Here is a 115,343-nt window from a genome sequence, read left to right as displayed (position 1 = left end):
ACCCAGCCGCTCCAGCTTGACCGCGAGCGCGGGGTTGTGGATCCGGTCCTGGTCCTCCGCGAGGTGCAGCCGCGTCCGCCCCCGGTCGTCTCGGCGAAGCTCCACGGGTACGAGCAGCAACGGAGCGGAACTCGTCTCCTCGGCGCCGGCCTCCCGCCAGTCCAGCATGCCGACGCCCAGCCAGAGCACCCACAAGCCGTAGTCGTTGTACATCTGACCCGACTTCTGCCGCAGCTGGTAGAGCGACGCGTCCAGCCGGGCCTGCGTGTTCTTCTGAGTCACCAGACCGGAGGCGCGTCCGATGCCATCAGTCGCGGTGCCGAGGTCGTACATGAAGAACGTCCCGCTGTCCGGAGCATCCTCCTCTGCCCCCGCGCCCTCATCGACACGTCCGTCGTCCTCGACGGGAGCGAAGGACCAGCCGCGAGCAATTCCGGCCAACACGGCGGAAGCCTCGGGCGCCGTGATCTCCAGAGTGGCGATCCTCGTGTGGCGAAAGTTGAGCAGTCGGTTGCGGCCACCGAGGTCGAGCAGCGAACTGCGCCAACCGCCCAGAACGGCCCTCAGCCGATCAACGGCGAGGTCGTCCCCACCCCCGTGCTGCGCAACTCCGGTCGTTCGCGAACTGGGCATGCAGACGTACCTCCGGAACGAAAACGCGCAGGAGGCAACGCACCTCGCAACCCCCCAGCTGCGGCAAGCAAGTATTCAGTGTCGGCAGCCCGCCACACCAGTCTCGCCGCAGCACTCCCACCCCGCGAAGCAGATGAACATGTACAAAATCCGCCGCGCCCCGCACAAGCCATCCCGCGAGGTCCCGACCACATCGATGCTCGCATCTCGAGCACGACAAAAGGCCAGGTCACATGCTGTGACCTGGCCTTTGTGAGTGAGCCGCCTAAGGGAGTCGAACCCTTGACCTACGCATTACGAGCACCGTAGCGGCAGTCCCTCGCGATGCCAGGCAAGATCACATAGGACCGTTTGGGCTGGTCAGAGGCGATCAGACTCCCAGCCCCGCCCAAGGGATGCCAGTGCATGTCAAGGCATCCGGACACATCCGGGACACATCCGGATGCCCTTTCCATCTGCACAAACGTGGCCTCCGACCGCGAGCGCAACTCCTGCGCTCGCGGTCGGAGAGCCCACCCACGAACCCGTTGCACCCGCACTCCAGCAGCGCCACGCTCGGCCGTAGAGGTGCCGTCGATGAGGACCTCGAAGCAGCAAGGCGCACAGTCGACCCTAGGCTGACCGCTGGGCGCATCACCGGGCCCCAAGACCAGCCGCTCCCTGTAATCGTCGTCAACGCGTGCAGCGAGCGCGGCATCCGAAGCCGCGCAACCAGCCTCCGCCGCCATGCAAACGAAGTATCCCGGGGCCGACTTCAGCCCGACTTAGACCACGTCTGGCTTCAGAGGGGCGGCGGCGAGCATACCCGCCCATTCATGTTGACTGTTCTTGCCGCAGTGGAAGTCCTTCAAGCGCTGTACGAGCAACTGTGGAAAAGACTTAAGGCATTGCTCGAGCGTGAGCGGTGACCACTGAATTGCATTCGCTAGCAGTTGCTCCGGATCGGTGACGATCTCCAATAGAACACCGTTGCGCTCTTGTGCCCTCATTATAAGCTTGTCTTCGTCTAGGTCGGCTTGATTGGGCTCGATTGCGACGTAGAGACCTTTCCCAATCCCCGCCGCTGCGAGCCGTTCGACGAACTGAAGGATCTCACTCTGTGTGACCGTCTTCTGCTTCGCTTCGGCACCGAGTACGACAATCCTTTTAGCTGCGAGTGGAGGTGTAGCCAAATCTTCTGGAAAGATTTCCTCTTGCAACGGGGGCTGTGGCTCAACGGGGACTTCGATAGCAACGTCGCCCGGGACCTTGCGACTCGGGTCATTAATCGCGTCGGCGTACACCATGCCGGGGTGCACCAAGTCTAGACAGGCCGCGAGCAGAGCTTGGCCCCGTCGACCACCCTCACGATTTACGTTGATGAACGCTGCTGCCAGGTGGCTAAGCGCTGGCAGGGTCAGAGCGCTCTCGTCAAGCTTGAGAACCGTAGCCCTATTCCCGTCCTCGATCCGCACTCGGATGAACGCGGCAAGGGCGTACACCGCACTGTCACCTTCGAGGTAGTCCGCCGCCTGAAGGCATCCGATGAGGTACTCAAGCTCCAACCTCGCAGCAGGCTTGCTTTCGGGAATCAACTCCCTTATGACCTGGGGCTTAGCGAAGAAGGGCTGGTTGTTCAGCGGCTCGGCCCCCGTAGTCCGCAGATCGATCTCATGCTCGACACACATCGGCACAAGTACGTCCTTGGCGACGCCGCGAGCTGAGTAACCGCGGTGAACTTTCGTTTGCAGTGCAAGGGCGTTGACATCCTTGTTGGTGGCCTTGGCGAGCAGCGCAGTCCCAAGAAGGGGAGTGTTGGTTGCGTTGGCCGCCTGGCCGACCTGACGGGCACGGGTGATCCACTCACTGGGGAGTTCATCGCCTCCCTTCGCCAAGGCGAGCGCTTCGAGGAACTTTGCACGGGCCTGGCCTTTGTGAACGCTCAGAACCTTCTTGTCCCCACCCTGCGTCATGCCCCTACCTGCCACTTCGTGATCGGCCCGACGTGATGGCGAACAGGCTCCCACACCAGCTCCCGCAACGACACTCCGCGCCCACGCTCCGCCACGAACCGGCTACCCAGGCGGACAGCGTGCCGGGATGTCGGTCCCATCTGGCATTCTGTCCCCTGTGACAAGCCATGGCATCGCGATCTCATTGTTCTCCGGCGCAGGCGGACTCGACCTCGGCGTCGAAGCGGCCGGCTACGAGGTGCGTGCTGCTGTTGAGCACAACGCCGACGCTGTGGCCACGATGGAGAAGAACTTCTCCCACCTCCACTCCGAGGTCATCCAAAGAGATATCCTCGAGGTATCAACCAAAGATCTCATGAGCGCCGCCGGACTCAAGGGGAAAGAACGTCCGGATTTGCTGGTCGGCGGACCTCCATGCACTCCATTTTCCAAGTCTGGTTTTTGGCTTGAATACAAACGCAAAGGGCTCGATCCCGGCGCTTCTCTCTTGCAGTCCTATACACGAGTTCTCCGCGAGGCAAAACCGCAAGCTTTCGTACTGGAAAATGTCTATGCACTCACATTCAACAACAAGGCATCTCGCCCTGCATACGAGCGCTTGCTTAGGGAGATCGACGAGGCCGGGTACGTCTGTGAGGCGAAGGTCCTAAATGCTGCGGACTACGGCGTTCCGCAGTCCCGGCCACGACTCTTCCTTATTGGAGTACCAAAGGGCAAAGTCGCGCCACAGCACCCGGAGGCCACCCACGGCGGAAAGTGGGAACGCCGCACTACTGGATCCGAAGAACGGGCTCATGTTACGACGGGCCAGGCACTCGCCGGGCTCGAGGCTGAACCAGAACCTGGCGAGGTTGTTGCGGGTAAGTATGGGCATCTTTTGCCGGACATCCCACCCGGCGAGAACTATCTTCATTACACTGAAGAACGGGGTCATGATAACCCCGAATTTAAATGGCGATCTAAGTATTGGTCGTTCTTGCTGAAGCTAGATCCAAACCGCCCGTCTCCAACTATCCAAGCTCAGCCCGGGCCGTACATTGGGCCTTTCCACTGGGATAATCGACGCCTGCGCGTTGCGGAGATGAAGCGGCTTTTCACATTCCCTGATGATTTCGAGTTCGTAGGGAAGCGTAACTCGGTTCAGGCTCAGCTAGGGAACTGCGTCCCCCCCCTTCTCGCGGAACGCGTCGTACGTGCGGTAGCGGAGCAGGTCAACTAGTCGGGCGCCGCTGCCGGGGGGATCTGGGGCGTCTTCGGGCCGTGACCGGGAGGGGTGTGCGGCAGGTGACGCAGATGCAGGTCCAGCAGTCAGCAGGCTCTGGAAGTCGTCGAGGACCTGGTAGAGCGTGAGGCTGGCCGTCACTGCTTTGGGGCAAAGTAGTCGTTCTCGGCAGGTGCTGCCAATCGTGCTGGCCAAACCGATCACGACTGGTACATGTTCTCCTCTGCAAGGATAGAAAACCTCGATCTGCCGACTCACAACACGAACGGCAAGGAAGCAATCACGTCGTGGGCAGGGGGATGCCCGATGGATGGCAGCGACGGGCCTTGCGATCAGATCCGCAGGGGCACGGATCATTCTTCGAGACAGCTCGTCCCGGGCCCTTGGGTTGCTCGGGCCGAGGCTCGGCGACACCGTGACGGCGCCGACCCAGCCTCTGCCACTCGGCCAGGAGCGGCGGAATGTCGTCCTCCCGCTCTACAAGCCACTCGGCAACAGCACGCGTCGCAGGGTCCTCGGCAGTCACGGCCAAGTCCCTACAGACAGCCGAATCGAGCACGGTCATCTTTGCCATCGTCTTGTACCCGCCATCATCGAACGCCTTCAAAGCCCTGAGCTTGAAAACGTTCGGCAAGTACGCAGCACCTGCGATGACAGCAGCCCCCGTAACCACGTGGCCGTCCTCTGTGCTGTTGAAGAGCGCCACCAACTCCTGCTCTGCCGAGGTGAGCCGGATGGCCTCCTCTGCCGCAAGCAGTTCACGATAGCGATCCGCCAACTCGCCGGGCTTCTCGTAGGAGAAGGAGGCCGAGTTCCCCTTTAGCGTGAAGTGCAGGACGTGCATGCCTCGTTGCAGACGAGACTCGAAAGCGGTCAACCGCGTCGTCTGGTCGAAGCCCTCGAAGGTGATCGACGGCTCCCTGCGCGCACCGCTGCGGACATCGTCTCCGAACCGCGCCTGCGGGGAGGACATGAACGGGCAGACTTGTGCGGAGTAGACCGCACAAATCTCGTGTACGGGGGCTTCACTAAAGAAGGGTGAGCTGATGGACATCCCGGGGACGAAGTGCTCCCACCGCAGCTCGTTCCCAAACGGCAAACCGCAGACCCCACACCAGTCGAACGTTGCCAAAGCCAGCTTGCGGCGCTCGCTGATCGCGCCGAAGTTGATCTCACCATCACCGCGGTCGACCGTCGCGATGATCGGGTAGCCGCGCTTGTCACGCGGAAGGTGACCCAGACGGTGCGGCAGAGCTACAGCGGTCGGTTTCATCAATCCCCCAGGCGTGTTTCACCGATCCCGGCAGCCTAGGGACACAACCAACTGTGTGCACCCATGTCCTTCGTATTGCTCAGCGCTCGCCCCCACGGCACGAACGCGTTGCCCATGGAGCACACGATTAGGCACGAGCCGTCAAGGTTGCTGCGCACATCTCGGGTTGGTCTTCCAAGGCCACATTCGCGCGCAGCGCGGGGCAGCCCGTCCGTGTACACACGGCTGCTTGAGGCAGGCTCGTAACGTGATCCGGAGACCCAGCCGCTTCACGCTGGTTGATCACTACTGTGTCGTGCTGCCTGACGAGGATTGACACCCTCGGGGACGCGTCAGCCGGGCCAGCGGCTGCCCGGTGTGGATGGGATGGAGCCAGGCGTGGTGATGGTGGGTCCGATCGGTGGGCGGGTCGCCGTGTGGCGTGGGCGGCGTGGTCTCAGTGCTGCGGCGTTGGCTGCGGTTTCCGGTGAGAATCACCCATCCATCTACGCCATCGAGAACGGCGACGAGTGGGTGGATCGGCGCGGGCTACTTGCCGATTGGGCCGAGGCACTTCGACTGGACCCGGTGGAGCTAACCGGGCAGCCATATCCACCAACGGGGGTGGAGCACGCAGCGGTTCGTGCGGTGGCCTATCAGCTTCGACGGATGCTGGACGAATCGGGCCCGGTAGTCGAGCCGATCGAGATGGATCACACCATCACCCTGGCCGACGAGATCCGGCTGGCCGAGCATCGCGGAGACGAGTTGAGCGTGGCGCAGGATCTCCCCTCGGTGATCGCGGGCGTAGATCACCTCGCAGCCGAAGCGTCGGGAGCGGCGGCCGAGCGATTGGAGGGTGTACGCGTGGACGTACACGTCGCCGCGTCCGGATTGTTGCGACGGCTGGGTTACCGGGATCTAGCGTGGCTGCTTCTGCATCGGGCGGCGCCCGGTCGGGCCGAGCCTGTGGCGGTGCTGGCCGAGGAGGTCCGGTTGCTGCTTGATCTGGGGTGGCCGGAGTACGCCCTCGCTCGTGCCGCGCGGGTGCCGGCCAACAGCGAGCTGAACCTGTTGATGGCTTCTGCTCACGCGATGGCCGGTCGCCCCGAACCAGCCCACGAACTGTTGGACGCATGCGTCCTGGACGTGGAGACCCCGCAATGCCAAGCCGCGGTCGCCGGATCGCGGGTGACGGTCGCCGTGGAAACACGAGAGTTCGAGCGTGCGACTCGGCTCTACGACGCCGTGGAATTGGATGCCCTTGGCCCGGCCGATCGGGTCGTGTTGTCGATCTCTGCCTCTTCAGCGTTCGCCAGGACCGGTGATATGCGTCGGGCGGTGGAGTTGTTGGTCGGCGCCCACGAACAGGCCCCTCTGCGCCTCGCGTTGGATCCGTTCGCGCGAGAGTTGCTCGCCGCGCTTCCCGAACGCATCGCAGACCCGACGGTGGCCGGGAAGCTACGCAATATCGCCGTGCTCGCTGGGGTGTCGTGACCATCGTGTGGATTGGGCAACCTCGCCTTAAAGGGCCACCTTTCGGCCTACGCTTCGACGTGGCCACAACTCAGGGGGCGCGATGAACGACGGGTCGCCGCAGCAGGTTGGCAAGCGGTTGAAGGCCGTGCGACTTCAACGTGGACTGTCCCTACGGACGTTGGCCGGGCTTGCTGGCATCTCGATCGGCATGTTGTCGATGTTGGAGAACGGGCAGCGCAAGCTGGAGCGCACCGGCCACGTCCTCGCGCTCGCCTCCGCGCTCCAGGTTGCCCCCGCGGAGTTGACCGGGCAGCCGTTCGCGCCCGTCGATCCCAGCGCCACCAGCGCCCACGAGGCGATTCCGACGCTGCGGCTTGCGCTCCTGGGAGTTCATCTCGCTGCCCCGCCCGATCGTCCCGCATCGCCGACGAGGCTCCTGGCGGCGCGTGTGGTTGAGGCGAACCGGATGTACCACGCGTGTGAGTACGACGTCCTGGCCCAGCTCCTGCCGGCACTTCTCGGCGACCTGCACGCCGCAGCGGAAGCCGCCGACGGTGGTCATCGGCCCGGCCTCCTGAGACTCCTCGCCGATACCTACCACCCGGCCTGCACGCTGCTGTTGAAGACTCTGGGGTACACCGACCTGGCGTTCATCGCGGTGACGCGGGCAGCCGATGCGATCGAGCAGCTCGACGACCCCGTCTATCACGCGTTGTCGGGCTTCTTCCACACCCACGTTCTGATGGCCGCCGGGAGTCCGGATCAGGCTCTGACACGCGCAACGCGGGCGGCCGACGAGGTGGAGCGCCATCTGTCCGGAGCCGATGGGCACGCCTTACTGGGAGAACTGCACCTGATTCGCGCTACCTGCCTGACACAGGACACGAAACGCTCCGGCCGCGACCAGACCCGAGAGGTCCAGGCGCACTTGGCCGAGGCTGCGGATCTGGCCGCACGCACCGGTGAGACGAAGGCGTGGCACCTCAACTTCGGGCCGACCAACGTCGGCATCCACCAGGTCAGCCTCAACACCGACCTCGGACGCCACGGTCAAGCGGTGTCCGCCGGCGGAGCCGTCACGCCGCAGGTGCTCGCGGCGCCGGGGCGACAGGCCGCATTCCACAGCGACCTCGGCCGTTCGCTGTCCCACCTGCGCGGTCGCAGTGCGGACGCGGTGGGCGAACTCCTGACGGCCGAACGGATCGCCCCTCAGCGCGTCCACGCGAACGTGCTGGTCCGCGAAGCCGTCGCCGACCTGATGGGCCGCCAACTCCCCGCTCACGCCGCGCGCGACCTGCGGGGTCTCGCCCACCGCATGGGGCTCGCTTCATAACCTGAGCCGATTCATCCGAAACAAGCCGATTCGCAGGGTTCACCACAGTGAACACCTCTCTGCCCGCCCTTCCCTACGGTCTGTAATCAGATCGCAACGGGCCCCGGAGAGGCAGACGGCCATGACGACCACTACAAGCCACATCTTCCAGGTGGTCGCCACGCCCGAGCGCGTCCCCTGGGCTCGCCACGAGACGGCGAAGGTGCTCGACCAGTGGGCCGTGCACGGCGAAGTCGTCGACGCCGCCTACTTGGTGGTCACGGAACTCGTCACCAACGTCGCGCGCCACGCGGCCCTGATCTCGCCGAACGCCACCGTGCGCCTCGAACTCGACGCCGAGGCCCTCGTCGTGGGCGTGGCCGACGCTCATCCGTTCCGACCCCGCGCGCTGCTGGTCGCCCATCCCAACGGTGGCCGGGGCCTGCTCCTTATCCGCGGTCTCGTCGAGGGACTCGGCGGCACCCACTGGGTCGCGGCCGACGACACCACCGGCGGCAAGGAGATCGTTGTCCGCCTGCCTCTGACCGCACCTGGCGCCTGAAGGACCCGCACTCGCACCATCTCGGCGCATCGCTCCACCACAGGGGGTTCGCGCCGCTACGCCGTGCCCTGCCTTCCGTGCGAAAGGACCACGAGATGCTCACTTCGCTCCGCCACCTCGACGAGGTGGCCCACCAGTGGCGGATCAACACCGAGGACGTGATGCTGATCGCGCTCAACGCCTGCGGGGCCAGGTCGCCCCTCGACAAGCCGCGCATGCGCTTCAGGCTCCGGCTGACGTCGCGGCCCGAGGAGCCGCTGTTCTTGATTCTGTCGCTGGGGCGCGAGGACTCCCCCTTCGAGATCGACGAGACCGAATTGTGCCTGCACGGCGTCAAGGTCGGCGAGGTCGAAGGGATCGAGGACGACGACGCCGTACTCGGCTACTGGCGCAATGGGCACCGCATGCTCACGCTCAACTCTAATGCCCGTTCACAGTGCACCGGCTGCGTGTTCTGCCCCAACACCCTTGAGGGTGCCTCGGATCCGACCATCCGGGCCCTTGACCTGACCGGCTACCTCGGCGCCCTCGCCACCGAATCCGGGCTCGACGACTTGGCCGCCGTGGACACGGTGACCGTGTGCACGGGGTGCTTCCTGTACGAGCGGCTCGCCATCGAGCACCTCACCGAGGTACGTGGGGCCATGGTCGACAACGGGTGTGCCGGCACCCTGCACTTCCTGTCGTCCGTCATCGCGACGGACGAGGGCCTGGATGCCGCCGCCGCTCTCGGGGACTTCCACCTCACCCTCACTGCGGAGTGCTTCACCCGTCGGCCGCTGATTCTCAAGGAGTCCAAGGCCCGCTTGTCCGCGCCCGACATGGTGCGCGTCCTGGGTGCAGCCAAGGAGCGCGGCATCACCACGGACTTCACCTACATCGTGGGCTTGGACGAGATCGAGCCCGCCGTCGAGCACCTGCGCGACTTCGTGCCGGTCACCACGACGTTCCCGCGCTTCCAGACCTATCAGGCGCACAACCCGTTCATGGACGTCTATCGCGCGAAGGGCTCCGACTCGATCGAGTGGCACCTGACGATGCGCCGCAGCGTCGAGGAACTGTTCGCCGAGACCGACCTTCGCCCGCGCTGGTGGCAGAACTACCGCAGCCCCTGGTGCTTCACCTTCGCCGGCGAAGAACTCGTCGGGCCGAGGATCTGACATGGCGACCCGAACCCACGGACCCGAACAGGGCGCCTCGTTCACCACGTCTGTCGTCCGCCGCGTGCGTGCATGGAGCCTGCCGCCTCAGCCGGTCGGCCTTCCTGCGGGACTCGCGCCCGAGGTCGCCGCGGTCGCCACCGAACCGGCCGGGCCGCGCTGGGCCGAGCACCACACGCGCTTCGCGCTCGAACTGGTTGCCGACGAACACTCCGGCTGGGCCGGGCCCGTCAGCGAGGTCGGCATGCACCTCATCCTCGACGACCACGCCTCCGGACTCATCGGTCTTGACGCGGCGCAACCCCGACAACTGCCGTATCGGCCGACGACCGGGCGTCACCACCACGGCGCACACGCCCGCATCGCAGCCTCGACCATCGAACTCGCCTGCTGGGACTTGGCCTCGAAAGTCGGCGGTCGCCCGGTGACCAAACTTCTCGGCGGCATGGTGCGGCCCTGTGTGCCCGCCTACGCCTCGGCCCTCGCACTCGACCCGGAACACCCTGACGCACCATCCGCAGCCGCTGCGATCAAAGCGGGTGGCTTCTGGGGGCAGAAGTGGCCGCTCCCGAAGAGCCTCATCACCGCCGGCCCCAAGGCGGTCGAGCGCACGTACGCCCGCCTGCGCGAGGCAGCCGCCGGGGATCGCTTCATGATCGACGCGGCCGGGCGCTGTCATGCGGACGAAGCGATGCGGCTGCTGCCCGTCCTCGCGGACCTGGGCATCGAATGGGTCGAGGAACTTGCGCCACCCACGTCGTGGACCTGGCACCGGTTACGCGCCTCCGACAGCGGCGTGCCTTTCGCCGCCGGCGAGCACGCGGTGGACCCGGCGGAGCAGGTACGGCTGCTGAGCCAAGGCGGAGTCGACGTCTGGCAGACCGACCCCGGTTGGTCCGGCGGATTGGCCCGATCGCTGCACACCGTGGAACTGGCCGCCGATCTGGGCCTGCGCTCTTTCACACACGGCGCCCATCTCGCAGCCGCGGTCGCCCTGGCCGGCGCGTGCTGCCGCGACAAGGTCCCGGCGGTCGAGTACCACCTGACGGTCGAGCCGCTGCGCCAGCAGGTCTACGCCCGCCCGTTGAGCGTCATGGACGGATGGATCGAGGTACCGCAAGCCCCCGGCTTGACCGGGTCGTTCGTCCTCGACGAGGACAAGCCTCGAGTCGAGGTGACCGCGTGACCTCCCTTCCCGTCACCGCGAAAGCAGGAGCCGGAACCAGGCACACCGGCGCGTTCGCCGACGTCGCGGCGGTGAGTTTCGACTTCGGCGGAACCCTCGTGCGCCCGGATACTCGCCCCACGACCGGTCAGATCGCGGACGTCCTCGGTATCACCCTCGACGACGCTCGCGCCCTGATGGGCGAGATCGCCAAGCGCCGCCTGGTTAGCCCCAGCGACTTGGCCGCCGAGATCGCCTTTCGCTTCGGCCGCCGCGCCCTGATCGGGCCACTGGTGCAGGTGCTCGAAGGCGCTCGACAACGGGCCGCCACTCCAGAACTGTTCGAGGACGTCGTCCCGGTCCTGGACCTGCTTCGAGTGCGCGGGTTCGCCCTGTACGGGATGACCAACGCCCTCGGATCGTCCATCCCGGATGAATCGCCGGCCTTCCAGGCTCTTCTGGACGACGTTTTCGCTTCAGCGGAGACCGGCGCATGCAAACCGGAGCGCGAGGCGTTCGTCATTGTCGAACGCGCCTCCGGACTGGCTCCGCCCCGGCTGCTTCACGTCGGCGACTCGGCCCGCGCGGATGTCGCCGGGGCCTTGGCCGCAGGGTGGCACGCGGCCTACGTCCACCGATCAGGGAACACCGACGCGCCCGCGATCCCGCGCCACGTGCCCCGGCTCCGGTCCCTGACCACTCTCGTACATCTCTTGCCCACGCACGCCTGACTCGCCTGGGGAGGTCCGCCATGGACCCGAGCACCAAGAGCACGCGCATTCCCCTGACCAGCTCGGTCCCCCTGTTCGACCCCTCGCGTCTGCCACTGCGCACCTGGTGCGCCGACAGCCGCGAGGACCCGCTGACCGGTCTTGTCGCGTTCCCCGACTTCCACTCCAACATCCCCCGGGAGTTGGCGGCGGTCCTCGTCGCGGGTGGCTTGGTCGCGCTCGCGATCGGCGACGTGGATGGCCTGAAGGAGCACGTCGAGACCACGAACGCATCGGACCCGGCCTGCTACGGGCACCTCGCCGGCAACCGCGTGATGGCGCGTCTGGGCGCCGTGTCCCGTGAGTGGTTCGCCGAGCAGACGTGGGAGGCCGCATGCGTTGCGACCTTCGGGGGCGACGAGGTGATCATCGCCGCCGCGATCGAGAACCCTGACGCCTTCCACCGCGCTATCGGCGTCCTCCGGGACCGCCTTGCAGCGGCTTTACCAACACCCGTCTCGTTCGCGCTGACCGTCGCAGGCAAGGAACACCTGCCGCCCGACCGGAACGGCAACGGCTGGAAGCACACGTTCACCGACTCCTTGCTCGGCGGAGTCGACCGCTGCCTCTTCGCCTACAAGGCCGCCCGCCGCACCGATACGGGCCTCGGTGGCGGCACCGTCGCGGTCGCGGAACCACCAACCGGATGGCACCACCCCACCTCCCGCACCTTGCTGTCGCTGCCCGAGCGGGGCGAGACCTTGCACGTGATCGCCCGCCCGGCCGCAGACCGACGCCCGCCAGCGTTACTCCTGCCCTGCAACGGGCCAGAGGGCCTACGAGGACGGCGCTTCCGGGTCACCCGTGTCGGGTTCGATCCGACGACGGAAGTCGTGGTGTCCCTCGACGGGCAGGCCGCGCTGCCCTTCCTTCGCGACGACGACGCCACTGGGGTGGCGCTGGTCCTACACCCCATGCGCGATGGCAGCCAGCAACGCATGCCGTTGGACCTCATCGCGCGCATGGCTGAAACGGACCTCGACTGGTCGAGCTTGCCGCCTCACGAGCAGGCCCAGATGCTCCACCTCATTCGCGAATCCGCGGACGCGGACATTCGCTGCGCCCGCATCGCTGCTGCTGTCGAAGCCGTCCGCGCTCGGAGGCCACGTTGACCACAACCGTCCCGAAGCGGGTCGCCCCAGACTTCCCCGACTGGGGAACGTGCGCGCGAGAGGCATCCGATGCCGTCGAGGACGCCTCGATCGAGGCGTATTGGCGGACCCTGAACTACCTTTGCGCAGCGCAGCTCTACCTCGCCGCCAACCCCCGCCTCGCCGAGCCCCTCCGGTCAGAGCACCTCAAGGCCGTTCCGCGTGGACACTGGGGCGTGTGCCCGCCGGTCAACCTCGTGCTGGCGGCACTCGGACCGCTCATCGCGCGATCCCCGGGCAGCTCCGAGGTCCTCGTCCTGCACGGCGCGGGCCACGCTGGGCCTTCCGCACTGGCCAACGCGTATCTGAACAATACGCTCAACCTCACCTCACACGGGCCGGGCTGGTCGATGGCGGAACTGCTGGCGCTCCTCTCCGGGTTTCCGCATCCGACCCGCTTCGGCGGCGAGATCACCCCGCTCGTCCCGGGGGTTCGCCACACTGGTGGACAGCTCGGCCCGGCGCTGCCGATCGCACAGGGCATGGCGCTCGACGCACCTCGCCGCCTGGTCGTGCCGCTCATCGGAGACGGTGAACTCGAAACCGGCCTCACTGCGGCTGCCTGGCTCGGCCGTCGGGCGCTACTTGGGACCGGTGAACATGGCGCAGTACTCCCGGTCGTCCTGGCCAACGGTCTGCGGATGGGTGGCCCGTCGTTGCTGGCCGGATTGACCCCGGACGAGATTCACGAATACTTCGCAGGTCTCGGCTACTTCCCATTTATCCACGACGGAAGCGACATTCGAGGCTTTCGTGAGGTGCTGGCGCACGCCTTCGGGCTGCTTCGACCGCTCGGCGAGACGGGGCACCCACCGGTCGTGGTACTCACGATGCCCAAGGGTGCGACGGGACCCGACGAGGTGTCAGGGCGACAGATAGCCGGTACGCCGGCTGTCCACAAGACGCCGCTGTGCGACCCGATGACGAACACGGCAGAGTTCGAGGCTCTCGCCCGTTGGCTCGCTTCGTACGGACCAACCGAGCTGCTCAACGCTCACGGCCGCCCCGTCGCCCTCGTCCGTCAGGCACTGCCCGGCGCGCAACCGACCCCTGGCCCTTCGGTGGCGCCTCCGCCGCAAGGCGTCCACGGCCAAGCGGTGCCCGGGGTCTCGGCGGTCATCCGGGCGCGAGCCGCGCATCCCGGGTTTCGCCTATTCAGCCCGGACGAGATCGCGTCCAACCGGCTGCGGCTCACCGACAAGCCCTCGCCGCTTCCGCCTTGGGCGGTCGAGGTGCTCAATGAGGAGCTGTGCCACGCGTGGCTCCAGGGCTATACCGAGACCGGCCGCGATGCGCTCCTCGCCACCTACGAGGCGTTCGCACCGCTCAACACGAGCCTGCTGACGCAGCACCTGAAGCACCGGCTCCTGCGCTACCGCACGGGGGACGTCGGGCTCCCGAGCATCAACTACCTCATCACGTCCCTGGGTTGGTCCAACTCGTACACGCACCAGAACCCCGGCCTGGCCTCGGCCATGCTCGAACTCGAAGACGGCTTCGTGCACGTCTACACTCCGGCCGACTCGTCCCGCGCCGCCGCCAACTTGTCCGCGATGCTCGCCAGCCGCGACCGCGTCAACCTCCTGATCACCGACAAGCACCCCGGACCCGGCTTCGCCCCCGACACCTTCCGCGACGAACTCATCCACGGCGCGGCGGTGTGGCCACACATGGGCAACGGAACGGGCCCACCCGACATCGTGCTCGCCTCCGCCGGCGACGTGCCCGCCCGCAACCTCACGCATGCCGCCCGGTATCTGCGCCGCACCCACCCTCGAACCGTCCTCCAGTACGTACACGTCAACGACCTGACAGTCCTCGGTGATCCTGCGGACCGTCCGTACGCGCTCGCCAACGAGCCATTCGCTCGCCTCTTCGGAACTCGGTGTCCGGTCCTCCTGGCCGTACCCACGTACCGACCCGCAGTTCACGCGCTGCTGGCAAGTCGGAGTGAGGCCAACCGCTTCCACGTCGTCGGCTACCGGGATCCCGGCCGCCCGACAACACCGCAAGACCTCCTGACCCACTGCGGAATGTCTGCCGAAGCACTGGCCACCACCGCAACCGAACTGATCGAGGAGGCCAGGTCGTGACGCCCACGCCACTGCCGACCTGCGACCCAACCGTGGTCGAATCCTTCTCTCGCGATGGGTTCGCCGTCCTGCGCAACATCCTGACCAAAGACCGCCGCGACATGCTCCGGCACGCGGCCGATCGGCTCCTCGCCTCTGCAATCACCGCCGGCCGCGACCGGGGCGCCGACGGCAAAGACGGATTCCGCGGCGTGGTCACGTTGGACAGCGCGTTCCTGCCCCTGGTCGCCGAGCCCACCGTGCTCACCGTCGTGGCCACGCTTCTCGGCCCCAACCTGCACCTGCTGTCGAGCCACCTGATCGCGCTCCCCTCGATCCCGCCCGACGGTCCCCGCACGATCCGTACCCCGGAGCGCCCGGGCTGGCACCGCGACATGTACGGGGTCAGCCGCGACCTCGGCTCGGCCTCCATCCCCCGCCTGGCCATCAAGGCCGCCTACTTCTTGACCGATCCCACCCCGACCGCCGGCGTCACGATGTTTGTCCCCGGCAGCCATCTTCGTACCGACGAAGTGCAGGTCCCCGTCGGCTCCATCAACCCACCGGATGCAGTCGTCCCCCCCATCGGCCCGTACGACGTCGTCCTCTTCGAGAACCGCACGTGGCACGCCGGAGGGCTGAACACCTCCGGCAGCCCGCGCCTGGCCGTGATGATGCAGTACGGCTACCGCTGGCTCGCTCCGGTGGACGATCCTGCTGCCGAACTCCTGCGCCGAGCCGACCTGACCGACGTCGAACGCCAACTCCTGGGAGCCGCGGACCGCGATCCGGACGGCTCACTCGCCAAGGGAGCAGGCGCTCGACCACTCACGCGATGGCTGGAACACCGTGAGCAGGTCGCGGTCGTTGCACAGGAGGCCAACCCCACCCAGGCTCAACGAAAGGCCCCGGCATGACGTACAGGCCCGACGAACTGTTCGCCTCCACCGCCCCGTTCTACGCCCGCTATCGTCCCGGATACGACCCCGCCATGTACGAACTGCTCGTCGACCGCTTCGCCCTGACCGGCACCGAACGCGTCCTCGACCTGGGCACCGGAACCGGCATCATCGCCCTCGAACTCGCGCCCCACGTCGGACAAGTGATCGCGATCGACCCCGAGCCCGGCATGCTCGTCGAGGCCCGCCGACTCGCCACCGAACGCGACATCGACAACATCGACTGGCGCCAAGGCGACTCCACCACCCTGCCCGACATGGACCTCGATCCGCTCCGCCTGGTCACCATGGGCGCGGCCTTCCACTGGATGGACCGCGACCAAGTGCTACGCGACCTGGACGTGCTGATCGAGCCCGAAGGCGCGGTCATCCTGGCCTCCGGCGGAGCACCCGGCGACATCGACCCACCCGACTGGCAAGCCGTCGTCGCGGACGTCCGCACCCGCTACCTGGGCCCTGAACGCCGCGCTGGCACCAGCACCTACTCCCACCCCAAGGAACGCCACCAGGACGTGCTCGCCCGCTCCGCGTTCTCCGACATCGAAACCGCCCGCTGGGATCGCACCCTCGTGCGCACCATCGACGAGGTCGTGGGCTACCAGTACAGCCTCAGCTACAGCAGCCACGCCCAACTCGGCGACACCCGCGAAGCGTTCGAGGCGGAACTGCGGCGCGAACTTTCCGCCTTCCAGCCCGACGACCGGTTCGAAGAACTCATTCGCACGGAAGCAATCATCGCGACTCGCCCTTGATCCGAACGTCAGAAAAACGCGAGCAGCAACGAGTCCGAGAGTGCACCGCGATTTCGTGCCGCTGAACGCCCCGACAAGTACTGATGGCAGTGGGGCCATGAAATCTACGTGGGACCAATGGGACCGTCCAACGCGCGCACGCGCGCGCGTGTCCGGTTCCACCACCTTGCGTCCAGACCTGTCCGCAGGCGCCCGAGCCCCCGAAGTTATACCCCTCTGACCAGCATGTTCGCACACTCGGCGAGGCAGCGATCCCCCGCAGGACGCTGGCCCAACCGTGGGACCGTAGGACCGCACCCGACACACCGGTCCCACGGTCGGCACCGGCCAGCGTCACGAACCCGTGGACGCCTCAACGCGCTGCTTCAACGCAAGCTGCTCTTGGTGTGCTCTCTGCATGTTCCGGGTAACCCGCTCGGCCAGGGCCGTAACGTCCACACCAGAACCCGGCTGCGCAACAGCAGCCTGCTCCGCCTGTCGCTCACGTAGACGGTTGACCGCGAACTCGTCAGGAGAGATCCGCACCAGCAACCACGCAGCGGCCTTCCAGTCGCCGGGCCGCTTGACCTGCTTCGTCTCGGTGATGGGGTTGCCGTGTTCGTCAACGGTGGTGCGGATCCACTCACTGACGATCTCCCCCTCGGCAGCCCGCCCGATGAGGCGCACCGCCCGTACGACGGCCACGCTCCGGGCGTGATCGACCAACGTCACCAGCTCCATGTGCGGCACCAACCGCGGATCCGGTTCGCCGCCGTCGTCCTCCACCCGCTCGGCTTCGGCCCGCCCGAGCGCGAGCCACTTCCGCATGGTCGAAGGCGCGGCACCCGCCCACCGTGACGCGATCTCCAACGGCACGCCGTTCTGAAGCGCGGGGACCAGGCGGGCAACGACCTCGGGGGTCAGGAGCGTGGGGCGGCCGACACGCGGCTTACGACGAGACATGTGGCGGACCATAGAGAGTCCGCAGGTCAACGTCGCGTCCTTCAGAGCATTTTGAGAGGGTCCTACGCGCGCCTGCGTGAGGGCAACGGGCCCTCATGAAAGGGCACACCACTCAAAGGCCCTCGGCCGCCCAACTCTGTCCGGCCGCAGCTGCGAGCCCCCTACCTCGATGTCGAGACGCCGGACCACGGCCAGTGCATCCCGCGCCCACGCGCAGAGGCGTTGTAGAGAGGAACGGAATCCAGCACCCACAGCGCCCGGCATCCCTTGCCTGTGCAGACATGCCTTGAGGAAGGCGGGCGCTGTAGGGACCTCCAGAACCCCGAAGCAGCCACTGGTCACACGCATGTGCAGAAGACATGCCTTTGCCCGGTCACCCAACGTCGAACAGCAGGCCCTGTTCCGGCTTCGCGTCAACCGGTGCGATGCGAACGATCGACGCTGCTGCGATCTTTCTAGGTTCGGTGAGCACGTGGCCGTTGTCGCGCATGGCTTGCACCGTCCTGATGACCTGAGTCGGCTTGTACACCGTCTCCAGCAATGTGTAGTCCCTCAGTTCACTGATAGTGATCCCCTGCGGAGAAGCGGAGATTCGAGTCAGGAGAAGGCTTCGCAACCCACACGTGTCCGGCTCCATCTGCAAATCCAAGAGGCACTGCGACGGGTCACGCTGGTCGCGATAGCGAAGTCCGTAGACCGGGTCGACCGCCCACATGGCTTCCTTCATCTTTTCCACGCCCCGGGTGTCCCCAGTACCGAAGATCAGGTGCAGGGGGCGACCACCCTCATCAACCATTTCGAAGGACAGGGTAAATTTGAAGCCGGCTCGCTTCAGCGCCTCTCGGTACTGGTTGACGAGGAACCCGGCCTTCCTGTTGGCGGGTTGATCGTTCACGGCCTGCCAGTCGGAGCTGCCGAACATGCGGTCGCCACTTTCGCGATGCGCAGGCTGCTTGCCGAACCTGGCGAGAAACGTTCCGAAGGTCACCAGAACCTCACCACACGGCATGTTCGCAACCCGTTGGACCAGGCTGAAGGGAATGTTCGGCCCTCCAAAACTATCCAGTAGAGCGAAGATCGGATTGCGTGAGATGACGTCCCTTGCCAACGCCGGCAGGAGCGCAGCGCCGCAATCGCCTTGGTAGTACGAGGTCAAGGGCACTCTCGCCTGACCGCCTGGCGCTGGCGCCCAAACAGCAAGAGCCTTCCCCATCTCTTCGCGCAAACGGGCCACACGTCGAGAGTCCTCGTCCATGAGAATCATCTGCACGGCCTTGCCGGGTCGGCTGGACAGCGCCGCTGAGAACACCCGGAAGGCCACAACCGGAGACCCAGGTTCTCCGCCGTTGTAGACGCCTGGTCCGGCGAAGCCGTCCACGTATGTGACACGGGGCCACCTGGACAACAGGATTGGCGTCCAGGCTTGAAGGTAGCGCCGGATGATGTCGTGCTTAGCGGCCGTATGTTGATCAAGATCCCACGTGACATCCGTCGGCACAGCCATGCGACCTCCCGCATGCCCAGCGCCCACCTGGCCAATGGACGCGACTCCGGAAATAGTCACATAAGAATCATGATCAGCGACATACCAGGCATGGGGATGGGCGAGTTCTCGCTACCCGACAGCGACGCGATCCGGATGCTTCTCGGGCATCTGACTCCACTCCGCGCCGTCGAGTTGCCGGCCGCCGGCCTTCGGATTGCGGCCTCCCCACTGCTTGAAGAAGAACGGCACTTCCGCTGCCGAACAGGCGTCACGGACGCCTTGAACCCAAGCTTCCTCAACTGGCCGGAACCCGGGGCCGGACTCGCCTCCGGCGATGACCCAATCGATGCGCTCCAGGTTCAGGCCACCGAGCGGCCCCAACAGGGGTTCGCAGGAAAGAAAGCGAACCGCTGCGGGAACAGGACGTAGATCTTCGATCCGATGCATGGCCTTCACGTTCTCGACCGTCACCCCGATCCAAACGTTCTTTGGCCAGTTCAGCACTTCAGCCATCTGCCGCAAGCGTCGGGATCGTTTGGTCAAGATCTGGTACGTGTGCTGCGGAGTTTGCGTCATCACTTCGAAAACGTCTCGAATGAATCCCAAGGGAACACGCGCATGGAACAGATCCGACATGCTATTCACGAAAACCATGCGGGGTCGCTTCCATCCTCGGGGGACGTCCAAGGAAGCCGGGTGGATCGCCAGGCCGAAGCCCGGCCCACTTGTCCTTGGATCACCATCCGTCTGGTACTTGGCAGCGCCCATGATCTTTAGCCGGCGCGCCATCGACAAGGCATAGCAGTGGTCACACCCAGAAGAGATCCGATCACACCCGGTTGTTGGATTCCAGGTGGCTTCTGTCCACTCGATTGGTGATCGGTCGCTCATGAATCCTCCTGCCGCCGTTGACTCGACTGACAGTCCACGACGGGTGCCGTTTTGGATGATTCAGGTCCAACGAGCAGAACCCGGATTCGATACCGGCTCATCCAATCAGCCGCTCCCTTCGCCGGCTATCGAATCGGAGATTCCGATTCGCAACGACTCCAAACCGCGAATCATCTTCTGTCCAATCGCGAGAGCGACGTCCGTGCAGCACCCGTAGCGCCCGTAGCACCCTGTGTCTCGTTTCTTCGCAGGTCGGCGCCTTGCGCAGAGTCAGAGAGAGCCCTGGGTCCAGAACCCGAAGCAGCGCCCGCCTTGGCCGTTCGCGGGCGCTGCTCTGGGTTGCTCCGAGGCTGCACGGGTGCTATCACAGCAGGCATTCGTACAGGTCAAAAGCCTCTTCGGGTGCTACGGGCGCTGCGGGTGCTCACTTACGCGGGGTCTCGCACGTGAGCGTGTACAGACGCGACCGGTTGCCGGACGGCTGCTTCCGGGTGTCGTCGACCGTGATGCCGACCGACCTCAAGAGCGGAGCAAGTCGCTTGATCCTGCCTCCGGCTCGGGTGGCGTCCACCGGCCAATTGCGTGGGCGCGGGGTCGGAGGCGGGACGCATTGCAGCATCTCAAGAGCCGTCCCGGTCCACGTTCCGGCCTGGTACGCCAGGTCCCTGACCGCTTGGCCGAACGGGTCGCCGTCGAGGGCGTCGGCGGCAATGTTCACCGAGGCCGACATGTACACGTCGAACGTGTTCCACTCGGTGACCCGGTCGATCGCTGCCAAGATCCGGGCGAAGTCGGCCATCCGCGGCAAGCGTTCGACGTGCACCGTTGGCAACTCGGCCAGGACTTGGGCCAGGAGATCCAAGAGCGCGCCAAGGATGGCCGGTTGGGCCTTCTCGTACCGCTCGTTGACCTCCGCATCCGTCTTCCGAAGCTTCGGTGGGACCGGCTGGAGTTCGAGCAGCAGCAGGCGTTCGGCGAGGTCGCCGGCCAGGGCTCCGGCGTCGATGCTCGTCATCGCGATCACGCGTCGGAACGACATGACCGTCACGTCATCGTCGGTGAACAACGCCCGCTCGACCACGCCGTCCCCGGTGACCGCCTTGCACAGGGTGTCGGACAGCCACGGCTGAATGGAGCTGATGTTGTCCAGGCACACCGTCCATGACGCGGATGCGGTCACGCCCCACTGCTTGATGTCCCGAGGAGCCGAGCGAAGCGGCGCCGGGGAGGGGTCCACCAGGTTGACCGCCATGCGAGCTGCGGTGGACTTCCCCGTGCCCTGCTCCCCTTTGAAAGCCAGCACCGGATGCGGGATGTCCGGGAAGCATGCCGCCACCAGCCAGGCGACCAGCGTCCGGAAGCCGTCCTCATCGACGTTGAGCAGTCCCCGGAGCAGATCGAAGCCGTGCCCGGCCGGCGACTTGACCGGGGTGGCCATCGGGGACGTCAGGCCCGATCGGCGAAAGAGGACCGGAGACTTCGCCTCGATTCGCCACTCGCGGGGCTTGACCACCACACAGCGGCCGTCCGCCGTGCCGAGGTCGATGACGATCGACTCCCCGTGCCGCGCCACGCGAAGACCCACCGGGACCGGATCGCCTGACTGGGCGATGCCCATCAAGACGGTTACCGCAGAGGCCAAGGCGCCCTGCGACGGGACTGACCCTTTCGTCTCCTCGTTGTAGAGCTTGGCCAGGCGTGCTCGCAGGCCCCCTTCGCCGCGCAAGGACTGCACCACGTTCGGTCCGTCGATGGGCACTCCGTACAGGCGCCCATCCGTCGAGGCCACCAAGTGGTACCGCTCACGGGCGATGGCCACCAGGTGCGCGGCCTGCGTCGGCCGCTTGTCCTCTTCCATGCCGTGTTCAGGCTCGACTACGCCTGCCTCGCGCACGATCTCGGCGGCCTGGTCGGCGGTGGTGCTCACCTCCCCCTCCCCGGCTTGCGGAGGGCGCCGGTGATCGTCCTCGCGGCCTCACCGTCGGGCAACCCGATGGCACGCGCCGCTGCGAGCAGGGCTGCTTCAGCTTCTCCCTCGGAGAACTTGCCTGCCCCGATGTGTTCGGCCGCCCGGCGAGCTGCCCAATAGAGACGGGAGTTCCGCTCTCCTTCGACGGCCTCGAGGACCACGCGCACCAAACCGGTGAGGCTGGCAAAGCCGGAGGCATCCGCCCTGTTCCGCGGTCGATACGGGCGGACCACCGGTTGAGGTGGCATCAGGAAGTCCGGCCACGGCTGGAGCTCGTGGTCGAACCGCCCATCCCCCGCCCACCAGTAGGGCTGACCGGTATCGGAGTGCAACGACGGCGGGGCGACGATGTAGCCGTTCGCCTTGACGTCGATCCCCGCACCCAGCTTGCCCGGGAGCGCGCAACCGGGGTCGGCATAGACGATGTGCAGTCCGCACGAGCCGGTCACCGACGTCAGCGTGCGTGGCAGAGGCCCATGCTTCTGCTCGATCTCGCGCAGCGTGACCCGTCCGCCGTTGCGAGGGTCGACGTCCACCACAGCGAGCCCGTTCGGGCGGCAGGCAAGACCGATGTTGGCGTTGGGGAAGCGGCGCCACCACTGCTCAATCGTCTGCTGGTCGGTGGTCGCGTCGTGGTAGCCGTGCCCGTGCTGCCCACACTCTCCGCGGCACGGGCTGCCGGCACCGTGCGCACTCGGAATCGCCGGGATCTTCCCCTTGAGCGGGAAGACCTTCCATCCGTGATGGGCGTACGCCATCGCGGTGGCGAACAGACTGGGTGCGACACGCTTCGCGCCGCCGACCCCGGGTACGAGATGAACCGGAATGCGGTGTTTCTCAGCCTGTTCGGCTGACGTACTATCCATTTCAGGTGTCCCTTCGGGGCGACCCCGGGGCAGGGCGGCAAACCTGATCGCCCCGGAGTCGCTGTTCTCGTCGTGAATGAGTCCTCGGGGCGCCGTCAGACCCTGGCCGGTGTTGACGCACCGGTTGGGGTCTTTTCGCGCCCGGCCATCAATGGCTCGCAGCGGTGACCCGGACCGCGACCGCACCCTCGGCGGTGAGACCGAGGTGAGCGAACAGGTCGTACCGGGTGACCCGATACCGGCTCCCCTTCTCCAGAAGCCGCACCGGGTATCGCCCCGACTTGGCCAGCGCGTAGCCGTGCGTCCGCCCATATCCGAGGGCCCGGTTGGCGGTCTCCAGGTCGAAGCTCACCGGAAGAGCCAGAAGCTCGGCGTGAGTCATGACGCGGCGTTCGGACGTGCTCATGAGAATCTCCATGCATGTCGAAATGAACTTCCTGAAGTGCAGGAAGGACTGTACGCCGACGAACCTAGCGACATGCACTGGCACGGTGCAACACAACGCGCTATCTTGTCGAAATGAACTCCAGTCCGAGCAGCGTCATCGCCGACCAGGTGCGGCACCACCGCAACCGCCTCGGAATGACCCGCGAGCAGCTCGCCGCGGAGTGCGCCAAGCTCGGTGCGCCCGAGCTGACGTACGCCGCCATCACGAACATCGAGACCGGCCGCAACGACCCCAAGACCGGCAAGCGCCGGCGCGAGGTCACCGTCGAGGAGCTACTGCTTCTCGGTACCGCCCTCGGCGTGCCGCCGCTCCTGCTGTTCCTGCCGTTGGGTGAACGCGACACGGTCCCGGTTCTTCCGGACCAACCCGAGCAGCACCCGCACACGGTCTGGAAGTGGATGACAGGCGAGGGCGAGCCGTGCATGGTCGGGGCGGACGGGCGCCTCTACGCAGACACGCGCTCGCTCGGCGACACCGGCAAGTCCCGCGTGCAAGCGACCCTTGCAGCCGGACACGCCGCTCGGCTGTATCGCGAACTCCAGATGACGACCGACTACTTCAACAGCGCCCACGGCCGCTACGTGTTCAGCCTGAACCGGTTCGGACCCGACGCCGAGCAGACCCGGGACCTGCGGTCGGACCGGCTCGGTCAGATGGATGCCCTGGCCGGTGTGCTCAACCGGATGACCGAAGCCGGAGTTCGACCGCCTGCGCAGTCGCTCACTCTCGTGACCGAGATGCGGGGGCTGGAGTTGCTGACCACACCCGACGCCATCGAGACCATCGACGATGTGGAGAGGATGAGTGATAACGGCCAATGAGCGGTTCTCTGACCCGACGCTGTGGCTGTAAGGACCCTGAGACCGGCAAGCAGTACAACGCGAAGTGCCCCGACCGACGCAAGAAGTCGCACGGCTCCTGGATGCTCGCCACGGCCCTGCCGGACGACGCCGAAGGCAACCAGCGGAAGTTCCGGCGGATGGGCTACGGGCTGAAGGAGGAGGCACAGACCGACCTCGACAAGGTCTCCGGGCTGCTCCTGCTGGGCAAGGACGACCCCGAGCTGATGGAACAGGTCGTCGAACTCCTTCTGAAGATCGCCAAGGAGCGCGCGCCGATCCCCGACTACGAGGAGACGGCCAAGCGACTGCGGAGCGGGGTGTCGCTGACCAAGCACGTGTTCGTCGGGGAATACCTCGACGAGTGGCTCGCCGGGAAGCGCGTCCGCAAGGGCACAGTCACCCGATACGAGTGCGACATTCGCGTGCACCTCAAGCCGCGGATCGGCGACATCCGCCTGGACCGCCTCCGCATACGGCACCTCTCCGAGATGTTCACGGCCATCGCCGACGCCAACGAAGAGGTGCTGGAGAACAACGCGGAACGGCGTCGGCGAATAGCCGAGCTGAAGGAGATCCCCTGGAAGGGCCTGGAGAACCGCGCCAAGCGGAAGGCCCTCAAGGACTCCATCGACGCCATGCCACCCTTCCGGCGGATCACCGGGCCCGCGACCCGAGCCCGCATCCGAGGAACGCTCAGAGCGGCGCTCAACGACGCGATCCCGCGAGAATTGATCACCCTCAACCCGGCAGCCCATGTCGAACTCGACCCGGTCAAGAAGCCCAAACCGCTGGTCTGGACACCCGAGCGCGTCGCCAAGTGGCGCGAGACCGGCATCAAGCCGAGCCCGGTCATGGTGTGGACCCCGGAGCAGACCGGCAAGTTCCTCGACCACGTGGCCGACGATCCGCTCTACGCGTTCTGGGACTTGCTCACCTTCCGGGGCCTGCGACGCGGTGAGGGGTGCGGCCTCCGGCTCGAAGACCTACACCTCGAAGCCCAGTCCATCTCGGTCCTCAAGCAACTCGTCCAGGACGGCTGGACGGTGGTCGAGGACGACCCGAAGACCGACGAGAGCGCAGCCGAGGTCGCCCTGGACACGGGCAACGTCAAGGCCCTGGAAGCGCACCTCAAGCGCCGCAACGCACAGCGCGAGAAGTGGGGCGAAGCCTGGGTCGAGAGCGGCCGAGTCTTCACGCAGGAGAACGGCGAGTGGCTGCACCCGGGCTGGGTGTCCACTCGGTTCACGTACCTGGTCGAGGAAGCCGACCTGCCGCCGATCCGGCTGCACGACCTCCGGCACTGTGCCGCGACCCTCGCGCACGCCGCCGGCGCAGACATCAAGACGATCTCGGCGATGCTGCGGCACTCGTCGATCAAGATCACGGGCGACATCTACACGAGCGTCCTGTCCGAGGCGGCCCGCGCGGCGGCCGAGGCGACCATGCTCACCGTCCCCCGGGCCACCAACGCCAAGGCGCCGAAGAAGAGGCAACTGGTGAAGATCAAAACCGCTGGACACACCTGAACACATCCGAGGTCCCGGAAGACAGAAGGCTCCGATTGGCGTGGACCAATCGGAGCCTAAAACCCCAGGTCAGTGAAGTTCTGTCTGCAGAAAAACGGAGCCGCCTAAGGGGATCGAACACTTGACCCACACATTACGAGGCCCACAAGATCATCCCGTCTGGTGCCGGCAGGTGCCACGGAATCCTGTTTCCCCAAGTCAGCGACCTCCACCTATCCGCTCACTCAGCGCTCGTGCACGAGGCCAGGGTCGAAGACAAATCTTGGCCTCCTCCTCCCGGAATGGGAGGCTGCCTCATCCCGGGTCGCAAAGGGGCCTGCCGCATGTCCGATTATGGATCGGTGTGTAAGTTGCTCAGCTTTCCTCGAAGCCACTGTCCTCGAACTTCAACTGGACGGCGTTCTCGCGGACGGCTCGCACTTGCTGCTCGGTGAAACCATCGTCGGTGGTTGCGGTGATCTCGATACGAACCTCGAGCCGGACGCCGTCGGCGGCTTCAAGGTGTGCGAGGACTTCCTGCTGAATGTTGGCGAAGTCGGCGGCAGGACGGTTGGGGTTGAGAGTCTTGACGCCCCAGAACCTCCGCGCGACCTTCTTGGCCATCGGCATCGAAGGCTGAGAACCGGCGCCCGGGAGAGGCATGACGATGCTGGGCTGCGGGGTGCTGTCTTCGCTGCTGCCGGCATCTTCTGCCGGGATCTCCGGCTCAGCTGGCGGGGTGGCGACGACCCGTGCACGCTGGGCGACCGCTCGTCCCGGCTGGACGAGGAGCATGTCGTCAGTGACGAAGCCGGGCTCGGGCTTGTCACCATGGATCCACAGGTTTTGGTACTCGTCGTTGGCCTCGTCGTAACCATCGGCGAGGGCGAAGGCGTCCTGTTGCCACAGGAGGACGTCGGCAGCGCTGAGTACGGCCTGCTCAAGTACCTGCCGGTTGGGCAAGCGCTTCAGGTACGGGTACTGGGTGTACCAAGACCACAGGTCGCCGAACCGCACGTGCCCCTTGCTCCAAGCGTTGGCCAGGGCGCTTTCGAGAGCCATGCGCACGAGCGTGGCCCCAAGCACTGGGGTGATCCACCCCTTGGCCTTGAGCGCTGCGGTGACGCGCTCGGCCAGGGAGCCCCCATCCTTGGCGACACGGGTGAAGGCGATGGTCGACTTCTGGCCAGGCAGCTCGGTGGGAATCAGCGCTGCGGTGAAGGCGGCACGGACACGGTCGTCGACGGCCGCGTCCAACTGGCGGGCACGGGTGATGGACTGCTTGCGCTGCTGGGCGCTGAGCTCGAGCTCATCGGCCTCGTCGGCAATGGACTGCCAGGCCCGGTACTCGCGTACTACGCCCTCGAGCTCGGGGTAGGTTTCACGATCGGCGGCGACCATGACCAGCATGTTGCGTCGCTGTCTCTGCCCGTTACCGGCCTCCCGCAGGAGACGCTCCGCGAAGTCCGTGGCGGTAGAGGCATCCTTGCCCCAGGTGAACTTCGGGTGCATGACCACGAGCTTGAGAACCTCGGAATCGGGGATGTCCCCGGTGTCGAGAGGTGCAGCATGCACGGCGCCGAAGGAAGCCTTGGTTGCCTTCCCCACGGCCTTGAGGCGTTCGACGATCGTGGCGTGCACGTCGGCCTCGCTGTAGCCAGCGGCCCGGTCGGCTGCCACCCGGGACACGGAAGCCGCCAGGTCGTACCAGGAGCGGTCACCGTCTTCGTAGAAGTACGTGGCACGCTGCCCCAGCAGTGCGCGGGCGTCACCGATGTGGTTGATGACGTCACCGGGTACTGCGGTTCCCAAGCGGAGCTGCTGGATGTCCACGCCCTTGTGCGCCGAGCGGAGCGTCGGGACCGTCGCGATGAACACCGACCGGGCGACGCGCCTGGTGAGCGCTCGCTGTCCGAACGACGGACGCTCGCGGTCGATCTGAACGGGGGTGGCGCCTTCGCCGTCGACGTCCTTGTCTACGACCGGCTTCCAGTTGTCGTCGAGATACTTGGTGATCTCGCTGAAGACCTGGGTGTCATGGATGGGCACCGCGCCGGGCGTAATGAGCGGCATGGTGTCACCAGCAGCCCACAACGAGTTGATGACCACACTCATCAGACGCAGCACACCTCGGGTGCGCTGGAACTTCGGCAGCGTCGACCAGTCCTCGTAGAGCCGGTCGAACAACTCGGGATGGATCGGGTACGCCGCCCGGATCCGCTGCTCGTACTTGCCGGTGGTCGTCTCACGCGGAAAGAACCCGGTGTTCTCCTGGTAGTACTTCACGTACTGCTTGGCCACGGCGGAGATGTCCGCCAATGCCACGGCATCGGGTTCTTCGAACAGACGCCGACGCACGATCTCGAAGGACTCGATGTTGTTGGCCGGCCGCCAGTCGTCGGCGTTGCGTCCGATGGTGTTCTGCAGGGTCTCCAGAGCGACGTGTCCATTGGGGCCACCCACCTCCAGCGCCGAGCCGCCGCCTCCGTTGTCCAGAGAGTCGGAGGCGGGGATGGAGACCACGAGCATGGCGCCCGGGATGGACTTGGCCAGCTCGGTCAGGTGCTGGGAGAAGGTGTGCTGCGTGGCGAAGGATCCGCCGGGCAGATCGTCGCGCCCCACTAGCTGGCGGGCGTAGGCCACCCACTCGTCGATCAGGATCAACACGCTCTTGCCGCCGGCGACGACGTCACGCACGACGGCATCCAGCGCATCGCCGGGATCGGTGCCGGTCGCATCCGCAATCGCAACGCGGTCGAACGCCTCACGGCCTCCGAGCTGCCAGGCCAGCTCCCCCCAGATCGTGCGCACCTGCGTGCCGTCGTCCTTGACGATCGGCTGGCTCGGGGAGAGCTTCGTACCCACCAACGTGACCCGCTGTACATCCAGCGACCTCAGTGGGTCACCTTTGGTTGTGGGCAGGGAAGCGTGCACGACATCCTGCACGGCCTGAGACAGCGCACTCGTGGCCAGACCCTCGGAGAACAGGTGGTACAGAGCCAACATCGAGTGCGTCTTGCCGCCACCGAACTGGGTCTGCAGATTTATCACCGGGCTCGCCCCGGCATCCCCGGAGAGACGCTTGAGCGCTCGGGTCAGCAGGTCGGACAGACCACTTGTGATATACGTACGGGAAAAGAACTCGGCCGGGTTCAGATACTCCGGCGCTGCGGTGTGGCCATGGGCCACCGCGTACAGGTCGGCAGCGAACTCCGCGGCAGAGAACTGCCCACGGATCACATCGGCGTGCGGCCGGATGACCTCGCGCCACGGCTTGACCGCCGTACCGGCCTGCATACCGGCCACCTTGACCGCCTGCGCCTCGCGCATCAGCCGGTTGCGTGTCTGCTTCTCGAAGACCTCCCGCTGGTGCTCCATCCGCATCTTCGCGACCGCATCGGCCTCGTCCCCGGCACCGATCACCGTCAGCAGACGCTCGATCGTGTCCAGCGCACGGTAGGTGTCGTCCGAGGAGAACTTCTGCCCGTGGTGAGCCGCGTTCGCGGTCTCCCGCAGCTCAGAGGCCAATGCGGATTGCGGACGCGAGAGGTCTTTCTCGAAGACCTTCCATTTCTCCGTAACTACCCGCAGCAGAAACCGAGCATCGTCTCGCGAATACGTCTTGGCTGTGCCGAACTTCGCCACGTCCTCAGCGGCGATCACCTCGACCCAGTCCTTTCCAGCTGGGACCTGGGCGGACATACGCATATCGACCCATGGCCGCATGCCCTCAAGCAGCTGGTCAAAGCTGCGCAGTACCTTCTCATTGTTCGTCAACGCCATCAGATCTCCTCCCCGAAGAGCATCTCGGCCACAGCGGCCGGGCGGATCGTGGTCGACGTTGCGGAGACATCGGCCCACGCACCACCGAGCCCATTGAACAGGCCAGCGGTCAAGGAGTCCTGAGACTCCATCAGCTCGTACAGGCGGGTGGCCAGGCGGTTGACCTCGTCCAGGTTCGCCCTCCCCTTCACCTCGGCCATGAGCCTGGCGGCCTCCTCGCGCCCCTCAGTCGCATACGCGCGCGCCAGGTGGCAGGTGACCTCCCAGAGCGACAGCCGGTCGTCGTGAGCCGGATTCCACCGGGGGTCGAGGTCTTGCGGCTTGATCAGCGCGACCTTGCCAGTGCCGGAGGTGAGGGTTCCACTGCGGGCGATCCCTTCGACGGACAAACCCAGTGGCACGGCCAGCGACTCTGCGTCACCATAGGGGCGCGTGTCCCATCCGTAGGAGCGGAACCAGTCCAGGCAAAACCGGGTGTCGGGGTCCAGCTCGGCATCATGCTCGTTCTGCAGCGCGTCAAACGTCTGGTTGATCAGCGCCAGTGCAGTCTTCACGGGCATCGTGGAGCCGTCGTCTTCCAGCACTCGGGAGAAACGGGAGAACACGGCCATACCCGGGCCTAGGATCGTCTGGCGCAAGTCCGCTGGAGCGATTGCACCTTCCCGGATGCGAGGCAGTGCCTCTTCCAGTTCAGTGTTCAGAGCAAACAGGAATCCAGTGCGGTCCGTCCCCGGGGCGGTCGTCGCGCGGGGACGGAGAGCCAACACGATCGACGAGGCAAGCGCATTAGAGCCGAGCCCCCGCATTCGGGAAGCCCTCTCACTACGAACCGGCCATGTTGCAGTAATCACCCATCCACTCCGAATCAGCCCTTCAAGGAATGTGGACCAGCCGGTACTTGCCACGCCTTCATTTTCAAGCTCAGCCTGCTTGAAGGCATAAAAAACGGAAATCGGATAGTCGGGAGAGGCGGAGAGCCGGGCATTTGCAAATACCTTATTGAATCCAGTCTCAAAGAAGGCTTCAGCCCCTCCTTTTCCACCATGCCTATTCGGGTCCGCGACGAGCTCATCGCCCTTCGGCACGAGCAAGGTATCGAACAGACTTGGTAGAATATTCCGGAACGAACGGCGCAGCCAGACGTAAAAGAAATCTGAAAGGTCAGCGTATCCGATATTGTCATAATAGGGAGGATCGGTAGAGATAACTACCTTTGAGTAGTCACGAGTCGCAGCATCAGCCTGGATGGCGACACCAGGTTTAAGCGAAGGTTCAACTGACCGAAGCGCCTGCGCTGTGGATTCAAGTGTCAACAGAACGCCAATTTTACCAACCGGATTCGCCTCCACGAAATCCCATGACATAGGGATCGCCTGGCGTGCAAAGAGTGCCCTAACATTCTCGTTAGAGCCGTTCCATGAGCAGATGGCATTATGCATATCTACTCCCCGGCTAAAAGTCATTCCGAGCAGCACAGAAACGGCATCGGCGTAGGCTTTTGCCCCGATGCCGCCATCGGATAGTCCCACCCCTTCAGGAATACCGTTACCAACGGCGTCTTCGAGCACTCTCTTGCGAACCTCGCCAACCAGATCGCTGAACACTGTTAGCGCCGAAAGCTGTCGAAAGGTGAACAGATCAGCCCATTCCGTCATTCCGTACCCCTGGACGCGGAACCCGAGAGCCGCTCTAGGGAGTGATCCCTGCGGCAAATTTTCGGGGAGCGCAACGTTGGCGGCGTCAGTATGCTCCCGAGTCGGCGGGACATAGAACTTGTTCCGGTTCCCCTCCGCGACGATTGCCATAAGCTGGGTTGAAAATTTCGCTCTTTTCCCCTCACTTCGAATATATGCGAGTTCTGCAGCGCCTCCACAAGCCACGCAGACGGCTCCGGACTTACTGACTGTGCCATCGTGGGCCTTATTTGGTGCACGCTTCGGGTCGTTCCCGATATTAAATTCCACACGTCGACCGCCGGGCGCGCCCGCGTCGTCGACCACCGTGGGGATTACATATGCCTCCTTGCCTTTCTTCTTACTCAACCACCACGTGCGCGCCAAAGGCATGCGGATTCCGCAGGCTGGGTTCGGGCAGATCACGGTGCGAGCCCAGATCCATGCGATGACGGCGGCCTCGCTAGTCTTGCCGGTATGTTCGCCAGCGGGCCCCAGCACGGGAATTCGCACCTTCGGATAAAGGTGCCCGACCCGCTCTTGCGCCCGGTCGCGCATCCAGGAACCGTACCGGAGAATGTCCTCTGAAAGACCCGTGGCATGCGGCCACGAGCCCATCTGCGTCTCCGCTGCGCCAGGGAAAACAGGAGGCTTCCCGGCAAACTTCGGCGGAATCTCGATAAGCGCCTTGTTGATCAGCACGGCAACTGGGTTGAGGTCACTGGCATGAGCCTCGAGGCCAAGGCGCTGCGCCTCCAGGGGAATCGTGCCACCACCTGCGAACGGATCTAGAATCGCTGGCGGATTCCCTTCCGTGGAATTTGCAATCTCGTCGCGAGCCTCTCGATAGAGAGTATCGTCGTTGACGTTTTCCCAAACCACCAAGCGCCGGATGATGCCGTGCAGACGCTCACGCTCAGCCTTTTGTTCAGAATCCGTCGGGAACCGCTCGGGATGACTAGATGGGTCATCAACCAGTTGGCTGAACAGCACTGCTCGAGCTGCAGCCAGCGGACGTCGTGCCCACCAAACGTGCACAGAGCGAGGGTGGTTGCGAGTGAAGGGCTCCTTCTCGCGGATCGACTCGGCGTTAATGTCTTCCAGCGGGAGGGAGACCTCGATGAGCTTGCGTCGAGGGACAGAACCTGACGGCGTTCCGGGCTGCACTGCGGTGTCCACCTGTTCACTTCAGATTTCGAGAGGCCCGAATCGTGCCTCGGGCGATAGTCAAAGGCATGAAGCATGTTTTCCGTACGTCAGAGGGGCTCGACCCCGCGCTCCCATTCAGCTTTCCACTTCCGGCGGAGATCGTCGACGTACTTGTCCAAGATCAGGTCAGCGAAAGGGTTGAGCACGTAGCGGACCCGGTCGTTCGACCCGTCAGGAGTCTCAGGATCGACAGCAACCAGCGCAAGCCGGTAGTTGGGCTCGGCGTTCTTGGCGTAGCCGACCTCGCTGGTGGTGACGGTGAAGTTGTCAGCACCCAGCACTCGCCCTTTGACCTCGATGAAGATCAGGTGGCCATCGGGCTTGAGGGAACGGATGTCGAAGCCCTTGTTGGAGTGCGCCATCTCCTCAGGGTCTCGGCCGAGCCGACGCTCGGCAGCCAGCACGGCATCGACGGCCCGACGCTCGGTGACAGCGGTGTCCAGAGCGAAGCTGCCAGCTGTCGGTTGTTCGCCGGCGGCTCCCGGGATGACCGTGGCGGGCAGGACGAGCGCGGCGCTGATGATCTGTGGCGGGTGCACGTTGACCTGGGTTTCGAGGTTCAGCTCGCCTTGACGGTGATCGAGCCGGGCCTCCAGTGATCGGGCGCGGTCACGTGCGGTGGCCGGCGACATGCGAATCTTCTTGCCAGCCGCTTGGGCCTCGGCGAGCTTGATCGACTCGCCGTCCCAGTAGTTCATCTGCGCCAGCAGCCGCTGCCGTACAAGTTTGCGTGTGCGCTGGACGGCCGGGACGACGCGGGCGGCGACGTCGGCGCGGTGCTCGGGGAGACCGTGCTGGATCGCCCAGTTCTGGGCGATCTTCTCCACGCCTTCGGCTAGCCAGGCGGTGGACAGCTCGGAGTCGACGGCAAGGGCCAGTGCGACGCGCTGCTCAAGGTTCAGACCTGCGGGCAGGGTCAAGTCGAGGTACGGGGCGGGGCCTGCCGGCTGTGCGGTTCCGTCCGGCAGCACGGAGACGTACTCGAACCTCTTGCTGATCGCGGTGCCGCGCCCGTCCGAGAGCTCTTCCAAGAGGGCGAACACGAGCTGTGGCGTGGTGATGCTCTGGTCCAGGAAGGTAGCTCCGCGGGTCAGGGCGTCACCGTACCTGTTCAGGATCTCGGTGATGATCGCGTCCATCAGCGGATGACCGGGCGCTATGAGCTCGGCGTCCGGTCGGCCGGGTATCACGACGGCCGAGGGCTCGAAGGTGATGCGTGCGTAGCGCGGACTTACTGTGCGCCGACCTTCGCGCAGGACAGCGGGCACTTGGGTCAGCTCGAACCGGTCCTTCTCCCGCTTGGATGCCCGCCCACCCAGGGCACGCAGGGACTCCATGACGAATGCCTGCACGAAGTGGGGCTGCATGCGCCGGGCGCGGGCCTCGTCCATCTGCCGACGCAGCTTGGCCAGCTCTTCCAGCCCGATGTCCGGGGTGGCCAGGGCACGTTCCTTGATCAATTCTTGTAGCCCGTCGGCCACGGACTTGTCGATGACCTGGTCCAGGTAGGCCCGGACCTCGGGCTGCTCGCCGTAGCGGATGGCTCGCATGAGCAGGTCGCGCAGCGGTTCGTCCGCGAAGGCGTTCTCCCCCAAGACGTCGAAGACCTTGCCGCCGTAGGCACGGCGCTGCTGCTCGATCTTGGTCAGCAGGCGCTGGAAGACCTGACCCTCTCTGGTCTGGGAAGCCACAAGGTTCCACAGTCGGCAGACCTCGCGCTGGCCGATGCGGTGAATACGCCCGAAGCGCTGCTCGATCCGGTTGGGGTTCCAGGGGAGGTCGTAGTTGACCATCAGGTGCGCGGCCTGAAGGTTCAGTCCTTCGCCGGCGGCATCGGTGGCGATCAGGACGTGGCAACGCGGATCGTTGGTGAACTTGGTGCGGATCTCCCGACGTGCCTGTCGCGCGGTGCCGCCGTGGATCGTGCGCACGGCATCCCCATCGCCACCCAACAGGGTGGTGATGCGGCCTGCGAGGTAGTCGAGGGTGTCGCGGTGCTCGGTGAAGATGATGATCTTGCGCGGGATGTGGTGGGCGCCGCTCATGCCATCCTCGCGGGCCTTGAGGACGAGGGAACGCAACTCCTGCCACTTGCGGTCCTCACCCGAGGCACGCACCTGCTGGGCGATCCCCTCCAGACGTGCCAGGACCGCGAGCTCGGCGTCCAGCTCGGCTGCCGTGCGCGCAGCGGTAGCAGCGTCCAGGACCTCGCTCTCCAGCTGCTCCCGCTCGGCGGCTCCCAGCTCGTCGGAGTCGAAGTCGTCCGGGTCGAACGACAGCGTCTCGGGCGGGGGGACGAACGGGCCCGCCAGCGTCTGCTCACGGTGGGTTCGCAGCCGGGCAATGCGGCGCCGGATCGACTGGTAAATCGCCTCAGGACTGGATGCGAGACGCCGCTGCATGACCGTGAGCGCGAAGCCGACCGTGCGCCGCTTGCCGTCGGCCTGCTCGGCCCTGTTCATCTCCGTGCGTACGTACTCGGTGACCTCTTCGTACAGGAGCATCTCCTGCGCGGAGAGGGTGTACTCGATGGTCTCAGCCACCCGCTCGGGGAAGAGCGGCTTGCCCTCGAACGTAAGCAGGTCTTCCTTGATCATCCGGCGCATCAGTCCGGTGGTGTCGGTGGAGTGCACGCCCTGGCGGTACTGGCCGTCGTATCGGTCAGGGTCCAGCAGGGCAAGGAAGGTCTGGAAATTGGCTTCCGACCCGGAGTGCGGCGTCGCGGTCATGAGCAGGAAGTGCCGGGTGATCTTGCCGAGCAGCTGGCCCAGTTCGTAGCGGCGGGTGCGCTTGAGTTCGTTTCCGAACCAAGATGCGCTCATGCGGTGGGCCTCGTCCACGACGATGAGGTCCCATTCCGACTCTGCGAGTGCGGTCTGCCACTCTCCGTTGCGGGCCAGTTGGTCCATGCGCGCGATCAGCATCGGGTTCTGTCGGAACGGGTCGCCGTCGCGGTCGGCCTCCGCGAGATCGCGCGTCAAGATCGCCATCTCGATTCCGAACTTCTCCGCGACTTCGGTCTGCCACTGCTCGACCAGCCCTCCAGGGGCGACGATCAGGCAACGCTGCACATCGCCACGCAGCAGTAACTCCTTGAGGTACAGACCAGCCATGATCGTCTTCCCGGCGCCCGGATCGTCCGCGAGCAGGAAACGCAAGGAGCCGGTCTGGGCCAGCATGGAGCCGTAAACGGCGCGGATCTGGTGGGGCAGCGGATCAATGGAGCTTGTCTCCACAGCCAGCATCGGGTCGGACAGACCTGCGTGCCGCATACGCAGTGCCTCGGCGGCCAGACGGAACTGCGCGGGATCGGCGTCGAACGACCACCGCGACTTCGGTGCCTCTGGTTGCAGCGAAGCAATGTCGTTAGGGAAGAGCACCTGGTCAAACAAGTGTCCGTGATCGTCCCGGAAAGTCACCTGCAAGGCGTGACTGATCCGTGTGACAGCCACGATGGTGACCGCCCCTGAGGTCAGCCCGGTCAGGCGGATGCCGGGCTGGACGTCATCGACGCGCATGGACCCCTTCTCTATGGCCAAGCACCGAGCAGCCTCGGCAGCTCAATCGTAACCATGTGACGTGCTCGCACTCCTCTGGTTGTGACCGTCCCTTCATTGAACAGACGTCGAACCCGAATTGCCTCCCAGCGGCAGCAAGGCACAGAGAGAGCAGAGGTCAGTTGGTCATGCCGACACCGTACGGGCGTCGCCTGACAGAGAGTCGTGAGGCAAAGTGCGCGTGAGGCACGAGTCTCGGCCCCGTTAGTGGCCGAGGCTCTCCGAGAAGATCCGATGGCCTGGTCCGGGTGCTCCAGGAGGACGTTGCTGTTCGAGGCTTCCGTCTAGGCAACGGGTGAAGATCAAAACCGCCGGACACACCCTGGACACATCCGAGGTCCCGGAAAGCAGAAGGCTCCGACTGGTTCACACCAATCGGAGCCTAAAACCCCAGGTCAGCGAAGTGCTGCCCGTAGAAAAACTGAGCCGCCTAAGGGAGTCGAACCCTTGACCTACGCATTACGAGTGCGTCGCTCTAGCCGACTGAGCTAAGGCGGCTTGTCCGTCCACCTCGAAGGTGGCGACAGGGAATGAGTGTACACACCCGTCGGGGTGGTCCACACGCGCGTTTGTCGGGGGTCAGCGGCAGGTCTTGCCCTTGGTGGGGACGGTGCCCTGGGTGAGGTAGTCGACCACCGTGCGGTCGATGCAGTCGCTGCCTCGGCCGAAGGCGGTGTGGCCGTCGCCGTCGTAGGTCAGGAGGGTGCCGGAGGCCAGTTGGCCGGCCAGGGATTGGGCCCATGTGTATGGGGTGGCCGGGTCCCGGGTCGTGCCCACCACCAGGATCGGGGCGGCGCCCTCGGCCCTGATCGGGTGTGGCCGGCCGGTCGGCGGGATCGGCCAGGAGGCGCAGGTCAGGCCGGCCCAGGCAAGGTTGCGGCCGAAGGTCGGCGAGTCGGCCAGGTAGCCGGGCAGCTCGCGCTCGACGTCCTCCCGGGACGTGGCGGCCGGCGGCGCGTCCAGGCAGTTCACCGCCGCGTTGGCGGCCATCAGGTTTTTGTACTTTCCGTCCGGGCCGCGCTCGTAGTACTGGTCGTTGAGTTCGAGCAGCGGTTGCCCGTCGCCGCGCAGTGCCGCCTCCAGCGCCTGCCGCAGGTCCGGCCACTGGTCCTTGGAGTACAGCGGCGACAGGATGCCCGTGGTCGCGATCGACTCGGTGACCCTGCGGGTGGCGTCGCCGGGCAGCGGGCGCGCGTCGAGTTGTTCGAGCAGGCCGCGGATCTTGGCCAGGCCGGCCGCGCGGGTCGCGCCGAGCGAGCACGAGCCACCGCCGACGCAGTTGTCCAGGAACGCCGCCAGCGCGGTCTCGAAGCCGCCGCCCTGCACCTTGTTGGCGGCCACCGCCGACTGGCTCGGGTCCATCGCGCCGTCCAGGACCAGCCGGCCGACCCGGCTCGGGTACAGCTCGGCGTAGGTCGCGCCGAGGAAGGTCCCGTACGACGCGCCCACGTAGTGGAGCTTCTCGTCGCCGAGGGCCGCGCGCAGCAGGTCCATGTCGCGCGCGGCGTCCACGGTGCTCACATGGCCCAGCAGATCGCTCGACCTGGTTGCGCAGGCCCGCCCGTAGGCGCCGGTGCCATCCAGCCAGGCCTGCTCCTCGGCGGGGGTGTCCGGCGTCGCGTCGAGCTGGGTGAAGGTGTCCATCGCGTTGTCGGGCAGGCAGTCGATCGCGGTGCTGCGGCCGACGCCGCGCGGGTCGAAGCCGACGATGTCGAAGCGCTTGCGCAGGTCGGCCGGGTATCTGAGGGCCGCGTACTGCGCGAAATCCAGACCGGAACCGCCCGGACCGCCCGGGTTGAGCACCAGTGACCCGATGCGATTCGGGCCGCCGGCGGGCTTCTTGATCACCGCGAGCTTGATCTTCGGGCCGTCGGGCTTGGCGTGGTCCAGCGGCACCTGGAGCGTGCCGCACTGGAAACCGCCGGTACACGCGGTCCACCCGATCGGCTCGACCGCGGCGGTCGGCGGCGCCTTGTCGGTGGGCGTGCCGTCCGGGTCGGCGGTCGTGGGCGCCTTGGCGGTGTCCGCGACCCGGTCCGGTGATTTCGCCGACGATCCCGACTCGCATCCCGCCACCAGGAGCAGGCCGACCGCCGCCGCAACGACCCTCGCGCACGAACCCCGCATCATGCGACCCGCTCCTCAGCTAGCCCAGTACGACCGTGCACCTCAGGGGAGGGTAACCACGCAACCCGGCGATACTCCCGACGACGCGACGACGCGACGACGCGACGACGCGGTGATGCGGACAGGGTGACGCGGGGACGCGGTGACGCCGAGCCCGCCGCCCGACCACCAATCGCCGGCCACCGGCCACCAGCCACCGCCCACCCCATCAACTACACCGCTTCCCCTTCGCCGGCATGCTCCCCCGCAACAGGAACCCCTCCACCGCCCCGTCCACGCACGTGCTGTTGCCGCCGTACGCCGTGTGCCCCTCGCCCTCGAAGGTCAGCAGCGTCGCGTCGGCCAGCTGGCTCGCCAACTTCTCGGCCGAGGCGTACGGCGTGGCCGGGTCACCCGTCGTCCCGACCACCAGGATCGGCGCGCTGCCCTGCGCGCGGATCGTGTGCGGCTTCGCCGGCGACTTGAACGGCCAGTTCTCGCAGCTCTGCCCGGTCAGGTCCTCGGCGGTGACATCGCGCGACAGCAGCGGCGCCTCGGCCTTGAGCCGGGTCAGCGCGGCCTGCACCTGCTCCGGCGTCGGCGCGTCCCCGGACCCGTCCGCACAGCCGATCGCGATGAACGCGTCCGAGCTGTTGTCGTAGTGCCCTTCCTCGTCCCGCCCGTTGTAGTTGTCGGCGTAGAACAGCAGCGCGTCCGGCGACATGCGCACGATCGCGTCGGCGAGCGAGTCGCGCAGGTACTTCCACGCGGTGTCCTTGTCGCCGTAGAGCAGGCTGATCACGCCGGTCCAGCCCAGGCTGGAGGTGAGCTTGCGGCCGCCCCGGCCGGTGAGCGGGTTCTCCTGCAGGCCCTCGAGGAAGTCGGCGGCCCTGGTCGGCGCGGTCTTCGGGTCGTTGCCGAGCGCGCAGCCCGAACGCCCCGCGCAGTCCTCGGCGAAACGGCGCAACGACCGGTCGAAGCCCACCTGCTGCTCGACCGACGCACTCAGGTTGTCCGCGGCCGGGTCCACCGCGCCGTCCAGGACCAGTCGCCCGGTGCGGGTCGGGAACCGTTCCGCGTAGGTGGCGCCCAGGTAGGTGCCGTAGGAGAAGCCGATGTAGTTGAGCTTCTCGTCGCCCAGGGCCGCGCGCAGGACGTCCATGTCGCGTGCGGCGTTGTCGGTGCCGACGAAGGGCAGCAGTTCGCCGGACCGGCTCTGGCACTCCGCCGCGTAGGTCTTCTCCCGTTCCTTGGCCCGCGCCTCGGCCCGGATCGGGTCCTCGGGCAGGTCCTCGGCCACGTACGCGTCCCGCTCGGCGTCGGTCATGCACTTCACCGGCGCGCTGCGTTCGACCCCGCGCGGGTCGAAGCCGATCAGGTCGTAGGCGTCCTGGAGCGGCTTGCCGATGGTGTCCTCGGCCATCCACCACGCCGCCTCGACCCCGGAGCCGCCCGGACCGCCGGGGTTGAGCAGCAGCGAGCCGATCCGCTGTCCGGGCTTGCCCGCGGTCTTGCGGGTGACCGCGATGTCGATGGTCTTGCCGGTCGGCCGGGAGTAGTCGAGCGGCACGGTGAACGTCGCGCAGCGGAACGCCTTGGCCTGGCTGCGCTCGTCGGGGTCGTCGCTCTCGCACGCCTTCCAGGTCGGTTGCTGGGTGTAGAAGCGCGCCAGCCGGGGATCGGGGTCGCCGGGCGTGGCCGGTCCCTTGGCGCCGGCCACGGTGGGCCGGGCCGGGCCGGATCGGCCGCCACCCGCGGCATCACCGAGATCGGACGCGACCGTACAGCTCGCGACTGTCGCGACGGCGAGCGCGACCGGAATCGCACGGCCGAGGAGTCCCACCCGGGATATTCGTTTCACGCGTACTGCCTACCATCGAACGGACACTCACGCACGAACGGTACGCGGCGGGCCCGGGCCGCGTCCGCCCGCCCCGGGGCGCCCGGTCCGATCCCGCCGCGCCGCGTCATGCCGCCGGGGTCCGGGTGTTGCGGCCCAGGAAGGCGAGTGCCTCGGGCAGTTGACGCACTATGTCGCCGGAGGCTCCGCCGGCGCCCGGGATCGCCTTGACCGACGTCGGCGCCTTGGCCTTGGCGGCGAATTCGCTGCCCGTGCTGCCGGTGTGACCGGAGAGCAGGATCTGTACGTCGGGCCGCGCGTCGAGCAGCCTGACCGGGTCGTTCGCCGCCTTCGCCGCCGCATCGGCGCCCCACAGCGGGGACTTGAGCGTGGTCCGGCCGGACAGGCTGACCGCCGCCGCGTAGTACTGCGGGTACTGCAACGCGTACTTGACCGAGCACAGGCCGCCCGAGCCGTCCCCGATCAGCGCCCACGAGGCGCGGTCGGCACTCGCGCGGTAGGTCGCCAGCACCGCGTCGCGCACGTCCTCGTTGTGGAAGGTGGCCATCTTCGGCCCGTTCGGGATGTCGCTGCACTCGGTGTCCTTGGCCGCCGTCCGACCGGCTTCCGCATCCTGCTTCGAGTACGGCATCAGTTCGGGCGCGACCACGATGTACGGCGGGACCGTACCGGCCTCGATGGCCGCCGCGAGCTTGGTCAGGAACGGCACGGAGTCGTCCACGAAGCTGTTCGACTCGATGCCCGGGAGCGCCGACTGGGTGACCAGTACGGGGTAACTGCGGCCCTGGTTGGCGGCGTTGTCGTAGCCCGGCGGCAGCCAGACCCACACATCGGCGGTGACTCCGGACCGGCCGCCCGCGAGGGTCGTCCTGGTCAGCGTGCCACCGGACTTGGCGCCCACCTTGGTGAACTTCTGTGGCGCGGCCTTGGGTTGGGCCGACGTGGCGGACGGTTCGACCGACGGGTCGGCGCTGGTGGAGGACGCGACGTTCTGCTTGTCGTCGTCGGAGATTCCCTGGTACGCGACGGTGCCGCCGACGCCCGCCGCGACCACGGCCAGCGCGAGCAGCCCGATGCCCAGCGGCGAGCGCACACCACGCTTGCGGCGAACGGGCGCCGGGTCGGCCCCGATCGGCCGGGCCTCGGCAACGCGCATCGGCTCGTGTCGAGCCAGACCCGCGGGCGCGGACGAGGTGAGCTCCACCGGTGCGAACGGCAGCGGCGCCTCGGCCCGAACCCGGGGCGAGTCCGAAGCATTCGTCCGCTCGGGCGCGTTCGTCGACTCCGCCGCACGGACCCGCGCGGCCGGGGCGACGGGCGCGATCGGCCCGGGCCGCCTCGACGCCCCGTCCCGCACCTCGGCCGGCGTCAACATGGCGGCCCAAGGCCCCGGTTCGCCCCCCGGACCGGCCTCCGGTTCCGCCGGAACCTCCGCTGGACCGGCCTTCGAACCGGTCTTCGAAACGTCCGTCGGACCCGCTGTCGAATCAGTTGCCGAATCAGCTGACGAATCGGTCGACGAGAGGCTCTCGGCCGGGTCGGCCGCAGCACGCGACTTGCGCGCTCTCAGCACGAGAACGACAACCGCCCCGAGGGTCACCGCGATCAGCAGACCTTTGAGCGTCCTGGTCACGGAACGCAACCCCGCACCGTCCTTCCGAACCTCACCAGCCACAATGTTCCCGCGAACTCTCCCACGATGACGCCCGAGCGGGGGTTCCGGGTTCCGCCCGAGGAGCACCTCCGCTCCAAGGAGTGAAGGCCCGAACCGAACACACCCGCAAACAACCGGACGGGCCTCCCGACGCACCCCGTCGAACAAGCGACCGGACGGGCCGAGTGCGGCGCACGAACAGCACGAACAGCACGAACACGAACCACGCCCACCCCACCCCGACCACGGAGCGAACGCGCGACGCGGCATTCGGCCGAGCCGGCCCCGAAGCCGGGAAGCGCTCGCCCCGACCGACCCGGCCTCACCCCGTCCGCAGCGTCAGCACCATCGCCTCGACGGCCAGCAGCGGCGCCACGTTCGCGTCGATCGCCCGCCGACAGGCCAGGATCGCCTCGATCCGGCGCAGCGTCGCCTCCGGCGTGGAGGAGCTGGCGATCGTGTCCAGGTCCGCGCGCAGCACGTCGTTGGCCAGGGGCACGGCCGCGCGCAGTTGCAGTGCCAGTACGTCCCGGTAGAACGCGGTCAGGTCCACCAGTGCCCGGTCCAGGCAGTCCCGCTGGGTACGGGTGGCCCGCTTCTTCTGCTTGTTCTCCAGTTCCTTCATCACGCCGGCCGTGCCGCTGGGCATCCGGCCGCCGCCGACCGCCCCCAGTGCGGCCCGCAGATCCTCGGTCTCGCGACCGTCCAGTTCCGCCGCGACCTGCTTCGCGTCCTCGGCGGCGGCGTCCACCAGCCGTTGTGCGGCGGCCATCGCCAGGCCGATGTCGCCGACCACCATCGGGATCCGCAGCACGTCGGCCCGGCGTCCACGCGCCTGTTCGTCCAGTGCCAACCGGCGTGCGCTCTTGATGTCGCCGCCGGACGCGGATGCCGCGAACGCGGCCATCGCCGGGTCGATTCCGTCCCGGCGCATCAGCAGATCGGCCACCGCGCCGGCCGGAGGCGTACGCAGCGCCACATTGCGACAGCGCGAGCGGATCGTGGGCAGCGCGTCCTCCAGGGACGGTGCGCACAGCAGCCACACGGTTCGGTCGGCGGGTTCCTCGATCGCCTTGAGCAATACGTTGCCCGCGCCCTCGGTGAGCCGACCCGCGTCCTCCAGGATGATCACCTGCCAGCGCCCGCCCGCCGGCGTCATGGCCGCGCGGCGGACCAGGTCGCGGGTCTCCTTGACGCCGATCGAGAGCAGTTCGGTGGCGACCACGTCGACGTCGGCGTGTGTCCCGGTGAGCGCGGTGTGGCAACCGTCGCAGTGCCCGCAGCCGGGCTCGGCGCCCAGGGCCAAGTCCGGGCTGACGCACTGCAGCGCCGCCGCGAACGCCCGCGCGGCGGTCGCCGTGCCGACCCCGGGCGGGCCGGTGAACAGCCACGCGTGGGTCATCCCGCCGACGCCCTCGCCCGCGAGGACCGCCCGGGCGGCGCCGGCGGCCGTGCGCAGCTGCTCGGCGACGCGATCCTGCCCGACGAGGTCGTCCCAGACGGTCACGCGCTCTTGTCTCCTCGATCCGGTGTACCCCCGATACGACCGTACCGGGGTGACGTGACAATCGAGGCCACGTCACCCTCGGACGGACCCGACCGAGGGCCGGGCCGACAGAGCCCGACCGATGGAGCCCGACCGACGACCGGACCGCCAGGCCCCGCCCGAGGGCCGGACCGCCAGTCCGCGACCGACGACCGGACCGACACGACCACCCGACGACCGGACCGCCGGGGCCCGTACCAGGCCCCGGCGTCAGGTTCCGTGATCAGGCCCCGGCGTCAGGCCTTGTTACGACGCCAGCGCCGCTTGCGCCCCGGCTCGCCCGACTCGTCGGGCGTACCCGCGTCCGCCGCTTCCGCGTCGTCCGCGTCCGGGTCGCCCGTCCACGGCCCGAGCAGGTCGTCGGCCAGCGTGTGATCGCCCGGCTCCGCCGGCGGCGGCACGACCGTGGGCAGTGCGTGCGTCTCGTCCAGGCTCACCTGCGGGATCTCCCGGGTGTCCTCGGCCGCCTCGCGCAGCCGGATCTGCTGCAACTCGGTGGTGTCGGCGTCGTCCGCGGGCGGCTTCGCGATGCCGTGTACGGGCGTGTCCGCCATCGACGGGTCCGGCCGCCGGATCCCGTGCACCGGCGTCTCGACCATGTCGCCGTCCCGGGCGGGGCCCGCCTCCGCGGCCAGCGCGGCGGCCTCCTGCGCGGCGCGGGCCTGGGCCGACGCCGCGGCCTCGGCCGCACGCGATGCCTCCCGCTCGGCCCGGCGGCGATCCGACTCGGCCCGGCGCAGCGCGTCCTCCGCCCGCCGGCGCTCCTCGGCGGCCCGGCGCTCGTCGGCGACCCGGATCGCCTCCTCGGCCCGCATGCGCTCGACGTCGCGGGCCGCCTCGGCCTGCAACCGGTCGCGCTCCTCCTCGGCCAACCGCTGCCGCTCCAGAGCCGCCTCGCGCTCCTCCTCGGCATCGGCCCTGGCCTGCTCGGCCTGGAGCGCGGACGCCTCCTCCAGCCGGCGGCGCTGCTCGTCGCGGCGCTCGGCCTCCTCCTCGGCGCGCACCCGAGCCTCCTCGGCCCGGGCCTTGGCCTCCTCGGCGACCCGCTGCTGCTCCTCGGCCCGGCGCTCGGCCTCCAGCGCGAGCCGACGGCGCTCGGCCTCGGCGTGCAGCCGGGCCTCCTCGGCCGCCTCGGCCGCGGCGCGGGCCCGCTCGTCCGCCTCGGCCGCGATCCGGCGAGCCTCCTCCTCGGCGTGCCGCTGCTCCTCCTCGGCCAGCCGCGCGGACTCCTCCTCCAGCCGGGCCTGCTCGGCCTGGCGCTGACGCTCTTCGCTCTCCGCCCGCAGCCGGGCGATCAGCGCGGCCTTCTCCGCGTCCCGGGCGGCCTGCTCGGCCTTGCGCCGGGCGTCCTCCTCGCGCATGCGCTTGGCCAGCTCCAGCGCCTGGCGCTTCTCCTGCTCGGACAGCGGCAGTTCGCGGTCGAGCCGGTGCCGGATCGGCGTGGTGACCGCGTCCGGCTCCTGGTCGGCGTCCACCACCAGGTAGCGGTCCGGGTCGTGCGCGGCCAGGTCCAGGAACGCGTGCCGCACCCGCAGGTGGAACTCGCGCGGCTCGGACTCCAGGCGGTCGGGCGCCTCGGTGAAGCGGCCGTGTCCCACCGCGGGGTCCAGGTCGAGCAGGATGGTCAGGTCGGGCAGCAGCCCGTCGGTGGCCCAGCGCGAGACCCGGCCGATCTCCCGCGCGCCCAGGCCGCGACCGGCGCCCTGGTAGGCGATCGAGGAGTCGATGTAGCGGTCGCTGATCACGATCGCGCCGCGCCGCAGGGCGGGCAGGATCACGGTCTGCACGTGCTCGGCCCGGTCCGCCGCGTACAGCAGCGCCTCGGTGCGCGGGTCGACCGGAGCGCCGTCCAGGTCGAGCAGCATCGCCCGCAGCCGCTTGCCGACCTCGGTCGCGCCGGGCTCGCGGGTGACCACGACCTCGTGTCCCTTGGCCCGGATCCAGGCCGCGATCGCGTTGGCCTGGGTCGACTTGCCCGCGCCCTCGCCGCCCTCCAGGGCGATGAAGAAACCGGTGGCCCCGGCCGGTCGGCCGGTGATGTGGTCCTCGTTGCGGGTGGCCGCGGCAAGGTCGCGCAGGATCGGCACGCCGCGCCGGTCGTCCACGCTCAGCAGCGCGACCCAGCCCAGGATCACCACGAACGCGCCCGTGCCGGCCAGGACCAGCGCCGCTCCGCTGTAGTCGAAGGTGAACCGGTCCGCGATCACCCACGAGCGCATGCCCAGGTAGCCCGCGGCGATCGGCCCGGCGACCAGCGCCACGAACAGCACGATCCGCACGATCAGTTGCGCGAACGCGAACGCCCGGGCCCGCAGGTCCTCGCCGAAGTCCAGGCCGTACATGGTGTATCCGGTGACCCACGCGACGCCCGCGAACACGCCGAGCACGGCGGCGAGTACCGCGGCCACCACCACGTTGGCGACCGCGGCCAGGATCAGCAGGGTCAGCCCGGCGAACATCACCGCCATGCCGTACAGCCGACGTCGGCTGAACGCCGGCACCACCCTCGGGCCCCACAACATGCCCGCGCTGACGCCCGCGATGAGCATCAGGAACACCGTGCCGTAGGCCGCGTTGCCCGCGTGCAGGCCGACCACCAGCAGCGGAGCGGTGGCCACCAGCGCGCCGCCCGCCAGGAACAGCGCGATCATCCCGACGATCAGGCCGCGCGCGGTGCGCCCGTGCCCGAACACCTTGCGCCCGTCGGCGAGCACCTTGAAGGGGTTGGGTCGCCGGGTGCTGACCGAGCGGCCGCGGGTGGGCATCCGGATCAGGAAGGCGAACACCGAGGCGAGCAGGAACACCGCGCCCGCGGTGTAGCAGGCCAGGTTCGAGGGGTGCTCGACGAACATCGACACGTCGTGCGAGAAGGCGGTGCCGATCAGCGCGCCGAGGATGAACAGCAGCGCCGCCGCCGGAGCCGCGCCGTAGGAGGTGACCAGGTTGAACTGGTTGGCGGTGCCCAGCCGTTGGCGCGGCACCAGGTTGGGCACGGTGGCGTCGCGGGCGGGTCCGGCGAGCGCGCCGACCACACCGACCACCGCGGTCGCGCCCCAGACCCACCACATCTTGTCCACGAACGGCACGGACACGAGCACCAGGGCCCGGATCACGTCGCACGTCACCAGCGTCCAGCGCCGGTCGAGGTGGTCCACGATCGCGCCCGCCACCGAGGAGACCACGGCGGCCGGCAACATCCGCAGCGCGAACACCACCGCGACCGCGGTGGCGTGCTTGCGGTAGTCGCCCTCGACGGTCCACAGCGCGGCCGAGGTCAGCGCCAGCAACGCGAGCCAATCGCCCAGCGCGGAGGCCGCGACCGCGAACCAGAAGCGGCGGAAGGGGCGGATGCTCAGCACGCCCCCGATGCCCTCTGTCGGTTCGACCTGACGGGGCGGTATCGCCGAATCCGGCGCTTGCTGCTCCGCGTGCGTCATACGGAGAACCCTAACGTCGTCACCTGACGGGAAACGGCAACCTCGGCCGGATCCCCCGTGCTCCGGCGGCGGACCGTAGCACAGGGCCCGATGTCGTCGCCGGAAGCGACCGAGGCGGCGCCGGATCCCGCCGGCGCCGCCTGATCGAAACGTACCGAGATATCCCTACCTCAGTCTTGTTGCCTCACGCCTTGTCGGCCGCGTTCTTCGCGCCGGCACTCGCCGTCGCCTTCGCGGCGGCCGACTTCGTGGTCTTGCCGTCGGCGGCCGTCTTCTTGGCCGCCGTCTTCTTCGCGGCGGTCTTCGTCGCCGTCGCCTTCTTCGCCGGGGCCTTCTTGGCCGCCGCCTTCTTGGTCGTCTTCTTCGCCGGGCCCTTGGCCCGCTTGTCCGCGAGCAGCTCGTAGCCCCGCTCGGGGGTGATCGTCTCGACCGAGTCGTCCGCACGCAGCGTCGCGTTGGTCTCGCCGTCGGTCACGTACGGGCCGAACCGGCCGTCCTTGACCGTGACCGCCTTGCCGCTGACCGGGTCGGTGCCCAGTTCCTTCAGCGGCGGCTTGGCCGCGGCCCGCCCGCGCGCCTTGGGCTGGGCGTAGATGGCCAGCGCCTCCTCCAGGGTCACCGTGAACAGTTGGTCCTCGGTCTCCAGCGAGCGCGAGTCGGTGTCCATCTTGAGGTACGGGCCGTAACGACCGTTCTGCGCGGTGATCTCGGTACCCGTCTCCGGGTGCTTGCCCACCACGCGCGGCAGCGTGAACAGCTTGAGCGCGTCGTCCAGGGTGACGGTGTCCAGCGCCATCGACTTGAACAGCGACGCGGTGCGCGGCTTGGGGCCGTTCTTCGCGGCGGCCTTCTTCGCGGTCTTCTTGGCCGGCTTGGCGCCGTCCGCGGCCGGCGCCGGGGCGGCGGGCGCCTCGGGCTCGGGCAGCACCTCGGTCACGTACGGGCCGTAGCGCCCGTCCTTGGCCACGATCATGTGGCCGCTGACCGGGTCGATGCCCAGCTCGTGGTCGCCGCTGGGCTTGTCGAGCAGTTCCTCGGCCTTGGCCACGGTCAGCTCGTCCGGCGGCAGGTCGTCCGGCACGTCCGCGCGCCGCTCGCCGCGCTCGACGTAGGGGCCGTACCGGCCCACCCGCAGCACGATGCCCTCGCCGACCGGGAACGAGTTGACCTCGCGGGCGTCGATCGAGCTGAGGTCGGTGACCAGGGCCTTGAGGCCGCCGAGGTGGTCCTCGTCGGGCCGGCTCTCGTCGCCGAAGTAGAACCGGCGCAGCCACGGCACGGCCTCGGTCTCGCCGCGCGCGATCCGGTCGAGGTCGTCCTCCATCTTCGCGGTGAAGTCGTAGTCCACCAGCGTGGCGAAGTGGCCCTCCAGCAGGCCGACCACGGCGAAGGCCAGGAAGGAGGGCACCAGCGCGGTGCCCTTCTTGAAGGTGTAGCCGCGGTCCAGGATGGTGCCGACGATCGACGCGAACGTCGAGGGGCGACCGATTTCCCGGTCCTCCAGCTCCTTGATCAGCGACGCCTCGGTGTAGCGGGCCGGCGGCTTGGTCGCGTGGCCCTCCGGGGTGAGCTCGTCGGCGCTGAGCGCGTCGCCCTCGGTGACCATCGGCAGCCGCCGCTCGCGGTCGTCCAGCTCCGCGTCCGGGTCGTCCGAGCCCTCCACGTAGGCCTTGAGGAAGCCGTGGAAGGTGATGATCTTGCCGCTCGCGGTGAACTCCGCGTCGCGCCCGGGCAGGTCCGCGCCCTGCGCGATGCCGCCGATGCGCACGGTCACCGACTGGCCGACCGCGTCCTTCATCTGCGACGCGACGGTGCGCATCCAGATCAGTTCGTACAGCCGGAACTCGTCGCCGGACAGCCCGGTCTCGGCCGGCGTGCGGAAGCTCTCGCCCGAGGGACGGATCGCCTCGTGCGCCTCCTGCGCGTTCTTGACCTTGCCGGCGTACACCCGCGGCGCGTCCGGCACGTACTCGGCGCCGTACAGGTCGCGCACCTGTGCCCGGGCGGCCGTGACGGCCGTCTCGGACAGCGTGGTGGAGTCCGTACGCATATAGGTGATGAAGCCGTTCTCGTACAGCTTCTGGGCGATCTGCATGGTGCGCTTGGCGCCGTAGCCGAGCTTGCGCGAGGCCTCCTGCTGGAGGGTGGTCGTGCGGAACGGGGCGTACGGGGAGCGGCGGTAGGGCTTGCGCTCGACGGCGCGCACGGTGAACGACGCGGATTCCAGCGCGGCGCTCAGCGCACGGGCGCCGGCCTCCTCCAACTGGAGCACGCCGGCGTTCTTGAGCTTGCCGTCCGGGCCGAAGTCGCGACCGGAGGCGACCCGCTTGCCGTCCAGCGAGACCAGGCGCGCGTTCATCGTGCTCGGGTCGGTGGGGTCGCCCGCCCGGCCGGTGCCGAACACGCCCAGCAGGTCCCAGTACGAGGCCGAGGTGAACGCGCGGCGCTCCCGCTCGCGCTCGACCACCAGGCGGGTGGCCACCGACTGCACGCGGCCGGCCGACAGGCGCGGACCGACCTTCTTCCACAGGACCGGCGAGACCTCGTAGCCGTAAAGGCGGTCGAGGATGCGGCGGGTCTCCTGCGCGTCGACCAGTCGCTGGTTCAGCTCACGCGGGTTGTTCACCGCGTTGCGGATCGCGTCCTTGGTGATCTCGTGGAACACCATGCGGTGCACCGGCACCTTGGGCTTGAGCACTTCCAGGAGGTGCCACGCGATGGCCTCGCCCTCGCGGTCCTCGTCGGTCGCCAGGAAGAGTTCGTCGGCGTCCTTGAGGAGCTTCTTCAGCTTGGCGACCTGGGACTTCTTGTCCGCGTTGACCACGTAGATCGGCTCGAAGTCGGCGTCGACGTCGACACCGAGTCGGGCCCACGGCTTGCCGGCGTACTCCGCCGGTACCTCGGCGGCGCCGTTGGGCAGGTCGCGGATGTGTCCCACGCTCGCCTCGACCACGTAACCGGGGCCGAGATAGCCCTTGATCGTTTTCGCCTTGGCCGGGGACTCGACAATGACGAGTCTCAGGCCGTCGCGCGCGGTCTCGCTGCTCGGGGACACCTTCGCTTCTCTCTCCATCGTCGTCGGCAGCGGCCGTGCCCGGTTGAGCAAGGCCGTACTCGGGGGTTCGTATTCACATTGCGGTTGCCGGGTGGCGGAGCGTGACCGGGAGTCGGCCCCGTGTGTCAAACCGGTTTCTGCTCGGCTTGTCACGGAGTCGTCCCGAGGCCGCCGTCCGACCGGACCGTCCCCCGGATCCGGCGATTCGCTCCGACGTCCGCGTCCCTCGCCCCTCGAACGGTAACGCGCGCATCGCGGTTCCCGCCTCCCGACCCCGTTGGTTCGCGGTCGAGCTGGAAGCCGCCGCCTCCATACAACACATTTTCTTGGCAACGGCAAGGAGCATCCTGTGGGGACAACACCTGCGACTGTACAGGCGTGCCGCCCCGGATCACGGTGCACCGGCCCAAGCCGCGCTCAGTCGGTGCGGTCGGGCCGCTCCCCGGCAGGCTCCCCGACCTCGGGGAACAGCAGGAATCCGTCGGCCACCAAACCGCGCAGTTCGCCGGGTACGGCATCGCGCAAGCGGGCCGGATCCTCGTCGAGCAGCTCGGCGATCGCGTCCACGATGACGCCGGCCGGAAGCTGCCCGTCGCTGGCTCCGGCCAGCGCCGCGCCGACGGTGTCCACCCGGTCCGCCCGGCACATGCCGCGCCGCTGACGCAGCACGACCGCCTCGGGGTCCTCGGCGCCCGGCGCGCCGGTCTGCTCCTGGACCACGTGGTCGGCGAGCCGGAAGGCGACACCCAGCAGGCCGTCGTCGTCCGTTCGGGCCAAGGCGTCCTGTCGGCCGAACCAGGCGTGCACCTCCGCGCCGAGCGGTTGTTCGATCGCGTGCGGCCAGTCCTCGATGTGCACGTTCGGCGTGTCGGAGCCCGACGCCCGCAGCGTGATCCAGCCGAATCCGATGCCCTCCACGCCGTCCCGCTCGAACGCCGCCAACCAGGCGTCGTAGCGTTCGGCGTACGCGGCGCCGTGGTGGTCACCCGAATCGCGCAGCCACAGCTCGGCGTACTGCGCCGGGTCCTGCACGTCGCGCTGGACCACCCAGGCATCGCAGCCGGTGGGTGCCAGCCAGGCCGCCAGCCGGTCCTGCCAGTCCTGGCCGCGCAGATGCTGCCAATTGGCCAGCAGCTGGCAGTAGCCGCCGTCGTTGAGGAACCGCGGCGCCTGCGCCACCAGCAGCCGACACACCTCGTCGCCGGGCAGCCCCGCGTCGCGGTAGGTGTACCGCTCGCCCACCGGAGTGATCACGAACGGCGGGTTGGACACGATCAGGTCGAACCGCTCGCCCTCGACCGGCTCGAACAGGCTGCCCTCGGCCAGGCCGACGTTGCCCACCCCGGACAGCGCCATGGTCAGCCGGGTCAGGTCGAGCGCCCGCTTGTTGACATCGGTGGCCAGCACCGAGTCGGCGTGTCGCGACGCGTGCAGGGCCTGCACGCCGCACCCGGTGCCCAGGTCCAGCGCGCGGCCCACCTGCTCGCGCACGGTGATGCCGGCGAGCGTGGTGGACGCTCCGCCGATGCCCAGCACGTGATCCGCCCGGACCGGGCCGTTGACCCCGCCGATGCCCGCGCCGAGGTCGGACACGACCCACCAGTCGGTGTCCGCCTCGCCGTAGGGCCGGATGTCCACCAGCGGCCGCACGTGGTCGCCGTCCTGCTCCAGCAGCCCACCGGCCAGCGCCTCGGCCAGCGGGAGGGCACGCCGTACGTGTGCCTCGGGCGCGGGCGTCTGCAGCAGGAACAGCCGGATCAGCACCGCGAGCGGGCTCGCCGCGTCCGCCCGCAGGGCACGCAGCGCCGGCACGGTCTCACCGCGCGACAGCGCCGCGTATGCCTGGGAGCCGAGGGCGTCGAGGCAGCCGTCGACGGTGTAGCCGGCCGCGATCAGGGCCTCGCGAAGTCGGGCCACCTGGGAGGTGTCGTTCATGGTCACGCGCACCATCCTGCCTCGTGCGCGCCGGGGCGGCGGTCAGCCGGCCGGTGCCGTGCCGGTCGGCGGCGCCGAGGAGGACTCCGCGCCGGCGCTCGGCGGCGGGCTGCTCGGCGCGGTGGAACCGGTCGAGGACGCGCTGGTAGGCGCGGTGGACTTGTCCGGCGCGGGACTCGAGGCACCGGCGCTCGGCGTCGTGCTCGCCGTGGGCGCCGAGGTGACCGGGACGGTCGGGATCGCGTCCGGCTTGCCCGCCGCGCACCCCGGCACCGCCGCGAGCGCCTTGCCGGCCTCGCCGCGGTGCAGCCTGTCCAGGGCCGTGTGCGAGGACGCGCGCAGCCCGTCGATCTCCGGGTTCAGCGAGCGCAGCCCGTCGGCGAACACGTTCTGCTTGTCGATGGCCAGGCCCTCGACCTTGGCCTGGATCCCGGCCCAGCCCTTGGCCGCGTTGCGCAGCTCCGCGACCACCGAGGTGCGCAGCGTGGCGCCGTCGGCGACCGCGGGTATGCCCGCCTTGTCGATCGCGTCGGCGAGCGCGTTGTCCGCGTCGGCGAGTCGGGAGATGTCGGCCGCCAGCCGGGTGCGCAGGGTCGCGGGCTGCTCGTTGGGGATCACCTTCCCCACGTCCGCCAGCGCCACCCGGGACTCGTCGATCCGCGCCGTCACGTCCACCGCGCAGACCTTCGCGGCCCAGGCCCGCAGTTCGGCCTGCTTCTTCTTGTTCTCGTCGTTCTTGTCGTCGCCGCCGCCGCATGCGGTCAAGGCCGATGCCAGGACCAGCGCGGAGACCACCAGGAACTTCCTCGACACGCTTTCCACCTTTGCTCGGAGCCGGACGCAGACTCGCACAGCGCAAAGGTGTTCGGCCAAACGTGCACTCTGCCCGCGGCACGGGCGCGGTTCCGGTTTCTCCGGTTCCGCGCCCGTACGTACCTCGGGTCGAATCAGGCGGCCGCCTTCGTCGCCTGCTCCTCGTGGTCGTCCTCGTCCTCGCCGACGACCACCGACTTGCGCTTGCTGTACCAGACCGCGCCCACGATCACCACGATCGAGAAGGCCGCCGCCAGGGCGCGCAGCGCGCCGTTCTCGTCCGCGCCGATGCTCAGCTTGATCACCGCCGGCGCGATCAGCAGCGACACCAGGTTCATCACCTTGAGCAGCGGGTTGATCGCCGGTCCGGCGGTGTCCTTGAACGGGTCGCCGACCGTGTCGCCGATGATCGTGGCCTCGTGCGCGGCGGAGCCCTTGCCGCCGTAACTGCCGTCCTCGACCATCTTCTTGGCGTTGTCCCAGGCGCCGCCGGAGTTGGCCAGGAACACCGCCATCAGCGTGCCGGTGCCGATCGCACCGGCGAGGAACGCCGCGAGCGGGCCGATGCCCAGGGTGAACCCGACCGCGATCGGGGCCATCACCGCGAGCAGTCCGGGGGTGGCCAGCTCACGCAGCGAGTCGCGGGTGCAGATGTCCACCACCCGGCCGTATTCGGGCAGTTCGGTGCCGTCCATGATCCCGGGTCGGGTCCGGAACTGGTTGCGCACCTCGAACACCACCGCGCCCGCGGCCCGGGAGACCGCGTTGATCGCCAGGCCGCTGAACAGGAACACCACGGCCGCGCCGAGGATCAGCCCGACCAGGTTGTTCGGCTGGGTGATGTCGGTGGAGAACGCGAACGAGGTGAGCTTGGAGGCGTCCGCGAGTCCGCCGGCCTCGTCCACGGCCGTGCGCACGGCGTCGCGATAGGACCCGTACAGCGCGGTCGCCGCGAGCACGGCGGTCGCGATGGCGATGCCCTTGGTGATCGCCTTGGTCGTGTTGCCCACCGCGTCGAGCTCGGTGAGCACCTGGGCGCCCTCGCCCTCGACGTCGCCGGACATCTCGGCGATGCCCTGCGCGTTGTCGGAGACCGGTCCGAAGGTGTCCATGGCCACGATCACCCCGACCGTGGTCAACAGGCCGGTGCCCGCGAGTGCGACCGCGAACAGCGCGAGCATGATGATCCCGGCGCCGAGCAGATACGCGCCCAGCACCGCCACCGAGATCAGCACCGCCGCGTACACCGCGGATTCCAGGCCGAGCGCGATGCCGGACAGGATGACCGTCGCCGGACCGGTCAGCGAGGTCTTGGTGACATCGCGCACCGGTCGCCGGCTGGTCTCGGTGAAGTAGCCGGTCAACTGTTGGATGACCGCCGCGAGCACGATGCCGATCAGCACCGCGACCAGCGCGAACACCCGCGGGTCGGCGTCGTGCGCGAGGATCTCCTGGTCGCTCAGCCCGTCCAGGTCCGAGAACTTGCTCGGCAGGTACAGGAACGCGGCGCCCGCGACCAGCACGAGCGAGATGATCGCCGAGACGAAGAAGCCCCGGTTGATCGCGGTCATGCCGCTGCGGTCGCCCGGCCGGGGAGCGACCGTGTAGATGCCCACGATCGCGGTCAGCACGCCGATCGCGGGCACGATCAGCGGGAAGACCAGGCCCGCGTCGCCGAAGGCGGCCTTGCCCAGGATCAGCGCGGCGACCAGGGTGACCGCGTACGACTCGAACAGGTCCGCGGCCATGCCCGCGCAGTCGCCCACGTTGTCGCCGACGTTGTCGGCGATCGTCGCGGCGTTGCGCGGGTCGTCCTCGGGGATGCCCTGTTCGACCTTGCCGACCAGGTCCGCGCCGACGTCGGCGGCCTTGGTGAAGATGCCGCCGCCCACGCGCATGAACATCGCGAGCAGCGCGGCGCCGAAGCCGAAGCCTTCGAGCACCTTGGGGGCGTTCTCGCGGTAGAGGATCACCACGAGCGCGGCCCCGAACAGGCCCAGGCCGACCGTGAACATGCCCGCGACGCCGCCGGTGCGGAAGGCGATCCGCATCGCCGCGTCCCGACCGGCGTTCCCGGCCCGGGCGGCCGCCGCGACGCGCACGTTGCTGCGCACCGCGAGCCACATGCCCACGTACCCGGTGACGGCCGAGAAGACCGCGCCCACCAGGAAGAAGATCGAGCGGCCGATCCGCTCGTTCCAGTCGTCCGCGGGCAACAGCATGAGCAGGAAGAAGACGCCCACGGCGAACACCGCGAGGGTGCGGAACTGACGGGCCAGGTAGGCCGCCGCGCCCTCTTGGATCGCACCGGCGATCCGGCGCATGGATTCGGTGCCCTCGTCGGCGGCGAGCACTTGACGCACGAGTCCGGCGGCGACGCCCAGGGCACCGAGGGCGATCACCGCGACGATCACGACGTAGGTGAGGTTGCCGCCTGAGACGGAGACGTCCGCGGCGACGGTGAGTTCGGAGGGGTGGATCCCGGACATTCGTCCTCCTTGGCTAGGAGCACTTTCAGATCGGGACTTCTCAATGCGAAAGGAGTGTATGCAAATGATCAAGATCAGACCATGGGAATCGCCATGATCAGATCAAATTACCGATGAAATCCGGGCGTGATTCCCAAAATCGGCGTGTCGATCCGGAATCAGGTTTTACGACCCGAAAAAGGGGATACACGAGAACGCCGAAATCGCCCCCGGGCATCCCGGAGGCGATGAGGGTCGTACGGAGTGGGGCTCGGTCAGCCCACGGTCTCGGCGGACTTCGCGCCGGAGGGCCACGACATGCGGATCACGCCGCCCTCGGCGCCGGTCCGCACGTCGAGGTCGTCGACCAGGCCGAGGATGACGGCCAGGCCCATCTCGTTCTCGATCAGGTCCAGGCCGGAGCCGTTCGCGGACAGGTCGGGCACCATTCCGGCGCCCTCCGCGAGGCCCGCCTCGGTCAGCGCCGGCTGTGGCACGCCGTCGTTGACCTCGATACTGAAGCGGCCGTCGCCGTCGTCCAGGGTGACCGTGACCGGGCGGTCGTCGTCCACCCGGTCCTGGTGCATCCCGACGGCGCGGGAACACGCCTCACCGACGGCGAGGCGCACCTCGTCGAGCACCGTCTCAGCAACCCCCGCGCGCCGCGCCACGGCGGCGGCGACGAGCCGCGCCGTGCGGACGTGTTCGGGCAGCGCGCTGAAGCGCAGCTCGACGATGGCCATGGTTCCCCCAGCCGTGCGAGCACCCGCCCGGGCCGGCGCGGGTGCGGTGTGCGTCCGGTCAGGACGTACGTCGGTCAGTCGGACGAGGCGATGGCCACGGCCACCGACGGATGAATCGGGAAGACCTTGGTCAGGCCGGTGATGCGGAAGATCTTCAGGATGCGCTCCTGAGTGCACACCAACTGCAACGACCCTTCGTGGGCACGCACCCGCTTCAGGCCACCCACCAGCACACCGAGCCCGGTCGAATCCAGGAAGTCGACGGCTTCCATGTCGACGATCAGGTGGAACTGGCCTTCGTTGACGAGTTCCACCAGTTGCTCGCGCAGCTTGGGTGCGGTGTATACATCGATCTCGCCGCCCACCTCGACGATCGTACGACCGCCCTCGGTTCGGGTCGACAGGGACAAGTCCACGGATCCTCCAGCACCTTGCTCTTGAGCGGTCGCCCCCCATGGATCGGCAGCCGCCAAGGCATTCAACCACTTATGGGCACTAGGGGACGATGAATCCCGCGACATTGGATGTAACACTGGTGCCCGATGCAGCCCGGAACACGCCCCCCGGAAGGTCTTCTCGGCCGCCTTTTGGCGGGTCGGGATCGACCCGATCGAGTGACGCACGTCCGGCGCATACCCGCTCGCGAAGGCGTTACCGCGGCCTGGCCCGACTGGGTTCGGCCGGAAGTCGGCGACGCGTTTCGCGCTGCGGGTATCGAACTGCCGTGGGAGCATCAGGCCCGCGCCGCCTCTGTTGCGGCACAGGGCCGCTCGGTCGTGATCGCCACCGGCACCGCCTCGGGCAAGTCCCTCGCCTATCTGTTGCCGGTCCTCACGACCCTGGTCGAGGGCGCGGACGCGCCCAGCGGGCGCGGTGCGACCGCACTCTACCTCGCTCCGACGAAGGCGCTGGCCTCGGATCAGGCGCGCGCCGTCGAGGAGTTGCGGACTGCGAACCCCGCGCTCGGGCGTGTCCGGGTCGCCACCTACGACGGCGACACGCCCGTGGAGGTGCGGCAATGGGTGCGCTCCCACGCGTCCTACGTCCTGACGAATCCGGACATGTTGCACCGTGCGTTGCTGCCCGGACACCGCTCGTGGGCGGCGTTCTGGCGCTCGTTGCGCTACGTGGTGATCGACGAATGCCACACGTATCGCGGCGTCTTCGGCTCCCATGTGGCCCAATTGATCCGCCGGCTGCGCCGGGTGTGTCGCCGGTACGGATCCGACCCGGTGTTCATCCTGGCGTCGGCGACCGTGTCCGATCCGGCGATCGCCGCCGAACGGCTGATCGGCGCGCCCGTGGTCGAGGTGACCGAGGACGGCTCGCCGCACGGCGAACTGGTGTTCGCTCTGTGGGAGCCGCCACTGACCGGCCACGAGGGTGAACACGGAGCACCCGTCCGGCGTACCGCGACCTCGGAGACCGCGGATCTGCTCACCGACCTGGTGCTCGACGGCGTACGCACGGTCGCCTTCGTGCGCTCGCGACGCGGCGCTGAGGTGGTGCGGGTGATCGCGCGCGATCACCTGGCCCGAGTGGACGAGGCACTGGCCGACCGGGTGGCCACCTATCGCGCGGGCTATCTGCCCCAGGAGCGCCGGGCGATCGAGCGCGCGCTGCACGACGGCAGCCTGCTCGGGGTGGCCGCGACCACCGCGCTCGAACTGGGTGTGGACATCTCCGGCCTGGACGCGGTGCTGATCGCGGGCTATCCCGGCACCCGGGCCTCGCTGTGGCAGCAGGCCGGGCGCGCGGGTCGGGCCGGACAGGAGGCGCTGGCCGTCCTGATCGCCCGCGACGACCCGCTGGACACCTTCCTCGTGCACCACCCCGAGGCCCTGTTCGACCGCCCGGTCGAGGCGACCGTGCTGGACCCGGACAATCCGTACGTGCTGGCCCCGCACCTGTGCGCGGCCGCGGCCGAGTTCGCGCTCACCGAGGAGGACCTGGAGCTGTTCGGGCCGGTGGCCGCGGAACTGCTGCCCGGCCTGGAACGGCGCGGGCTGCTGCGCCGGCGGTCCACCGGCTGGTACTGGACCAGCCGGGAGCGGGCCACCGACCTGACCGACATCCGCGGCGCGGGCGGGCCGGCGGTGCGGGTGGTCGAGCAGGACACCGGGCGCCTGCTCGGCACGGTCGACGCGCCCGCGGCGCACTCCGCGGTCCACCCCGGCGCGGTGCACCTGCATCAGGGCGACACCTTCCTGGTCCGCGAACTCGACCTCGGCGAGGGCGTGGCGCTGGTGCGCGCGGCGAATCCGGACTGGACCACCAGCGCGCGCGAGGTCACCGAGATCCGGATCCTGGAGACCGTGCGCAGCCAGGAGTGGGGCGCGGCCCGGTTGCACTTCGGCTCGGTCGAGGTCACCGGCCGGGTGGTCTCCTTCCAGCGCAAACGGATCATCACCGGTGAGGTACTGGGCGAGCACAAACTGGACCTGCCCGAGCGCAGCCTGCGCACCCGCGCGGTGTGGTGGACGGTCACACCCGACCAGGTGGCGGCGGCGGGCATCGAGCCGACCGACCTGCCGGGCGCCGCGCACGCGGCCGAACACGCCTCGATCGGCCTGCTGCCGCTGTTCGCCACGTGCGACCGCTGGGACATCGGCGGCGTGTCCACGTCGCTGCACCCCGACACCGGTCTGCCGACCGTATTCGTCTACGACGGCCACCCGGGCGGCGCGGGCTTCGCCGAACGCGCCTACGTCACCGCCGCAGCCTGGCTGAGCGCGACCCGCGAGGCGATCGCGTCCTGCGAATGCGAACACGGCTGCCCGAGCTGCGTGCAATCCCCCAAATGCGGCAACGGCAACCAGCCGTTGGACAAGCGGGGGGCGGTGGCGCTGCTGGGGGCTTTGTTGGGGGTGGGTGGGGTGGGAGGGGTGGGTGGGGCGTGAGGCGGGGGTGGGGGGTCTGAGGCTCGGGGGTGGCGGGGCGGTGGTCTGAGGCTCGGGGGTGGCGGGGCGGGGACGCCCGAGGCGTGGGAGCGACGGGACCGGGACGCCCGAGGCGCGGCAGCGACGGGACCGGGACGCCCGAGGCGCGGCAGCGACGGGACCGGGACGCCCGAGGCGCGGCAGTGACGGGACCGGGACGCCCGAGGCGCGGCAGTGACGGGACTGCTTGTTGGGCGCCTTCGGCGCCGGCTCGCGAGGCACCACTTTTTTCTCTCCTCCGCTTCGCTCCTCCGAGAAAAAAGTGGCCCCTCGCTCGTGACTTCGTGTCCCTCCGCTTCGCTCCGGGGCACGAAGTCTTGGTTTTGCGGCTCCGCCGCTCTCCGCGCTTCGCGCGTCGATCGCGTGGGCGGCGCGGGTCGGGGGCGCTGACGCGCCTGGGGGTGGGCGCCGGGGGTGGGCGTTCGGGGTGGGGGTGCCCGCGTGCCGGAGGGGTCGTTGGCGGAGCCGGGTCGGGGGTGTTGCTGCGTCCCAGGGTGACTGTCGGGTGGGGCCGGGGCGGGGCTGACGCGTTGGGGGTCGCTGGGTGAAGTGGGTCGGCGGTGGCCGGTGGGTCGGGTGGGGTCGTTGTTGGGCCGGCGTGGGCGGTGGCGTGGGCTGGGGGGCCTGTGGGGGTGGGGGTGGTTACCTCGACGGTGGCGAAGTCGTTGGTGAGGCGGCAGCGGGTCAGGGTCGCGTGTTGGGCTTGGGCCACGTGGCGGGCCAGGGTGCACGCCTCCTCGGGGCCGGCGGCGGCTCTGCTTGCCGCCGCGAGTGCGGCCAGGTCGGCCGCGGCGGCTGCGCGGTGGCGGGCCGCGACCGCGCCGGCGAAGGCGAATACGAACGCCACCACGCACATCGGCACCAGCGCGAGCGCGAGCACCCACAACGTTGCCGAACCCTCCTGTGCCGAGGGGCGCGGGCTCACGGCGGCACCTCGTCCTCCATGGCGGCCACCGCCACATGTTCCACGTGGAACCGCACCCCGGCCCAGGCCGCGCCCGGCACGCCGACCTCGCCGGCGACCCGGAAGCGCACCAGGCCGTCCGCGCGGGACACCTCCGTCCGCGCTCCGACCGGCCCGGCGGCCCGCGCCCGCTCCTGGGCCACCGCCGCCGGCTCGCCTCGGGCCAGTGCCCGCGCCCCCGCCTGCGCCGCATCCACGCAGCGGATCTGCGCGGCGGCGGCACCGATCCCGGACACCGACACGGCGGTCAGCAGGACCAGCACCGGCAGCACGACCGCGGTTTCCGCCGTCACGAAGCCGTTCGCCGAACGCGCCCGGCGGGCGGCGGCATGGGGGTTGGGACGAGCCTTGGTGCTGGGCTCGGGACGAGGCTTCGTGCATGGCTCGGGACGAGGCTTCGTGCATGGCTCGGGACGAGGCTTGGCGCTGGGCTCGGGACGAGGCTTGGTGCATGGATCGGGACGAGACTTCGTGCGTGGCTCGGGGCGAGGCTTGGCGCTGGGCTCGGGACGAGGCTTGGTGCATGGATCGGGACGAGACTTCGTGCGTGGCTCGGGGCGAGGCTTGGCGCTGGGCTCGGGACGAGGCTCAGAAGGAGACATCGAGGGCCTTGGTGATCACGCCGGTGAGCGCCTGTGCGACGCCTGGACTGGTCACGATCTTGAACAGCACGGCCCCGAAGGCCACCGCGGCGACCGTGCCCACCGCGTACTCTGCCGTGGTCATTCCGGCGTCGTCGCGAAGCCGCAGCCACATCCGACGCGTGGTCGGAGCAGGAATCGGCGGAAGAAAGCGCAAGCGCATGTGAGTCCCCTTTTCGGTATATGTGGATGAGTTGGGAGGTCAGAAGGGCTGCAACAGGGTCGTCGTCAGCCCGATCACGATCGGAACCACACCGATCAGCAGGAAGGCGGGCAGGAAGCACAACCCGAGCGGAACGGTGGCGCGCACCCCCACCCGGCGCGCGGCCGCGGCAGCCGCCCGTCGATGCTCGGCCCGTTGTTCGTCGGCCATCCGGGCCACCAGGGTCGCCGCCGGCGCACCGCCCGTCGCGGCCCGGGCCAGCGTCCGGCCCAGCGGCGCGAGCACCGGATCGTCGGTCAGCGCGAGCCAGCACCGACCCGGATCGCCGCCCAACCGCAGCGAGGCCACGATCGGCCGCAGCCGGGCCGCCAGCGGTCCCCCGACGGCGTGCGCGACCGCCTCGGCGGCCTCCACGGGCGAACTGCCGGCCAACAGACACGCCGCGAACAGGTCGGCGGCAGAGGGCAGATCGGCCCGCAGCCGCTCCCGGAGCACTCGCCCGGAACGGGGCTCCAACCGGCCCAGCCGCCGATCGAGCGCGAGCGCCGCCACGACCCCCGCGCCACCCCCGATCCACCCACCGAACAGCACGAACACGGCCGCCCCGCCCAGCAGCGCCGCCGCCCGCCGCCGCCACACCGGATCGTGCCCCCGCCCCGGCTCCCCCCGGCCCCGCCGGCTGCTGCCGCTGCCCCGCACGGCGCCCCCGGCGCCCGCCGCCGCCGCGACGACCGCCACCGACATCGCCACGCCACTCACGCCCACCACCCGCCCCCCGATCCGCCCCCGAGATCAACCACGCCCAGGACCCACCGCACCGAGCCGCACCCGGCCCGCGCCCGGCGCCACCCGGCGGCCCTGCTCCACACCGGCCCCTCCCCCGAGCCGGCCCCGCCCCTGCCGATACGAGGAACGCGCCGCCCCTCACGCCGCCCCCGAGGCCGCGTGCGCGGCCAGGCGGTCCGTCCACTCCAGGCCGATGGCCACCAGGGTCAGGCCCACGCACAGGCAGGAGATCCCGGTCGGGGTGCGGAGCAGTACGTCCAGGGGTCGGGCGCCCAGGCCGCTGCCCAGGAACAGGCCGAAGACCGGCAGCGCGGCCAGTACGTGCGCGGTCGAGCGGGCCCCGGCAAGTTCGGCGAGCGATTCCTCGTGCGCGTCCTCCTCGGCCCGCAGCGTGGCCGCGATGCGTTCCAGTGCCGACGCGAACCCGGCGCCCCGACCGGTCGCGATCCGCCAGCACGCGGCGAGCCGCCGAAGTCCGGCCGCCCCGGGTCGGGTCGCCGCCCGGTCCAGCGCATCCGGCACGTCGCCGCCGACCCGGGCCGACCCGATCGCCTCGCCCACCACCGCCAGGACCGGCCCCGACACCGCGTGCGCGGCCGCCGCCAACGCCTCCTCCGGCGACCGCCCCGCCCGCAACTCCCCGGCGAGCGCGGCACACAACCCGACGACTCCGGCCCGCACCGCGGCGGCCTCCCGACCGGCCGCGGCCCGCGCCCACCGTCGACGCAGCGCCCACGCCCCCGGCAGCGCCACCAGCGCGGGCACCGGCGACGCCAGCAGCAGCGCCGCACCGCTTCCGGCCGCGAGCACCGCAAGCGGCACCCGATGCCGCCGCACCGCCGCACCGAACGCCGATCGACCCATCCGCTCGACGTCGAACGCCCCCAGCACCCCCCGCAGCCGAGCCGGCCCACCCCGAATCGTCGACAACCACACCAGCCCCGCAACCCCACCCGCCGCAACCAGCGCCGCCCCCGTCCCGGCCCTCACCCCCGCCACCACCCCGCCAGCAGCGTGGTCAGCCGCTGGTGACCCGGGCCGGGGCGAGAGGCGCCGCCGCGCTCGAAGCGCATCGCGGACACCGGGTGCACCCGACCCGCCGCATCGCGTTCGAGCACATGGATCTCGGCCACCCGACGCAGACCGTCCCGCTCGCGCACCACATGTACGACCAGATCGAGCGCGGCGGCCAGTTGGCTGTGCAGCGCGTCCCGGCCCAGGCCCGCCAGGGCGCCGAGGGCTTCGAGCCGCGCCGGCACGTCCGCCGCCGAGTTCGCATGCACCGTGCCGCAACCGCCCTCGTGGCCGGTGTTGAGCGCGGCGAGCAACTCGACCACCTCGGCGCCGCGCACCTCGCCGACCACGAGTCGATCCGGCCGCATCCGCAGTGCCTGCCGGACCAGGTCCCGCAGCGTCACCTCGCCCGCGCCCTCGACGTTGGCCGGGCGCGACTCGAGCCGCACCACGTGTGGGTGACGTGGCGTCAGCTCGGCCGAATCCTCGGCCAGCAACAGTCGTTCGGCCGGATGGGCACACCCGAGCAGCGCCCCGAGCAGGGTGGTCTTGCCCGAGCCGGTGCCGCCGGAGACCAGGAAAGCGGCGCGCGCCGAGACGACCGCACACAGCAGTTCGGCCGCGACCGGCGACAACGAACCGGCCCGGACCAGATCGGCCAGGCCCAGCGAGGTGCGCCGGGGCACCCGCAACGACAGGCACGTGCCGCGCACCGCGACCGGACGCAGCACCGCGTGCAGTCGAATCCCGTCGGCAAGCGTCGCGTCCACATACGGCGAGGCGTCGTCCAGCCGCCGCCCGGCGCCGCTCGCCAGCCGCTGGGCCAACCGCCGCACCGCCGCGTCGTCGGCGAACGTCACCGCCGTCCGCTGCGGCCCCGCGCCCCGGTCGATCCACACCTCGTCGGGCGCGTTGACCAGCACGTCGGTGACCTCGGGATCACGCAACAGCGCGTCCAGCGGCCCGGCCCCGGCGATCTCCGACCGCAACGCCCGAACCAGCTCCGGCAACGCCGCCTCGCCGAGCACCCGCCCCTCGGCACGCAGTGCGGCGGCCACCGCGCCCGGTGTGGGTTCGTGTCCGCCCGCGGCCAACCGCGACCGCACCGCCTCGACCAGATCCGGGTCCGGCGGCGACGGCACGGCCTGCGCGGCGGCGACCGTGCCGCCCGCCGGCACCGTGCGCAGTTGCGGCGCCGAGAAGACCCCGGTGCCCCCGTTCGCCGGCGTCGGCACCGGCCACGGCTGCGGCTGCGGCACCCCGGTCGGCCGCTCCTCCCGCCCGCCCCGCGGCGACCCGCCCGGGAGCGGCGTCGGCGGCGGGAACGGCGGCATCGGCGGCACCTCGCGCGCACTCACGCGGCCTCCCTGCGCACCATGCCGGCCGGATTGCCCGCCAGGTATTCCCGACAGAACCGGGCCAACGGTCCCCGCGAGCGCAGGCCCGGCGGATCGCCCCGCTCGGCGGCGGCCGACAACCCCGCCTCCGGCCGCAACTCGCCCGCGAGCGGCAGGCCGAGACCGCGTGCGGCCGCCTCCGAGGTCAGCCCCGAGGAACTCGGCTGCCGCACCACCGCCCGCAGATCGCGCAACATCGGCCCGATCCGCGCCGACACCTGCGCCGCCGCGGCCAGCGCCCGCACCTCGGCCGGCACCACCAACAGCCCGGTGTCGCACTGCCGCAGCGCCTCCGCGCCCGCCGAGTCGGCATGCCGCGGCACGTCGAGCACCGCAAGGTCGTGTCGCCTGCGCACCGCCCGCACCACCGAGCGGATCGTGTCCGGCGGGATCCCCGGTGGTCGCTCGCGGTCCCACGAGAGCAGGGTCAGCCCGTGCAGACGCACCAGCGCATCGGACAGCGCGCCACCGTCGATCCGGCCCCGCGCGCTCGCCAGGTCCGGCCAGCGCAGGCCGCTCTCGTCCTCGCCGCCGAGCAGCACGTCCAGTCCCCCGCCCAGCGGATCCACGTCCACCAGCGCGGCGTTCAGTCCCCGACGCCCCGCGGTCACCGCGAGCGCGCAGGCCAAGGTGCTGGCCCCGCTGCCGCCGCAACCGCCGAGCACCGCGATGGTGTGCGCGTCCGGCCCGGTGCCCTCCGCGACGTCGCCCAGCCGGTCGACGATCCACGCCTCGGCGTCCGGCAGGAACACCACGTGGTCCGCCCCGACATCCAGGGCCCGTCGCCACACGTCCCCGTCGTCCAGGTCGGCGCCGATCAGCACCACGTCCTCCCGGCGGGGCAAACCGCACCGGGCCAGGCCCGGCGTCACGTCGTCGCCCACGATCACCAGCGGCGCCGCCGGCCACGCGGTCCGTGCCGCACCCGGGTCCGGCTGCACCTCCGGCTCGATCCCGGCGGCGGCGCACAGCCGCAGGAGTTCGTCGAGCAGGGCCGGATCGCCGGTCACCAGGAGCGGGCGGGCCGGCCGGGGTGGGGAAAGCGCTGCCACGGAACCTCCACGGGGTCGGGGAGGTCCGTCCGAACCGGGCCTCCCGAGAACTGACCCCACCGTCGCCGCCGGCGCGCGCTCGGCCGAGCGGGTGGTTCGTGCCTGTGTACAAGGCCGTGGTTGTGGATAGCGGATTCACTCGTGTGAGGGACGCCCGAGCGGTTGCGGACATGTTTCCGTGTCGGTGCGCGCGTAGAACACCGAAAATCGCCCGGGAATCCCCCCGAAACAGCGGAGAACGACCGGTCCGAAAAAGTCGCCGGCCCCAAGCCCGTGCGGCGACCCGGAATCGCGGATTCAATCCGAGCCGGGCGGCCGGACGCCGCACCGACAATCACGCACCCCGGCGGTTAGTCGGACAAAGGCCGACCCACGCACTCGTACGGACACAAAAAAGCCCCCCCGGACAAGCGACGACCCCCGCCGGGGGGGAGAGCGGGGGTCGTCTCCACGGCCGACTCGGGGGGGGAGGAGTCGGACCGGGTTAGCACGGTCGCGAACGATCCGTGACTTCCAGGATGTACCCGAGGGGGTTCTCTAGCAAACCCACGACGTGGAGTTTACGCCGAATGGCTGCCCTTATCCTCGTGAACTGTGGAAACCCAGGCGCCGAAGCGGACAGCAGCCTTCTTCGACCTCGACAAGACCATCATCGCCAGGTCCAGTGCGCTGGCGTTCAGCAGATCCTTCTACCACGGCGGTCTCATCAATCGCCGCTCGGTCCTCAAGAGTGCCTACGCGCAGTTCGTGTTCCTCGTCGGCGGCGCGGATCACGACCAGATGGAGCGCATGCGCGAATATCTCTCCGCGCTGTGCCGCGGGTGGGACGTCCAACAGGTGCGCGAGATCGTCGCGGAAACCCTGCACGACATGATCGACCCGATCATCTACGACGAGGCCGCGTCGCTGATCGAGGAGCACCACGCCGCGGGTCGCGACGTGGTCATCGTCAGCTCCTCCGGAGCCGAGGTGGTCGAACCGATCGGCGACATGCTGGGGGCGGACCGGGTGGTGGCCACCCGGATGGTCGTCGAGGACGGCCGCTACTCCGGCGAGATCGACTTCTACGCGTATGGGCCCAACAAGGCCGCGGCGGTCAAGGAGTTGGCCCGCACCGAGGGCTACGACCTCACCTCCTGCTACGCGTACAGCGACTCGATCACCGATCTGCCGATGCTCCTGGAGGTCGGTCACCCGTACGCGGTCAACCCCGATCGCGGCCTGCGCCGCGAGGCGACCGGGCGAGGCTGGCCCGTGCTGGTGTTCAGCCGGCCGGTCGCGCTGCGCCAGCGGGTGCCGTCCCTGTCGGTACCCTCGCGCCCCGTGCTCGCGGCGACCGCGATCGGCGCGGGCGCCACCGCGGCCGGCGTCGTCTGGTACCTCGCCAAGAAGCGCCGCTGACCCCGGGACGCCCCACCGGGACGCGGATCGCGGACCGAGTCGGTCGGGCCGGGCGCGGGACACGAGCGGGTCGACGGCGCGGCGGATCGTTAGCAAATCCGACAAAGGCCAAAAATAAAGATCTTGGGCCAGGGGTTCCCCTCCTCCCGGCAACCCACTAGAAAAGGGACCAACGGCCCGTACGGCCCCGCCTCGGCGGTCGCCGGAGCGGACCGGACACGACTGCCGGGAACCCACGTGCGACCGACCCTCGTAGGGGCCGAACGCGTCGGACGACCTGCATGTTCTTCCCCCCGTGGATGCGCATGCCGGGGCCGATCGTCATAACGGGTACACGCTTGGTACCCCGGTGGGAGTGACCAAACGGCGGCGTCCACAAGGGCGCCGCCGTCTCGTGTGTCCGGGTCCGTCCGAAGGGCAGGCCCGCGGGACCCGATCAGATCCCGCGCATCACCGCTTCGCAGACCGCGACGCTCTCCCGGGCGCCCAGCGTCATCGCCTCGGCGCAGTGCCGGATCCAGGTCGCCACACCCTCGGCGGTGCCGCTCTCGTACGCGCGCAGCGCCGCCGCGTAGGCGTCCACGCCCAGTTCCAGATGACCGACCTCGGGCACGGCCGCGCCCTTGGGGTCCAGGCCGCGGGTGACCAGTACGATCCGCTGCGCGGCCCGGGCGACCAGGCCGTTGCCCCAGCCGAACGGGGCGAGCGTGAGGATCTCCGCGTGGGTGACGGCGGCGACCACGATCGCCGGGGCCGAGGACGGCGCGAGCAGCAGTCGGGACAGTCCGTCCAGCCGGGCGGCCACCTCCTCCGCCGACGGCAGCGGGCCGGGCAGTTCGCCGTCGCGGCGCGGCCGACCGAGCGCCTCCGCGGGCACCGCGTCGGCGGCGGCGACCACATGCAGCCGGGCCAGCACCTGGAGCGGACTGTGCCCCCAGGTGCCCAGCAGCGAGCCGATCTCGGCGGACAACCGCAGCGCACCCGCGATCACCGCGCCGCCCTCCTCGGCCGAGGACGAGAAGTCGGTGCGGCGGCGGATCTCCTCCAGCGACCAGTCGACCCCTTCGAGCGCGGCACTCGCCCGCGCGCCCCGAAGCGCGGACTCGGCGCTGATGTCCATGCTGCGGCGACGCATCGTGCGGTGGCCGAGCAGCCGGTCGACGGCCGTGCGGGTGTCCTCGACGGCCTCCGGCACGTCGGGCAGCGCGGCGAGGGCGGCGAGGGGATCGGTTGCGGTGCTCACCCGGGCGACCCTACGCCGCGCGAGAAAGCACCCGCGACACCGGTCCGCGTGCGCCCCCGCGGTCGGCGCACCCACCACGGCGCGACTACCCAACGACTTGACGTGGGCACGGTAAGCGACGGATGATCCTATTCGAAAACGATTGTCAAACCCGATTGACGAACCCGGACGCTCGGACCCGACCGGTTCGGACCCGCCGGCCGATTCCGGATCGTCGAACCCGTCATCGAAGGGCCCCATCCGTGAAGATCGCCTTCGTCGGCAAGGGCGGCAGCGGCAAGACCACGTTGTCGTCCCTGTTCATCCGGCATCTCGCGACCACCGGCCGGCCGGTGGTCGCCGTGGACGCGGACATCAACCAGCACCTGGGCGTGGCCCTCGGCCTGGACGAACACACCGCCGCGGCACTGCCCGCGATGGGCGCCGAGCTGCCCGCGATCAAGGACTGGCTGCGCGGCGACAACCCGCGGATCGGCTCGGTCGCCGAGATGGTCAAGACCACGCCGCCCGGCCGGGGTTCGCGGCTGATCCGACTCGCCGAGGACAACCCGATCCACGCGGCCTGCGCGCGCGAGGTACCCGGCCTGCCCGGTCTGCGGCTGATGGCGACCGGGCCGTTCGAGGAGTCCGACCTGGGCGTGGCGTGCTACCACTCGAAGGTCGGCGCGGTGGAGCTCTACCTCAACCACCTCGTCGACGACGCCGGCGAATACCTGGTGGTGGACATGACCGCCGGATCCGACTCGTTCGCCTCCGGGCTGTTCACCCGCTTCGACATCACCTTCCTGGTCGCCGAGCCGACCCGCAGGGGTGTCGGCGTCTACCGGCAGTACCGCGACTACGCCCGCGACTGGGGCGTGTCGCTCGCGGTGGTCGGCAACAAGGTCCAGGGCCCCGAGGACGTCGAGTTCCTGCGCGAACACGTCGGCGCGGACCTGTTGACCTGGACCGTGCAGTCCGACTTCGTCCGCGCCCTGGAGAAGGGCCGCGCACCGGCCTTCGAGACCCTGGAGCCGGCCAACCGCGCCGCGCTGGACGAGCTGGTGCGTGCCTGTGACGCCCGCTTCGAACACCGCGACTGGGAGCGGTACACCGCGCAGATGGTCGAGTTCCACCTCAGGAACGCGCGCGGCTGGGCCAACGCGAAGACCGGTGTGGACCTCGCCGAGCAGGTCGACTCGGCGTTCGTGCTGGGCCCGCACGCGATCTCCGCCCCGGTCTGAACGCGGCGGGGCGGCCCGCCCCCGAAGGGACGGGCCGCCCCGGGCCCGGCGATCGACCCGGCTCAGTCCTCGGCGGCCGCCGACGACTGCTGCGCGGAGATCTGGTCCATCACCGACGAGTCGGTCAGCGTCGTGACGTCGCCGAGCGTGCGGCCCTCGGCCATGTCCCGAAGCAGGCGGCGCATGATCTTCCCGGAGCGCGTCTTGGGCAGTTCGGTGACGACCTGGATGCGCTTGGGCTTGGCGATCGGACCGAGCACCCGGCCGACGTGCTCGCGCAGCTCGGCGACGAGTTCGTCGGAGGAGTCGCCGGCCGAGCCGCGCAGGATCACGAAGGCCACGATGGCCTGGCCCGTGGTCGCGTCGGTCGCGCCCACCACGGCCGACTCGGCGACCTTGGCGTGCGAGACCAGCGCCGACTCGACCTCGGTGGTGGAGATGTTGTGGCCGGAGACGAGCATCACGTCGTCCACCCGGCCGAGCAGCCAGACGTCGCCGTCCTCGTCCTTCTTGGCGCCGTCGCCGGCGAAGTACAGCCCGTCGAAGCGGGACCAGTAGGTGTCCTGAAACCGCTGGTCGTCGCCCCAGATGGTGCGCAGCATCGACGGCCACGGCTCGTCGAGCACCAGGTAGCCGCCACCGCCGTCGGGCACCTCGGTGGCGGTGTCGTCGACGACCTTGGCCGAGATGCCCGGCAGCGCGCGCTGCGCGGAACCCGGCTTGGTCGAGGTGACGCCCGGGAGCGGGCTGATCATGATCGCGCCGGTCTCGGTCTGCCACCACGTGTCGACGATCGGGGTCTTCCCGGCGCCGATGTGTTCGCGGTACCAGATCCACGCCTCGGGGTTGATCGGCTCGCCGACGCTGCCCAGGATGCGCAGCGAGGACAGGTCGAACTTCGCCGGGATGTCGTCGCCCCACTTCATGCAGGTGCGGATCGCGGTGGGCGCGGTGTACAGGATGGTGACCCCGTACTTCGCCACGATCTCCCACCAGCGGCCCTGGTGCGGCGAGTCCGGCGTGCCCTCGTACATGACCTGGGTGGCGCCGTTGGAGAGCGGGCCGTAGGTGATGTACGAGTGCCCGGTGACCCAGCCGATGTCGGCCGTGCACCAGTACACGTCGGTCTCGGGCTTGAGGTCGAACACCGCGTGGTGGGTGTAGCTCGCCTGGGTCAGGTAACCGCCGGAGGTGTGCAGGATGCCCTTCGGCTTCCCCGTGGTGCCCGACGTGTACAGGATGAACAGCGGGTGCTCGGCGTCGAACGCCTGCGGCTCGTGTTCCTCGGACTGCGCGTCGACCAGGTCGTGCCACCAGATGTCGCGACCCTCGGTCCACGCGACGTCGCCGCCGGTGCGGCGCACCACGAGCACGTTGCGCACGTCCGGGCAGGACGCCAGCGCCTCGTCGATGGCCGGCTTGAGCGCGGAGGGCTTGCCGCGCCGGTAGCCGCCGTCGGCGGTGATCACGATCCGCGCGTCGTTGTCGTTGACACGTGAGGACACCGCGTCCGCCGAGAAGCCGCCGAAGACGACCGAGTGCGGGGCGCCGATGCGCGCGCACGCCAGCATCGAGATCACCGCCTCGGGGATCATCGGCAGGTAGATCGCGACCCGGTCGCCCGCCTCGACGCCCAGCGCGGTCAGCGCGTTGGCCGCCTTGGACACCTCGCGCTTGAGGTCGGCGTAGGTCAGCGTGCGGGTGTCGCCCGGCTCGCCCTCGAAGTGGATCGCCACCCGGTCGCCGTTGCCCGCCTCGACGTGCCGGTCGACGCAGTTGTAGGCCACGTTGAGCTTGCCGTCGGCGAACCACTTCGCGAAGGGCGGCGTCGACCAGTCCAGCGTCTCCTGCGGCTCCACCGCCCAGTCCAGCCGCCGGGCCTGCTCGGCCCAGAAGCCGAGCCGGTCGGCCGACGCGCGCTCGTACGCGTCGGCCTTGACGTTGGCGGCAGCCGCGAGCGCCGGCGGGGGCGCGAAGCGTCGCTCCTCGCGCAGCAGGTTCGACAGTGCCTCTTGGGCCTTGTCCCCGGTGTTCCGGTCTGCGTTGCTCACGCGTACTCCTCCGTGCTGCTGCGGTCGGTTCCTTCCGCCGTAGCTCATCAGGGACCGGCCCGAGCCGGCAAGAGGAGGACCGCGATTGGTTTAGACCACTTATCGGGCCACGGCGCATCGTGGCCGACGGCGCGATCGTACGGGGTGGCTACCCCGCGTTGAGTGCCGGAAAAGTGTGATCTTCGGCGCCCGCCGCGACGGCCTGCGGCAGCGCCCCGGACTCGGCCCGCTCCGCGTCCACCGGCCCGAAATCGCCGCGCACCCCGTCGTAGAGGTACAGCTGTGCGGAGGCGATGTCGAAGTACAGCCCGAACAGCCGGAGTCGGCCCTCCGCCACCGCTTGGGCGACCACCGCGTGGTCGAGCAGGTTGTCCAACTGCTGGACCACGTTGGTCAGGCACAGTTGCTCCACCGGCGGCACCCGATGCCCGGTCAGGGTCGGCGCGGGACCCGCCGCGAAGCGCGCCATGGACGCGTCGCCGTTGCGCAACCAGCGATCGAGGTGCGGCGTGGTGCCCTGTTCCGACCCGGCCTCGGTGGCCTTGCCGACCTTGTCGAGCAGCGCACCCATCGCTCCGCAGCCGGAGTGCCCGCACACCGTGATGCTGCGCACCCCGAGCACGGCCACCGCGTACTCGATCGCCGCGCCCACCGAGGCGTCGGCCGTGTTCGGGTCGGCGTACCCGGCCTCGCCGCGCGGCACCAGGTTGCCGATGTTGCGCACGGTGAACAGGTCGCCGGGGCCGCTCGCGGTGATCAGGTTCGGCACGATCCGCGAGTCGGCGCACGTGATGAACAGTTGTGCGGGCTTTTGCCCCTCGAGCGCGAGCCGCTCCAGGAACGGCTGGACCAGGGGCGCGGTGCGCTGCCGGAACTCGCGTGCGCCGGCCACCAGTGCCTGGGACGCGGTGCCGTCCTCGCGGGGGCAGGCGCGCTGCCAGTGCCACCACGGCGCGAACCAGCGCGGCGAAGGGGTCAGCCGGGAGCGCCCGGGGCCCGGCGAACCGCCCGCCGCCCGCGCGTAGCAACCGTCGTGGATCTCCTCGATGTCCACCCTCCCACCGTGCGCGAGGTAGCTCGCCCGCCACGAGTGCACCGCCTCGAACGCGGCCTGGTCGAGGTAGTCCACCGTCATGTCGACCACGACGTGCTCGCCCGGCGGCAACTTGCCCAGCACCCGGGACAGTCGCGGCACCGACAGGAAGGTCAGCGACCCGTGCACCTCGACGTGCAGCACGCCGTCGCCGGGATGAACCCGCACGGTGCTGCGGCTGAGCCGGTACAGCGCGGTGAGCACCGCGACCACCACGCCGAGCAGCACGCCCTGGAGCACGCCGGCCAGGATCACCCCGGCGATGGTGGCCGCGTAGGCGGGGAATTCGCGATGCCGGTGCACGTGTCGGATGTGCGCGAGGCTGACCATCTGGACGCCGACCACCATCACCAGCGCGGCCAGCACCGCGAGCGGGATGCGCTCGACGAACGCGCCGAGCAGGCCCACGAACAGCATCACCCACACACCGTGCAGGATCGTCGCGGCCCGGGTGAGGGCACCGGCCCGCACGTTGGTCACCGAGCGGATCGCCACGCCGGTGACCGGGTAGCCACCGATCGCGCCGGAGACCACGTTGCCCACACCCTGGCCGATCAGTTCGCGATCGAGCTTGGCCCGCGGCCCGTGGTGCAGCCGGTCGGCCGCGGCGGCCGAGAGCAGCGACTCCATGCCGGAGACCAGGGCCACGCTGACCACACCGACCGCGATCGCACCCCACGCGCCCGCCGGCGGCAGCACCGGCGTGGCGAAGGCGATCGAGGACAGGTCCACCCGGGCTACGTTCAGGTGCAGGGCGCTCGCGGCCACCGTCGCGAGCGAGACCGCGATCAGCGGCGCGGGCACCTTGGCCAGGCCCGCCCATCGCCCGGGCAGTCGGCCGAGCATCGGCCAACCGAGCAGCAGGACCACGGTGATCACCCCGACCGCGACCGTGGGAGCGCGCAGGTTGCCGACCTGGGTGGGCAGTTCGCGCAGGTTTTCCCAGGCCGAACGCTGCGGCGCGCCGCCCAGGACCACGTGCAACTGGGCCAGCGCGATCACCACGCCGATGCCCGCGACGACGCCGTGCACCACGGCCGGCGACAGGGCGAGGGTGGCCCGGGCCACCCGGAGCAGGCCGAGCAGGATCTGCAGCAGGCCGGCGCCGACGGTGACCAGGCAGGTCACCCGCCAGCCGTAGGTCTGCACGAGGCCGGCGACGATCACGGTCAGGCCCGCGGTGGGTCCGCTCACCTGGAGCGGTGCGCCACCGAGCAGGCCGACCACGATGCCGCCGACCACGGCCGAGATGATGCCGGCGCCGAGCGGGGCGCCGGCCGCGAGCGCGATGCCGAGCGATAGCGGCACGGCGACCAGGAAAACCACGAGCGAGGCGCCGAGATCCGCGCGCAGCGTGGCCGCCCGGGAGACCGGCGCGGGCGTGGTGTCAGGGGCAACGGGCATGTCCGTGTCCTCCGGGTCAGTCATGTCAGTCATGTCATGGCGGGCATGGCTGCCGCAGGGATGGCGGCGCGCGAGTCGAACGAGAGTTCCGGGCCGAATAGGCCAAGTTGACTCTAAGTATTTACCTCGTCACAGTAAGGCTATCCTTTTCGGAACGTAAAATATGCACCCACATGGGTGAAACGGGTGTTTCGGGTCGAGAAGCTTCCACACCGTGCGTGATGGCCCGTAACCTCCCCGGAGTGGGGGTGGTTCCGTGCAGGTGCTCACGCTGTTCGCGACCGGGCTCGGTGCGGGGTTCGTCGCGGGCGGCGCGTCCTGCGCGGCGGTCCAGGGCGGTCTGCTCGCCGGCGCCGTCCGCCCGTGCCCGGCCCCGGCCGGCGACTGCGCGGCCACACCGCCGCGCGGCCTGCTCCCCCGGGCACTGGCCGCGTTCCTGGGCGCCAAGCTGGCCGCACACGCCGTCCTGGGGGCCCTGCTCGGACTGCTCGGCGGCGCGATCCAACCCACGCCCGGCACGCGCGCGATCCTGCTGCTGCTGGCGGGCGCGCTGATGGTGCTCTTCGGCCTGTCGATGCTCGGCGTGCCCGGGGTCGGCAGACTGCTGCCGCGCGCCTCGTCCCGCGGCCCCGGCCGTGGCCCGCTGCTGCTGGGCGCCGCCACCGTGCTGGTGCCGTGCGGGGTCACCCTGGGCGTCGAACTGATCGCGGTGACCTCGGGAAACGCGTTCGGCGGAGCCGCCGTACTGACCGGCTTCGTACTCGGAACCCTGCCGCTGTTCGCCGCGCTCGGCCTGCTGGTCGGCTCTTCCGGACGGGTTCTGCGCGGCCGACCGACCGCGCTGCTGGGCCTGTTGGTGCTCGCGGTGGCCGCGTGGACGATCGCCTCCGGACTGCGCCTGGGCGGCTGGTGGACCCCGGCCGCGGCGGGCGCCGTGGACCACACGGCGGCGAGCACGGGCGCCGACGGCGTGCAACGGGTCACCGTCCGGGTCGACAACCACGGCTACCGCCCGGCCCGCGCGCCGGCCCGGGCGGGCGTGCGCACCGTTCTGGTACTGCGCACCGACCACACCACCGGGTGCACCCGGGGCTTCGTGCTGCCCTCCCGGGACCTGCAACGGGTGCTGCCGGTGACCGGGGAGACCGGGATCGACCTGGGCACACCGCACGCCGGCACCCTCACCTGGACCTGTTCGATGGGCATGTACAGCGGTCGGATCGAGTTCCGGGCCGACCCCTGAGCGCCGCACGCAGCCCGGATCGCTTCCGGGGCCCAACTCCCCGTACGGTGATGTGTCCGGCTCACGCTCCCCGGGTGGTCCGATGCGTCCCGACTCGGGTACGCCGGGAAGCGGTCCGGGCACGCACGCAACCGGGTGACCCCGGCGTGCGTATGTATCGATAGGGAATACAGCCCGGTCCGGCATGTCCATGGGAAGAGGTGAACTGTGCGAACTGTCCGCGGCGCTGCGGTGCTCGTCGTTGTCGCAGTCCTGGCCGCTATCGGTTTCGTGGTTTTCGCAAAGGACGGGAAAGATTCCGGCAACTCCTCTGCAAAGAACCCTGGCAACGGAAATCCGAGCGCTCCGGGCAAGGAATCGGACAAACCGAGAGGTCCGGTCAAGCCGATCGGCGACGGCTCGACGGCCGATACCGGCCCGCAGCCGAACCAGCCCAAGGTGGAGAAGCTCAAGCCGGGTGAGAAACCGCCGCAGTTCGTCGTGTTCTCCTGGGATGGCGCGGCCGAGGACGGAAACAAGCTGGTCTCGGAATTCTCGAAGCTCTCCGAGGCGAACAAGGCCCAGATGACGTACTTCCTGAGCGGCATCTACGTGCTCCCGAAGACGAAGAAGGCCATGTACACCGGCCCGAAGCACGCGGCCGGCGCGTCCGACATCAACTTCATGTCGGACGAAACGGTGCGCAACACGATCATCCAGATGCGTGAGGTCTGGCTCAAGGGCAACGAGATCGGCACGCACTTCAACGGGCACTTCTGCAACAGCGCCACGAGCGGCAAGACCTGGAGCCCCGCGGACTGGAAGAACGAAACCGAACAGGCGGTCAAGTTCGTCCAGAACTGGAAGACCAACACCGGGTACGCCGACCTTCCGCCGCTGCCGTTCGACTACGCCCCGGGCAAGGAACTCATCGGCGGCCGGGCCCCGTGCCTGGAGGGCCAGTCGAATCTGATGCGGGCCGCCAAGGAAATGGGTTTCCGCTACGACGCGAGTTCCCCGGGTGGTCTCCAGGTATGGCCCAAGCGCGGCAAGGAGACCGGCATTTGGGACTTCCCGCTCCAGTCGCTGCCGTGGCCGGGAAGCCCGAACAAGTCGCAGCTCTCCATGGATTACAACATCATGTACGAGCAGGAAGCGCAGCACGGAAAGTTCGACCCGTCGAAGAAGGACGCGTGGGAGAAAGAGGCCCACGAGTTCTACATGAACGGATTCCAGCGCGCCTATACCACCAACCGCGCGCCGCTCTTCATCGGCAATCACTTCGAGGACTGGAACGGCGGCATCTACATGAACGCCGTCCGGGACACGGTGACCTCGGTCTGCACGAAGGCCGACGTACGGTGTGTGACCTTCCGTCAGCTCACCGACTGGCTCGAGGGTCAGGACCCCGCGGTGATCACCAAGCTCCAGGGGCTGGGCGTCGGCCAGACCGTGTCCGACTGGAGCACGATCGTCAACGCGTCCGCGCAGTCCCCGAACAAGCCCGCCGCGAACCGCTCGTTGTCCGCCCCGGACAACGCGGTGCTGCCGCGCCGCCAGGACTGAGCGACCGGCCGGATCCACGCGGGCCCCGTACCGAGGACATCTTCGGTACGGGGCCCTTGCGTTGCCGGTGTGCCGCCGCCGGTACCGGTCGGTTCCGCCGGGGCCGTGCACATTATCGATATACTTACGGCGATCGGGGTCGGATTTCACACCCCAAGTCATGGGCCTCCCCTCGGGAGGCATGCCGGGAAGTCTGGTCGGCGCTGTTTTGTCGTTTTCGCAGGGCGGTATATGCCTGCGAGCCGCAGCCGACCTGGAGGTCCCGTGGGTGCCGAGTCCGCACCGCGCAACAAATTCTTTCGGCGTCCGTCCACCCTGGCCGAGCGGAATTTCATCGCCGACGCGCTGCGCACCGAAACGGTCGGCGGCGCGCTGTTGCTGATCGCGGCGGTGGTCGCGGTGATCTGGGCGAACACCGGGTGGAGCGAGGCTTATCACGACCTGCGCGACTTCCGGATCGGCCCCGAGGCGATCAACCTGAATCTGTCGCTGGGCACCTGGGCCGCGGACGGGCTGCTCGCGGTGTTCTTCTTCGTCGCCGGCATCGAACTCAAGCGCGAACTCGTGGCCGGCGACCTGCGCAACCCCGCCCAGGCGGTGCTGCCGGTGGTGGCCGCCGCGTGCGGGATGCTCACACCCGCACTGTTCTACTTCGCGGTGAACGCGGGCGGCGGCTCGCCCGACGGCTGGGCGATCCCCACCGCGACCGACATCGCCTTCGCCCTGGCCGTCCTCGCGGTGATCGGCACCAACCTGCCCTCGGCGCTGCGGTCGTTCCTGCTGACCCTGGCCGTCGTCGACGACCTCGGCGCGATCCTGATCATCGCGATCTTCTTCACCGATTCGGTGAACTTCCTCGCCCTGGCCGCGGCGTTCGCCCTGCTGGTGGTCTTCGCCCTGCTCCAGCGCTTCCGGGTGCGCGGCTGGTGGTGGTACCTACCGCTCGCCCTGGTGATCTGGGCGCTGATGCACGAGAGCGGGGTGCATGCCACGGTCGCGGGCGTCGCGATGGGCCTGTTGATGCGCGTACTTCCCGACCGCGACGAGCGGACCTCGCCGGCCGAGCACGTCGAGCACCGGATCCGTCCGCTCTCCGCCGGCCTGGCGGTGCCGATCTTCGCGCTGTTCTCCGCGGGCGTCGCGGTCTCCGGCCCGGTGCTCGCCGACGTGTTCACGCAGCGGCCCACGCTCGGCATCATGATCGGGCTGATCGCGGGCAAGGTGGTCGGCATCTTCGCGGGCACCTGGCTGGTCGCCCGGTTCACCCGGGCCCAACTCAGCGACGACCTCGCGTGGTGGGACGTGTTCGGCATGTCGATGCTGGCCGGCATCGGCTTCACGGTGTCGCTGCTGATCGGCGAACTCGCCTTCACCGACGACCCGACGCTGACCGAACAGGCCAAGGCCGCGGTGCTGGTGGGCTCGGTTCTGGCGGCCATCGCGGCCTCGATCGTGCTGCGGATAAGGAACAACACGTATGCCCGGTTGTGTGCCGAGGAGAATCGCGACGACGACGGCGACGGCATTCCGGACATCTATCGAGCGGAGGCCGATCGACTGCGCGACGAGAAGCTCGGGCACTCCTGACCGCTTCGTTTCCCATCCGAAACACTCGTACGACGCGCCCCAGTGGATACCAATCCCCGCAGCAGGGCATGATCGGGGTCGGATTATCCGTACCCGTACAAGGAGTGACCATGGCAGGCACCGACAGGTCCCCGGCCCAGGACGTGCCCGTCGACGCACAACGATCCCTCGGCGAGCTCTTCTCGTCGGCCAGCCGAGACATGTCCACGCTGGTGCGCAGTGAGATCGCGCTCGCCAAGAGCGAGGTCAAGGTCAGCGTGGTCAACGTGGCGAAGGGTGGCGGCGCGTTCGGCGCGGCGGCCTTCGTCGGCGTGTTCGCGTTCGTCTTCCTGAGCTTTGCGATCGTGTACGGAATCCACGCTCTCGGTCTCGGCGTGGCGTGGAGCTTCCTGATCGTCGGCGGCTTCTATCTCCTGCTCGCGGGGGCTCTCGCGTTCTACGGCATCAAGTCGTTCAAGAAGGTTCGGGCGCCGGAGCGGACGATCACCACGACCCGGGACACGGTCACCACGCTCAAGAACGTCGGCTGAGCCGGCGGCATGGGCTGCTGCCCGAACCGACGCGGAAACAAGAGTGCGATCGCGAGTGTGCGACGCTGCTCGGCATGACGGTTCCCGAGAGCACCGTGGTCAACGTGGCCGGGCCCTGGACACACCGCGACATCGCCGCCAACGGCGCGCGGTTCCACATCGCCGAGATGGGCGAGGGCCCGGTCGTGCTCTTGCTGCACGGCTTCCCGCAGTTCTGGTGGGCGTGGCGGCATCAGATGCCGGTGCTGGCCCGGGCCGGCTACCGCGCGGTCGCGCTGGATCTGCGCGGATACGGCGGCAGCGACCGCACCCCGCGCGGTTATGACCCGATCACCCTGGCCCTGGACGTGACCGGGGTGATCCGCTCGCTGGGCGAGCCGGACGCGATCGTGGTCGGTCACGACCTGGGCGCCTATCTGGGCTGGACCGCCGCGGTGTTGCGGCCCAAGGTGGTCCGCCGGCTGGTCGCGGTGTCGATGCCGCACCCTCGGCGGCTGCGCGGGGCGTTGCTGACCGATCGGCACCAGATGGCGGCGAGTTCGCACATCTTCGGCTTCCAGCGGCCGTGGGTGCCCGAGCGGCAGTTGATCCGCGACGGCGCGACCATGGTCGGCGACATGGTGCGCGCGTGGTCGGCGCCGGGCCGGCCGGACGACGAGTCGATCGCGCGCTACCGGCAGGCGATGCTCGTGCCCGGCACGGCGCACTGTGCGGCGGAGCACTACCGCTGGCTGATCCGTTCGATCCCGCGGCCGGACGGGATTCAGTACTCGGCCCGGATGAAGGCACCCGTCGAGGTGCCCACGCTGCACCTGCACGGCGCCCTCGACCCGGTGATCCTGCCCCGCACCGCAGCCGGCTCCGGGCGCTACGTGGAGGCGCCCTACCGCTGGCGGTTGCTGGAGGGCGTGGGCCACTTCCCGCATGAGGAACAACCCGCGACGTTCACCGAGGAACTCCTGGGCTGGCTGAAAGATCCGGAACCCGAACGCTGAAGTTTTACAATGGTTTCGGCCTTTTCTTGTGTGATCTTGCCGAGGATATCCGACACTTCCGTACAGATCGCCCTGGTCGTGTTCGGGAGCCATTTCCGGCCCGCCCAGGCGGTGCGATTACGCCGTCGGTGACCCGGGTAGGCGCCCCCGTATGAGCCGGACGTACAACGCTCCGAGCATGGCGGCGGGGGCCGGGGACACCCGGTCGGAGACGGCAGAGACCCTCATGGTTGAGATCGGCACCACTGGCACTCACGGGTTCGAACACACGCGAGGGGCGCCGGTCGGCGCGGCTGCCGACCGGGAGGAGCATTTCCCGGGGCTGATGGGGATATTGCGCCGACGAGCACGTTGGTTGACTCTGCGGCTGCGCTTCCCGCGCTGACGCATCGACGCGGCTCGACACCGGGCCGCGTCACGCCACCGCTTTCCGGCAGGCGCCTTCTTCGCATTCACCCATCGATTCCGTCATTTCGTTTTCAGGCGAATGCGCCGAGCCACAAAAGGGCGACGGTGGCGATCATCATCACCGGCACCAGGACGAGCGTCTCCACGCGATTCCCGGTCCGACTGACGATCGCCACCTCGAAGCGGGTGCCCAACGGCCAGAACAGCGGTATCCCCTGCCTGGTGAGGAAGTCGCCGAGCAGGTGCGCGACGCAGCCGAGCACGACCACCATGGGCAGCCAGTCGGGAGCCGCCGGCATCCAGTGGTCGACCACGGCCGTGCCGCCGCCGGCGAGCGCGACGATGGTGATCCAGGACGCCAGGCCCTTGCCCGGCGGACACAGGTTCAACGCCCGCAACGCCAGCGCGAGCAGCAGGAAGACCATGGTCAGGGTGAACGGCCGGCCCAGGTGCTCCACACCCTGCCAGGTCAGCAGTCCGGCCAGCACCACGAAGGCGATCGAGTGGGTCGCGTGCCGATGCCCGCCGGAGACCTTGGCCACTCCCGTGCACAGCGCGCGCGAGAAGGGGCCCAGGAAGTTGGCGATCGTGCCGTTGTGGTGATCGAGGTCGGGCAACAGGGCCGCGCCCGCGGTCAAAAGCGTGCCGATCACGATCTCGGACCCGGACAGGTGGTTGTGCCACAGGTGTTGCGGTAGGACCGGCGCCGTCGCGGCGAACACCAGTGCCCCGCTGACCGCGTGCGAATGCCCGAGCATTCCCCCCACCCCCCTGCCGGTTGCCCCACCACATCGCGGCGCTGCTCGCACATCTGCCCGAACAGGCTTCGAACATGCGTCACATGGCGCAACTCTGGGTATCGACCGGGCGATCGGCGACCGCGCCCGCCTCGGCGTCGGCGCGGACCTCCTCGACGGTGAGCGCATACCCGGTGGACTCGTCGTCGAGCGACTTGGCGAAGATCACCCCGGCGACCTTGCCGCCCGGCGAGATCAGCGGTCCGCCGGAGTTGCCCTGGCGGACCTTGGCGTACAGCGAGTACACATCGCGGCTGACCGTGCCGCGCTTGTAGATGTCCGGCCCCCCGGCCTGGATCCGGGCCCGCACCCGGGCGGGTTCGACATGGAAGGCGCCGTTCTCCGGGAAGCCGACCACGATCGCGTCCGCGCCGCTCTCCACCTTCGGTTCGAACCGCAACGGGGTGGCCTTGAGGCCGGGCACCTTGAGCACCGCGATGTCGCGCTTCCAGTCGTAGAGCACGACCTCGGCCTGATACTCGCGGCCTTCGCCGCCGATCTGCAGGGTCGGCTTCTTGACGCCGCCGACGACGTGGGCGTTCGTCATCACCCGCTGCGGGGCGTAGACGAAGCCGGAGCCCTCGATCACCTTCCCGCAACTCTTCGCGGTACCGACGATCTTGACGATGCTGTCCCGGGTCTCCTGGACGGCGGGCATCGACAACAGCTTGGGGTCCGGCGGCGGGACCTGCGGGATGTCCTCGCGCACGAACGGACTGAAGACCTGCGGAAAGCCGTTGCGGTCGAGCAGGTTGCCGAACGAGGAGAACCACGTGTCGGCGCCCTGCGGCAACACCTTCTGCACCCCGCCCAGCACCTGGGACGAGCGCACCTCGCGCGAGATGGTGGGCATCGAGGCGCCCGCGACCGAGGAGCCGATCAGCCACACCACGATCAGCAGCGCGCAGACGCTCACGATCGAGCCGCCGGCCGCGTCCACCAGCCGCGCCGGGCGCCAAGTGAGCCGACGGCGAAGCCGGTTGCCCGCCGCGGTGGTCAGCGCCTGGAGTGCGGTGGCCAGTACGAGCACGACGCAGATCGCCGCGATCGAGGGGCCCAGACCCGGCTCGAAGCGGTTGAGCAGCGAGGGCACGAGCCACATGCCGAACACGCCGCCGCCGATGAAGCCCAGGAACGAGAGCACGCCGACGATGAAGCCCTGCCGGTATCCGGAGATGGCGAAGGCCACCGCGGCGGCGAGCAGCAACAGGTCCAGGACATTCACGCGCTCACGTTCTCATGTACGAGCCTGCGCTGTCCGCAGCCGTGCCGGTTCGTCGAACACCGGTGACACAGCTGTACAGGGCCGGTGTTGACGCCCCGTCAGCCCCGCCGCGGCACCGGACGCGGCGGCCGGCCGACGGCGGCGAGCCGGTTCAGTCCCGGACCTCGGGTTCGGAGGCGGTCTCCTCGTAGCGGTCGAATCCGCGCCGGGCCAACCGGGCCTCGGTCTCGGACAGGCTCACCTCGCGCCGTTCGTCCCACGGCCGTTCCCAGCCGGTGTAGTGCAGCACCCGGTCGATCAGCCCCGCGGTGAAGCCCCAGACCACCAAATCGTGCACCAGGAACGCGGGGCCCAGGTGGCCGCCGGGGTGACGCAGCCGGGCCCGGTTGGCCGGGTCGGCGAGATCGGCGATCGACACCCGCAGCACCCGCGCGACCTCCTCCGGCGCCCCGGGGGCCACCTCGCTCTCGCGGTGCCACCACGCGAGCACGGGGGTGACCACGAAGTCGCTCACCGGGATGTACAGATCCGGCAACCGGCCGAAGATCCGCACGCCGGCGGGGTCGAGCCCGACCTCCTCCTGGGCCTCGCGCAGCGCGGTCCCCTCCGGGCCGTCGTCGCCCGGGTCCACCGAGCCGCCGGGGAACGCGGGCTGGCCCGCGTGCGAGCGCAGCGTCGCGGCGCGCTGGAGCAGCAGCAGATCCGGGCCGTCGGGCCCTTCGCCGAACAACATCAGCACCGCGGAGCGCCGACCACCTTCGGCCGGGGGCAGGAAGCGGCTCAGTTGCTCGGGGCTGATCGACTCGGCGGCGCGCGCGACCGGGCGCAGCCATTGCGGCAGATCGGCTTCGGCCCAGGTCTGGATCCCGGTCCCGGTCTGAGTCACCCGGCGTCCCCCTCGTCTTTCGGTGCGCCGTCCTGCGGTGCGTGCTGCGCCGCTTCGTCCTTCGGTGCGTTCGCCACCGCGTCGACCGGCACGGCCAACACCGGCAGGGCGGGCGGCTTGAGCCGTTGGCCGGGCTGCCCGGCCATCTCGTACTTGAGCAGCGCCTTGGCCTTGATCGGATCCGTCTCGCCCTCGCCGTACGCCGGACACAGGGGGGCGATCGCGCACGCCCCGCAGGCCGGGCGGCGGGCGTGGCACACCCGGCGGCCGTGGAAGATCACCCGGTGCGAGAGCAGGGTCAGGTCCTTGCGCGGGAACAGCGCCGCGACCTCCTTCTCGACCTTGACCGGATCCTCGTCCTTGGTCCAGCCGAAGCGCCGGGCCAGTCGGCCGAAGTGGGTGTCGACGGTGATGCCGGGGACGTCGAAGACCTCGCCGAGCACCACGTGGGCGGTCTTGCGTCCCACTCCCGGCAGGGTGACCAGGTCGGCGAGCCTGCCCGGCACCTCGCCGTCGTAGCGCTCCAGAAGCGCCTGGGCCAGACCCTGGACCGAGCGGGTCTTGGCCCGGAAGAACCCGGTCGGCTGAATGATCGCCTCCAACTCGGCCGGCTCCGCGGCGGCGATCGCGGCGGCGTCGGGGAAGCGGGCGAACAGCGCCGGGGTGACCGTGTTGACCCGCCGGTCGGTGGTCTGCGCGGACAACACCACGGCGACCAGGAGCTGAAAGGCGTCGCCGTAGTCGAGTTCGCAGTGCGCACCCGGGTATATCTCACCCAGTTCGCGATTGATCCGGCGCGCACGGCGCACCAGAGCGAGATGGGACTCGCCCTTCACGGCTTTTGTGGACTTCACGACCTTCGCGGCTGCCCGCGGCCTGCGCGGTGCGGGCTCCGTCACGTTGCTCGACACCCGGCCAGAGTACGCAGATGTGCGGGGACTACGGTCGAGCAGTCCGCACACGCTTGATCACAGGAGCGACATGTCCGGTTACTGCGGATCCGCCCGTTCGTGATCCAGGCCACCCCGCGTGATGATTGCGGGTACCGGTGCGTCAGACTGTGACCGATCGCACTGTTTGACCGCTCGGCTTCATTGGTGTCGACCAGGCCGGCCTAGGAGGAACCTCGTGGACGACGTTTTGCAGCGGGCTCCGCTGTTCGCGGCGCTCGAAGATGAGGACGCCGCCGAGCTGCGGGCCTCCATGACGGAGGTCGCGCTCGAGCGCGGGGACTCGCTCTTCCACGAGGGTGACCCGGGTGACCGCCTGTACGTGGTGATCGAGGGCAAGATCAAGCTGCACCGCAGCTCCAACGACGGCCGCGAGAACATGCTCGCGGTGCTCGGCCCGGGCGAGATGTTCGGCGAGCTGTCGCTGTTCGACCCCGGACCGCGTACGGCGACCGCGACCGCGCTCACCGACGTGCGGCTGCTCGGCCTGGGCCACTCCGACCTGCAGCCCTGGCTGACCGGTCGGCCCAAGGTCGCCGCGGCACTCCTTCGGGCGATAGCCCGTCGGTTGCGGCGGACCAACGAGAGCCTGGGCGACCTGGTCTTCTCCGACGTCCCCGGCCGGGTGGCCAAGGCCCTGCTGGACCTGTCCCGCCGCTTCGGGGTGCCGGCCGACGAGGGCATCCACGTCGCGCACGACCTCACCCAGGAGGAGCTGGCCCAGCTGGTCGGCGCCTCGCGGGAGACCGTCAACAAGGCGCTGGCCGACTTCGCGAGCCGGGGTTGGCTGCGGCTGGAAGCGCGTGCGGTGGTCCTGATGGACGTCGAGCGGTTGTCGCGCCGCTCTCGCTGACACCTCGCACGCATGACGCAGGGCCCGCCGACGGCGGGCCCTGCGTCGTGTTCCGGCGTGCGCCTCAGGCGTCCGGGTGCTCGGCCAGGTAGTCCAGCTGGGCCCGGACCGACATCTCGGCGGCCCACCACAGTCCTCGGTCCACGTCCGCGTAGACCCGCTCCACGACGTCCTGGGCGGTCTTGTCGCCGGCGGCGACCGCGGCCTGCACCTGGGCCAGCCGGGCCGCCCGGTGCGCCAGGTAGAAGTCGAGCACGCCCGCCGCGTCGTCCAGGATCGGACCGTGCGCGGGCAGTACGGCGGTGATCTCGCCGGATTCGACCAGCGCGCGCAACCGGCGCAGCGAGTCCAGGTAGTCGCCGAGGCGGCCGTCGGGGTGTGCCACCACCGTGGTGCCGCGGCCGAGCACGGTGTCGCCGGTGATCACGAAGCGGTCCGCGGCCACCAGGAAGCACACCGAGTCACCCGAGTGGCCGGGCGTGGCCAGCACGCGCAGATCCAGCCCACCGTCGTCGATCACCCGGCCGTCCACCAGCCCCTCGCCGCCGTAGCGCCACTGCGGGTCGACCGCGTGCACGACGGCGTTGGTGAGTGCCTTGAGGCCGGCCACGCCGGCCGAGTGGTCCGGGTGGCCGTGGGTGAGCAGGATCCGGCCCACCCGGCGGCCCTCGGCCTCGACCGCGGCGACGATCGCGCGCAGGTGGCCCTCGTCGTCGGGTCCCGGGTCGATCACCACGGCGGTGTCCGAGCCGGGCTCGGCCACGATCCACGTGTTGGTGCCGTCCAGCGACATCGCGCTCGGGTTCGGGGCGAGCAGACAGGTCACCCGGGGGCTCGCCGGCCCACCGATGGTCGGGCGGGGATTGCCGGGCAGGGGCTGTGCGTTCATGGTCGCCATCCTGTACCTCAGTGCCTGTACCTCGGTTGCCCGGGACCGGTCCGGTGGAGGTCCGCGGATCGCCCGGGTCGTCGGTGGAGCCTCAGCGCAGACCGAACGGATCGGGGATGCCGGGCCATTCGAGCACGAGGCGGTCTCCCTCGAAACGGCCCTGCGCCATGATCGGAGCGATCTTCCGGTCCGCCGCGGCGGCCAGCGCCGCCCCCGGGTCGGCGAGTTCCGCCAGGTGGCGCAACGTGTCGATGGTGGGCGGCAACATCGCCATGTCCTGCGCCCGGTGTTGCTTCAGCGCGTCGGCGGGCCGGGCCCAGGTGACCCGGTCGGCCTCGCCGGAGACGTCCCGGGTGCGCTGGCCGGTGGGCAGGGCCGCGACGAAGAACCACGTGTCGTAGCGCCGGTCCTCGAACTCCGGGGTGATCCACCGCGCCCACGCGCCCAGCAGGTCGGAACGCAGGACCAGGTCGCGGCGCTCCAGGAACTCGGTCATCGTCTGCTCGCGCGCCACCAGGGCCGCGCGGTCCGCCTCCCAGTCCGCGCCGGTGGTGTCGGAGACGATCGTGGTCGGGTCGGGCCCGGCGAGCAGCACGCCGGATTCCTCGAAGGTCTCGCGCACGGCCGCGCAGACGATCGCGCGGGCCTCGGCCGCGTCGGTGCCCAGCCGCTCGGCCCAGGCGTCCGGATCGGGTCCGGCCCAGGCCACCGTGTGGTCCGCGTCCCGCGGGTCGACGCCGCCGCCGGGGAACGCGTACATCCCGGCCGCGAACTTCATCGTGGTGTGCCGACGGAGCAGGTACGCCTCGGCGCCGCCGGGGCGGTCGCGCAGCAGCACCACGGTGGCCGCACGGCGCGGGGCGACCGGCTCCGCCTCGCCGGCGATGATCGCGCGGGCCCGCTCGGCCCAGGACGCGGGCATGCCCGACTGGGCGTTTCCGGCTTGCGTACTCCCCGTTTCGGCCATGCGCCGGATCGTACGCCTGACCGAGTCAAGTTCCACCCCTCACCCCCGAAAACGATCGGACCCGACCCGAAAGGGGCAGGTCCGATCACCACGGTGGCCGCATGGACGGTCCGCTCAGATCACCTCGACGAGGATCTCCACCTCGACCGGGGCGTCCAGCGGCAGTACGGCCACGCCGACCGCGCTGCGGGCGTGCCGCCCGGCCTCGCCGAAGACCTCGCCGAGCAGTTCGCTGGCGCCGTTGATCACACCGGGCTGACCGGTGAAGTCCGGCGCGCTGGCCACGAAACCGACCACCTTGACCACCCGGCGCACCAGCGACAGGTCGCCGAGCTCGGCCTTGACCGCCGCGAGCGCGTTCAGCGCGCACTGCCGGGCGAGCTGCTTGGCCTCCTCGGGGGTGACCTCGGCACCGACCTTGCCGGTCGCGGGCAGCTTGCCCTCGATCATCGGCAACTGGCCCGAGGTGTGGATGTGGTTGCCGGTGCGGATCGCCGGCACGTAGGCGGCGACCGGGGGCACCACTGCGGGCAGGGTCAGACCCAGCTCGGTGATCCGCTGTTCGGGGTGTACCTCGCTCACTCGGCCGTCACCTGCTTCTGCTTCGCGCGCTTCATGTAGGCCACCAGGCTCTCCGGGTTGGGGCCCGGCACCACCTGCACCAGCTCCCAGCCGTCGTCGCCCCAGTTGTCCAGGATCTGCTTGGTCGCGTGCACCAGCAGGGGGACCGTCACGTATTCCCACTTCGTCATGTGTGCAGACTTTAGACGGACGCGCCGGGCGGTTCGACGGGGCGCCACGCCACCGGCGAGGACAACACCATCGTGCTGGACGGTTTCCCGTGCTCGGCGAGCCGGTCGATCAGGACCTGGAAGTCCGCCATGGTGGCGACCGCGACCATCAGCAGGCAGCACGCGTCACCGGTGACCCGGTGCACCTGGAGCACCTCGGGCCATTCGCGCACGGTGTCGGCGTCCCGGCGCAGCAGGCAGCCGGGGCCGTAGCAATTCATCCGGACCAGTGCCACCACACCGCGACCGGCCGCCGCCGGGTCCACGTGCGCGTGGTAGCCGGTGATCACGCCGGCGTGTTCCAGCCGGCGCACCCGGGTGGCCACCGCGGGCGCGGAGAGGTTGATCCGTCGGGACAGCTCGTTGAGCGAGACCCGGGCGTCGCGCTGCAGTTCGGCGAGCAATCTGCGGTCGATCGCGTCCATGCGCACCCTCCGTTGACGATCGTGAGGAGATGCCCTCCGATACGTTGCGAGCGTAAACCGAAACGGCCCTTCGGATGCTCGACAGCCATTCCCAACCGAATGGTCGCACGATTCCATATGGGCACTCCCCGACCGGCCCTTCCGGCGCACCGGCGGGACGGGCCGGAGAGGTGGTCTGCGATGACGGTCGACGAACGAACGCCCCGAGCCGATCCGGCGGACGGCGGCTGCCCGATGGCCGGCCCGCGCGAGCACTTCCCCGCCGCGGTCGCGCCGCCCTACGCGGACTACGTGCAACTCGACCGGCTGCTCGCCCTTCAGCGCACCCGCACCGACGTGCCCGCCGAGTTGTCCTTCCTGATCTCCTCCCAGGTGATGGAACTGCTGTTCGCGCTGCTGCGGCACGAGTGGACGATCGCGGGCGACCGACTGCGCGCCGACGACGTGCCCGGCGCGATCGGCACGCTGCGGCGCAGCATCCACGAGTTGGACGTGCTGGTGTCCACGTGGGACCTGCTCGCCACGCTCACCCCCGGCGAGTTCGGCGCGTTCCGCGAGGCGCTCGGCGAGGCGTCCGGCTTCCAGTCGCACCTGTACCGGCACCTGGAGTTCCTGCTCGGCATCAAGCGCGCGGGCGTGCTGCGGCCCTACACCGGCTCCCCGGACGTGCACGCCGAGCTGGCCCGCTCGTTGCGTGCGCCGAGCCTGTACGACCACGCGCTGGGCGTGCTCGCCCGCCGCGGCCTGTACTCCCCGGGGCAGGTCGCGGATCCGAGCCGACCGTACGTGCCGTCCGAGGACGTCGAGCGCGCATGGGCGCACGCGTACAGCGACGCCGTGCCCGACCTGGTCGACCTCGGCGAGGTGCTCACCGACATCTCCGAGCGCTGGACCCGCTGGCGCGAGCGGCACCTGGCCGCCACACTGCGAGCGCTGGGCAATCGGCCGGGCACGGGTGGCTCGGCCGGAGCGTCTTGGTTGGAACAGACCGTACGTGTGCGCGTTTTTCCCGAGTTGTGGACCATGCGCACCTTGGTCGAACCATCGAAGATCTGAGTTCATCGAAAGATGGGTGAAGCATGTCCGATTCCTTGTCGAACACGGCCACTGACGATTCGTCAGTCCTGTTTCCGACCGGTCGCCTCGCGGCCGATCGGGTCACCGAAGCCGCGAAGCTGGACGCGGCCGACCCGCTGGCGCACGTGCGCGAGCGTTTCCTGCTGCCGGCCGGTGTGATCTACCTCGACGGCAACTCGCTCGGCGCACTGCCGGCCGCCGTGCCCGAGGCGCTGAACGACGCGGTGCACCGCCAGTGGGGCACCGACCTGATCCGCTCCTGGAACGCCAACGACTGGTGGGGCGCGCCCGCCCGGATCGGCGACCGGATCGGCACGCTGATCGGCGCCGCGCCCGGCCGGGTGGTGTGCGGCGACTCGACCTCGGTGCAGATCTTCAACGCGATCGCCGCGGCCTTGCGGCTGCGTCCGGGACGGACCGTGGTGTTGGCCGACCCGGACAGCTTCCCCACCGACCTCTACCTGGCCGACTCGATCGCAAGGCTGCTCGGCGCCGAGGTGCGTCGGGTGCCGGTCGGCGAGGTCGCGGAGGTGCTGCGTACGGACGGCGCCGCGATCGCGGTGATCGCCTACAACCACGTCGACTACCGCAGCGGCGAACTGCGCGACCTGCCCGGCCTGACCGCCGCCGCGCACGCCGCCGGCGCGCTGGCGATGTGGGACCTGTGCCACTCCGCAGGCGCTCTCCCGATCGACCTGGACGCCCATGACGTCGACCTCGCCGTCGGATGCGGCTACAAGTACCTGTCCGGCGGACCCGGCGCACCGGCCTTCATCTATGTGGCCGAGCGGCACATCGCCGGCTTCGAACCCGCGCTGACCGGCTGGCAGGGGCACGCGAACCCGTTCGGGATGGAGCCCGGCTACGCACCCGCGCCGGGCATCGAGCGGGCCCGGATCGGCACCCCGCCGCTGTTGTCCATGCTCGCGCTCGAAGCCGCGCTGGGCGCGTACGACGACGTGTCGATGACGGCCGTGCGGGACAAGGGCCTGGCGCTGACCGACCTGTTCATCGCATGCGTCACCGATCTGGGCCTGGAGACGCTGACCCCGATCGAGCACGCCCGGCGCGGCAGCCAGGTGGCGGTGCGCCATCCGGAGCCGCACGCGGTGATGGCGGCGCTGATCGATCGGGGTGTGATCGGCGACGTCCGGCCGCCGGACGTGCTTCGCTTCGGCTTCAACCCGCTCTACGTCGGTTACGCCGACGTGGTCGAGTCCGTGCGCATCCTCGGCGACATCCTGGAGACGGGGGCGTACCTGGATGCGCGCTACGCCGTTCGGGCGACGGTGACGTGACGCGGGTCACCCCGGGGGGATCACCTCCGACCCGGCGGTGACCGGGTGGTTAGGCTCGACTCGTGAGTTTGGGTGCGCGGTCACACGGATCCGGTAACGCCTCGGCTGCGGCCGTATGGCGGAGGCCTTCGAGGGCAGGGATCCGGGCATGCCGGCTCCCCGAAACGAGCGTCGCGCCGCCCGGCCCGACCGCCCCCGCTGGACGGACGTCGTGAGCACCTCGACGGCGGGCGCACGCACGACCGACGGCAACGCCGATTGGGAGGGCGTGCGCCTGCACGTGGTCAGCGGCAAGGGCGGCACCGGCAAGACCACCGTGGCCGCCGCGCTGGCGCTGGCGCTGGCCTCGGGCGGGCGACGCACCCTGCTGGTCGAGGTGGAGGGACGCCAGGGCATCGCCCAGCTCTTCGACTGCCCGCATCTGCCCTACGAGGACCGCAAGATCGCGGTCGCACCGGGCGGCGGCGAGGTCTACGCGCTGGCGATCGACCCGGAAGAGGCGCTGCTCGAATATCTGGACATGTTCTACCACCTGGGCCGGGCCGGAAAGGGCCTGAAGAAGCTCGGGGCGATCGACTTCGCGACCACCATCGCGCCGGGTCTGCGCGACGTGCTGTTGACCGGCAAGGCGTGCGAGTCGGCCCGCCGCCGCACGCACGGGAAGTTCGCCTACGACGCGGTGGTGATGGACGCCCCGCCCACCGGCCGGATCGCGCGTTTCCTCAACGTCAACACCGAGGTGGCCGGGCTGGCCAGATTCGGCCCGATCCACACCCAGGCCGAGGCGGTGATGGGCGTGATCCGCTCCCCGCAGACCGCGGTTCACCTGGTCACCCTGCTGGAGGAGATGCCGGTCCAGGAGACCGTGGACGGCGTCACCGAGCTGCGCCACTCGGGCCTGCCCACCGGCGGCGTGGTGATCAACATGGCCCGGCCGCCGCTTCAGGCCGAGGACGAGAGCGACACCGGACAGCGGCTGACGCCGGAACTGCTGGAGGCCGGCCTGATCGCCGGCGGCATCAAGCCCACCCGGCCGCTGATCTCCTCGCTGCTGGCCGAGGCCGACGAGCACGCGAGCCGGATCGAGCTGGAGAGCACGGGCCGCGCCCTGGTCCGCGGCCTGGACCTGCCGGTCTACGAACTGCCGCTGTTGGCGGACGGGATGGACCTGGGCGGTCTGTACCGCCTCGCCGAAGCGTTGCGCGAGCAGGGGATGGCATGAACAGGCTGGAGATCGACGAGCTGATCGACGACCCGGGCACCCGCATCCTGGTGTGCTGCGGCTCCGGCGGCGTCGGCAAGACCACCACGGCCGCAGCACTGGGCCTGCGCGCGGCCGAACGCGGTCGGGACGTGGTGGTGCTCACCATCGACCCCGCGCGCCGGCTCGCCCAGTCGATGGGCCTGACCGAGTTGGACAACACGCCCCGGCGGGTCGTCGACGTCGACGAGACCAAGGGCGGCAGCCTGCACGCGATGATGCTCGACATGAAGCGCACGTTCGACGAGATCGTCGAACAGCACGCCGACCCCGAGCGCGCGCAGCAGATCCTGGACAACCCGTTCTACCAGTCGTTGTCCTCCAGCTTCGCCGGCACGCAGGAATACATGGCGATGGAGAAGCTGGGCCAGTTGCACGCGACCGGCGAGTGGGACCTGATCGTGGTGGACACCCCGCCGAGCCGGTCCGCGCTCGACTTCCTCGACGCCCCCCAGCGCCTGGGTTCGTTCCTGGACGGCCGGCTGATCCGCATACTCTCGGCTCCCGCCAAGGTCGGCGGGCGCGGCGCGCTCAAGTTCCTGTCCGCGGGCATGGGTCTGATGACCGGCGCGCTGAGCAAGGTGGTCGGCACCCATCTGCTGACCGACATCCAGACCTTCGTGGCCGCGCTCGACACCACGTTCGGCGGCTTCCGCAAGCGCGCCGACGCGACCTACAAGCTGCTCCAGGCCCGAGGCACCTCGTTCCTGGTGGTCGCCGCGCCGGAGAAGGACGCGCTGCGCGAAGCCGCGTACTTCGTCGACCGGCTGGGCACCGAGCGCATGCCGCTGGCCGGCCTGGTGCTCAACCGCGTGCATGCCACGCGTGCGGGTCGACTGTCCGCGGAGCGCAGTGTGGCCGCGGCCGAGGCGCTGACCGAACAGGCCGAGCAGGGCGAATTGTCCGGGCAGGGCGAGGCGGCCGGGCAGGGCGAGCCGGACGGGCCCGCGTCGCATCCCGCCGACCTGCGCCTGGTCGCGGGGCTGCTCACGCTGCACGCCGAGCGGCTGCGGGTGATCGACCGGGAGGAGCGGATGCGTACCCGCTTCACCTCGATCCACCCCGAGGTGCGGGTGGCCGAGGTCCCGGCGCTGCCCGGTGACGTGCACGACCTGGACGGCCTGCGGGTGATCGGCGAAAGCCTGGGCACGGGCTGACCACGCGGTTCGCTCGCGAGCCGGCGGCCGGCGGGACGCGTGCGGACCCGCCCTGCGGCGAGCCCGCCGGCGGCCGATCCGTCGCCGGCCCGCCGGGACCCGGGCCTGACTCCCGGCCCCGGCAGGTGATGACGTTCGGAACGCGGTGGCGTTCGGCTGCCGACACGTGTTCAGCGCGCAGCGTGCTCAGCCGGCGACCCGAAACTCCTCGTCTCCGTGGATGTCGCGCTCGTACTCCTCGCGCGCGGTCTCCAACAGCCGACGCCACGAGGTGATCATCGGCCGGCGGCGCAGCAGCGCGCGCCGCTCCCGCTCGGTCATGCCGCCCCAGACGCCGAACTCCACTCGGTTGTCCAGGGCGTCCGCCAGGCACTCGGTGCGGACCGGACACCCGGTGCACACTGCCTTGGCGCGGTTCTGCGCCGCCCCCTGCACGAACAGCTCATCCGGATCGGTACTCCGGCAGGCGGCCTGCGTGCTCCAGTCGGTAACCCAGCTCATGCTGGTGCCGTCCTCTCCCGATTTTCGAGGCTCCCCCAACGGCGGCGAAGGGAATTCCCGACGCCAAGCAGGACGGTACGAAACCCTGGGCACGCGCAACAGCCCCTGCGCGGGCAGTCATCGATGGCCCGGAAGGACTATGCGCAAATATGGACCCACCCGTCCGGGTGAATGCTCTTGCGTTTCCGGTCGCGGCTTCACTCAGAAGGAGGCACGTCGACGGCACGAAGCTCGGTACTGGGACCCGACATCCGGCCACATTCACTCTAAAGAGTGAAATGCCTACTGACACGGATCCCCCGGCTGCTTCGCCAGCTTAAGCGAAGTGCCTTCGCCGCGTAGGGTGTTTGGCCACGTAGGCTGTCGCCCATGGCCCGAACTTCCTCCGGCTCGGCCCGCCCGAAACGCGGCTCGTCCCGCCCACGATCCCCGCTGGGCTTCGTGGGCCGGTTCGCCGCCTTCGTGGGTGCGAGCATCCTCGCCGGTGCCCTGGTCGCGGGAATCGCGCTGCCGTTCGTGGGTGGCTTCGGCCTGACCGCGAAGGCGGCGTCGGAAAACTTCGACGACCTGCCCGGTGACCTGGACCAACCGTTCCTGTCGCAGCCGTCGTACATCCTCGACTCCGAGGGCAACCAGCTCGCGATGGTCTACGACCGGTATCGCATCCTGGTGAACTTCGACCAGATCTCACCGATCATGCGTCAGGCGATCGTGGCGATCGAGGACTCGCGCTTCTACGAGCACGGTCCGATCGACCTCAAGGGCACCCTGCGCGCCCTGATGCGCAACCAGCAGTCGGGTGGTACCGGCACCAAGCAGGGCGGCTCCAGCCTGACCCAGCAGTACGTGAAGAACATCTTCGTGGAGGAGGCCGGCAACGACCCGGCCAAGGTGGCCAAGGCACAGGCCCAGGAGATCTCTCGCAAGATCAAGGAACTGAAGTACGCGATCGGCCTGGAACAGCGGCTGTCCAAGGACGAGATCCTGACCAGGTATCTCAACATCACCTTCTTCGGCCGCCAGGCGTACGGCGTGGAGGCCGCGTCGCAGCGCTACTTCAGCAAGCACGCCAAGGACCTGACCCTGACCGAGTCGGCCACCCTGGCCGGCGTGGTGCAGGCTCCCTCGGCGTTCGACCCGATCGGCTATCCGAAGGCCGCCCGGGAACGCCGCAACATAGTGTTGCAGCGCATGGCCGAGGTGAAGGTCATCTCGCAGGCCGAGGCCGACGCGGCCAAGGCCACCGAACTGAACCTGAAGACCCAGCCGCTGCCCAACGGCTGCATCACCGCCGACCAGATCGACGGTGCCGCGTTCTTCTGTGACTACGTCGAACGGGTGGTCAAGAACGATCCGGTCTTCGGAGCGAATCGGGAGGAACGCGACAAGTTGTGGCGCGAGGGTGGTCTGCGGATCACCACCACGTTGGACCGAAAGGCCCAAAAGGCGGCCTACACCGCCGCAACCAAGGGCGTACTCCAAAAGGACCCGGTCGCCGACGCGGTCGTGATGGTCGAGCCGGGCACCGGCAGGATCAAGGCGATGGCGCAGAGCCGGCCGTACGGGTTCGGCGACTACGAGACCACGCTGAACTACTCGGTCGACCACTCCATGGGCGGCTCGACGTACGGCTTCCAGACCGGGTCGACGTTCAAGCCGATCACCGCCGCGGCGGCGCTGGAGAACGGGATGAAGGTCGATCAGGAGTACTCGACCGGATACGACATCGACATGCGGAAGGAAAAGTTCCGCACCTGTGGCGAGCCGGCTCGGGACACCAAGTACGAGCCGCAGAACGAGAGCCGCAGCGAGACCGGCACCTGGAACATGCAGACGGCGCTGGAGAAGTCGATCAACACGTACTTCGTCCTGTTGTCCAAGGATGTGGGGCTGTGTCCGATCGCGACGCTGTCCGACCAGCTGGGCGTGCACCAGGGCAACGGCCAGCCCCTGAAGCAGGTACCGAGCATGACGCTGGGTGCCAACACGGTCGCGCCGATGAACATGGCGGCCGCGTACGCCGCGTTCGCCAGCCGCGGGGTCTACTGCTCGCCGATCGCGGTGACCGAGGTGGCCAAGCTCGACGGCACCAAGATGCCCGTCCCCCAGGCGGGCTGCAAGCAGGTGATGAAGCAGTCCACGGCGGACACGATCAACACGCTGCTCAAGGGCGTGGTCGAGGACGGTACCGGCACCCAGGCCGGACTCAAGGACCGGGACAACGCGGGCAAGACCGGTACCACCAACGAGCGCAAGGCGGCCTGGTTCGTCGGCTACACGCCGAACCTGTCCACCGCGGTGTGGATCGGTGGCGCCAAGGACGATGTCGAGATGGTCGACATCACCATCGCCGGCGTCCCCTACGACAAGGTTTACGGCGGACAGGTCCCCGGACCGATCTGGAAGGCCGCGATGTCCGGTGCCCTCAAGGGCGTGGCCGCGCCGGACTTCGTCGATCCCCCCGCAGGGGCCATCCCGTCCAAGCCGGACCCGAACAAGAAGCCGACGGACGGTAAGCCGCGCGACCAGAACCGGCCGCCGACCAGCGGCGGCGGCACCACGCGACCGCCGTGGACTCCACCGACCGTGCCGACGAACACGACGCCGCCGGGCGGGGGCGGCAACACCAAGCCGCCGCCGGCTACGCGACCGCCGGGCCATTCGTGGCCGCCGATCGGGGGCGGGCCGGGGGGTGGTGGGTTTGGTGACGACGGCTGACGGCTGATCACACTGGTCGCCCTGACCGATGGTGACCGGCTGCGGGTCGGGGTCGATCCCGGGGCCGTGGTGAACGCGGATGGCGGTGCTCCCCTTTTGTGGGGGGCACCGCCATCGGCGTTGTGGGGTGGGGTCGGCGGGGCCGGGGCCGGTGTCGGGACTGGGTGGGCCGGGCCGCCGAGGTGGCCGAGGCGGGCCCGAGGTGGGCCCGCCGTCCGGGTCAGACGCCCAGCTGGCTCTTGATCTCGGCAGCGATCCGGCCGCCTTCGGCCTTGTCGCCGACCTTGGGGCGGACCACCTTCATCACCTGGCCCATCGCCTGCGGACCGCTCGCCCCGGTCTGCGCGATGGCGTCCGCGACGATCACCTTGAGCTCGTCGTCGGTCAACTGCGCCGGCAGGTAGGCCGCGAGGACCTCACCCTCGGCACGCTCGCGCGCGGCGGACTCGGTCCGGCCGCCGTTCTCGAAGGCTTCGGCGGCCTCCCGGCGCTTCTTCGCCTCGCGCACGATGACCTTGAGGACCTCGTCGTCGGACAGCTCGCGGGCGGTCTTGCCCGCGACCTCCTCATTGGTGATCGCGGTCAGGGTGAGGCGCAGCGTCGAGGAGACCAGTTCGTCACGGGACCGGATGGCCTCGGTGAGGTCGCTCTGCAAACGGCTCTTGAAGGGGCTCATGCGATCAAGTGTCGCAGCCGACACCACGCCGGCCGTACCCAATTACGGCCGCCGGGGTGGTGAGGCCACGGCGAGACTCGGGGAACGGGCGAGCGTGAGACGGGGGTTGAGCGGCGCCGGGCGAGGGTCGCGGCGCGGGGGGCGCCTGGCTTACGCGGGCCGGCGACGGGCGGGGCCCGCGCGATGGGGGGCGGCCGGCGTTGGGCAGACAGTAGGGCGCGGCGGCGGCGGCCGAATCACGCCGGCTCAAGGCGGTAGAGGCCCGCACGAACCGGGCAGGCGGGCGCGTAGCGGACGTGCACCCCGGGCGCGTAGCGGACGTGCACCCCGGGCGCGTAGCGGACGGCTCGACCGTGACCGCGAAGCGGGCATGCACCCCGGCAGGGCCCGACCGGGTTGCTCGTCCCCTCCGGGGCCGGTTGCGCGTCCCCTTCGGGTTCGGGTCCTGCCGGTCTCTCCGAGCCGGGTTGCGTGGCCCCTACGGGGCCGGTTGCGCGTCCGCTGCGCGGCCGGGTCGGGGTCGGGCCGGGCGCCGCGGGGCGGTTGGTCGTGTGGTGTGGGGTGACGGGCGCGTAGCGGACGTGCACCCCGGGCGCGTAGCGGACGGCTCGACCGTGACCGCGAAGCGGGCATGCACCCCGGCACGCCGACCAGGTTGCTCGGCCCCTCCGGGGCCGGTTGCGCGTCCCCTACGGCTCGGGTCGGCCGGTCTCTCCGAGCCGGGTTGAGCGGGCATGCACCCCGGCACGCCACCCGGAGCACGGCCTCAACGCGGCCACCCCGCGCACGCCGCCCCGCCCGGGTGTTCGGCGGGCGGATGGACGGCGGCGCCCGGATCGCGCCGGGCCGGGGACGGGCCGCCCCGCGCGGGCCCGACTGCGGACCGGCGTTCGGCGCGGGGGCGGTTGAGGAGACGACGTCGGGACGAGCCGGGAGGCGGTTCCGGCACTCGGGTGTGGCCGGAACGACCTGGTGCGAGGTGGCCCCGGGCGTCGATCAACCGCTCGTGCGATCGGGTGCGAGGCGGTCGGGGCCGGCCGTCCCGTCGCTCCGCAGCGTCGTGTACGGCGCGGCCAAGCCGGCCGTCCCGTCGCCCCGCAGGGTCGTGTACGGCGTCGAGACTGCCGACGACCGGCCGGCTCTGCCAGCATGGAGGGATGCGACCGCGTTCAGCCTTCCCCCTAGCCGTAGCCGCCACCGGGGCTGCCTGCCTCACCTATGCGGCGGCCTACGAGGCCCGTTCGTTCCGTCTGCGCCGGGTCGAGGTGCCGGTGCTGCCACGCGGGGCGCGGCCGGTGCGGATTCTTCAGGTGTCCGACATCCACATGGTCTCCGGTCAGCGCCGCAAGCAGGAGTGGCTGCGTCGACTCGACGCGCTGCACCCCGACTTCGTGCTGAACACCGGCGACAACCTCTCCGACCCGGACGCCGTACCCGAGACGCTGGACGCGCTCGGCCCGCTGCTCGGCCGGCCCGGAGCGTACGTGTTCGGGTCCAACGACTACTACGGCCCCCGCCCCAAGGACCCCACCGGCTACCTCCGCCGCGACGACGGCACCCGCCGGCTCGGCCGGGAGAACCCGTGGACCGACCTGCGCGACGGCTTCGACGCGGCGGCCTGGGAAAACCTCAACAACGCGCGCGGCCGACTCAAGGTGGACGGCCTGGAGATCGAGCTGGTCGGCCTGGACGACCCGCACATCGACCGGGACCGCTACGAACAGGTCGCCGGCGGCCCCGACCCGACCGCGGACATCTCCCTCGCCGTCGTGCACGCCCCGTACCTGCGCGCCCTCGACGCCTTCACCGCCGAGGGCTACCCCCTCGTGATCGCCGGCCACACCCACGGCGGCCAGGTGTGCGTCCCCTTCTACGGCGCCCTGACCACCAACTGCGACCTCGACCGCAAGCGCGCCAAGGGCCTCTCCACCCACACCTCCGCCGGCCGCGAGGCCTACCTCCACGTCTCCGCCGGCTGCGGCACCTCCCGCTACGCCCGCTTCCGCTTCGCCTGCCCTCCCGAGGCCACCCTCCTCACCCTGACCCCCCGCCAATCCACCCCCGGCACCCCCGCCTCCACCCCACGCTAAACCGGATTTCGCCTCAGGCCCCCGACCCGCTAAGCTGAACGCGCAGCATCGGGGTGTGGCGCAGCTTGGTAGCGCGCTTCGTTCGGGACGAAGAGGCCGTGGGTTCAAATCCCGCCACCCCGACCCAGGTCAGAGGCCCTATCGGATGATTCCGATGGGGCCTCTGGCGTTGCGTACAGCAGCAAAGTACAGCAACCGCTCTGGCCGCCACGGACCTTCAGTGGCCGAGGGCCGGACCTCGCGGGCCAGTCCTGATGTAGGCGGATCATCCCCTGCGGCATTGAAGCGAACGTTTGCGTGTCGACCGCGCCCCCACACACGCTTCCGACACCCGGCGTCCCGGGTGCCAGCCCCGCCGCCTCCGCCGCACTCAACGAACTCACCGCCTGTATAACCAGCCGGCACGAAGCGTGAATCAGCCCATTTTCTCGAAACGCGTTGCCCGAGTCGCCGCTCGACCCGATCCTGAAACGTTCGCCAGGCGGTCGAGGGGAGAGTGGTGGGCGGTCCGCAAAGGCATGCAAACGACCTCGAAGTCCAACTGTGCCAGCGCCCTGAGGGTGGTCACCGCACCCGTCCGGGCTCGGCACCCTTGTGCGGTACGTGGTCCGCAACGGAGCCTTCGGCAACGCCCCCGCGATCGCAAGAAGCCATCGGGAAGGGGACATCGTGAGGGAATCGGAAGCGGCCGGCGTACTGGAAAAGCTCGCGCAACCGTCGAACGCCGCCGTCCATTCGAGCCCGGGACTGGTCGGCAACGTGATGGCCGCGGCAGTCGCGTACGACGACAAGCCGCGGAAGAAGACCGAATCCGAGCACCTCCGGCGCAAGCCGACCCTTCGGCCCATCTTCGAAGCTCGGTCCAGCAACTCACTTCGACTGACTCCATGGGACGTTTTGCACGCTCTCGGCCGAGGCATCGCCCTGTCCCGACGAGGGGCGGGGCGGGGCCTTGCCGAGCACTGGGGCTGCCTCAAGTACAACCAGGCCCTCACCGGCAGTTCCGGCGCGTTTATGGCCCTCTCCGCAGAAGGGCGGGAGACTGCGGACTACTACAAGGCACTGCAGTCGAAAGAACTCGGGATCGGGTTCGCCGTGGCTCTTGCGAAGCAGCTCTTGAGCCGGAACTACCCGGAGCATTTTGTTTCGATCGTCCCCGCAGACACCGTCCTACGAGCAGGATGGGCCCTGACCAGCAGGGATTCCGGCCCCCGGATGGGATACGGATACCGTCCGCAGTTCTTCGCCGAGGTGTGGAAGCCCGGGGAGCCCTCGCGCGTCTTCCCGATCGCCTGCAAGGGCAACCACACCGGGAGTTCGGCTTCGCATGGTCAGCTGGCTTCCGCATCGGCTCATGCCGAGGCGGTACACATCGGCGCCTGGAACGACACTCCGGCCTTCTTGTTCAGCACCGAACTTCCCGTCGACGGCCCCCTCGCCGTCCACGCCCTGCACGCGCCCGGACGCGGGGGCAAGCTGCGCATGGCGATCGACGCCCAGGAGAGAAGCCCGGACCAGCGGATCGAGCAGAAGAACATCGTTCCAGGCATCCAACGCCCCACCGTAGGCAAAAAGTCCGAAGAGGACGGGCCCGAGCCCGGGTTCCACGTCCAGCCGGAGCACTACGCGTGGTTCGGGCAGGTCTTGGCCCGCGCCGACGCCGCCGCGTTGGCCGCATTCACCGGCGACGCGGCGACGACGAGTCAGTATCTGACCGATCGGCAAGGACGACGCCACTTCACCGAGCCTGTACACGCGGCCACGGACAGCGTTCACGACGCTCACGCAACACTCCTCGGAATCCCCTTCGTCGGCACGGACCACGTCTTCCGACTGAACAGGACGCGCGTGGAAGCATTCTCCGGAATCGCGACGGACCTCTTCCAGCACCTACAGAAGGGCCGGGTAGAGCAGTACCGCAGCGAAATCCACTCTCTCCGGTCCAACTGGCCCTCCACCACATGGGACTCCAAGTGGATGGGCCCCGTCTCCGTGAACGACGACGGCTCCGTGCTCGCCATGCGCATTTTGCGTTCCTGAGCGCGGAAACCGTTCGGGGTGGAGCAGCTACTGCGGCACGCAACCTCAAGTAACAGCCGGGAGCACGCCAAAGACCTACTGCTTCCACACTCCGCCGACCTTCAGGAACCGCAACTGCCAAATTTTCCAGGGCATTTGCCGCATCTGCAGGTCCTCCATATCCTACAAGGTTGGCTAACAGCCGAGAGGAGCAAGGTGAACGTGCCGCGACGGGCCGCGAACGACCCTGACGTCATTGGCCAGACCATCGGTCTGATCGGCTTCCTCAAAGAAGTCGTCCAGAGCAGCCACAACCGTCTACGCGACGATCGACGTCCAAGAGAACGCCTGTGGCTGGCCAACCTGCCCGCCCCTGTGCGGCGTCCGTCGGATCGAGTCGACGGACTACTGCTCACCCTCGACCACGTGCCGCAAATGGCACCACCGCCTCCCCCGGACGAGCTCGACGGGTGGGTGCCTGCGGAGCGGTGCCAGGATGCGGATGGTGGTGATCCGCCTCTCGCCGTCGAAGGACCGGGACGGGAACTCGTGCGAGCCGCGGACGGCCGTCAGTGGTGGGAGGAGAGGGAGGATCACACCGTCCGCCGCGAAGATGCGGCCGAAGTGCTGCGAGCCTACGGGCCGTGGCTCGATCGCTGGCGCCGATGGGCGGAGCGAGAGCGCGTGGAGCGGGCCCTTCGGGAGCTATATGAGCAGATCTACCACTGGCACCAGAAGCTGACCCAACAGGACGACCAACTCGAACTCGTTTTGGCTACTGGTCTGTTGACGTGGAGCGATCCGCGTGGTGACGTCGTTCATCGTCATCTGCTCACCCACCGGGTGGAGACCTGGGTGGACCGCAAGACTGCCCGGCTCACGGTCCGCCTCATGTCCGAAGGGGCTGTGCGGCTTGAGGATCAGGCTTTCCTCGACACCGATGACGGCTGGGCTCCCGAACGCTCGGCCGCGCTTGCGGAGGAGATAGCCGCCCAGTCGATGCATCTCCTGGGGGCGGAGGCTTTGGAGCAGCTCGCCCAGTGGCAGGAGCGGGTACTGCAGCGTCCAGTGGCATTCAGCGCCGAGTGGCAGCCCCCACGGGAGCCGGAAGCAGGCGCTCGACTTACCTACGCTCCGGCCTTGGTGATGCGTCCGCGGGACCGTAATGCCCTACTGGGCTTCTACGACCGGATTGCGGACAGCGTGGCCTCCGAGGCGCACGCGCCCCTGGGGCTCGCTCAGTTGGTGCTGCCCCTGAGCTCCGAGGAACGCGCGAACTGGAATGGCCACAAGATCCCTCCTCTTTTCGCGGACGACCCGCTCTTCCCAGGAAAGACAAACGAACGGCAGCGCAGTGTGCTGCGACGGCTGGAAACCGACACTGGCGTGGTGGTGCAAGGTCCTCCGGGCACCGGCAAGACACACACGATCGCCAACCTGATCTCTGCGCTGCTCGCCCAGGGGCAGCGGGTCCTGGTAACCAGCGCCCGCGATCAGGCTCTGACGGTCCTGCGGGACAAGCTACCGCCCGCAATCAGGGATTTATGTGTCCTTCTCCTCAGCTCCACGCGGCAAGACGGGGCGGACGAACTGGAACGCACGATCAACGCCCTTACCGACCAAGTCGCCGCCTGCGACCCCGAACAGCTTCGGGACGAGATCCGTCGGCTCTCCGTGCGTCGGGAAGAGGTGCGGAGAAGGATCAGTACGCTCACTGAGCAAGTGATCGCGCTACGGGAAGCGGAGGTCTACCGCCACCCCGAAATCTCCTGCGGATACGCCGGCACCCGCGCCGCAATCGTGCAGCGCGTCCGCGACAACGCTGAACGTCACTCTTGGATCGGCATGGTTCCGGAGCAGGGGCGTGGGCCGGAATCCGCCACTCCCCCGCTCTCTCCCGCGCAGGCCGCCGAACTGCTGATCCTGCTGCGCGACGGCGCAGCTGAGCCGCGCTTTGGCGGCCCTACGCCGAACTTGGACGGACTTCCCACCCCCGACGACCTGGCCCAAGCGCTCGCAGTCAGCTACGTCACCAACGACGGCCTCACCCCCGCAGCAGCCGACATTCGCAATCAACTCGCCCAGCTCGACGTCTCCGTCACCGATGAACTGACTTCACTCGCGGGTGATTGCCGTACGGCCCTGCATCGCCTCGGTCTGCCACCTTCGGCCAGGCAGTGGAATACCGACGAGTGGATCACCAAGTCCCTTTCGGACCGACTGTCCCGCAACAACCTCCCTCGGTGGCGTCGCGTGTCGCAACTCGCCGATCAACTCGGCGCGATCTTCGAGCAGTTGGACAAGCAGGGGATGACGCGCGTCATCGTGCCCGGGCAGCTTTCAGCCGAGCGAGCTGATGCGATGCTCGCGACCGGCTCCGTACTGCGCGACCATCTCGCGGCAGGTGGCAAGCTACAGGCGCGCGGCAGCTTCCGTGCGGCGAAAGCACAGAAGGCAGCTCAGGAACTCCTCGACGCGTGCACCGTGGCCGGCCGCTCCCCCGAATCCCTGGAGGATCTCGACTCCGTCCTCACCCACCTGCGCACTCACTCGGCTGTTGCCACGCTCGCAGGGCGGTGGGCCGAGGCCGGGGTCCCAATACCCGAGGGCCCAGTAGAACTGCGTTTGACCTCCCTGGCGGAGGCATACGCCCGCCTGGAGCACATCGACGCGTTTGGGGCTGCCCGCGAACACATAGACGAACTGCTCGTCCGCCACGGTTTGCACATCGCCCTCACTAGCCGCCCGGCCTGGCAGGACTTCACAACAGCGCTGGCCGCCCTTTCCGGACGGCGGGCGGCCGATGAAGCCTCGGCTCGACTGCTCTCATGGGAGGAGCACCTTCGCACGCCGGTAGAAGGCTCCCACCCCGCCGCCGAAGCGCTCGCCGCGGCCCGGGCGGTCCGAGAGCAGGACATCGATCTCTACGCCAAAGCGCTCCAAGCATTGCGGGAGGCGCATCGGCAGGAGCACCGCTGGCGTCGGTGTGCCGTGCTTCTGGACCACGTTCGCCGGGCACACCCGCTGCTCGCCGACCAACTGACACAGAATCCCGCCGATCCGGCCTGGGAGTCCCGGCTGGGCTCATTGGCCGACGCGTGGGCCTGGGCAGTGGCCTCCACATTCGTACACCGCCGCCACGCCACAGGCCATGAACGTCAACTTGAAGGTGAACTGGCCCAGTGCGAAAGGAACCTGGAAACCCTCACTGGTGAACTCGCCGCCACTCTGGGGCGGCTGCACTGCCTGGAGCGCATGACGCAGGAACAACGGTCCGCGCTCCAGGCATACCGCGCCCACATGTCCTCGTACGGCAAAGGCAAGGGCAGAAGTGCAGGCCGCTACCGTGCTGCGGCGCACGACGCCATGCGGACGGCACAGGGAGCCGTACCCGCTTGGGTCATGCCCATCTCGCAGGTTGCCGAGATGGTGGTGCCCAAGCGAGACGCGTTCGACGTGGTCATCGTCGACGAGGCTAGTCAGGCGGGCATGGACGCGCTGTTCCTGATGTGGCTCGCTCCTCGTGTAATCGTCGTGGGCGACGACAAGCAGTGCGCGCCCTCGCTCACCGCGTTGGGCCGTCACCAGGCGATCCACGACCGGCTCATCTCCCACCTGCCGGACATGCCTCCGAGACTGCGCACTCTCTACGGCCCCGCCACCAACCTCTACCAGCTACTGTCCACGTTCTTCCCGAAGGTGATCCGGTTGGAGGAGCACTTCCGGTGCATGCCCGAAATCATTGGCTGGTCCTCCCAGACTTTCTACGACGGCAAATTGCAGCCGCTGCGCCAGTACGGCGGCGATCGCCTGGACCCGCTCGTGACGCACTTCGTCGAGGGGGCCGTTACCCAGGGACGCGACAGCCGACTCCGCAATCCGAAGGAGGCAGAGGCCATCGTTGACTGCCTGGCCCGGTTGGTGGAGCACCCGGCTTATCGAGACAAGACCATGGGGGTCATCACGCTCCAAGGACCAGTCGGCCAGGTCAAGCTTCTGGAACGGCTGATCAACGAGCGGATCCCGGCGCCAGTGCGGGAACACCACCAGATCCGGGTGGGCAATCCCGCTTCGTTTCAAGGCGACGAGCGAGAGGTCATCCTGTTGTCGATGGTGGCCGTCGACCCGCCACGCATCGCAGGCGGCGCACGGAGCGAACGTCAGGCGTACAACGTTGCCGCCTCCCGGGCCCAAGACCAGATGCATCTCTTCTACTCCGTTCCACCCGACCGCCTGAAGTCCGGAGACCTCCGTCTCAATCTCCTTGGCTACATGGAGAACCCGCCCGCCGCGCTGGCCGACGCCAAGGACATCGGGCAGGTGTCGAGTGAGGTCCCGCAGAAGCCGTTCGAATCGCTCTTCGAACAGCACGTCTACCTGCAGTTGAAAGCCTGCGGATATCACGTCATCCCGCAATACCCGGCAGGAAGCAAGCGCATCGACCTCGTCGTCGTAGGAGCGCGGGGCCGCCTGGCAGTCGAGTGTGACGGCGAGCGGTACCACTCGACGCCCGAACAGATCCGGCACGACCAGCAGCGTGATCGCGAACTTCAGCGAGTCGGCTGGACGTTCTGGCGCATCCCCGAAAGCGACTTCCGACTCGACCCCGACGAGACGTTGGCCGGCCTGTACGGGGAACTGAACCGGCTTGGCATCCGTCCGGCCGCATTCGGCGGCAAAGACAACCGGTCTCATGCCGCAGCTACGCCCGGTGGAGTGCCATGGACCCCCCTTGACCTCTCCTCCGACGAAGACTCGGTCGAGGACATGGCGGACTTCCCGGATGGCCCGGACACGACCCATCCAATCGCTGCCCTCGCGATGACTCAAGACAACGAAACCGACGGCATGGAAGGCCCGGCATGACCCCTCAGTCCCCACTCGGCGTCCTCGACATCAACACCTTGGAGGAACTGGCCCGCGTCATCTGCGGTGACGACCACCTCTACTACCGCAAGGGCTATGAGATCGCCCAGTTTCTGGAACGTGCCGGCTGGCAACAGGTTCCGGAGTACGACGGCTACCGCCTGGACTGGACTCTCGCCCAGCTCACCGAACGCCGAGACGACCCGCCCGAGCTGGGAAAGATCCTGCTTCGACTCGCCGACCCGCGCGAGTATCTCGACGAGCCGGAACAGCTTTCCGCAGTCATCTCCGCGGTAAATGCCTTCCTCATCCACGAAGGCTTACGCCTGGAGAACCCGGGTGGCCGCCCTCGCCTCGTCCTCTGCGACCCTTCTCTCGCTCACCCGGGCAACCAGGCTTCGGTCGAACTACGAGCTGCCATGACCGATCTCATCAGCAACCAGCAGATGGCCAATCTCCTCCAACACCGCCTGGACGAGGCCCGCACGTGCTACGCGAACGGCGCCCACGTAGCGGCCATCATCATGCTCGGGAGCCTCCTTGAAGGGGTCCTGGTCCACGTGCTCCTGGAACGTGACTCGTCACTTCTCGGCAAGACCTCTCCGGACAACGTGTACCTGGACGCCCTTATCAAGATCTGCCACAAAGCGGGCTGGATCGGAGCCGATGTCCAGCGCTTCTGCCACGAGCTGCGCAAGTACCGCAACTTCGTCCACCCACGCGCTGAAATCCGCGAGGCACACGCCCCGGATCGGGACACACTGAACATGTGCTGGCCCGTGGTCTACGCGGTCTTGAACGACCTCGCCGACTCCCAGCCCGCGCCGGGCTGAACCGCATGGCTGCGGATGCCCTGTCGGTCGACCGACAGGGCATCCGCAAGGCGCGCCAACGGCTACGACCGTGGGCAGCCCTCGTCGGTCGCATCACCGGGCGGGCCATCCTCGTGAACCACTGTCGCCGGATCTGCGGAACTGCCGTCGAGCGACGCGCCGAGCTTCTTGAGCGCGTTGCGGGTCTGTTCGGAGGGGACTTGGGTGTAGATCTCCATCGTCACCGCGAACTGCGAGTGGCGGAGAATCTGCATCGCCACGCGCGGGTGCACGTCCAGCGCCGCTAGGAGCGTGCCGCAAGTCTTGCGGGTGTCGTGAACGCGGATGAGCCGCACGCCGGCCTGCTGGCAGCGGAACTCGAAGCGCCGGTTGAAGTTGCGCGGCTCGATGGGCGTCCCGTACTTGGTGGTGAAGACGAGGTCGGATTCCGTCCACAGCTCGCGGGCGGCGAGTTTATGGGCGTCGCGGCTCTTCTGACGCAAGAGCAGCGCTGCCCGGCATACATCCGGTAGTGGGAGTACCGCCTCGGACGCGTCGGTCTTGACCTCGGAGTGCAGCAACTGGCGGCGTACGCGCTGGAGTTGCTGTTCGATGAGGATCTCGCCTCGGTCGAGCATCACGTCCTGCCACCGCAGCCCGAGGACCTCGCCCTTACGCAGGCCGAGGACCAGGATCATCACGTAGGCCCCGTACAGGGGGTCGTGCTCCGCGCGGGCCGATTCGAGGAAGCGGCTGGCCTCCTCGGCCGACCACGGGATGACCTTGCGGGGGCGGGGCTTGGCCATCTTGACGAGCTGGGCGACGTTGCGGGAAATCATCTCCTCGCTGATCGCGTAGGTGAGCGCGCTGCGGAGCACGGTACGGGCGTCGGCGACGGAGCGTTTGGACAGGGTCCGTTCACAGCACTTGCCGATCGCGCAGCAGCGGCGGCGCTCGGTCGGGCGGCGCTCGTCCTTGCCCTGTGCACAGCACTGGCAGGTGGTGGCGAGCTTGTTGAGCCACTCGCGTACGTCGCGCACGTCGAGCTTGTCGACGCGCTTCGCGCCGAGGAAGGGGACGATGTAGAGACGGACGGCCGTCTCGTAGGTCGCTGCGGTGAGCGGCTTGAGGTTGGCGTCCACCTCCTCCTTGAGCCAGAACGCGAGGTAGGTGGCGAGGGTGGGGGTGCTGGTGGCCACGGGGCCGGCCTTGGCGGCGGCGTGGAGCTTGAGCCACTTGTCGTGGACCTCGGGCCGGGTCTTGCCGTAGACGTACTTGCGTTCGCGCCTGCCGGTGGGCGTGGTCACCCAGACGTACGCGGCGAAGCCCGTTCCGCGAGCGTAGATGGAGCCCTCGCCGTTGCCGCGCTTGCCGCTCAAGCCGCGGCCTCCTCGGCGGAGGCGACGACGCGGGCGACGTACTCGTCGACCCACACCGGCAGGATGCGGCGGTTTCGTCCGACGACGACGGAACGTATCTGTCCGGATAGGACGAGCATCTTCGTCTTGGACAGGCCGAAGCCGAGCATGTCGGCGACTTCGGCGGTGGTGAACCACTTCCGCTCGATGACGACGGAGCGGCGGAGAGGGATCGGGGAGGTCGGGTCGCCGTGTTCGGGCGCACCGTGCTGGGGCATGAGGACTCCTCGCCGCGTGGCGGGGCTGGCACCCCTGCGGCGTGATCGTGTGATGGGTGGTCACGGCGGCGATTGGACCCACCTCTCGGTGCGCTAACACCGGGGCGAGGGGCGGAAGACGACTCGGGGCCGTTCCGCGCGCCGCAGAAATGGTCAGGAAGCGTCGTTCAGGGGATCCTCCAACGAAGACGTGGTCCCTGCGGTTCGCGGATCGTGCCCGACGAGCGCCGACCCGGCGGGATCAGGTGGGCTTGTCCTGTCGCAGTTCGTGGACGGACACCCAGCCGTCCTCGGTCTCGACGAGGTCGAGGTGATCGAGTGCTTCCGGCAGGGTCGGGGGTTCCAGACCGCGCTCGCGCAGGTCCGCGCGGTAGTCCTGCAGTTCGCGCGTCGCTTCGCCGACGTGGCTGTCGAGCTTGGCGACCCATGTGAGGTTCCCGGCGCGCCGCTCGGGGTCGCGGATCAGTGCCGCCCCTCGCCGGTATTCGTCCGCCACCTCCATCGACTTCAGCAGGCTGCGCACGGCCTGTGCGTGCTTGCGGACCTCGTCGAAGCGGGCGTCGAACGTGTCCGGTTCCGGTTCGTCGCCAAAGGGGATCTCCGCGCAGAACCACTCCAGCGCGTCCGAGGTCGGCATCTCCTGGCCGGGCAGGATCTCGACCGAGCCGGCGCGACCGGCGGGGATCAGCAGCGCGATCGGTGGTACTCCCAGCACCTTGGCCAGCACGAGGACCTCGGAGAGGTCGACGCCCGAGCGGCGGCCGTTCTCCAGGTTGGAGATCACGGTCCGCGGGATGGGATGCCCGAGGGCCGCGCAGGCGTCGGCGACGTCCTGCGCGCTCATCCCACGTTCGGTGCGGAAGCGGCGGACCGCGTCGGATACCCGAGCGGTCAGCCGCGCCTGCCAGTCGGGCTGCGTCATGATCGCCAAGCTACGCGGCGACGACGGCTATCGTCAAGCAGAATCGACGCACAGTATGAATCAATTGCGCGTAGAGCTTGGGTTCTTTTGACGCAACTCATGGGTCTTGACTGCGCAAAGATGGAGGGGCATGCTCTCGTGCCACGAGCGGTCGATCGTCGAGACGGCGACGGATCGCCCGTGAAAAAGGGGAAGGCCCCCGGCGTTAGCGCGCCGAGGGCCGAAAAGGCTCCCTGATGTGACCACCCATCAAGACGATCAACCGGTGCGCGGGGCCTGCCAGGGCCCGATGCACTCCGGAAGGGAATCCATGTTCCACAACAGTACGACGGGGCGTCCCTCGACGCCAAGCCCCGCGCGGGGCGCCTACATCGCGCCGCCATGGGCCGGCGCCAAGGCCCCCGTCGGCGCACCGGATACCTTCATCCCCGCGCCAGCCGGCGGCGAACGGGCCCTCGTCGCCCCGCCCGGCACCGCACCCGCCGCGACCGCCCCGCCGATCAGCGGGCCGATTCCCGCCGAGCCCGGCGATCCCGAAGAGCCGCCGACTGTGCCACGGGATCTGCCAGCGGATGGCGCGTCCCTGCTGGAGGAGCTGCGTGCGGTGATCAAACGGTACGTGGTCCTGCCCAGCCCCGAAGCGCTGGACGCGGTGACCCTGTGGACGGCGGCCACCCATCTACAGCCCTCGTGGCAGCACGCCCCGCGCCTGGCGGTGGTGGGTCCGGTCAAGCGGTGCGGGAAGTCCCGCCTCCTGGAGGTCCTCTACGAGACGGTGCACGACCCGTGCATCACGGTCAACGCGTCCGCGTCGGCGGTCTTCCGCTCGATCACCGACGAGCCGCCCACCCTGATGATCGACGAGGCCGACACCATGTTCGGCACCGCGCGCGTCGCGGAGAAGAACGAGGAACTGCGCGGCCTCCTCAACGCCGGACACCAGCGCAACCGCCCCACCCTGCGCGTGGTGGGCAACGATCACAAGCCGCACCAGTTCCCCACCTTCGCGATGGCCGTGATCGCGGGGATCGGCGAGCTGCCCGACACGATCATGGACCGCGCGGTCGTAATCCGCATGCGCCGCCGAGCGCCGGGCGAGTACGCGGCGCCCATGACCCGGCGCGCCACACCGCCGATGAACGCGCTGCGCGAGCGCCTGGTCGCGTGGCTGGACACGGTCGCCGAGGACGCCGCCGTCGCCGAACCGGCGATGCCCGTCGAGGACCGCGCGTCCGACACGTGGGAGCCCCTGGTGATCGTTGCCGACCTCGCCGGCGGAACCTGGCCGACCCGGGCGCGGACGGCCTGCGCGAGGATGACGGCCGCCGAGGCGGGCAAGGACGACGACGCGGGTCTGGGGATTCGCCTGCTCGCCGACTGCCGGCGCGTGTTCGCCGACCACAACGAGATCCCCGCCCTCTCCACCACCGCGCTCCTGCGCGCCCTCAACGGGGACTCCGAGGCCCCGTGGGCCGAGGACGGCCCGCACGGTCTGACCCCGCGCCGCCTGGGGAGCCTGCTCCGCGACTTCGGGGTCGCCTCGGCCAACATCCGCTTCCCCGACGCCACCCAGGCCAAGGGCTACGCCCGCAACCGGTTCCTCGACGCCTGGCACCGCTACTGCCCCGACCCCAAAGCGGCGCCCACACCGCCCGCCAGCCCCTGACCCGAGGCCGATACCCGTACCAAGCGTCCCGGACGTCCCCGCGCAGGTCAGCGCGGGGACGGAACCCGGGGCGGGACGGATCGAACCGTCCCACGCCCCCGACGAACCGGGCCTTCACGGACATCGATCGTGCCGGCACAGACCAGCGCGGAACGCGACCGGCGCCGCCATCGGCCCCACCCTCCCGAGCGCCCACACACGCCGACACCCAGCGCAAAACCGGGCTTCGGGACGAGTCGACCCGTCCCGGCGATTCAGCCGTACCGCGCTGACCAGCAATGCAACGAGTGGGACGAGTGCAACGGCAACACGCCAGACCCCTCGCCCAAACCCTTGCCCACCTCATCACCCCCCGAGGAGCGACCCTGACCACCACCACCGACACCCCCGGACCCACACCGGCGACGGCTTGGGACCGCGCGGCCATCGCACTGCTCGGCACCGCCGGATTCGCCCTCTCCTACGACGCCCTGCGGCAGATGGCCCAGGCCGTCCACGTGCGCGGCGCCCTGAGCTTCCTGTTCCCGCTGCTGATCGACGGGTTCATCGCCTACGGCATCCGCGCCCTCCTGGTCCTGCGCACAGCACCACCGGCAGCGCGGGTCTACGTGTGGCTGCTGTTCGGATCGGCGACCGGCGCGAGCATCTGGGCCAACGCCCTGCACGCCGTCCGCATCAACCAACAGAGCGACGAAGCAGGGGAGGTGGGCCTGCGGCTGGGCGACTCCACCGTCGGCGTGCTGTCGACCCTCACCCCGCTCGCGCTCGCCGGGGCGGTCCACCTGTACATCCTGATCATCCGTCACCAGGACGCCCCCGGACAACCCGCCACCGGAAACCGACCCCCGCACCAGCCGGTGCGGTCGGCGGTCCCGGTCAAAGCTCGGCCGGTCGAGGTCGACACCGCGTTCGAGACGGTCGAGCACTCGCACTCAACGGAATCCGACGGCAATCCGGTGGCCTCCGAACGGAATCCCGCCCGACCCACCGCAGAGCCGGCAGGCGAAGGGGTCAAGACGGCGGGTCGCCCTCCGGGCGCGGACATGGACACCCTCCTCGACCTCGCCCGCCGGGCCACACACGACGCCGGACGGATCACCCGCCCGATCGTCACCGACGCCATCCGCGCACATGGCCTCCCCCTGGGCAGCGACCGCCTCACCACCCTCATGCGCGCGCTCCGCGACGAGCAGACCCGGCCCCTCCCGCCCGAAAACCGCTGAGCACCCGCCCGGCCCGGACACCCTCGTCCGCCTGATTCGCCATCACCGACCCACGCCCGCCCGGCCGTTCCGGGCGGGCGACCACTTTGCAGTCTGGAGCTACTCACATGAGCGACGAACTCCCCTTCTCCGCACCGCAAAACCTCCTCGACGGGGCGGGCAAGGTGGTGTTTCGGAGGCCCCAAAGGGGCCTTCCGAAACAGTCGCCTCGCCCAGGAGGGCGAGGCGACTCCGACCGGTCCTCGCACGAGGGCGCGCGAGGACCGGACGGAGACTCGACGCCGGGGCTCGTCGAGGGAGAAACCACAACCCCAGAGCCCATCCACCCCGCGCGAGAGCAGCCCGCCGAGCCCGCTGCCCCACAGCCGCGTTCCCGCGCCCGCAGAGCCCGCCCCGCCGCTACATCCCGCGAGCCCCGTGTCAGCAACCAACGCAAGCTCACGATGAAGACCCGGGTCCACCCGGACGAGAAGCAACGGATCGAGGCCGCCGCCGCCCGCGCCGGCCTGCGTCCGTCCGGATTCCTCGCCGTGGCGGCTCTCGCCGCCGCGGCAGGCGACGACTTCACCCGCGACGCCCAACTGCACGAGGTCGGCCGCAGCCTGTCCGCCACGCGGACCGACCTGGCCCGGATCGGCAACAACATCAACCAGATCGCCCGCGCCCTGAATATTGACCAGGCCACCGGAAGTCACCCCACCGACGCACTGACCGCCCGCCACGAGGCTGCCCTCACCGCCCTGACCCGGACGCTTCAGCGACTGGACGCCACCGCGTGGGACCTCACCGAACGGAAGCACTGATGTACTCGCGCGTGCACAAGCGCGGCGATCGCAGTGTCGGCCTGCTCCACTACCTGTACGGGCCGGGCAAGCACGACGAGCACACCGACCCGCACATCGTCGCCTCCTTCGACGACTTCACCCCCGACCCTGGCCGCGACGACAGCACGACCCCGGGCCGCCTCGCCAAGATCCTCGACCTGCCCGTCCGGCAGGCCGGCGACCGCGCCCCGAACCAACCCGTGTGGCACTGCTCGGTCCGCGCCGCCCCCGAGGACCGGCACCTCACCGATCAGGAATGGGCCCAGATCGCCCGTCGCATGGTCGCAGCCGCCGGCATCGATCCCCTCGGTGATCAAAGCGGTGGCCGCTGGGTCGCCGTGCGCCACGCCGACGACCACATCCACATCGTCGCCACCCTCGTCAACGCCGACCTGTCCGCCATACACACGTACCGCGACGGCAAGAAGACCCAGGCCGAATGCCGAGAGATCGAAAAGGACCTCGGCCTGCGCCGCCTCGTCAAAGGCGACGGCACCGCTGTCAAGCGCCCCACCGGCGCGGAAATCCACAAAGCCCAACGCACCGGCCGCACCGCCACCGCCCGCGAGGAACTACGCACCCGGGTCCGCACCGCCGTCGCCTACGCCACCGACGAAGCCACCTTCCTGCAGGCCCTGCACGACTTCGGCGTCGACGTCCACACCCGCCAAGGCCCCTCCGGCGACACCCTCGGCTACAAGGCCGCGCTCCCCGGCGACACCAACGCCGACGGCGAGCAGATCTGGTTCGGCGGACGAACCCTCGCCCCGGACCTGTCCTGGCCCAGGATCCTCGAACGCCTCACCACACCCACACACCGAGGCGACGCACCCGGTGACCGACCGGACCTGGCCGCCGAGAACCCGTGGGACCGCACGGCCGCCCACCTCGACCACCTCGCCTCACTCCTTCACGGCACGAGCGGCGCAACCGGGACCGGCGGAACCCCCATCCCCGAACCGGTCATCGCCGGCCACATCGCCGCCGTCGGCCACCTCCTCGACGCACTACCCCCCGCCACAGTGCCGATCACCGGCGCCGACCGCCGCCAACTCGCCGCCGCGGCCAAGGCATACGAACGCGCGTCCCGTTCGCGCATCAGAGCCGCCCACAGCCAGGCCGGCGCGCTACGCGCCACCGTGCGCGAACTCGCCCACCACGCAACCGGAACCGGCGACGGCGCCCTCGCCGACATCCTGGCCTCCGCCGTCCTGGTCGTCATCGCCATCGGCCACTGGTACGCCGACCCGCAACCTCGGCCAACAAGCCCACTCCGCCGCACAGGCCGCCCAACACCTACGCGCCGCCTACCAAGCCGCCGCACCCGCGCCGCTCGCGCGCCTGGCCCTGAACGGCCCCGGCCCCGGCAGCGCCACGAGATACGCCGACCACGCCCGCACAGTCCTCGGCCAACGCGCCGACACCGTCACCACCGACCCCGCCTGGCCCGCGCTGGCAGCCGTGCTCCACCAGGCCGCCGACCAAGGCCACCAACCCCTGCGACTCCTCCACCAAGCCGTAGCCCAACGCGAACTCGACACCGCCGACAACCCCACCGAAGTCCTCACCTGGCGCGTCCGCCGCCTCGCCCGCCAAACCCCCTACAACCCCCGCACCGCCGCCGCACGAGCCCGAACCGCCCGCCCCACCGTCCCGCCCACCAGGACCCCGCCACCGGCGCCCACACAGCCGACGAACCCCGACAGCGCACGCCGCACACAATGACAACGAAACACACTTGGTACGTCTGTGACCTGCGTGAACACGCTCCGAAGTGGGTCGCGGAACACCGTGGACTTGTCCACCCGGTCGGGGGCATGGTGTCGTCCCCGACCGGAGAGGAACCCGTGCACGAACCTCGCCCCGACCACCAGCCCGCACTTCCGCAGGTCCCAAACCTGCACCCCATGCCCGCACCCGGCACCTACGACCAGGACGACCTGGTGATGTGCACCGAACACCCCGACGAGCTGCGCGTGACCGGCATCCCCGTCCGCTGCCCGGCGTGTGGAGCCCGCAGGGACTGGCTTCTGGTGCACCACCAGGACCATGTGTTCGTGCGCTGCCGCTGCGCGCACCAATGGCACGAATCCGACCTCGACGCCGAGGACTTCGACACCCTCACCGCCGGACCACCCAACCGCTACTGGCCCACTTACACGGAGGCCCTCACCAGCCTCGGCTTTGATGGGACGTTTGCCGGGATGTACCTCTAATAACGGACAGGGAGCTGGCTCCGTCATGGACCGGCTCCCTGCCCGCTCGTGGGGAGGAACCGCCGTCGAGGAGCGAGCCCGGCAATATGTGTCGGAGGCGACGTCTACGGTCCGCGTCATGCTCGCAAATCTCGTGCTGCTCGGCCTGTTTCTTCGGGACCTGGAGACAGCCGTCGAGGAACACCTCGGCAAGCCCGCGACCTTCGACGCGCGCGACGCCCCACCCGCGCTGCCCGGGGTGTACGTCTGGACGAACCCCGATGGGGTCGTCCTGTACATCGGTTCCTCGGACTCTCTGGTCCGACGGCTGGGGGACTACAAATTGTGGATCGACCGGTACGACCCGGAGAGCGACTGGGAGGTCACTGTCGTCCACAAGCTCAAGGAGCACCACGCCTCCCGCGTCTGGATCGCGACCGACTCGCACGAGGATGCGAAGATCCTGGAAAGTCGTCTCATCGAATGGCACCGGGCCAAATGCGGCATGGCTCCGCCGTTCGTGGGCTGGAACGCCAAGCCGAAGAGTCGGCGTCACAACGCGCAGGAGTGGGCTCGCACGCTGTGGATCCGTCAACACCACCACGGTTGATCGCTGTACGCGAGCTTGTGCGACGTCAGTGCGGGGCCTGGCAGTGCCTGGAAAATCGATGTGGGCCACTTCCTCTCGGAAGCAGCCCACGACCAATGTGGATGGGATCGGCCCCTACACGTGCGCGTCGTCTTCTTTCAGCGCCGCGAGGAAGGTTCCCCACGTACGTTCATGAAAGACGAAAGCCCCCCGCGCCGGGTCCTTCGAGTCGCGCACGGCCATGCCGGCCACGACGTGGGCTCCCTCGACGCAGGCACCGCCTTGGTTGTCGCTGTAGCTGGACTTGAACCAGTCACCGCTTTCAGGCGTGGTGGTCATTGTTCAAAGCTCCTTGATTGCCGTGTGGATCATGCTCAGGGACTCCTGGGGGCCCGGAGCAAGGGCTTGGAGGTCGCGCAGTGCTTCCTCGTACTTCTCGACGTCGGCTTCCCGGCGGGTGACCCATGCCGAGGCCAGATTCTCCACGTAGACAATCGGCTTCAACCCTGCGGGCTTGGCGAACTGCAGGACTTGGAACGGCCCACCCATGCCCGGGTGAAGCCCCACGTCGAATGGGATGACCTGTACCCGCACGTTGGGGAGAGACGAGACCTCGGCGATATGGCCGAGCTGATCGCGAAGCACCGCCGAGCCACCTACTCTGCGACGGAGAACGGATTCGTTGACGATCGCGATCAGCTTGAGGGGCGACTCGTCCCGAAGCAGCACCTGCTGCCGTGTCATTCGCACCGTGACAAGGGGAGATACCTCCTCGTCGGGCAACGCCCCGTAGAGCGCCCGCACATACGGCTCGGTTTGCAGCAGTCCCGGCACGAACTCCGACTCGTACGTGTGTAGCGTGCTCGCCGTCGCCTCCAGACCGAGGAACGCCTTGAACCCGGGCCGGATGACGGGGCGGTATTCCGGCGACTGCCACCAGTCCCGCTTCGTCTTGGTCACGGCCGCGTAGCCGTCCAGGAGCGCGCGCGTTTCGGTATTCGCCCGGTAGATCTCGGACAGGGCAATGACGTCGGCCGGCTCCACGACGGCGTTCTCCCCGGTCTCCAGCCGAGTGAGTTTCGACGGGCTCCACAGCAGCCGCTTGGCGACCTGGCCGGCCT

Annotated in this window: 84 protein-coding genes, 2 tRNA genes and 1 pseudogene (2 of these 87 cut by a window edge); 37 read left to right on the top strand and 50 right to left on the bottom strand. The window is 69.2% G+C overall.

What is annotated here, in order from left to right:
• Both ACZOOI_RS15915 and ACZOOI_RS15910 read right to left on the bottom strand, forming a co-directional pair.
• A protein-coding gene (locus ACZOOI_RS15915) for a DUF3320 domain-containing protein (RefSeq protein WP_465276493.1) crosses the window boundary here: on the bottom strand, window positions 1-633 show its beginning. 4,404 nt of this gene lie to the left of the window's left edge; 633 of the gene's 5,037 nt are visible here — the first part of the coding sequence; it begins with the start codon at window positions 631-633; its stop codon lies off the left edge, out of view.
• A 764-nt stretch (window positions 634-1,397) separates the two neighbouring features.
• Window positions 1,398-2,585, bottom strand: coding sequence for a restriction endonuclease, SacI family (locus tag ACZOOI_RS15910; RefSeq protein WP_465276492.1), 1,188 nt, complete (start codon window positions 2,583-2,585; stop codon window positions 1,398-1,400).
• Window positions 2,586-2,742: 157 nt separating this feature from the next.
• On the opposite strand from ACZOOI_RS15910, the gene ACZOOI_RS15905 reads away from it, so the two are divergent.
• Window positions 2,743-3,804: a DNA cytosine methyltransferase gene (locus ACZOOI_RS15905; protein WP_465276491.1), complete on the top strand. Its 1,062-nt coding sequence runs from the start codon at window positions 2,743-2,745 to the stop codon at window positions 3,802-3,804.
• A gap of 283 nt (window positions 3,805-4,087) precedes the next feature.
• Here ACZOOI_RS15905 and ACZOOI_RS15900 read toward each other — a convergent pair whose 3' ends face one another.
• The gene (locus ACZOOI_RS15900) at window positions 4,088-5,080 is read right to left on the bottom strand and encodes an SEC-C metal-binding domain-containing protein (RefSeq protein ID WP_465276490.1); all 993 of its coding nucleotides are present in this window, start codon (window positions 5,078-5,080) and stop codon (window positions 4,088-4,090) included.
• Window positions 5,081-5,464: 384 nt separating this feature from the next.
• Between ACZOOI_RS15900 and ACZOOI_RS15895 the strand changes: the two genes are divergently transcribed.
• The 10 genes from ACZOOI_RS15895 to ACZOOI_RS15850 all read left to right on the top strand — a co-directional run bounded on the left by ACZOOI_RS15895 (window position 5,465) and on the right by ACZOOI_RS15850 (window position 16,441).
• Window positions 5,465-6,556, top strand: coding sequence for a helix-turn-helix domain-containing protein (locus tag ACZOOI_RS15895; protein WP_465281210.1), 1,092 nt, complete (start codon window positions 5,465-5,467; stop codon window positions 6,554-6,556).
• A gap of 82 nt (window positions 6,557-6,638) precedes the next feature.
• The gene (locus tag ACZOOI_RS15890; RefSeq protein ID WP_465276489.1) at window positions 6,639-7,871 is read left to right on the top strand and encodes a helix-turn-helix domain-containing protein; all 1,233 of its coding nucleotides are present in this window, start codon (window positions 6,639-6,641) and stop codon (window positions 7,869-7,871) included.
• Between the two features lie 121 nt (window positions 7,872-7,992).
• Window positions 7,993-8,412 carry an ATP-binding protein gene (locus tag ACZOOI_RS15885; RefSeq protein WP_465276488.1) on the top strand — a complete coding sequence of 140 codons (420 nt, stop codon included), beginning with the start codon at window positions 7,993-7,995 and terminating at the stop codon, window positions 8,410-8,412.
• A gap of 95 nt (window positions 8,413-8,507) precedes the next feature.
• Window positions 8,508-9,572 (top strand): radical SAM protein, encoded by a 1,065-nt coding sequence (locus tag ACZOOI_RS15880; RefSeq protein ID WP_465276487.1) that lies wholly within the window; start codon window positions 8,508-8,510, stop codon window positions 9,570-9,572.
• 1 nt (window position 9,573) lies between these two features.
• The gene (locus tag ACZOOI_RS15875; RefSeq protein WP_465276486.1) at window positions 9,574-10,758 is read left to right on the top strand and encodes an enolase C-terminal domain-like protein; all 1,185 of its coding nucleotides are present in this window, start codon (window positions 9,574-9,576) and stop codon (window positions 10,756-10,758) included.
• Entirely contained in the window at window positions 10,755-11,468 is a 714-nt protein-coding gene (locus ACZOOI_RS15870; protein ID WP_465276485.1) for an HAD family hydrolase, read from the top strand. The genes ACZOOI_RS15875 and ACZOOI_RS15870 overlap by 4 nt, the downstream gene beginning before the upstream one ends.
• A 20-nt stretch (window positions 11,469-11,488) precedes the next feature.
• Window positions 11,489-12,619, top strand: coding sequence for a nucleotidyl cyclase domain-containing protein (locus ACZOOI_RS15865; RefSeq protein WP_465276484.1), 1,131 nt, complete (start codon window positions 11,489-11,491; stop codon window positions 12,617-12,619).
• Complete coding sequence (locus tag ACZOOI_RS15860; RefSeq protein ID WP_465276483.1) at window positions 12,616-14,751, top strand: phosphoketolase family protein; 2,136 nt, start codon at window positions 12,616-12,618, stop codon at window positions 14,749-14,751. The genes ACZOOI_RS15865 and ACZOOI_RS15860 overlap by 4 nt, the downstream gene beginning before the upstream one ends.
• Window positions 14,748-15,647, top strand: a complete 900-nt coding sequence (locus ACZOOI_RS15855) for a phytanoyl-CoA dioxygenase family protein (protein ID WP_465276482.1) — start codon at window positions 14,748-14,750, stop codon at window positions 15,645-15,647. The genes ACZOOI_RS15860 and ACZOOI_RS15855 overlap by 4 nt, the downstream gene beginning before the upstream one ends.
• Window positions 15,644-16,441, top strand: coding sequence for a class I SAM-dependent methyltransferase (locus ACZOOI_RS15850; RefSeq protein WP_465276481.1), 798 nt, complete (start codon window positions 15,644-15,646; stop codon window positions 16,439-16,441). The genes ACZOOI_RS15855 and ACZOOI_RS15850 overlap by 4 nt, the downstream gene beginning before the upstream one ends.
• A 333-nt stretch (window positions 16,442-16,774) precedes the next feature.
• Here the strand turns inward: ACZOOI_RS15850 and ACZOOI_RS15845 are convergent, their stop codons facing one another.
• From ACZOOI_RS15845 to ACZOOI_RS15820, 6 genes are all read right to left on the bottom strand, one after another.
• Entirely contained in the window at window positions 16,775-17,248 is a 474-nt protein-coding gene (locus ACZOOI_RS15845) for a hypothetical protein (RefSeq protein ID WP_465276480.1), read from the bottom strand.
• Window positions 17,249-17,756: 508 nt separating this feature from the next.
• Window positions 17,757-18,887 carry a three-Cys-motif partner protein TcmP gene (locus ACZOOI_RS15840; protein WP_465276479.1) on the bottom strand — a complete coding sequence of 377 codons (1,131 nt, stop codon included), beginning with the start codon at window positions 18,885-18,887 and terminating at the stop codon, window positions 17,757-17,759.
• 111 nt (window positions 18,888-18,998) lie between these two features.
• A complete protein-coding gene (locus ACZOOI_RS15835) occupies window positions 18,999-19,760 on the bottom strand; it encodes a DUF5131 family protein (RefSeq protein ID WP_465276478.1) in 762 nt (253 codons plus the stop codon).
• A 424-nt stretch (window positions 19,761-20,184) separates the two neighbouring features.
• Window positions 20,185-21,687 carry an ATP-binding protein gene (locus ACZOOI_RS15830; RefSeq protein ID WP_465276477.1) on the bottom strand — a complete coding sequence of 501 codons (1,503 nt, stop codon included), beginning with the start codon at window positions 21,685-21,687 and terminating at the stop codon, window positions 20,185-20,187.
• Complete coding sequence (locus tag ACZOOI_RS15825; protein WP_465276476.1) at window positions 21,684-22,595, bottom strand: bifunctional DNA primase/polymerase; 912 nt, start codon at window positions 22,593-22,595, stop codon at window positions 21,684-21,686. Before ACZOOI_RS15825 ends, ACZOOI_RS15830 begins: the two co-directional genes overlap by 4 nt.
• Before the next feature lie 148 nt (window positions 22,596-22,743).
• Entirely contained in the window at window positions 22,744-23,001 is a 258-nt protein-coding gene (locus ACZOOI_RS15820; protein ID WP_465276475.1) for a hypothetical protein, read from the bottom strand.
• Between the two features lie 113 nt (window positions 23,002-23,114).
• On the opposite strand from ACZOOI_RS15820, the gene ACZOOI_RS15815 reads away from it, so the two are divergent.
• Together ACZOOI_RS15815 and ACZOOI_RS15810 are read left to right on the top strand one after the other, a co-directional pair.
• Complete coding sequence (locus ACZOOI_RS15815) at window positions 23,115-23,864, top strand: helix-turn-helix domain-containing protein (RefSeq protein ID WP_465276474.1); 750 nt, start codon at window positions 23,115-23,117, stop codon at window positions 23,862-23,864.
• Window positions 23,861-25,411: a site-specific integrase gene (locus ACZOOI_RS15810; protein ID WP_465276473.1), complete on the top strand. Its 1,551-nt coding sequence runs from the start codon at window positions 23,861-23,863 to the stop codon at window positions 25,409-25,411. The genes ACZOOI_RS15815 and ACZOOI_RS15810 overlap by 4 nt, the downstream gene beginning before the upstream one ends.
• Before the next feature lie 354 nt (window positions 25,412-25,765).
• Here ACZOOI_RS15810 and ACZOOI_RS15805 read toward each other — a convergent pair whose 3' ends face one another.
• The 15 genes from ACZOOI_RS15805 to ACZOOI_RS15735 form a co-directional block, all read right to left on the bottom strand.
• Window positions 25,766-29,173 (bottom strand): Swt1 family HEPN domain-containing protein, encoded by a 3,408-nt coding sequence (locus tag ACZOOI_RS15805; RefSeq protein WP_465276472.1) that lies wholly within the window; start codon window positions 29,171-29,173, stop codon window positions 25,766-25,768.
• Entirely contained in the window at window positions 29,173-31,926 is a 2,754-nt protein-coding gene (locus ACZOOI_RS15800; RefSeq protein ID WP_465281209.1) for a DUF1156 domain-containing protein, read from the bottom strand. Before ACZOOI_RS15800 ends, ACZOOI_RS15805 begins: the two co-directional genes overlap by 1 nt.
• Window positions 31,927-32,102: 176 nt before the next feature.
• Complete coding sequence (locus tag ACZOOI_RS15795; RefSeq protein ID WP_465276471.1) at window positions 32,103-35,573, bottom strand: helicase-related protein; 3,471 nt, start codon at window positions 35,571-35,573, stop codon at window positions 32,103-32,105.
• A gap of 463 nt (window positions 35,574-36,036) precedes the next feature.
• A tRNA-Thr gene (locus tag ACZOOI_RS15790) sits at window positions 36,037-36,110 on the bottom strand.
• A gap of 81 nt (window positions 36,111-36,191) precedes the next feature.
• A complete protein-coding gene (locus ACZOOI_RS15785) occupies window positions 36,192-37,742 on the bottom strand; it encodes an alpha/beta hydrolase (RefSeq protein WP_465276470.1) in 1,551 nt (516 codons plus the stop codon).
• A gap of 205 nt (window positions 37,743-37,947) precedes the next feature.
• Window positions 37,948-39,579: an alpha/beta hydrolase gene (locus ACZOOI_RS15780; protein ID WP_465276469.1), complete on the bottom strand. Its 1,632-nt coding sequence runs from the start codon at window positions 39,577-39,579 to the stop codon at window positions 37,948-37,950.
• A gap of 106 nt (window positions 39,580-39,685) precedes the next feature.
• On the bottom strand, window positions 39,686-40,783 hold the full coding sequence (locus ACZOOI_RS15775) for an alpha/beta hydrolase (RefSeq protein ID WP_465276468.1): 1,098 nt from the start codon (window positions 40,781-40,783) through the stop codon (window positions 39,686-39,688).
• Between the two features lie 772 nt (window positions 40,784-41,555).
• Window positions 41,556-42,740: a DNA polymerase III subunit delta' gene (locus ACZOOI_RS15770; RefSeq protein WP_465276467.1), complete on the bottom strand. Its 1,185-nt coding sequence runs from the start codon at window positions 42,738-42,740 to the stop codon at window positions 41,556-41,558.
• 275 nt (window positions 42,741-43,015) lie between these two features.
• Window positions 43,016-46,216: a dTMP kinase gene (tmk, locus tag ACZOOI_RS15765; protein WP_465276466.1), complete on the bottom strand. Its 3,201-nt coding sequence runs from the start codon at window positions 46,214-46,216 to the stop codon at window positions 43,016-43,018.
• Window positions 46,217-46,400: 184 nt separating this feature from the next.
• Window positions 46,401-49,271: a type I DNA topoisomerase gene (gene topA / locus ACZOOI_RS15760; RefSeq protein WP_465276465.1), complete on the bottom strand. Its 2,871-nt coding sequence runs from the start codon at window positions 49,269-49,271 to the stop codon at window positions 46,401-46,403.
• A gap of 417 nt (window positions 49,272-49,688) precedes the next feature.
• The gene (locus ACZOOI_RS15755) at window positions 49,689-51,221 is read right to left on the bottom strand and encodes a DUF7059 domain-containing protein (protein WP_465276464.1); all 1,533 of its coding nucleotides are present in this window, start codon (window positions 51,219-51,221) and stop codon (window positions 49,689-49,691) included.
• Between the two features lie 27 nt (window positions 51,222-51,248).
• Entirely contained in the window at window positions 51,249-52,019 is a 771-nt protein-coding gene (locus ACZOOI_RS15750) for a hypothetical protein (RefSeq protein WP_465276463.1), read from the bottom strand.
• A 134-nt stretch (window positions 52,020-52,153) separates the two neighbouring features.
• On the bottom strand, window positions 52,154-54,508 hold the full coding sequence (locus tag ACZOOI_RS15745) for a sodium-translocating pyrophosphatase (protein ID WP_465276462.1): 2,355 nt from the start codon (window positions 54,506-54,508) through the stop codon (window positions 52,154-52,156).
• Window positions 54,509-54,762: 254 nt separating this feature from the next.
• A complete protein-coding gene (locus ACZOOI_RS15740) occupies window positions 54,763-55,230 on the bottom strand; it encodes an ATP-binding protein (protein WP_465276461.1) in 468 nt (155 codons plus the stop codon).
• Between the two features lie 74 nt (window positions 55,231-55,304).
• Window positions 55,305-55,646: an STAS domain-containing protein gene (locus ACZOOI_RS15735; RefSeq protein WP_020549531.1), complete on the bottom strand. Its 342-nt coding sequence runs from the start codon at window positions 55,644-55,646 to the stop codon at window positions 55,305-55,307.
• Between the two features lie 126 nt (window positions 55,647-55,772).
• Here ACZOOI_RS15735 and ACZOOI_RS15730 point away from each other — a divergent pair, with 126 nt between their 5' ends.
• On the top strand, window positions 55,773-58,130 hold the full coding sequence (locus ACZOOI_RS15730; RefSeq protein WP_465276460.1) for a DEAD/DEAH box helicase: 2,358 nt from the start codon (window positions 55,773-55,775) through the stop codon (window positions 58,128-58,130).
• A gap of 640 nt (window positions 58,131-58,770) precedes the next feature.
• On the opposite strand, the pseudogene ACZOOI_RS15725 reads toward ACZOOI_RS15730, so the two are convergent.
• The 7 genes and pseudogenes from ACZOOI_RS15725 to ssd all read right to left on the bottom strand — a co-directional run.
• Window positions 58,771-59,094 (bottom strand): annotated as a pseudogene (locus ACZOOI_RS15725) (Rv3654c family TadE-like protein); the annotation flags it as partial.
• Window positions 59,091-59,426, bottom strand: coding sequence for a TadE family type IV pilus minor pilin (locus ACZOOI_RS15720; protein ID WP_465276459.1), 336 nt, complete (start codon window positions 59,424-59,426; stop codon window positions 59,091-59,093). The gene ACZOOI_RS15720 and the pseudogene ACZOOI_RS15725, both read right to left, overlap by 4 nt.
• A 295-nt stretch (window positions 59,427-59,721) precedes the next feature.
• A complete protein-coding gene (locus ACZOOI_RS15715) occupies window positions 59,722-59,889 on the bottom strand; it encodes a DUF4244 domain-containing protein (RefSeq protein ID WP_465281208.1) in 168 nt (55 codons plus the stop codon).
• An 87-nt stretch (window positions 59,890-59,976) separates the two neighbouring features.
• Complete coding sequence (locus ACZOOI_RS15710; RefSeq protein ID WP_465276458.1) at window positions 59,977-60,696, bottom strand: type II secretion system F family protein; 720 nt, start codon at window positions 60,694-60,696, stop codon at window positions 59,977-59,979.
• Window positions 60,697-60,861: 165 nt separating this feature from the next.
• Window positions 60,862-61,713, bottom strand: a complete 852-nt coding sequence (locus tag ACZOOI_RS15705) for a type II secretion system F family protein (protein ID WP_465276457.1) — start codon at window positions 61,711-61,713, stop codon at window positions 60,862-60,864.
• Window positions 61,710-63,095: a TadA family conjugal transfer-associated ATPase gene (locus tag ACZOOI_RS15700; protein WP_465276456.1), complete on the bottom strand. Its 1,386-nt coding sequence runs from the start codon at window positions 63,093-63,095 to the stop codon at window positions 61,710-61,712. Before ACZOOI_RS15700 ends, ACZOOI_RS15705 begins: the two co-directional genes overlap by 4 nt.
• Complete coding sequence (gene ssd, locus ACZOOI_RS15695) at window positions 63,092-64,186, bottom strand: septum site-determining protein Ssd (RefSeq protein ID WP_465276455.1); 1,095 nt, start codon at window positions 64,184-64,186, stop codon at window positions 63,092-63,094. The genes ACZOOI_RS15700 and ssd overlap by 4 nt, the downstream gene beginning before the upstream one ends.
• 594 nt (window positions 64,187-64,780) lie before the next feature.
• Here ssd and ACZOOI_RS15690 point away from each other — a divergent pair.
• The gene (locus ACZOOI_RS15690) at window positions 64,781-65,587 is read left to right on the top strand and encodes an HAD family hydrolase (RefSeq protein WP_391586363.1); all 807 of its coding nucleotides are present in this window, start codon (window positions 64,781-64,783) and stop codon (window positions 65,585-65,587) included.
• Window positions 65,588-66,023: 436 nt separating this feature from the next.
• On the opposite strand, the gene ACZOOI_RS15685 is transcribed toward ACZOOI_RS15690, so the two are convergent.
• Entirely contained in the window at window positions 66,024-66,830 is an 807-nt protein-coding gene (locus ACZOOI_RS15685) for a Fic family protein (protein ID WP_465276454.1), read from the bottom strand.
• A 242-nt stretch (window positions 66,831-67,072) separates the two neighbouring features.
• Here ACZOOI_RS15685 and ACZOOI_RS15680 point away from each other — a divergent pair, with 242 nt between their 5' ends.
• Window positions 67,073-68,053 carry an ATP-binding protein gene (locus ACZOOI_RS15680; RefSeq protein WP_465276453.1) on the top strand — a complete coding sequence of 327 codons (981 nt, stop codon included), beginning with the start codon at window positions 67,073-67,075 and terminating at the stop codon, window positions 68,051-68,053.
• Window positions 68,054-68,115: 62 nt separating this feature from the next.
• Here ACZOOI_RS15680 and acs read toward each other — a convergent pair whose 3' ends face one another.
• The gene (gene acs / locus ACZOOI_RS15675; RefSeq protein ID WP_465276452.1) at window positions 68,116-70,104 is read right to left on the bottom strand and encodes an acetate--CoA ligase; all 1,989 of its coding nucleotides are present in this window, start codon (window positions 70,102-70,104) and stop codon (window positions 68,116-68,118) included.
• A 148-nt stretch (window positions 70,105-70,252) separates the two neighbouring features.
• Window positions 70,253-72,601 carry a SulP family inorganic anion transporter gene (locus ACZOOI_RS15670; RefSeq protein ID WP_465276451.1) on the bottom strand — a complete coding sequence of 783 codons (2,349 nt, stop codon included), beginning with the start codon at window positions 72,599-72,601 and terminating at the stop codon, window positions 70,253-70,255.
• A gap of 256 nt (window positions 72,602-72,857) precedes the next feature.
• Here ACZOOI_RS15670 and ACZOOI_RS15665 point away from each other — a divergent pair, with 256 nt between their 5' ends.
• The 5 genes from ACZOOI_RS15665 to ACZOOI_RS15645 all read left to right on the top strand — a co-directional run bounded on the left by ACZOOI_RS15665 (window position 72,858) and on the right by ACZOOI_RS15645 (window position 78,501).
• Window positions 72,858-73,844, top strand: coding sequence for an urease accessory protein UreH domain-containing protein (locus tag ACZOOI_RS15665; protein ID WP_465276450.1), 987 nt, complete (start codon window positions 72,858-72,860; stop codon window positions 73,842-73,844).
• Between the two features lie 261 nt (window positions 73,845-74,105).
• Window positions 74,106-75,389 carry a polysaccharide deacetylase family protein gene (locus ACZOOI_RS15660; RefSeq protein WP_465281207.1) on the top strand — a complete coding sequence of 428 codons (1,284 nt, stop codon included), beginning with the start codon at window positions 74,106-74,108 and terminating at the stop codon, window positions 75,387-75,389.
• Between the two features lie 231 nt (window positions 75,390-75,620).
• The gene (nhaA, locus tag ACZOOI_RS15655; protein ID WP_465276449.1) at window positions 75,621-76,976 is read left to right on the top strand and encodes a Na+/H+ antiporter NhaA; all 1,356 of its coding nucleotides are present in this window, start codon (window positions 75,621-75,623) and stop codon (window positions 76,974-76,976) included.
• Window positions 76,977-77,086: 110 nt separating this feature from the next.
• Window positions 77,087-77,506, top strand: a complete 420-nt coding sequence (locus tag ACZOOI_RS15650) for a phage holin family protein (RefSeq protein ID WP_465276448.1) — start codon at window positions 77,087-77,089, stop codon at window positions 77,504-77,506.
• A gap of 74 nt (window positions 77,507-77,580) precedes the next feature.
• Window positions 77,581-78,501, top strand: coding sequence for an alpha/beta fold hydrolase (locus ACZOOI_RS15645; protein WP_465276447.1), 921 nt, complete (start codon window positions 77,581-77,583; stop codon window positions 78,499-78,501).
• Window positions 78,502-78,980: 479 nt separating this feature from the next.
• Here ACZOOI_RS15645 and ACZOOI_RS15640 read toward each other — a convergent pair whose 3' ends face one another.
• The 4 genes from ACZOOI_RS15640 to nth form a co-directional block, all read right to left on the bottom strand.
• Window positions 78,981-79,667, bottom strand: a complete 687-nt coding sequence (locus ACZOOI_RS15640) for a metal-dependent hydrolase (protein ID WP_465276446.1) — start codon at window positions 79,665-79,667, stop codon at window positions 78,981-78,983.
• Between the two features lie 79 nt (window positions 79,668-79,746).
• Window positions 79,747-80,931 (bottom strand): MarP family serine protease, encoded by a 1,185-nt coding sequence (locus ACZOOI_RS15635; RefSeq protein WP_465276445.1) that lies wholly within the window; start codon window positions 80,929-80,931, stop codon window positions 79,747-79,749.
• Between the two features lie 151 nt (window positions 80,932-81,082).
• Entirely contained in the window at window positions 81,083-81,817 is a 735-nt protein-coding gene (locus ACZOOI_RS15630) for an NUDIX hydrolase (RefSeq protein WP_465276444.1), read from the bottom strand.
• The gene (gene nth, locus ACZOOI_RS15625; RefSeq protein WP_465276443.1) at window positions 81,814-82,728 is read right to left on the bottom strand and encodes an endonuclease III; all 915 of its coding nucleotides are present in this window, start codon (window positions 82,726-82,728) and stop codon (window positions 81,814-81,816) included. Before nth ends, ACZOOI_RS15630 begins: the two co-directional genes overlap by 4 nt.
• Before the next feature lie 217 nt (window positions 82,729-82,945).
• Between nth and ACZOOI_RS15620 the strand changes: the two genes are divergently transcribed.
• Window positions 82,946-83,620: a Crp/Fnr family transcriptional regulator gene (locus tag ACZOOI_RS15620; protein ID WP_020554920.1), complete on the top strand. Its 675-nt coding sequence runs from the start codon at window positions 82,946-82,948 to the stop codon at window positions 83,618-83,620.
• A gap of 64 nt (window positions 83,621-83,684) precedes the next feature.
• On the opposite strand, the gene ACZOOI_RS15615 is transcribed toward ACZOOI_RS15620, so the two are convergent.
• The 5 genes from ACZOOI_RS15615 to ACZOOI_RS15595 form a co-directional block, all read right to left on the bottom strand.
• Window positions 83,685-84,518: an MBL fold metallo-hydrolase gene (locus tag ACZOOI_RS15615; RefSeq protein ID WP_391586349.1), complete on the bottom strand. Its 834-nt coding sequence runs from the start codon at window positions 84,516-84,518 to the stop codon at window positions 83,685-83,687.
• 82 nt (window positions 84,519-84,600) lie between these two features.
• A complete protein-coding gene (locus ACZOOI_RS15610; protein WP_465276442.1) occupies window positions 84,601-85,476 on the bottom strand; it encodes an NUDIX hydrolase in 876 nt (291 codons plus the stop codon).
• A 114-nt stretch (window positions 85,477-85,590) separates the two neighbouring features.
• Window positions 85,591-86,058: a RidA family protein gene (locus ACZOOI_RS15605; RefSeq protein ID WP_465276441.1), complete on the bottom strand. Its 468-nt coding sequence runs from the start codon at window positions 86,056-86,058 to the stop codon at window positions 85,591-85,593.
• Window positions 86,055-86,228 (bottom strand): DUF4177 domain-containing protein, encoded by a 174-nt coding sequence (locus ACZOOI_RS15600; RefSeq protein ID WP_020554916.1) that lies wholly within the window; start codon window positions 86,226-86,228, stop codon window positions 86,055-86,057. The genes ACZOOI_RS15605 and ACZOOI_RS15600 overlap by 4 nt, the downstream gene beginning before the upstream one ends.
• 11 nt (window positions 86,229-86,239) lie before the next feature.
• Window positions 86,240-86,692 (bottom strand): Lrp/AsnC family transcriptional regulator, encoded by a 453-nt coding sequence (locus ACZOOI_RS15595; RefSeq protein WP_465276440.1) that lies wholly within the window; start codon window positions 86,690-86,692, stop codon window positions 86,240-86,242.
• 180 nt (window positions 86,693-86,872) lie between these two features.
• Here ACZOOI_RS15595 and ACZOOI_RS15590 point away from each other — a divergent pair, with 180 nt between their 5' ends.
• From ACZOOI_RS15590 to bagB, 4 genes are all read left to right on the top strand, one after another.
• Entirely contained in the window at window positions 86,873-87,748 is an 876-nt protein-coding gene (locus ACZOOI_RS15590) for a tryptophan 2,3-dioxygenase (RefSeq protein WP_465276439.1), read from the top strand.
• 23 nt (window positions 87,749-87,771) lie between these two features.
• Window positions 87,772-89,067 carry a kynureninase gene (kynU, locus tag ACZOOI_RS15585; protein WP_465276438.1) on the top strand — a complete coding sequence of 432 codons (1,296 nt, stop codon included), beginning with the start codon at window positions 87,772-87,774 and terminating at the stop codon, window positions 89,065-89,067.
• 148 nt (window positions 89,068-89,215) lie between these two features.
• Window positions 89,216-90,289 (top strand): ATPase BagA, encoded by a 1,074-nt coding sequence (bagA, locus tag ACZOOI_RS15580; protein ID WP_465276437.1) that lies wholly within the window; start codon window positions 89,216-89,218, stop codon window positions 90,287-90,289.
• Window positions 90,286-91,485: an ATPase BagB gene (gene bagB, locus ACZOOI_RS15575; protein ID WP_465276436.1), complete on the top strand. Its 1,200-nt coding sequence runs from the start codon at window positions 90,286-90,288 to the stop codon at window positions 91,483-91,485. The genes bagA and bagB overlap by 4 nt, the downstream gene beginning before the upstream one ends.
• Before the next feature lie 186 nt (window positions 91,486-91,671).
• Here the strand turns inward: bagB and ACZOOI_RS15570 are convergent, their stop codons facing one another.
• Window positions 91,672-91,986, bottom strand: coding sequence for a WhiB family transcriptional regulator (locus ACZOOI_RS15570; protein ID WP_020554910.1), 315 nt, complete (start codon window positions 91,984-91,986; stop codon window positions 91,672-91,674).
• A 369-nt stretch (window positions 91,987-92,355) separates the two neighbouring features.
• On the opposite strand from ACZOOI_RS15570, the gene ACZOOI_RS15565 reads away from it, so the two are divergent.
• Window positions 92,356-94,704 (top strand): transglycosylase domain-containing protein, encoded by a 2,349-nt coding sequence (locus ACZOOI_RS15565; protein ID WP_465276435.1) that lies wholly within the window; start codon window positions 92,356-92,358, stop codon window positions 94,702-94,704.
• 220 nt (window positions 94,705-94,924) lie between these two features.
• Here ACZOOI_RS15565 and ACZOOI_RS15560 read toward each other — a convergent pair whose 3' ends face one another.
• The gene (locus ACZOOI_RS15560) at window positions 94,925-95,380 is read right to left on the bottom strand and encodes a GatB/YqeY domain-containing protein (protein WP_465276434.1); all 456 of its coding nucleotides are present in this window, start codon (window positions 95,378-95,380) and stop codon (window positions 94,925-94,927) included.
• Between the two features lie 1,157 nt (window positions 95,381-96,537).
• On the opposite strand from ACZOOI_RS15560, the gene ACZOOI_RS15555 reads away from it, so the two are divergent.
• The 5 genes from ACZOOI_RS15555 to ACZOOI_RS15535 all read left to right on the top strand — a co-directional run bounded on the left by ACZOOI_RS15555 (window position 96,538) and on the right by ACZOOI_RS15535 (window position 105,188).
• On the top strand, window positions 96,538-97,470 hold the full coding sequence (locus tag ACZOOI_RS15555) for a metallophosphoesterase (RefSeq protein ID WP_465276433.1): 933 nt from the start codon (window positions 96,538-96,540) through the stop codon (window positions 97,468-97,470).
• A gap of 49 nt (window positions 97,471-97,519) precedes the next feature.
• A tRNA-Pro gene (locus ACZOOI_RS15550) sits at window positions 97,520-97,593 on the top strand.
• A gap of 546 nt (window positions 97,594-98,139) precedes the next feature.
• Window positions 98,140-99,510 (top strand): hypothetical protein, encoded by a 1,371-nt coding sequence (locus ACZOOI_RS15545; protein WP_465276432.1) that lies wholly within the window; start codon window positions 98,140-98,142, stop codon window positions 99,508-99,510.
• 195 nt (window positions 99,511-99,705) lie between these two features.
• Window positions 99,706-104,355, top strand: coding sequence for an AAA domain-containing protein (locus ACZOOI_RS15540; RefSeq protein ID WP_465276431.1), 4,650 nt, complete (start codon window positions 99,706-99,708; stop codon window positions 104,353-104,355).
• Window positions 104,352-105,188 (top strand): hypothetical protein, encoded by an 837-nt coding sequence (locus ACZOOI_RS15535; protein ID WP_465276430.1) that lies wholly within the window; start codon window positions 104,352-104,354, stop codon window positions 105,186-105,188. The genes ACZOOI_RS15540 and ACZOOI_RS15535 overlap by 4 nt, the downstream gene beginning before the upstream one ends.
• Window positions 105,189-105,250: 62 nt before the next feature.
• Here the strand turns inward: ACZOOI_RS15535 and ACZOOI_RS15530 are convergent, their stop codons facing one another.
• From ACZOOI_RS15530 to ACZOOI_RS15520, 3 genes are all read right to left on the bottom strand, one after another.
• On the bottom strand, window positions 105,251-106,546 hold the full coding sequence (locus tag ACZOOI_RS15530; protein ID WP_465276429.1) for a site-specific integrase: 1,296 nt from the start codon (window positions 106,544-106,546) through the stop codon (window positions 105,251-105,253).
• Window positions 106,543-106,758 carry an excisionase family DNA-binding protein gene (locus ACZOOI_RS15525; RefSeq protein WP_465281206.1) on the bottom strand — a complete coding sequence of 72 codons (216 nt, stop codon included), beginning with the start codon at window positions 106,756-106,758 and terminating at the stop codon, window positions 106,543-106,545. The genes ACZOOI_RS15530 and ACZOOI_RS15525 overlap by 4 nt, the downstream gene beginning before the upstream one ends.
• Window positions 106,759-107,044: 286 nt before the next feature.
• The gene (locus ACZOOI_RS15520) at window positions 107,045-107,725 is read right to left on the bottom strand and encodes a helix-turn-helix domain-containing protein (protein ID WP_465276428.1); all 681 of its coding nucleotides are present in this window, start codon (window positions 107,723-107,725) and stop codon (window positions 107,045-107,047) included.
• A gap of 310 nt (window positions 107,726-108,035) precedes the next feature.
• Here ACZOOI_RS15520 and ACZOOI_RS15515 point away from each other — a divergent pair, with 310 nt between their 5' ends.
• The 5 genes from ACZOOI_RS15515 (at window position 108,036) to ACZOOI_RS15495 (ending at window position 114,243) form a co-directional block, all read left to right on the top strand.
• The gene (locus tag ACZOOI_RS15515) at window positions 108,036-109,391 is read left to right on the top strand and encodes a DUF3631 domain-containing protein (RefSeq protein WP_465276427.1); all 1,356 of its coding nucleotides are present in this window, start codon (window positions 108,036-108,038) and stop codon (window positions 109,389-109,391) included.
• A gap of 365 nt (window positions 109,392-109,756) precedes the next feature.
• On the top strand, window positions 109,757-110,614 hold the full coding sequence (locus tag ACZOOI_RS15510) for a DUF2637 domain-containing protein (RefSeq protein WP_465281205.1): 858 nt from the start codon (window positions 109,757-109,759) through the stop codon (window positions 110,612-110,614).
• A 107-nt stretch (window positions 110,615-110,721) separates the two neighbouring features.
• Window positions 110,722-111,417 (top strand): MobC family plasmid mobilization relaxosome protein, encoded by a 696-nt coding sequence (locus tag ACZOOI_RS15505; RefSeq protein WP_465276426.1) that lies wholly within the window; start codon window positions 110,722-110,724, stop codon window positions 111,415-111,417.
• Window positions 111,417-113,654, top strand: a complete 2,238-nt coding sequence (locus ACZOOI_RS15500) for a relaxase/mobilization nuclease domain-containing protein (protein ID WP_465276425.1) — start codon at window positions 111,417-111,419, stop codon at window positions 113,652-113,654. The genes ACZOOI_RS15505 and ACZOOI_RS15500 overlap by 1 nt, the downstream gene beginning before the upstream one ends.
• A 118-nt stretch (window positions 113,655-113,772) precedes the next feature.
• Window positions 113,773-114,243 (top strand): GIY-YIG nuclease family protein, encoded by a 471-nt coding sequence (locus tag ACZOOI_RS15495; protein ID WP_465276424.1) that lies wholly within the window; start codon window positions 113,773-113,775, stop codon window positions 114,241-114,243.
• A gap of 114 nt (window positions 114,244-114,357) precedes the next feature.
• On the opposite strand, the gene ACZOOI_RS15490 is transcribed toward ACZOOI_RS15495, so the two are convergent.
• Together ACZOOI_RS15490 and ACZOOI_RS15485 are read right to left on the bottom strand one after the other, a co-directional pair.
• Entirely contained in the window at window positions 114,358-114,561 is a 204-nt protein-coding gene (locus ACZOOI_RS15490) for a DUF397 domain-containing protein (protein WP_465276423.1), read from the bottom strand.
• Between the two features lie 3 nt (window positions 114,562-114,564).
• Window positions 114,565-115,343, bottom strand: partial view of a helix-turn-helix domain-containing protein gene (locus ACZOOI_RS15485; RefSeq protein WP_465276422.1) — the 3' portion only. The gene runs 97 nt beyond the window's last position; 779 of the gene's 876 nt are visible here — the last part of the coding sequence; the start codon falls outside the window, past its right edge; the stop codon is at window positions 114,565-114,567.

The organism is Embleya sp. L77 (assembly GCF_055557415.1).
Note: the sequence above shows the minus strand (reverse complement) of the source record. Positions and strands in the feature narration are given on the sequence as shown.

Excerpts from the sequence above, each read along its gene's own strand:
- ACZOOI_RS15495 (WP_465276424.1), top strand. The coding sequence starts at position 113,773 with ATGCTCGCAAATCTCGTGCTGCTCGGCCTGTTTCTTCGGGACCTGGAG.
- ACZOOI_RS15820 (WP_465276475.1), bottom strand. The coding sequence starts at position 23,001 with ATGAGCACGTCCGAACGCCGCGTCATGACTCACGCCGAGCTTCTGGCT.
- ACZOOI_RS15565 (WP_465276435.1), top strand. The coding sequence starts at position 92,356 with ATGGCCCGAACTTCCTCCGGCTCGGCCCGCCCGAAACGCGGCTCGTCC.
- ACZOOI_RS15910 (WP_465276492.1), bottom strand. The coding sequence starts at position 2,585 with ATGACGCAGGGTGGGGACAAGAAGGTTCTGAGCGTTCACAAAGGCCAG.
- ACZOOI_RS15805 (WP_465276472.1), bottom strand. The coding sequence starts at position 29,173 with ATGGCGTTGACGAACAATGAGAAGGTACTGCGCAGCTTTGACCAGCTG.
- ACZOOI_RS15650 (WP_465276448.1), top strand. The coding sequence starts at position 77,087 with ATGGCAGGCACCGACAGGTCCCCGGCCCAGGACGTGCCCGTCGACGCA.
- ACZOOI_RS15845 (WP_465276480.1), bottom strand. The coding sequence starts at position 17,248 with ATGCGGAAGTGGCTCGCGCTCGGGCGGGCCGAAGCCGAGCGGGTGGAG.
- ACZOOI_RS15730 (WP_465276460.1), top strand. The coding sequence starts at position 55,773 with ATGCAGCCCGGAACACGCCCCCCGGAAGGTCTTCTCGGCCGCCTTTTG.
- ACZOOI_RS15835 (WP_465276478.1), bottom strand. The coding sequence starts at position 19,760 with ATGAGCGACCGATCACCAATCGAGTGGACAGAAGCCACCTGGAATCCA.
- ACZOOI_RS15645 (WP_465276447.1), top strand. The coding sequence starts at position 77,581 with ATGACGGTTCCCGAGAGCACCGTGGTCAACGTGGCCGGGCCCTGGACA.
- ACZOOI_RS15555 (WP_465276433.1), top strand. The coding sequence starts at position 96,538 with ATGCGACCGCGTTCAGCCTTCCCCCTAGCCGTAGCCGCCACCGGGGCT.
- ACZOOI_RS15745 (WP_465276462.1), bottom strand. The coding sequence starts at position 54,508 with ATGTCCGGGATCCACCCCTCCGAACTCACCGTCGCCGCGGACGTCTCC.
- ACZOOI_RS15875 (WP_465276486.1), top strand. The coding sequence starts at position 9,574 with ATGGCGACCCGAACCCACGGACCCGAACAGGGCGCCTCGTTCACCACG.
- ACZOOI_RS15590 (WP_465276439.1), top strand. The coding sequence starts at position 86,873 with ATGACGGTCGACGAACGAACGCCCCGAGCCGATCCGGCGGACGGCGGC.
- ACZOOI_RS15810 (WP_465276473.1), top strand. The coding sequence starts at position 23,861 with ATGAGCGGTTCTCTGACCCGACGCTGTGGCTGTAAGGACCCTGAGACC.
- ACZOOI_RS15500 (WP_465276425.1), top strand. The coding sequence starts at position 111,417 with ATGTACTCGCGCGTGCACAAGCGCGGCGATCGCAGTGTCGGCCTGCTC.
- ACZOOI_RS15520 (WP_465276428.1), bottom strand. The coding sequence starts at position 107,725 with ATGACGCAGCCCGACTGGCAGGCGCGGCTGACCGCTCGGGTATCCGAC.
- ACZOOI_RS15600 (WP_020554916.1), bottom strand. The coding sequence starts at position 86,228 with ATGACGAAGTGGGAATACGTGACGGTCCCCCTGCTGGTGCACGCGACC.
- ACZOOI_RS15715 (WP_465281208.1), bottom strand. The coding sequence starts at position 59,889 with ATGTGGCTGCGGCTTCGCGACGACGCCGGAATGACCACGGCAGAGTAC.
- ACZOOI_RS15840 (WP_465276479.1), bottom strand. The coding sequence starts at position 18,887 with ATGGCTGTGCCGACGGATGTCACGTGGGATCTTGATCAACATACGGCC.
- ACZOOI_RS15615 (WP_391586349.1), bottom strand. The coding sequence starts at position 84,518 with ATGGCGACCATGAACGCACAGCCCCTGCCCGGCAATCCCCGCCCGACC.
- ACZOOI_RS15505 (WP_465276426.1), top strand. The coding sequence starts at position 110,722 with ATGAGCGACGAACTCCCCTTCTCCGCACCGCAAAACCTCCTCGACGGG.
- ACZOOI_RS15670 (WP_465276451.1), bottom strand. The coding sequence starts at position 72,601 with ATGCCCGTTGCCCCTGACACCACGCCCGCGCCGGTCTCCCGGGCGGCC.
- ACZOOI_RS15570 (WP_020554910.1), bottom strand. The coding sequence starts at position 91,986 with ATGAGCTGGGTTACCGACTGGAGCACGCAGGCCGCCTGCCGGAGTACC.
- ACZOOI_RS15885 (WP_465276488.1), top strand. The coding sequence starts at position 7,993 with ATGACGACCACTACAAGCCACATCTTCCAGGTGGTCGCCACGCCCGAG.
- ACZOOI_RS15900 (WP_465276490.1), bottom strand. The coding sequence starts at position 5,080 with ATGAAACCGACCGCTGTAGCTCTGCCGCACCGTCTGGGTCACCTTCCG.
- ACZOOI_RS15755 (WP_465276464.1), bottom strand. The coding sequence starts at position 51,221 with ATGGTGCGCGTGACCATGAACGACACCTCCCAGGTGGCCCGACTTCGC.
- ACZOOI_RS15515 (WP_465276427.1), top strand. The coding sequence starts at position 108,036 with ATGTTCCACAACAGTACGACGGGGCGTCCCTCGACGCCAAGCCCCGCG.
- tmk (WP_465276466.1), bottom strand. The coding sequence starts at position 46,216 with ATGACGCACGCGGAGCAGCAAGCGCCGGATTCGGCGATACCGCCCCGT.
- bagA (WP_465276437.1), top strand. The coding sequence starts at position 89,216 with ATGCCGGCTCCCCGAAACGAGCGTCGCGCCGCCCGGCCCGACCGCCCC.
- ACZOOI_RS15490 (WP_465276423.1), bottom strand. The coding sequence starts at position 114,561 with ATGACCACCACGCCTGAAAGCGGTGACTGGTTCAAGTCCAGCTACAGC.
- ACZOOI_RS15880 (WP_465276487.1), top strand. The coding sequence starts at position 8,508 with ATGCTCACTTCGCTCCGCCACCTCGACGAGGTGGCCCACCAGTGGCGG.
- ACZOOI_RS15825 (WP_465276476.1), bottom strand. The coding sequence starts at position 22,595 with ATGGATAGTACGTCAGCCGAACAGGCTGAGAAACACCGCATTCCGGTT.
- ACZOOI_RS15815 (WP_465276474.1), top strand. The coding sequence starts at position 23,115 with ATGAACTCCAGTCCGAGCAGCGTCATCGCCGACCAGGTGCGGCACCAC.
- ACZOOI_RS15785 (WP_465276470.1), bottom strand. The coding sequence starts at position 37,742 with ATGATGCGGGGTTCGTGCGCGAGGGTCGTTGCGGCGGCGGTCGGCCTG.
- ACZOOI_RS15890 (WP_465276489.1), top strand. The coding sequence starts at position 6,639 with ATGAACGACGGGTCGCCGCAGCAGGTTGGCAAGCGGTTGAAGGCCGTG.
- ACZOOI_RS15535 (WP_465276430.1), top strand. The coding sequence starts at position 104,352 with ATGACCCCTCAGTCCCCACTCGGCGTCCTCGACATCAACACCTTGGAG.
- ACZOOI_RS15640 (WP_465276446.1), bottom strand. The coding sequence starts at position 79,667 with ATGCTCGGGCATTCGCACGCGGTCAGCGGGGCACTGGTGTTCGCCGCG.
- ACZOOI_RS15560 (WP_465276434.1), bottom strand. The coding sequence starts at position 95,380 with ATGAGCCCCTTCAAGAGCCGTTTGCAGAGCGACCTCACCGAGGCCATC.
- ACZOOI_RS15740 (WP_465276461.1), bottom strand. The coding sequence starts at position 55,230 with ATGGCCATCGTCGAGCTGCGCTTCAGCGCGCTGCCCGAACACGTCCGC.
- ACZOOI_RS15850 (WP_465276481.1), top strand. The coding sequence starts at position 15,644 with ATGACGTACAGGCCCGACGAACTGTTCGCCTCCACCGCCCCGTTCTAC.
- bagB (WP_465276436.1), top strand. The coding sequence starts at position 90,286 with ATGAACAGGCTGGAGATCGACGAGCTGATCGACGACCCGGGCACCCGC.
- ACZOOI_RS15595 (WP_465276440.1), bottom strand. The coding sequence starts at position 86,692 with ATGGACGCGATCGACCGCAGATTGCTCGCCGAACTGCAGCGCGACGCC.
- kynU (WP_465276438.1), top strand. The coding sequence starts at position 87,772 with ATGTCCGATTCCTTGTCGAACACGGCCACTGACGATTCGTCAGTCCTG.
- nhaA (WP_465276449.1), top strand. The coding sequence starts at position 75,621 with ATGCCTGCGAGCCGCAGCCGACCTGGAGGTCCCGTGGGTGCCGAGTCC.
- ACZOOI_RS15865 (WP_465276484.1), top strand. The coding sequence starts at position 11,489 with ATGGACCCGAGCACCAAGAGCACGCGCATTCCCCTGACCAGCTCGGTC.
- ACZOOI_RS15895 (WP_465281210.1), top strand. The coding sequence starts at position 5,465 with ATGGTGGGTCCGATCGGTGGGCGGGTCGCCGTGTGGCGTGGGCGGCGT.
- ACZOOI_RS15610 (WP_465276442.1), bottom strand. The coding sequence starts at position 85,476 with ATGGCCGAAACGGGGAGTACGCAAGCCGGAAACGCCCAGTCGGGCATG.
- ACZOOI_RS15795 (WP_465276471.1), bottom strand. The coding sequence starts at position 35,573 with ATGCGCGTCGATGACGTCCAGCCCGGCATCCGCCTGACCGGGCTGACC.